The 106,940-nt window shown below is 75.9% G+C and carries 41 protein-coding genes and 2 pseudogenes; 27 read left to right on the top strand and 16 right to left on the bottom strand.

What is annotated here, in order from left to right:
• The 4 genes from ACLQ2W_RS32075 to ACLQ2W_RS32060 all read right to left on the bottom strand — a co-directional run.
• Window positions 1–575, bottom strand: a 575-nt coding sequence (locus tag ACLQ2W_RS32075) for a non-reducing end alpha-L-arabinofuranosidase family hydrolase (RefSeq protein WP_425791427.1), incomplete at its 3' end; no start/stop codon positions are given.
• A 139-nt stretch (window positions 576–714) separates the two neighbouring features.
• Window positions 715–1,779: an SRPBCC domain-containing protein gene (locus ACLQ2W_RS32070; protein WP_425791426.1), complete on the bottom strand. Its 1,065-nt coding sequence runs from the start codon at window positions 1,777–1,779 to the stop codon at window positions 715–717.
• 47 nt (window positions 1,780–1,826) lie between these two features.
• A complete protein-coding gene (locus tag ACLQ2W_RS32065; RefSeq protein ID WP_425791424.1) occupies window positions 1,827–3,143 on the bottom strand; it encodes a low temperature requirement protein A in 1,317 nt (438 codons plus the stop codon).
• A 12-nt stretch (window positions 3,144–3,155) separates the two neighbouring features.
• Complete coding sequence (locus ACLQ2W_RS32060) at window positions 3,156–3,785, bottom strand: TetR/AcrR family transcriptional regulator (RefSeq protein WP_425791422.1); 630 nt, start codon at window positions 3,783–3,785, stop codon at window positions 3,156–3,158.
• A 122-nt stretch (window positions 3,786–3,907) separates the two neighbouring features.
• On the opposite strand from ACLQ2W_RS32060, the gene ACLQ2W_RS32055 reads away from it, so the two are divergent.
• Complete coding sequence (locus ACLQ2W_RS32055; RefSeq protein WP_425791420.1) at window positions 3,908–5,545, top strand: MDR family MFS transporter; 1,638 nt, start codon at window positions 3,908–3,910, stop codon at window positions 5,543–5,545.
• A gap of 85 nt (window positions 5,546–5,630) precedes the next feature.
• Window positions 5,631–6,482 carry a phosphatase PAP2 family protein gene (locus ACLQ2W_RS32050; protein ID WP_425791418.1) on the top strand — a complete coding sequence of 284 codons (852 nt, stop codon included), beginning with the start codon at window positions 5,631–5,633 and terminating at the stop codon, window positions 6,480–6,482.
• A gap of 27 nt (window positions 6,483–6,509) precedes the next feature.
• On the opposite strand, the gene ACLQ2W_RS32045 is transcribed toward ACLQ2W_RS32050, so the two are convergent.
• A complete protein-coding gene (locus tag ACLQ2W_RS32045) occupies window positions 6,510–8,588 on the bottom strand; it encodes a cellulose binding domain-containing protein (RefSeq protein WP_425791416.1) in 2,079 nt (692 codons plus the stop codon).
• 227 nt (window positions 8,589–8,815) lie between these two features.
• Between ACLQ2W_RS32045 and ACLQ2W_RS32040 the strand changes: the two genes are divergently transcribed.
• The 7 genes from ACLQ2W_RS32040 to ACLQ2W_RS32010 all read left to right on the top strand — a co-directional run bounded on the left by ACLQ2W_RS32040 (window position 8,816) and on the right by ACLQ2W_RS32010 (window position 15,180).
• Entirely contained in the window at window positions 8,816–9,568 is a 753-nt protein-coding gene (locus tag ACLQ2W_RS32040; RefSeq protein WP_425791414.1) for a lytic polysaccharide monooxygenase, read from the top strand.
• 157 nt (window positions 9,569–9,725) lie between these two features.
• On the top strand, window positions 9,726–10,292 hold the full coding sequence (locus tag ACLQ2W_RS32035) for a DUF305 domain-containing protein (protein WP_425791412.1): 567 nt from the start codon (window positions 9,726–9,728) through the stop codon (window positions 10,290–10,292).
• Window positions 10,293–10,739: 447 nt separating this feature from the next.
• Window positions 10,740–12,329: a DHA2 family efflux MFS transporter permease subunit gene (locus ACLQ2W_RS32030; RefSeq protein ID WP_425791410.1), complete on the top strand. Its 1,590-nt coding sequence runs from the start codon at window positions 10,740–10,742 to the stop codon at window positions 12,327–12,329.
• Between the two features lie 282 nt (window positions 12,330–12,611).
• Entirely contained in the window at window positions 12,612–12,839 is a 228-nt protein-coding gene (locus tag ACLQ2W_RS32025; RefSeq protein WP_425791408.1) for a hypothetical protein, read from the top strand.
• Window positions 12,840–12,875: 36 nt separating this feature from the next.
• Window positions 12,876–13,958, top strand: coding sequence for an NYN domain-containing protein (locus tag ACLQ2W_RS32020; RefSeq protein WP_425791406.1), 1,083 nt, complete (start codon window positions 12,876–12,878; stop codon window positions 13,956–13,958).
• A gap of 14 nt (window positions 13,959–13,972) precedes the next feature.
• On the top strand, window positions 13,973–14,446 hold the full coding sequence (locus ACLQ2W_RS32015; RefSeq protein ID WP_425791404.1) for a molybdenum cofactor biosysynthesis protein: 474 nt from the start codon (window positions 13,973–13,975) through the stop codon (window positions 14,444–14,446).
• Between the two features lie 167 nt (window positions 14,447–14,613).
• Complete coding sequence (locus ACLQ2W_RS32010; protein WP_405089264.1) at window positions 14,614–15,180, top strand: sigma-70 family RNA polymerase sigma factor; 567 nt, start codon at window positions 14,614–14,616, stop codon at window positions 15,178–15,180.
• Between the two features lie 126 nt (window positions 15,181–15,306).
• Here the strand turns inward: ACLQ2W_RS32010 and ACLQ2W_RS32005 are convergent, their stop codons facing one another.
• From ACLQ2W_RS32005 to ACLQ2W_RS31995, 3 genes are all read right to left on the bottom strand, one after another.
• Window positions 15,307–16,044: a zf-HC2 domain-containing protein gene (locus tag ACLQ2W_RS32005; RefSeq protein WP_425791402.1), complete on the bottom strand. Its 738-nt coding sequence runs from the start codon at window positions 16,042–16,044 to the stop codon at window positions 15,307–15,309.
• 156 nt (window positions 16,045–16,200) lie between these two features.
• Window positions 16,201–16,482 (bottom strand): hypothetical protein, encoded by a 282-nt coding sequence (locus ACLQ2W_RS32000; protein WP_425791400.1) that lies wholly within the window; start codon window positions 16,480–16,482, stop codon window positions 16,201–16,203.
• A complete protein-coding gene (locus ACLQ2W_RS31995; protein ID WP_425791399.1) occupies window positions 16,479–16,862 on the bottom strand; it encodes a hypothetical protein in 384 nt (127 codons plus the stop codon). Before ACLQ2W_RS31995 ends, ACLQ2W_RS32000 begins: the two co-directional genes overlap by 4 nt.
• 179 nt (window positions 16,863–17,041) lie before the next feature.
• On the opposite strand from ACLQ2W_RS31995, the gene ACLQ2W_RS31990 reads away from it, so the two are divergent.
• The 5 genes from ACLQ2W_RS31990 to ACLQ2W_RS31970 all read left to right on the top strand — a co-directional run bounded on the left by ACLQ2W_RS31990 (window position 17,042) and on the right by ACLQ2W_RS31970 (window position 19,790).
• On the top strand, window positions 17,042–17,848 hold the full coding sequence (locus tag ACLQ2W_RS31990) for a helix-turn-helix domain-containing protein (protein ID WP_425791397.1): 807 nt from the start codon (window positions 17,042–17,044) through the stop codon (window positions 17,846–17,848).
• Window positions 17,835–18,026: a DUF397 domain-containing protein gene (locus ACLQ2W_RS31985; protein ID WP_425791395.1), complete on the top strand. Its 192-nt coding sequence runs from the start codon at window positions 17,835–17,837 to the stop codon at window positions 18,024–18,026. Before ACLQ2W_RS31990 ends, ACLQ2W_RS31985 begins: the two co-directional genes overlap by 14 nt.
• Window positions 18,027–18,192: 166 nt before the next feature.
• Window positions 18,193–18,825 carry a dihydrofolate reductase family protein gene (locus ACLQ2W_RS31980; RefSeq protein ID WP_425791393.1) on the top strand — a complete coding sequence of 211 codons (633 nt, stop codon included), beginning with the start codon at window positions 18,193–18,195 and terminating at the stop codon, window positions 18,823–18,825.
• Between the two features lie 185 nt (window positions 18,826–19,010).
• Complete coding sequence (locus tag ACLQ2W_RS31975; protein WP_425791391.1) at window positions 19,011–19,400, top strand: VOC family protein; 390 nt, start codon at window positions 19,011–19,013, stop codon at window positions 19,398–19,400.
• Between the two features lie 9 nt (window positions 19,401–19,409).
• Window positions 19,410–19,790, top strand: a complete 381-nt coding sequence (locus ACLQ2W_RS31970; protein ID WP_425791389.1) for a VOC family protein — start codon at window positions 19,410–19,412, stop codon at window positions 19,788–19,790.
• Between the two features lies 1 nt (window position 19,791).
• On the opposite strand, the gene ACLQ2W_RS31965 is transcribed toward ACLQ2W_RS31970, so the two are convergent.
• The 5 genes from ACLQ2W_RS31965 to ACLQ2W_RS31945 all read right to left on the bottom strand — a co-directional run bounded on the left by ACLQ2W_RS31965 (window position 19,792) and on the right by ACLQ2W_RS31945 (window position 22,946).
• Window positions 19,792–20,583, bottom strand: a complete 792-nt coding sequence (locus tag ACLQ2W_RS31965) for a shikimate dehydrogenase family protein (RefSeq protein WP_425791387.1) — start codon at window positions 20,581–20,583, stop codon at window positions 19,792–19,794.
• Window positions 20,580–21,152: an NADPH-dependent FMN reductase gene (locus ACLQ2W_RS31960; RefSeq protein WP_425791385.1), complete on the bottom strand. Its 573-nt coding sequence runs from the start codon at window positions 21,150–21,152 to the stop codon at window positions 20,580–20,582. Before ACLQ2W_RS31960 ends, ACLQ2W_RS31965 begins: the two co-directional genes overlap by 4 nt.
• Complete coding sequence (locus ACLQ2W_RS31955; protein ID WP_425791383.1) at window positions 21,149–22,090, bottom strand: ROK family protein; 942 nt, start codon at window positions 22,088–22,090, stop codon at window positions 21,149–21,151. The genes ACLQ2W_RS31960 and ACLQ2W_RS31955 overlap by 4 nt, the downstream gene beginning before the upstream one ends.
• A gap of 7 nt (window positions 22,091–22,097) precedes the next feature.
• The gene (locus tag ACLQ2W_RS31950) at window positions 22,098–22,451 is read right to left on the bottom strand and encodes a DoxX family protein (protein WP_387200007.1); all 354 of its coding nucleotides are present in this window, start codon (window positions 22,449–22,451) and stop codon (window positions 22,098–22,100) included.
• Between the two features lie 63 nt (window positions 22,452–22,514).
• On the bottom strand, window positions 22,515–22,946 hold the full coding sequence (locus ACLQ2W_RS31945) for a type II 3-dehydroquinate dehydratase (RefSeq protein WP_107161134.1): 432 nt from the start codon (window positions 22,944–22,946) through the stop codon (window positions 22,515–22,517).
• A 183-nt stretch (window positions 22,947–23,129) separates the two neighbouring features.
• On the opposite strand from ACLQ2W_RS31945, the gene ACLQ2W_RS31940 reads away from it, so the two are divergent.
• The 3 genes from ACLQ2W_RS31940 to ACLQ2W_RS31930 are packed head-to-tail and all read left to right on the top strand — an operon-like array spanning window position 23,130 to window position 26,129.
• A complete protein-coding gene (locus ACLQ2W_RS31940) occupies window positions 23,130–24,287 on the top strand; it encodes a DegT/DnrJ/EryC1/StrS family aminotransferase (protein WP_107161136.1) in 1,158 nt (385 codons plus the stop codon).
• Window positions 24,284–25,405 carry a Gfo/Idh/MocA family protein gene (locus ACLQ2W_RS31935; RefSeq protein ID WP_425791380.1) on the top strand — a complete coding sequence of 374 codons (1,122 nt, stop codon included), beginning with the start codon at window positions 24,284–24,286 and terminating at the stop codon, window positions 25,403–25,405. The genes ACLQ2W_RS31940 and ACLQ2W_RS31935 overlap by 4 nt, the downstream gene beginning before the upstream one ends.
• Before the next feature lie 34 nt (window positions 25,406–25,439).
• On the top strand, window positions 25,440–26,129 hold the full coding sequence (locus ACLQ2W_RS31930) for an HAD-IA family hydrolase (RefSeq protein ID WP_396769784.1): 690 nt from the start codon (window positions 25,440–25,442) through the stop codon (window positions 26,127–26,129).
• Window positions 26,130–26,351: 222 nt separating this feature from the next.
• Here the strand turns inward: ACLQ2W_RS31930 and ACLQ2W_RS31925 are convergent, their stop codons facing one another.
• Together ACLQ2W_RS31925 and ACLQ2W_RS31920 are read right to left on the bottom strand one after the other, a co-directional pair.
• Complete coding sequence (locus ACLQ2W_RS31925) at window positions 26,352–27,362, bottom strand: 3-dehydroquinate synthase family protein (RefSeq protein ID WP_425791378.1); 1,011 nt, start codon at window positions 27,360–27,362, stop codon at window positions 26,352–26,354.
• Window positions 27,359–28,135, bottom strand: a complete 777-nt coding sequence (locus ACLQ2W_RS31920) for a hypothetical protein (RefSeq protein WP_425791376.1) — start codon at window positions 28,133–28,135, stop codon at window positions 27,359–27,361. The genes ACLQ2W_RS31925 and ACLQ2W_RS31920 overlap by 4 nt, the downstream gene beginning before the upstream one ends.
• A gap of 184 nt (window positions 28,136–28,319) precedes the next feature.
• Between ACLQ2W_RS31920 and ACLQ2W_RS31915 the strand changes: the two genes are divergently transcribed.
• Genes ACLQ2W_RS31915 through ACLQ2W_RS31905 form a run of 3 tightly spaced genes read left to right on the top strand, consistent with a single transcriptional unit; the run spans window position 28,320 to window position 45,298 of the window.
• Window positions 28,320–42,788 carry an SDR family NAD(P)-dependent oxidoreductase gene (locus ACLQ2W_RS31915; RefSeq protein ID WP_425791374.1) on the top strand — a complete coding sequence of 4,823 codons (14,469 nt, stop codon included), beginning with the start codon at window positions 28,320–28,322 and terminating at the stop codon, window positions 42,786–42,788.
• A gap of 29 nt (window positions 42,789–42,817) precedes the next feature.
• Complete coding sequence (locus tag ACLQ2W_RS31910; protein WP_425791372.1) at window positions 42,818–44,380, top strand: bifunctional 3-(3-hydroxy-phenyl)propionate/3-hydroxycinnamic acid hydroxylase; 1,563 nt, start codon at window positions 42,818–42,820, stop codon at window positions 44,378–44,380.
• A gap of 30 nt (window positions 44,381–44,410) precedes the next feature.
• Window positions 44,411–45,298, top strand: coding sequence for a class I SAM-dependent methyltransferase (locus ACLQ2W_RS31905; protein WP_405089283.1), 888 nt, complete (start codon window positions 44,411–44,413; stop codon window positions 45,296–45,298).
• 52 nt (window positions 45,299–45,350) lie between these two features.
• Here the strand turns inward: ACLQ2W_RS31905 and ACLQ2W_RS31900 are convergent, their stop codons facing one another.
• On the bottom strand, window positions 45,351–46,106 hold the full coding sequence (locus ACLQ2W_RS31900) for a thioesterase II family protein (RefSeq protein ID WP_425791370.1): 756 nt from the start codon (window positions 46,104–46,106) through the stop codon (window positions 45,351–45,353).
• A 233-nt stretch (window positions 46,107–46,339) separates the two neighbouring features.
• On the opposite strand from ACLQ2W_RS31900, the gene ACLQ2W_RS31895 reads away from it, so the two are divergent.
• From ACLQ2W_RS31895 to ACLQ2W_RS31865, 7 genes and pseudogenes are all read left to right on the top strand, one after another.
• Window positions 46,340–51,772: an SDR family NAD(P)-dependent oxidoreductase gene (locus ACLQ2W_RS31895; RefSeq protein WP_425791368.1), complete on the top strand. Its 5,433-nt coding sequence runs from the start codon at window positions 46,340–46,342 to the stop codon at window positions 51,770–51,772.
• A gap of 21 nt (window positions 51,773–51,793) precedes the next feature.
• Window positions 51,794–65,635 carry a type I polyketide synthase gene (locus tag ACLQ2W_RS31890; protein ID WP_425791366.1) on the top strand — a complete coding sequence of 4,614 codons (13,842 nt, stop codon included), beginning with the start codon at window positions 51,794–51,796 and terminating at the stop codon, window positions 65,633–65,635.
• Window positions 65,632–66,513: a metallophosphoesterase family protein gene (locus ACLQ2W_RS31885; RefSeq protein ID WP_107161159.1), complete on the top strand. Its 882-nt coding sequence runs from the start codon at window positions 65,632–65,634 to the stop codon at window positions 66,511–66,513. Before ACLQ2W_RS31890 ends, ACLQ2W_RS31885 begins: the two co-directional genes overlap by 4 nt.
• Before the next feature lie 194 nt (window positions 66,514–66,707).
• Window positions 66,708–79,496, top strand: coding sequence for an SDR family NAD(P)-dependent oxidoreductase (locus tag ACLQ2W_RS31880; RefSeq protein WP_425791363.1), 12,789 nt, complete (start codon window positions 66,708–66,710; stop codon window positions 79,494–79,496).
• Window positions 79,412–82,777, top strand: a pseudogene (locus ACLQ2W_RS31875) (type I polyketide synthase); the annotation flags it as partial. The gene ACLQ2W_RS31880 and the pseudogene ACLQ2W_RS31875, both read left to right, overlap by 85 nt.
• Window positions 82,778–83,740: 963 nt before the next feature.
• Window positions 83,741–90,535 (top strand): annotated as a pseudogene (locus tag ACLQ2W_RS31870) (type I polyketide synthase); the annotation flags it as partial.
• Between the two features lie 21 nt (window positions 90,536–90,556).
• On the top strand, window positions 90,557–106,940 hold a 16,384-nt coding region (locus ACLQ2W_RS31865), incomplete at its 3' end, for a type I polyketide synthase (RefSeq protein WP_425791361.1).

Genomic DNA, 106,940 nt, shown 5'->3' with positions numbered 1-106,940 from the left:
CCGGACTTCGGCTGCGCCAGCGCGCCGGTCGAGGACCACCGGTAGCTCGACGGCAGCGAGCAGGTGCCGCCCGGCGGTGGTGTCGTGGTGGGCGGCGGGGTCGGCGAGTTGGTCGGTGACGTGGTGGGCGAGGACGTGGGCGGCGTGGTGGGGGCGGTGCCGCCGGTGCAGGTGACGCCGTTCAGCGCGAAGCTGGTGGGGGCGGGGTTGCTGCTGGTCCACGCGCCGTTGAAGCCGAACGAGGTGGTGCCGTTGGTGGGGATGGCGCCGTTGTAGTCGACGTTCTTGGCGGTGACGTTCGCGCCGCTCTGGGTGACGGTGGCGTTCCAGGCCTGGGTGACGGTCTGGCCGGCACCGTAGGACCAGGTCAGCGTCCAGTTGTTGAGGGGGTCGCCGAGGTTGGTGATGGCGACCTCGGCACCGAAGCCGCCGCCCCACTGCGACGACACGGTGTATTTCACCGAACAACCGGCGGCTGCCGCGCCGGCCGGCAGCGCCGCGACGACACCGGCCGAGGCCAGCAACGCGACGCCGGCCGACACCAGGCCGACATGGGCCGCTCTGGATCTGGACATGGGGCTTCCTCCTGTGGTGGTGGCGGCTCGCGCATTCGCGGGGGCGATTGTGTTGTGAGCGTTAACAGCCGCGTCAGGTATGTTACGGGAGCGCTCCCATGACCTCAACGATAGAAATATGTGAATGATCCCAGCAGGGTCAGGACGTGGTGCAGGGGGCGCCGTCGGCGGCGCAGGACTCCGGGGCGTCGTGCAGCGGGTCCGGGTCCCGGACGTCGAAGCGGATGGTGGTCGAGCCCTCGGGCGGCAGCTCGGGGCCGGTGAACGTGACCACCACGCCGTCCTGCGCCGCCTCCGCACCGTTGACCGAGCCCACGGTGGCCCCGTCGCCGAGCGTCACGGTCACCGTCCACTCGGAGCGGGGGGCCGGTCCGGGATTGCGCAGCACCACCTCGCCCCGGTAGCCGAAGACCCGGTCGGTGACGGTCTGGTACGTCGCGGTCAGCCCGACGGCGGCCACCGACGGCGTCGGACTCGGCGTACGGCTGGGGGAGCGCGACGGCGACGGCGAGGGGGAGGCGCTGCGGCGGCTGGCGCTCGGCGTGGGCCGGGCGGTGGTGGGCCGCGGCGACGCGGCGGGCGCGGTGGTGGGCAGGATCAGCGCCGGTGACGACGGCGGCGGGGCGGCCGGCGACGGCGGGGTGTCCCGGGTCGCCCACAGCGCCGCCCCGGCCGCGCCGGCGAGCAGCGTCACCGCGCCCGCGGCCAGCAGGACCCGCCGTCGGGGGCGACCGCGCTCGTCGCCGAGCAGGCGGATCACCGGCAGCTCCGCGGTCAGCCCGCCCTCGGCGCGGCGCAGGTCCACCTCCTGGAACGCGAGCCAGTCGAGGATCGCCGGCAGTCGCCCGGTCAGCGCCCGCTCGTGCTGCTCGGCGCGCGCGTCGGCGTCCCAGTCGCCCTCCTCCAGCACCTCGCGGACGGAGAGCCGGGTGCCGTGCCCGCTGGGGGTGAGGTCGCAGGCCAGCCGGGTGGCCCGGTCACCCTCCCGGCACCGCACCACCAGCCGTCGGGGCGCGCGCAGCTCGACCAGCTCCACCTCGGTGTCGGCGTCGTAGCCGGGCAGCGCCGCGGTCGCCAGTGTCCAGCGGTCGTCCCGCGGTGTGCTGTCGGCGAACCACTTGGCCAGCAGCGCCCGCTCGGTCAACGCCCGCCAGATCCGGGCGGGCTGGTGGAACAGGTCGACCTCGGTGGCGATCTCGATCACCCGGAGACTCTACGGCCCGCGTCGAGCGGCGGGCCGGCGCGGTCAGGTCACTCCGACTCGCCGTCGTGCCACCGGGCCCGCCAGGCGGCCTCGTTCTCCTCGGCGCTGGCCCGCTCCTGGTGCACCGCCCGGCGTAGCGCCACCCGGGCGTCCGCGAAGACCACCAGCTCGACCGCGACCAGCGCCAGGCAGATCGCGGTGAGCAGGCCGAGCGCGCCGAGCGCGGACAGGTGGCGGCCGACCGGCAGCGCGACCGCCAGCACGACAAGCGTGCCGAGCCGGGTCCACGACAGCGTCCGCAGCGTGCGCCACTGGAACGCCATGTTGGCGGCCAGGTAGACCATCACGCCGACGAAGAGCAGCGGCACCGCCGGCCCGTGGCCCCGCTCCGCCGCGCCGCCCACCGGGTCGGTGACGGTCCGGACCAGCTCCTCCGCGCCGATCGCGAACAGGATCACCCCGGCGATCATGGGCAGGTAGAGATAGGCGTACGCGTCGCGCGCCATCGCCACCCGCGGCTGGCCCCGGGCGGCGTGCAACGCGATCCGGGCGGCCGGCCCGATCATGTCGAAGTGGGCCCACCAGAGCGCGGCGGTGAACAGGATGCCGAAGATCGCCGCCGGGATGGCCGGCCAGGTCACCGGCTTGCCGAGCAGGTTGCCGCCGACGCCGACCGAGATGACCGACTCGCCCAGCGCGATGATCAGGATCAGGTCGTAGCGTTCGGTCCAGTGCTCCGCCGAGGTGATCTTCCAGCCGTCGGTGCCGGCCAGCAGCCCGCTGCTGTACTGGATCGCCACCACGGCGATCCACAGCGCGTCGCGCAGCCACGGCCCGGTCTCCGGGTCCACCTGCGGCGGCAGCAGCGCGGCCACCAGCAGCAGGCAGGTGGAGAGCAGCACCTCGGGCAGGAACAGCCACACCTTGCGCCGGGCCGCCGGGTCGTCGCGGGTGGCGTACCAGTAGAGCGACGTGTGCACGACCCGGATGACCACGTAGCTGACCGTGACCAGGATCGGCCCGGCGGTGCCCTGGCGCAGGTCGCCGAATGTCTGCGGCAGGGCCAGCGCGAACGTGAACAACGCGACCATGCCGATCACCATGAGGATCGGCACGAAGCCCTCGCCCAGCCGCAGTCGGGCGGCCACCGCGCTGTGCACCACCCAGCACCACCAGAGCACGGCGAGCGCCAGCAGCGCGTGCAGCAACTCCCGTACCGTCACGTTGGCGGCGGTGGCCCGCGTGATGATGAAGAACGACACCACGAAGACGAGGTCGAAGAAGATCTCGAACTTGTCCACCCGGGCGGCCGGGGCGACCCGCGCCGAGGGCCCGAGCCCTTTGCGCCACCGATCGCCGCCCACCGGCCGAGTGTGTCAGCCCAGCTCGGCCGCCACGGGTGATTCGGCGGGCAGTCCCTCGGCCACGGGAGTGGCGTGGGCGAGCACGTCGCGCAGCACGTCGCGCAGCGGCGCGTCCGGGTGCTCGATCCACTGCTGGGCGGCGACCCGGAGCGAGGCCAGGAACGTGGCGGCCAGCACCCGCGCCCGCAGCGGCCCGTCGGCGCCGGTGAGCCGGCGGGTGATCTCGGCGGACAGCTCCCGCTCGATGGCCGTGTACGCGCCGACCTGGTGGGCCGCCAGGCTCGGGTGGCCGTGCAGTCGACGGCGTCGGTTCAGCCACGGCTCGGCCGGGTCGTCGTACGCCTCGTCGGCCTGGGCCAGGGCGGCCCGGGTCAGCGCGGCCCAGGGCGGCAGCTCGGTGGGCTGCGCCGCGACCAGTTCCAGCATCCGACGCAGCCGCATCGTGTCGCCGTGGAACAGCGCTTCCTCCTTGCCGGCGAAGTAGTTGGAGAACGTGCGCCGGGAGACGTTGGCGGCGTCGGCGATGGCCTCGACGGTGACCCGGTCCGGGCCGTGTTCGACGGCCAGCCGCAGGGCCGCCTCGTGCAGTGCCAGGCGGGTGGCCGCCTTCTTCCGCTCCCGCAGGCCGGTGCACTCGTCCATGCCGGCCAGCGTACGTGATCCTTTTCTCAACGGGCAAAGTTGCCTGATGGGCAACATTTGTTGATGATTGCTTGAGGCAACCAAGCGGCCACCCCCCATCCGACACCCCAGGAGGACGCGCGATGAGCGCACCCACCATGACGGCCGAGGCCGCGCCGATGAGCCGGCGGCAGACGCTGGAGGCACTCAGCGGCCTGCTGCTGGTCCTCTTCGTGGCCATGTTGAGCAGCACCGTCGTCTCGACGGCCCTGCCGAAGATCATCGGCGCGCTCAACGGCTCGCAGACGCAGTACACCTGGGTGGTCACCGCCACCCTGCTCACCGCCACGGCCACCACCCCGATCTGGGGCAAGCTGGCCGACCTGTTCAGCAAGAAGCTGCTGATCCAGGTCGCCATCGTGGTCTTCCTGGTCGGCTCCGTCGCGGCCGGCTTCTCGCAGAGCGCCGGCCAGCTCATCGCCGCCCGGGCCTTCCAGGGCATCGGCGTCGGCGGCCTCCAGGCGCTGGTCCAGGTGGCCATCGCGGCGATGATCCCGCCGCGCGAACGCGGTCGCTACAACGGCTACCTGGGCGGCGTCATGGCGCTCGCCACGGTCGGCGGCCCGCTGCTCGGCGGTCTCATCGTCGACACCTCCTGGCTCGGCTGGCGCTGGTGCTTCTTCGTCGGCGTGCCGGTCGCGATCATCGCGCTGTTCCTGCTCCAGATCACGCTGAACCTGCCCACCGTGCGCCGGCAGAACGTCAAGATCGACTACCTGGGCGCCGCGCTGATCGCGGCCGGCGTCAGCGTGCTGCTGATCTGGATCTCCTTCGTCGACGACTCGTTCGCCTGGCTCTCCTGGCAGACCGCCGCCATGGTCGGCGGCGCGGTGCTGCTGCTGGCGCTCGCCGTCCGGGTCGAGGCGCGGGCCGCCGAGCCGGTGGTGCCGCTGCACATCGTCCGCGAGCGCACCACCGCGCTCGCCATCCTGGGCAGCCTCGCGGTCGGCATGGCCATGTTCGGTGGCGCGGTCTTCCTCGGTCAGTACTTCCAGATCGGCCGCGGCTACAGCCCGACCGAGGCCGGCCTGCTCACCATCCCGATGATGGCCGGCGTGCTGATCTCCTCGATCGTGGCCGGCCGGATGATCACCACCAGCGGGAAGATCAAGCCGTACATCGTGTTCGGGGCGATCCTGCTGGTGGCCGGGTTCGCCCTGCTCGGCACCATCGACCACGAGACCTCGCTGGTCATCGTCGGGGTGGCCATGTTCGTCGTCGGCGTCGGCGTCGGCATGACCATGCAGAACCTGGTGCTCGCGGTGCAGAACACGGTGGCGCTCAAGGACATCGGCGCGGCCAGCGCCAGCGTGGCCTTCTTCCGGTCGCTCGGCGGCACCATCGGCGTCTCGGTGCTCGGCGCGGTCCTGGCCCGGCGGGTCACCGACCGGATCACCCACGACCTCGCCGCGGCCGGCATCCCCACCACCGGCGGTGGCGGCAGCACGCTCAACCTGGACGCGCTCCCCGAGCCGGTACGCCAGATCGTCCGCGCCGCGTACGGGGACGCGACCGGGCACATCTTCCTCATCTCGGCCGCGATCGCGGTGGTCGGTGTCGTGGCGGCGCTCTTGCTGCGCCCGGTTACCCTGCGCTCCAGCCTCGACCTGCCGGACCCCGGCCGTGCGGTGGCGGTGGGTGCCGACGCGGTCGACGGAGCGCCCGCGTTCGACGGGGTGGACACCGACCCGGCCGGCCGGGAGGAACACGCCCGCCGCTGAGCCGGTAACCCCAGGGCCGTCGCCGACCCCGGCGGCGGCCCTGGTCCGTGCCGGCCGGCCGGGCGGACCCAGGCGAAGGAGGAGCATGGACACCAGGCGAGGCGCGTCCCGGCCCGGTGGCGCGCTGCGCCGGACGGCCCGGGAACTGACGCTTGTCGCGGTGCTCTTCCTCGCCTACAAGGCGGGCCGGCAACTGGTCGCCGGACGGGCCGGCACCGCGCTGGCCAACGGGGAGCGGATCTGGTGGCTGGAACGGCTGCTGCACCTGCCCGACGAGGCGCTCGTGCAGGCGCCGCTGCTGGCGCACGAGCTGCCGGTACGGCTGGCCAACAGCTACTACGCGTACGTGCACTTCCCGGCCACCGTGCTCTGCCTGGTCTGGCTCTACCTGCGCCGGCCGGCCCACTACCTGCGGCTGCGGCGGGCGCTCGCGGCGCTCACCGGCGCGGCGATGGTGCTGCACGTCTGTGTCCCGCTCGCGCCGCCGCGACTGACCGCGCTCACCGGCCTGATCGACACCGGCCGCCGGTACGGCCCCAGCGTCTACGGGCCGCCCGACGCCGACCAGCTCAGCAACCAGTACGCGGCCATGCCCTCGCTGCACGTGGGTTGGGCGCTGGCGGTGGCGCTGGCCCTGGTGGCGGTCACCGCCGGGCGGTGGCGCTGGCTCTGGCTGGCGCACCCGTTGGTCACCATGGTCGTGGTCGTCGGCACCGGCAACCACTACTGGCTCGACGGGGTCGTCGCGGTGGCGCTGCTCGGACTGATCCTGGCCGCGCTGCCCCGACCGGCCACGGTGGACCACCGGTGCGTCCCGCCGGTGGTGGGGCCATCCCGTCCGCACGTGGTGCCGCCGCCGCGCCGCGCCGGCCGCCGCCGGACCACGAAGGTACCGACGGCGGCCGACGTCCGACTCCGCCCACCCGGCCGGGGCTGACCCCGGCTCAGGGGGCGGGCCGCCGGCTCAGGGCCGGATGGTGCAGACCGTGCCGTTGAGCCGGAACACGCCGGGCGGCACATTCGGCCCGCTGTACGCCCCGACGAACCCGACGCTGGTGCTCCCACCGTCGGCGGCCAGCCGGCGGTTGTCGGCGGTCGGGGTCACCCGGACCTCCGTGCCGGTCTGCGTCCAGGTGCCGCTCCAGCCGCTGCTCACCTGCTGCCAGCCGGTGGGCCAGGTCCAGGTCAGCGTCCAGCCGTCGACCGGGTCGGGGCCGGTGTTGACCACCTCGACGGTCGCCACGTAGCCGTTGCCCCAGTCGGTGTCGTTGTGGAAGCGGACCGCGCAGCCGCTGTCGGCCGGGCTGCCGGTGGCGAACGTCAGCGGCGGGGACGACCAGGACACCCGGCCGGCGGTGTCCCGGGCCAGCACGTTGACCGTGTAGCGGGTGCCCGGTTCGAGGTTGCGCACCGTGAACGAGGTGCCGGCGGTCTCGCCGAGCTGCTCGCTGACGGCGCCGTACTGCCGGTACACCTCGTACTTCGCGATCGGCGCGGCGCCCACGGCGGCGGCCGGCCAGGAGAGGGTCGCGGCGCGGTCGGTCACCGCGCCCGCGGTCGGCCGGCCCGGCGCGCCCGGCCGCCCGGCGGAGCTGCCGGCCGGTCGGAGCACGAGCGTGGTCAGCGAGTACGGCGGCAGCGTCCGGGTGGTGGCGCTGCCGGAGCGGTCGGTGGTCACGCCGCTCGCGCCGTTGGTCAGCGTGTGCACGGTCGGCGCCTCGTCCGCCGGGGTGAAGCCGGCGTAGTCGACCGCCACCGGGTACGCGGTGTCCGGGTCCTTGTTGAGCAGCAGCACCGCGAGGCTGCCGTCCGGCCGACGCACCGCGTGCGCGCTGACCAGCGGCTGGTCGGTGCCGGCGCGGACGAACTGGTCACCGGGGCGGGCGAACGTGTTCATCATGGACAGCGCGTGGTACGGCGCGAACGGCGTGTTGAACGGCGGCTCGCACACCTCGCCGTCGCCTGTGCAGCCGCCACTGGAGAGCAGCCCGAAGTCGCCGTAGTCGGTCTGGCCGGCGACCTCGGAGACGGTGCCGATGCCGTTGTGCACGTTCCACCACTGCACGGTGAAGACACCCTGCTCCAGCAGGCCGCTGTAGGCGTCGGCGAGGAACAGCGCGCCGGGCTGGGTGGTGCGGCCGGCGTCGACGTTCAGCTCGGTGAGGCTGATCCCGATCCGGTCGGCGTTCGCGCCGGCGTACCTGTCGATCTGCTGGCGCAGCAGCCAGGTGGCGTCGGAGATCTGGTTGGTCCGGGTCAGCGACTCGGCGGCGGTGCCGCCCGGGTACCAGTGCACGTCCACGAAGTCGATCTTCGGGCCGGCGAGCGAGAGCACGGTCCGGTTCCACGGTCCCGGGTCGCCGCCGGCGGTGATGCCGTCCGGCCAGTTGCCGGGCATGGTGAGCACCGCGCCGACCTTGACGCTCGGGTCGACCGCCTTCATCGCGTCGGCGTACTCGATCACCAGCTTGGCGTACTGGGTGGCGCTCTTGTCGGCGTGGTCGTCGGCCTCCCAGGCCGAACCGTAGAGGCCGTTGCCGTAGTTCTCGTTGCCGACGGTCCACCACTTCGCGCCGTAGCCCTTGGTGATGTTGGCGTACCGCACCCAGTCGGCCGCCTCGGCCGGCGTGCCGGTGCCGTAGTTGGCGATGATCATCGGTTGGGCGCCGACCCGACGGGCCGCCGCCATGAACGTGTCGAAGTCGGTGTCCGGCGCGACGTAGCCGCCGGGCGCGGTGTGCGTCTTCCAGTGGTAGATGTCGGCGTACGAGCCGCCGGGGTAGCGCAGCATCCGCACGCCGGCGGCCTTGAGCAGGTCGGACGTCTCGGGGCTGCCGAGCTTCGCGTCCCAGATGGCGTGGTTGACGCCGAGCGCGGTGTCCGGCACGGTGGCCAGCCCGGCGCGGGCGTTCACGGTCACCGCGACCGGGTCGGCGGCGGCCTCGGCGGCGGGTGGTCCGACGGTGGCGAGCGCGGTGGTGACGAGCAGCAGGCTCGCCGCGTACGCGGTCCACCGGCGTGGGCGGGGCAGGGATCTCCTCATGCGGGTGTCCTTCGAGAGGCGGGTTCTCCCGGATCGGTGCCGCCGTCCTCCCGGATGCCTGCCGGCGTCCGGGTGCCCAGGGACGACGATCGGCTCCGCGCGCTGATCAGAATTTCACGCGTGGCGCGCTCGACTCAAGGCTTAATTTATAGATAGGAGTCTTTACTGTTAACAAGGTTTAATTTATGTTCATGGCACCTTCCGTTCCGCCCGAAGGAGTTGCCACCATGCGCCGAAGAATCACACTTCCGCTGCTCAGCGCCGGTGCCGTCACCGCGGCCCTGGCGCTCGCCGCGCCCGCCCAAGCCCACGGCTACGTCTCCTCGCCGCCCAGCCGGCAGGCGCTCTGCGCGCAGAACCGGGTGCCCGACTGCGGTCAGATCCGGTACGAGCCGCAGAGCGTCGAGGGGCCCAAGGGCCTGAAGAGCTGCCACGCCGGCATCGCCCAGTTCGCGGTGCTCAACGACGACAGCCGCAACTGGCCGGCCACCACGGTCGGCAGCACCGCCACGTTCACCTGGGTCAACACCGCCCGGCACGCCACCGCCAACTGGGAGTACTGGATCGGCAACACCCGGGTCGCGGTGGTCGACGGCGGTGGCCGGCAACCCGACGCCACCGTGTCGCACACCGTCAACCTGGGCGGCTTCTCCGGCCGGCAGAAGCTGCTCGCGGTCTGGAACATCGCCGACACCGCGAACGCGTTCTACGCCTGCGTGGACCTCCAGATCGGCGGCGGGGGCGGCAACCCGACTCCCACGCCGTCGCCGACCCCGTCGCCCACCCGGACCGCCACGCCGGCACCGACGCCCGCCCCGACCGGCTCGCCGGTGCCGGGCGGCACCTGGACCGCCGGCCGCGCGTACCAGGTCGGCGACACGGTCACCTACGACGGCCGCAGCTACCGCTGCCGCCAGGCGCACACCGCGATCGCCGGCTGGGAACCCCCCAACGTCCCCGCCCTCTGGCAGCAGCTCTGACCCCCGCACCCCCTCACCCTCACCCCCACCCCCACCCCCACCCCGGCTCGCACTTTCACGGAAAGAGTGGCCATGCCACGCGGAATGACCACTCTTTCCGTGAATCAGCGGGGTGGGGGGAGGGGATGGGGAGGGGTGGTTTCGATTGGAGGAATGGATGCGTCGGGGTGTTGTCGTGGTGGTGGTGTTGGTCGGGGTGCTCGGCCTCGGCGGGTGTGGTGGTGGGGCGGTGGCGCCCGTGGCGTCCCGGTCCGCGCCGGCCGTCGACGGTGCTGCCAGCGGCATCGACGCGCTCTTCCTGGCCATGATGGTGGCGCACACCGGGCAGACGCTGGAGATCGTCGGTGTCGGCCTCGACCGGGCCACCGACCCGCGGGTGCGGACGTTGATCGCCGCGATCCGGGCCACCGAGACCGACGAGTTGGCCACCATGCGCCGGTGGCTGCGCGAGGCCGGCCCGTCGGCTGCGGCCGCCGCCACGCGGCACGACCACTCCGGGCACAGCGACGCCGCCGCCGGGCTGACCCGGCTGCGGGCCGCCCGGGCCGCCGACGTCGACCGGGTGCTGCTCGACGTGCTCACCCGGCACCAGCGCACCGCCGCCGCGCTGGCCCACGCCCAGGTCACGGCCGGCACCAGCGAACGGGTACGCGACCTCGCCACCCGCATCGACCGCTCCCGTACGGCCGAGATCGCCCTGATGGCGGACCTGTCCCCGGCGTGACGCGGCCGTCGACAGTGGAGCGGCGGCACCGTGGGAGCGGCCCGGTGTCGGTGCCGCAGCCGGCAAGGTGGCACGCCGCTGCCCCGGCGTCGGAACTCCGACATCGGATCCGTATCGACGCCGCGCCGTAAACATGACGTTCGTCACGGTGACGGACGGGTCCCGGACCGGTCGAGAGGCGTCGACCCGAGCGGCGAATCCGGGCGTAGGGGTGCTTACGGTGCGGCTTCTCGGAGGCGAGTGGGGCGGAACCCGGGCGACGCCCGGGGCGACGGGCGGGTGTCCGGAAGCACGGCCGTTCGCCTCTTGGCAAAACCGGCCGCACGATGTCGCACTCCGTGACTAGGCTTCCGTGCCGGACGTCGCCCACCGCACGTCCGCCCGCGCGCCCCACGGCGCGCGGCGTCGCCACCGCATCGAGCCGAACCGGAACCCAGGAGACTGTCTGTGACCCAGCAATCCGTAGCGACATCGAACAAACTCGACGCCGCGGTGCTCAAGGTGGCCGGTGTCGTCGTGCTCGGCGCCGTCATGTCGATCCTCGACGTGACCGTCGTCAGCGTGGCCATCCCCACGTTCCAGCGCGAGTTCGACGCCTCCTACGCGCGCGTCGCCTGGACCATGACCGCCTACACTCTCGCGCTTGCCACGGTGATCCCGCTCAGCGGCTGGGCCGCGGACCGGTTCGGCACCAAACGGCTCTACATGGTGGCGCTGGCGCTGTTCACCATCGGCTCCGGGCTCTGCGCCACCGCCGACTCCATCGGCGAGCTGATCGCCTGGCGGGTGGTCCAGGGCCTCGGCGGCGGCATGCTCATGCCGCTCGGCATGACGATCATGACGCGGGCCGCCGGTCCGCACCGGATCGGCCGGTTGATGGCCGTGCTCGGCATCCCGATGCTGCTCGGCCCGATCGGTGGCCCGATCCTCGGTGGCTGGCTGATCGACACCGCGAGCTGGCACTGGATCTTCCTGATCAACGTGCCGATCGGCGTGGTCGCGCTCGTCTACGCCCAGCTCGCCCTGCCGAAGGACGCCCCCGAGCCCTCGGAGTCCTTCGACTTCCTCGGCATGCTGATGCTCTCGCCGGGCCTGGCCCTGTTCCTCTACGGCGTCTCCTCGCTGCCGGAGGCCGGCACGGTCACCGACCCCGAGGTCTGGCTGCCCATGGCGGCCGGCGCCGCGCTCGTGGTCGCGTTCGTCCGCTACTCGTTCCGGCCCCGGCACCCGCTGCTCGACCTGCGGCTGTTCCGCAACCGCAACCTGACCGTCGCCGCGCTGACCCTGGTCGTCTTCATCATCGCGTTCATGGGTGCGGGCCTGCTGTTCCCGAGCTACTTCCTCCAGATCCGGGGCGAGACCACGCTCAACGCCGGCCTGCTGATGGCGCCGCAGGGCATCGGCGCGATGCTCACCATGCCGATCGGCGGCATGCTCGCCGACCGGGTGCCGATCGGCCGGACGGCGCCCTTCTCGCTGGTGCTCATCGCGGCCGGGTTCTTCACCTTCACCCAGGTCGGCACCGACACGTCCTACGTTCTGCTCTGCGGTTCGCTGTTCGTGATGGGCCTCGGCATGGGCGGCACCATGATGCCGATCATGACCTCGGCGCTGAAGACGCTGAACGCGGCCGACGTGGCCCGCGGCTCGACGCTCGTCAACATCCTCCAGCAGATCGCCGGGTCGGTGGGCGCCGCGATGATGTCGGTGATCCTCACCAGCGAGCTGAACGGCTCCCGGCCGATCCCCGGCGTGACCGATCCGGGCACCGGCGCGCCGGTCACCGAGGCCCAGCTCGCCATCGCGGTGCAGCAGCAGCCCGAGTTGGCGCAGCAGTTCCCGGTGCCGCCGTCGCTGATCGAGCGCGGGCTCGACTTCGCGGCCAGCTCGTTCGCCACCACGTTCTGGGTCGCCTTCGGGCTGGCGGTGCTCACCTTCGTCCCGGCCGCCTTCCTGCCCCGCCGGCGGGAGCCGTCGCACCTGCTGGACGGCGAGTCGGGCGAGGAACAGCGCCCGACGCCGGTGCCGATGCACTGATCCGCCCTGTCCCGTGGGGGCCGACCGCCGACGGCGGCCGGCCCCCACGCCGCTTCCGGCGGGCGAATGCCGATCCCCGTCGTCGGCCGGGCAGCGCGGACGGCGCTTCCGGCGGGTGATCCTGATCCCCGTCGTCGGCCGGGCAGCGCGGACGGCGGCCGATCCCCGGATCCACCCGTCTGTGGGCCGGGGGCGCTTCCGGTGGCCGATGCCGGATCCGCCACCGGCGGGCCGGGCAGCACCTAGGCTCGAACCGGGAGAGCCGGGGGAGAGGCGGGCGGGGTGAGCGCAGGCGGCGGGGACCGGTCGGCGCGGCGGCGTACGCGGCTGCTGCTGGCGGGCCTGCTGGCCGTGGTCGGGCTGATCCTGCTGCTGCTCGGTCTCACCGTCGCCAACGGCCCGGTCGCCGGGGTCGAGGTGGTGCTCGCGCTGGCGCTCCTGGTGGCCAGCTACGCCGTCCAGCGAGTCGCCCGCCGAGAGATCGTCTACCGCGACGAGCGGCGGCGCTGACCGGCGCGCCGGCCCGACCCCGCTAGGCTGGCCGACGTGGATCAGGAAGACCGGATCGCGCTGTTCCTCGACTACGAGAACCTGGCGCTGGGCGTACGAGACCATCACGGCGGTCGGCCGTTCGACCTTCGTCCGATCGCCGACGCCCTGGCCGAACGCGGCCGGGTGGTGGTGCGCCGGGCGTACGCCGACTGGTCGTACTTCGACGAGGACCGGCGGATGCTGACCCGGTCGCACGTCGAGTTGATCGAGATCCCGCAGCGGATGGGCTTCTCCCGCAAGAACGCGGCCGACATCAAGATGGCCGTGGACGCGGTCGAGCTGGCCTTCGAACGGGGCTACATCTCGACGTTCGTGATCTGCACCGGGGACAGCGACTTCACCCCGCTCGTGCACAAGCTGCGGGAACTCAACAAGCGGGTGATCGGCGTCGGGGTGGAGAAGTCGACCTCCGCGTTGCTGCCGCCGGCCTGCGACGAGTTCCTCTACTACGACCGCCTCGAAGGGGTGGACGTGCCGCCGCCCGCCGCCCGCCGGACCCGTCCCACCCGGTCGACGGGGCCGACGGTGGCGGAGCCGCCGCCCGAACCCGTGGTGGAGACCGCGCCGGGTGAGGAGGAGTCGCCGCGCGACGTCGACACGCTCGCCGTCCTGCTGGTGCAGACCGTGGCCGGCATGCAGGGCAGCGGCGGTGGCGAGGTGACCGCGTCCGGCCTGAAACGCGCGCTGCTCCGCAAGGACCCCACGTTCAGCGAGTCCAACTACGGCTTCCGCACGTTCGGGGAGCTGCTGCGGCACCTGGCCGGGTCGAACGTGGTGGAGTTGGCCGCCGGCCCGGCCAAGGGCGACCCGGAGGTGTCACTGCCCGAGCGGGGCGACCGGGAGGTCACGTTCGGGCTGCTCCGCGCCGTGGTGGCGGACCTCGCCGGCGAGGGCGGCGCGGTGGCGCTCTCCGGCCTGAAGGACCAGCTCCGGCGCGCCCGGCCGGACTTCAGCGAGAAGAAGCTCGGCTACCGCAGCTTCCTCCAGTTCTGCAAGGCGGCTGCGACCGACGGCGTGGTGGAGCTGCGGTGGAGCCCGGACGACGGCGACTACCTGCTCACCCCGCAGCCCTCCTGAGCGCGGTCGTCGCCGTGCCGCACATCGTCCAGTTGCTGGCCTCGCCGGTGCACCGCTACCTGGGCCGGCCGGCGGACGGGCCGGCCCCGGCGCCGCCCGGTGAACTGGTCGACCAGGTGCGGCTCCGCGCCGGGCTGGGCATCGTCGGGGACCGCTACTACGGTCGGCCGGCGCACCGCGCCGCCAGCGTCACGCTGATCGCGCAGGAGTCGCTGCCGGCCGGCGCCGATCTCACCCAGCTCCGGCGCAACGTGCTGACCAGCGGCATCGCGGTGGACGAGCTGGTCGGGCGGGTACTCACCCTGGACTCCGGCGACGGGCCGGTCCGCCTGCGGGTGCACCGGGCCGCGCCGCCGTGCGCCTGGCTGGACGTGGTGGTCGCGCCCGGCACCTGGAAGGCGCTGCGCCGCCGGGGTGGTGTCCGCTGCGCCCCGCTCACCGATGGCGTCCTGCGGGTCGGCCCGGTCGCGGTCTCCGTCGACGACTGACCGCCGGTGCCCGGGAACTTTTCCCGCCCTCCGGCCGACCAATGTCGGGCCACCCCGATCGTCGCGGTCGGTGGCCAGGTGACGGAGAGGACGCCAGGGATGAACCGAGCGAGCGCCGCATCCGTACGGTCCGGCATGACCGGGCCGGACCGACGGGTGGGCCCGGGATGAGCCTGGACGCCGACGACGATCAGGTGACCCGGTGGGCGCACCGGGCCGGCCGGGGTGACCAGCAGGCCGCCGCCGCGTTCGTCCGCGCGCTCCAGGGACCGGTGTGGCGGTTCCTGGTCCACCTGGCCGGGCCGGCCGAGGCCGAGGACCTCGCCCAGGAGACGTTCCTGCGCGCGCTGCGCAGCCTGCCCGGGTTCGCCGGCCGCTCCTCGGCCCGGACCTGGATCTTCACCATCGCCCGCCGGGTGGCCGTGGACCACGTACGGGCCGCGACCGCCCGCCCCCGGGTGGCCGCGCTGCCCGACTGGCAGACCGCCGCCGAGGCGGCCGGGGCGGTGACCGCCGGCGGGGACGACGGGGTGGCGCTGCGCGGACTCATCGCCGGGCTCGCCCCGGACCGCCGGGAGGCGTTCGTCGCCACCCAGGTGCTCGGCCTCTCCTACGCCGAGGCGGCCGAGGTGTGCGGCTGCCCCGTCGGCACCATCCGGTCGCGGGTCGCCCGCGCCCGCGAGGACCTGGTCGCCGCCTGGGCCGGGGACGCCCGCGGTCGCCGCGCCCGCTGAGGCACCCGGGCGACGACAGGCCGAACGCGGTGGCACCGGCCGGCCCGGGGTGACCGGCCGGGCACTCGCGGGCCACCGGTCGAGGGCTCGCCGGCCCGCGCGGGGTACGGGCGGGCCGCTCGCGGGTCAGGCGGCGCGGCGGTCGCGGGCCTGCGCGGGGTACGGGCCGGGCGGCACCAGCCGCAGCGGCGTCGGCGCTGCCGGCTCCTCGGCACGCAGCGTCCAGCGCGAGCCGGTCGACCGACCCTGTCCGGGCGGTGTGTCCCCGGGACGCCACCAGGGCCGGGACAGCACCAGCATCACCGCCCAGCCGACCAGCAGGAAGCCGTGGCTGACCAGCCGGGTCATCGCCACCTGCCCGGTGATCAGGTCGTTCACCGACAGCAGCACCAGCGTGGCGACGAACGCGCTGAGCATCGGCAACAGGCCGGACGGGGTGGACCGGCGCACCGCCACATAGAGGAAACCGGCGCCCACCGCCACGTTCCACGCCGCCGACTCGTGCCACAGGTGCTGGCCGGAAGCGTGCGCGTGGGCGACCACCGCCTCCCGGCCGATCTGCGCCAGGCCCAGCACCAACTGCACCGCGCCGAGCAGACCGAGCGCCGCGCGGAGCCCGAGCGCCACCCGCCGGCGTCGGCTCGGCCGGGGCGGCGGCGCGGCGGCCAGCACGGACGCCACCAGATCGGGCACCTGTGGGGCGAGGTGGGTACGGGCCCGGCGGGTGACCGCCGCCGCGGAGTCGAACCAGCCCCGGCAGCCGGCGCAGCCGGCCAGGTGCGCCTCGGCCGCCTCGCTCTCCGACCGGGACGCCTCACCGTCCAGCTGGGCCGACAGGATCTCCCGCCACTGCTCACACGCCATGCAGGGATAGTCGTCCGGGCCGCCCACCTGGTTCCCGGCGGGGTCCCGATCCGGTACACGACTACCGACGGTGGGCGCGGGTATGCGGGCCGGAACGGCGCCGGGGGAGGATCGAGGTGACACGCCCGTTCGTGAACTGGTCCGGGAGTCTCTCGTTCACCCCGGCGGGCCGGACCGGCCGCGACGCGAGCGGTCGAGCCACGCCAGGAAGCGGTCCCAGAGGACGGCCGGCTCCGGCGCGTCGTCGGGATTCAGCGCGTACAGGTCGCGGACCGCGTCGTGCAGCGTCACCGCCAGGTAGACGGCCAACCCGACCAGGTCACCGTCGTAGTCGCGAAGCAGCGCGGCCCGTGCCGGTGGGCAGGGCCAGGGCTGCCCGTCGACGCGGCAGAGCCACACCGGGCGTACGGGGTGGTGCGGCTGGCCGCCGTCGCTCACCGCAGCCTCAGCGCCACGGCGCGGGCCTCCTGATCGGTCAGCGGCAGAAACCACAGGAAGCGACGCACGATCGCGACCGGGTCCGGCCCGTCGATCCGCCCTCGCAGGTCGCGGATGGCGCGGCGGGTGATCCGGGAGAACTCGGGGAGCAGCTCCGCCCGCCGCGCCGCACCGGTCGGCACGGACCGCAGCGTCGGGCAGGGCCAGTCCCGCCCGCATCCGTCGCACACCCAGGCGGGGCCGCAGGCGCGGTGGGCGGACAGCCACGCCGGCCGCGCGCTGTTCGTCGCGGGCCGGCCGGTGCAGCGGTACGGCGACCCGGGCGGCCCGAGCCGCCGGGCTCCCGGTCCACGGTGCCGTCTCGACCATTCCTCGGCCATGCGTACTCCTCAGGTCGCCGGGGGATCGGGCCGGGTGGTCCCCGCGCGATCCGGATGGTGACACTCTGCGGTGGAGGCGCTACGGTCGGAAGGGGGTTGCCCGGTCCGTGAGGGGCTGGGAGAACCGCTCGGTTCATGCGTGGTCCCGGGCAGTCGATCTCTGGTTTGGAGCGCGCTGAATGGCTGAGGTGCCGGGACCACTCGCCGGTTTCATCGTTACCGAGATCCGGCGGGCCCGGGGCGCGGCGGGCCTGACGCAGGAGGCGTTCGGCAAGCATGCCGGGTTCAGCGCGTCGCACGTCAGCGCCGTCGAGGGCCGAACCCGGGCGTTGACCGTCGACTTCATCCGGGGCACGGACCGGGCCCTGCGCAACGGCGGGCTCTTCGAGCGGCTGGTGGCCGAGTTGGGCATGCCGTCGTGGTTCCGGCCGTGGCTCGACGCCGAACGCGGCGCGACCCAACTCCGCTACTTCGAGCCCACCCTGATCCCCGGCCTCCTCCAGATCGAGCACTATGCGCGCGGCGTGCTCCGCACCGTCGACAGCCTCACCGACGCGGAGGTGGAGCAGCGGGTGTCGGCGCGGATGGACCGCCAGAACATCCTGACCGGAGAGCGTCCCCCGCAGTTCGTCGCGGTGATCGACGAGGGCGCGTTGCGGCGTGGCGGCGACGGTCTCGGAGGGATCATGCCGCAACAGATCGCCCACCTGATCGCGCTCGCCGAGCGACCGCACGTGCACATCCACGTCATCCCGTGGGACAGCGGACTGCACGTCGGACTGTCCGGGCCGTTCGCGCTGGCGCGGTCGGTCGACGGGCTGTGGGTGGGGCACCTGGAGAGCCAACTCGGCGGCGACGTGGTCGACAAGGACGACGAGGTGGCTACGCTTCAGGCGAGGTGGGAGAGCGTGCGGAACGAAGCTCTGCCGCGCCGGCAGTCCATCGGTCTACTGAAGGAAGTGGAGAACCAGCATGGACCTGAGTAACGCGCGGTGGCGGACGTCCACCCGTAGCGGGGCGAGCGGCGGCAACTGCGTCGAGGTGGCCGGCGACCTTCCCGGTGGGGTCGGCGTACGCGACTCGAAGGACCCGTCCGGTCCGGTGCTCGTGTTCGGCCCGACGACGTGGCGCGCGTTCGTCGCCCAGCTCCCCGAACGGCGGTAACCCGCCTGACACCCGCCGTGGGTGGAACACCACGGCTGTCTCCGGCCCGTTCTGACAGCCGTGGTGTTCCACCGGCCGCTTTTCCCGGTCGCCGGCGGCGATGAGTTCGGCGAGGGGCACCGGTCTACCTCCCGACCGAGATGACCAGACGACCGGAGCACGGGCCATGGGGCTGATCCACATCGAGCTGTTCGCCACCCTCGACCTCGTCGGGCAGTCGCCCGGCGGTCCCGAGGAGGACCCGGTGGGGTTCCCGTTCGGCGGCTGGCAGGCGCCGCTGCTGGACGAGACCACCGGCGCGCAGGTGATGGCCGCGTACCAGGGCACGGACGCGCTGTTGCTCGGCCGGCGGACGTACGACATCTTCGCCGCCTACTGGCCGCACCAGGAGGGCGGCGAGGACAACGAGATCGCCACGCTGTTCAACCGCGTCCCGAAGTACGTGGCCTCCCGTGGCCGGCCCGACCTGTCGTGGCAGGGGTCCACGGTGCTCGGCCCGGACCTGGCGACGGCGCTACGCGAGGTCCGGGACCGGCACGAGCACGTGAAGGTGGTCGGCAGCCTGAACCTGGTGCAGACGCTGCTGCGCGAGAAGCTGTTCGACCGGATCGACCTCTGGGTGCACCCGATCGTGCTGGGCATCGGCAAGAAGGTGTTCGACGGCGGCGCGGTGCCCACCAACGTCACGCTCCTCGAACCGCCGGTCGCCAACCGGAAGGGCACCGTCTACCTGCGCTACGGGCTCGCCGACGGCACGCCGGGCACCGGGGACATGAGCGCGCCCGGCCGCGACGACTGACCTCGGGTCAACGGCGGCGGACCAGGGTGGCGCCCACCACGCAGGCCACCCCCGAGCAGTTGCGACCCGGCCAGCAGTCCGCCGAGGAGCAGCGCGCCCATCAGCGCCGAGCCGCAGGGTGGTGCCGCCGCTTCGCGGGGAGAACGGGTTGGCGTCCGGTGCGGTCGTGCGGAAGGCTGGCGCGCATGGTTTCGGTTCTCCAGAACGTGGCGATCGACTGTACGGACGCCTACGCGCTGGCCCGGTTCTGGAGCGACCTGACCGGCCGTCCGCTGCATCCGGAGTCCCGGCCGGGCGACCCGGAGACCCAGGTGCTGCTGGCCGAGGGCCCGGTGCTGCACTTCAACCAGGTGCCCGAGCCCAAGCGGGGCAAGAACCGCCTTCATCTGTGCCTGCGTCCGGAGACGTCGCGCGACGAGGAGGTGGCCCGCCTGCTGGCGCTCGGTGCCACCTTCGTCGCCGACCACCGGAATCCGGACGGTTCCGGCTGGGCGGTTCTCGCCGACCCGGAGGGCAACGAGTTCTGCGTGCTGCGCAGCGTGTCCGACCGGGCCGCGACGGGGGCGGGGGAGTAGGTTCCGATCATGGCCTGTCGGATCAGCGAACTCGTGCTCGACTGCCGTGACCCCGAGGCGCTGGCGCGGTTCTGGTGCGAGGTCCTCGACTTCGTGGTGCTCGACCGCGAGAGCGACGGCAGCATCGAGATCGGGCCGCGTGACGGGTTCGGCGGCCCGCAGCCGACGATCATCCTCAGCCCCACGGCCGAGCCGGAGCGGGCGAAACCCCGCCTGCACATCGACGTCAACGCCACCGACCGCGATCAGGACGCGGAGCTTGAACGCCTGCTGAGGCTCGGCGCACGCCCGGCCGACGTCGGCCAGACCGGCGAGGAGTCCTGGCACGTTCTCGCCGACCCCGAGGGCAACGAGTTCTGCCTGCTCAAAAGGCGTCTCGCACCGCTGTGACTCAGAGGCCGAAGAAGTCGAGGTAGCCGTCGATCTGGTGGGTCAGCATCGGCTCACCGGGATGCGCGGGCAGGCCCCGGTCGCGGGCGGCGCGCAGCAGCGTCGTCTCCGCCGGGGTCATGATGATGTCCGCGACCACCGCCCGCGCCGGCAGCTCCGACACCGGGAACGGCGGCGGGTCGGTCGGGCGCAGCCCCACCGGCGTCGCGTTGACCGCGAGGTCGGCGTCGGCCAGTCGCGGCCGGGACGCCGCATCGACCCGGCCGGGGTACGCGGCCGACAGCCGCCCGCCGAGCGCGGCCAGCCGGGCCGGGTCGGTGTCGGCCAGGTGCAGCGCGGCCACCCCGGCGTCGAGCAGCGCCACCGCGATGGCGCTGCCCGCGCCGCCGGCGCCCACCACGCAGACCCGCCGGCCGCGCGGGTCGTGTCCGGCCGCGACCAGCCCGCGGACGAACCCGTCGCCGTCGAACGTGTCCGCCGACCAGGTGCCGTCCGCCTCGCGGCGCAACGCGTTGACGCTGCCGGCCCGGTGCGCCCGGTCGGTGGCCCGGTCGGCGAGGTCGAGCAGGGCCGCCTTGTGCGGCACGGTCACCAGCATGCCGTGCAGGTTGGCCACCTGCCGTAGCCCGGCCACCACCTCCGGCAGCGCGGCGGCGGGCACGTGCACCGGCACCAGCACCGCGTCCGTGCCCCGCCGGGCCAGCACCGGGTTGAGCAGGCCGGGCGCGCGTACCTGCGCGATCGGGTCGCCGAGCAGCGCGTAGAGGCGGGTGGCGCCGCCGATCGCGATCATCGCACCGGCTGTGGGCGGCGCAGCGTCCGCAGCGCGCCCGCCCAGGCCACCACCTCGTCGAGCATGGTGCCGACCGCCTCCCGCTGGTGCGGGCCGGGGCGGAAGTCGCGGAACGCCACGAAGTCGGTGTGCAGGGAGAGCGCCACCTGGGAGCGGACCACCGGCACCGACACCTGCCCGAGCACCAGCCGCAGGTGCTCGGCGGCCCGGGTGCCGCCGTGCACCCCGTAGCCGACCAGCCCGGCCGGCTTGTGGTGCCACTCCTGGTAGAGCACGTCGATCGCGTCCTTGAGCACGCCCGGGATCGAGTGGTTGTACTCCGGGGTGACGAAGACGAACGCGTCCAGCGCGCCGACGACCGCGCCCCACCGGCGGATCGCCGGTCGGCTCGACGGTGCCATCGACGGGGGTAGCGGCTCGGCGAAGTGGGGCAGCGGATGGTCCGCCAGGTCGACGAGTTCCGCGTCGACGTCCGGCCGCGCGCCGGCGATGTCGCACACCCAGCGCGCCACCGCGTCGGCCTTGCGGCCCGGGCGGGTGCTGCCGGCGACGACCCCGATCCTGATCATTGGGTGTTCTCCCTTGGTCGAGGCCCGGTCCCGGGCGGGACCGGGGCGCCCGCGAGGTCGCGGGCGAGGTGGAGCGCGCCGTGCAGCGAGGAGAGCCCGCCGAGCGCGGCGGCGACGACGCGGGGCGCGGGCCGCCCCGGACGGCCGACGGCGAGGTCTCCGACCAGCGGCACGAAACCGGGCAGGCCGGTGGCGAACCCGCCGCCGACGATCGCCAGGTCGGCGGCGAGCAGCTCGCCGAGGCTCACCACCGCGGCGGCCAGCGCGGCGCAGGCCGGCCGGATCGCCGCCACCGCCCACGGCCGGCCGTCGTCCAGCCCGGCGCGCAGCCGGTGGTGGTCGACCGGCCCGCCCCGCAGTCGGGCGGCGCGGCGCAGCGTGGCCGGCCCGGACGCGACCGCCTGGAGGCAGCCGGACCGTCCACAGTCGCACCGGTCCCCACCCAGGTCCACCACCATGTGCCCGACCTCGGCGGACGCGCCGGCCGGGGCGTTGCGCCCGCCGAGCACGAGCCCGCCGCCGACGCCGGTGCCGACCCCGAGATAGAGCACGTCGTCGCGGTCCGCGTGCCGGGCCTCGGCCAGGGCCGCCAGGTCGCCGTCGTCGGCGTACCCGGTCGGGGTGTCGGGGAACAGGCGACGCAGCGCGCCGGCCAGGTCCAGGCCGACCCAGCTCGGCCGGCCGGGCCAGGCCACGACCGCGCCGGCCCGGTCGACGGTCGCCGGCATGGCCACGCCGACCGCGTCGACCGGGCCGAAGCCGGCGCGCAGCGCGGCCACCTCGGCGGCCAGCACGGCCAGGTCGGCGGCCGGGTCCGCGCCGGCCGGCCAGGTGACGATCCGTTCGTACGCGGGCCGGCCGGCCGCCTCGGCGCGCAGCGCGACCTTGGTGCCCCCGACGTCGACGCCCAGCAGCGCGGCGCCCGGCCCGCCCGTCACGCCGGCCTCAGTGCGCCAGCAGGTGCAGGAACGCCAGCGCGGCCGAGGCGAACGCGAAGAACAACGGCACCATGATCACCTTGCCGTCGTCCTTGGCACGCAGGTGGTAGGCCACGGCGGCGATCAGCAGCACGGTGATCGCCACCGCGGCGGCCACGCCGAGCTGCCAGAACTTCAGGCCCAGCAGCAGCCCGGCGACGCCGGCCAACTCCAGCAGGCCGATGACGCGGGTCAGCCCAGCGGAGACGCCGAGGTGCGACATCCGCTGGCGCATCTGCGCGTTGCCGGTGAGCTTCTGCACGGCCAGCGGAATCAGGATGATGGCCAGCAGGATGGTGAGAACGATGATCGCGACGGTCACGGGGTTCCTCGGGGGTCGGGTCGCCGCGGCGGACGACCGGTACGGGTGCGACGGGGTGGACGGTCAGGGCACGGTCGCGACGAGCGCGCGGGCCGCCAGCCGGTAACCGAGCGCACCGAGGCCCACGATCACCCCCGAGGCCAGCGGGGCGAGCACCGAGTCGTGCCGGAAGCTCTCCCGGGCCCACACGTTGGACAGGTGGACCTCCAGCCACGGATGGGGATAGTTGGCCAGCGCGTCGCGCAGGCTCCAACCGGCGATCATCAACGCGCCCGGGTTCACGATCGCGCCCACCGTCTCATAACTGTCCTGGATGGTACGGATCATCTCGCCCTCGCAGTCGTGCTGCCTCGCGACGACCCGCCACCCCCGTCCGGCGACCTCCTCGCCGACCGCCCGCTCGATGTCCGCCACCGTGTCGGTGCCGTAGATCTCCGGTTCCCGTTTGCCGAGGATGCCCAGGTTCGGGCCGTTGAGCAGGAGCACCTCGGGCACGTTGCACCTCACCGGGGACGGACGACGACAGGTCATCGGAGTATCGACCCCGTTGCCCGTGCGGACCCCCGCCGGCAGGGGGCGGTTAGGGGCGGCTAGGGGCCGTTAGGGGAGGTCAGCGCCGTGCCGGCTCGGTTAGCGTCCTGCCGGGCCGTTCCAATCTGGATCAGGGAGTGGGACATCATGAGTGATCTGTCGGCACCGGAGTTCCCCGAGTGGCCGCAGTTCGGCGACGAGGAACGGACCGGCCTCATCCGGGCCCTGGAGCAGGGCCAGTGGTGGCGTGTCGGAGGCAACGAGGTCGACACGTTCGAGGCCGAGTTCGCCGCGTACCACGGGTCGTCGCACGCGCTGGCCGTCACCAACGGCACGCACGCGCTGGAGGTGGCGCTGGAGGTCCTGGGCGTCGGACCGGGCACCGAGGTGATCGTCCCGGCCTTCACGTTCATCTCCTCGTCGCTTGCCGCGCAGCGCCTCGGCGCGGTGGCCGTGCCGGTCGACGTGGACCTGGACACCTACTGCGTCGACCCGGACGCGGTGGCCGCCGCGATCACCGACCGGACCCGGGTGGTGATGCCGGTGCACATGGCCGGGCAGTTCGCCGACATGGACGCGCTCGACAAGATCACCTCCGACGCCGGCGTCGCGCTGCTCCAGGACGCCGCGCACGCGCACGGCGCGCAGTGGCAGGGCAAGCGGGTCGGTGAACTCGGCTCCGTCGCCGCGTTCAGCTTCCAGAACGGCAAGCTGATGACCGCCGGCGAGGGCGGCGCGGTGCTCTTCCCCGACGAGGAGAGCTACGAGAAGGCGTTCCTGGTGCACAGCTGCGGCCGGCCCCGCACCGACCGGGACTACCTGCACCGCACCACCGGCTCGAACTACCGGATGAACGAGTTCAGCGCCGCCGTGCTGCGCGCCCAACTGTCCCGCCTGGACGGTCAGATCGCGGTGCGCGAGCAGCGCTGGCCGCTGCTGGCGAGCCTGCTCGCCGAGATCCCCGGCGTGGTGCCGCAGGGACGCGACCCGCGCGGTGACCGCAACCCGCACTACATGGCCATGTTCCGGATCCCCGGCATCACGTCGGAACGCCGCCGGGTCGTGGTCGACGAGCTGATCGCCCGGGGCATCCCGGCGTTCGTCGCGTTCCGCGCCATCTACCGCTGCGACGGCTTCTGGCTGGCCGGCGCGCCGGACGAGACCGTCGAGCAGATCGCCGAGCGGTGCCCGAACGTCGAGCAGATCCACGCCGACTGCGTCTGGCTGCACCACCGCACGCTGCTCGGCACCGAGGAGCAGATGCACCAGATCGCCGCCGTGCTCGCCGACGTGCTGGCCGGATGACCGGGCCGCAGCCGGCCGCCGCGCCGGGGCGTACCGTCCGGGTCGCGGTGGCCGGTCTCGGCTGGGCCGGGCGGCAGATCTGGCTGCCCCGGCTCGCGGCGCACCAGCGGTTCACGGTGACCGCCGTGGTCGACCCGGACGCCGCCGCCCGGGACCGGGCCCGTGCCGCGCACGGCGTGCCCGACGCGTACGCCGACGTGGCCGACCTGCCCACCGACGCCGCCGACCTGGTGGTGGTGGCGGTCCCCAACCACCTGCACGCCACCGTGGCGGCCCGGCTGCTGCGCCGGGGCGTACCGGTGTTCCTGGAGAAGCCGGTCTGCCTCACCTCCGCCGAGGCCGACGAGCTGGCCGACGCCGAGCGCGCCGGTGGCGCGGTGCTGCTGGCCGGCAGCGCCGCCCGTTACCGCGCCGACGTGCGGGCCCTGCTGCGGGCCGTGGTCGACCTCGGGCCGGTCCGGCACGTCGACGTCGCCTGGGTACGCGCCCGGGGCGTGCCCGACGCCGGCGGCTGGTTCACCCGGCGGGACCTCTCCGGCGGCGGCGCGCTCGTCGACCTGGGCTGGCACCTGCTCGACACGGTGCTGCCGCTGCTCGGCCCGGCGCCGATCGCGCACGCGGTGGGCAGCGTCTCCGACGACTTCGTCAACGACGGCGCCGCGCAGGCCGCCTGGCGTGGCACCGCCGGGCCCGGTGGACGCGGCGACGTCGAGGACACCGCCCGCGCGTTCCTGCTCACCGCCGACGGCGCGTCCGCCGCGCTGCACGCCTGCTGGGCGTCGCACGAGGCGACGGACCGCACCACCATCTCCGTGCACGGCACCCACGGCTCGGCGACGCTGCGCTGCACGTTCGGGTTCAGCCCGAACCGGGTCGGCGCGCCGGAGCTGACCCGTACCCGCGACGGCGAGACCGTCGCGCTGCCGCTGGCCGCCGAGACCATCGGCGCCGAGTACGACCGGCAGCTCGACGCGCTGCCCGCCCTGCTCGCCGACGAGGCCAGCCGGGGCGTGGCCGCCGCCGACGCCCGCCGCACCATCGACGCCATCGAACGCGTCTACCGCTGCGCCCGGCCCACCCCGCCGGTGCCCGCGCTGGCGGGAGCGCGCGACCGGTGAGAACCACCGGGCGACCTCACCTTCGGGAGCAGCCATGAGTCAGCCGCCGTCGACCGCCGGCGCCACCGTCCTCGCCCGGCGTACGGGCCCGATCCGCGCGGTCGTGTTCGACCTCGACGGGGTCGTGGTCGACAGCTCGGCGGTGATGCGTGAGGCGTTCAGCGTCGCGTACGCCGAGGTGGTGGGCGGCGGACCGGCGCCGTTCGAGGAGTACAACAAGCACATGGGGCGGTACTTCCCGGACATCATGCGGCTGATGGGGCTGCCGCTGGAGATGGAGGCGCCGTTCGTCCGGGAGAGCTACCGGCTGGCGCACCGGGTGCCGCTGTTCCCCGGCGTCCGGGAGACGCTGGAGGCGCTGCACGAGCGTGGCGTCCGGATGGCGGTCGCCACCGGCAAGAGCGGTCCCCGCGCCCGGTCCCTGCTGGACCTGCTCGGCGTGCTCGCGCTCTTCGACCACGTGATCGGCTCGGACGAGGTGCCCCGCCCCAAGCCGGCGCCGGACATCGTGCTGCGCGCGTTGGAACTGCTCGACATGCCGCCCGGCGTGGCCATGATGGTCGGTGACGCGATCACGGACCTGACCAGCGGCCGGGACGCCGGCGTGACCACGGTGGCCACCACCTGGCACGGCGGTGACGTGACCGCGCTGCTGGCCGCCGGCCCCGACCTGGTCGCGCACAAGCCCGAGGAGCTGCTCACCCACTGCCCGGCGGTGCGCTGAGGCGCGACCCGGCGATGGTGAGGGTTGGCGCGGTCCACCCGGGTGTCACGGTGCGTGAGGGGCCACCAGGAGATGCCCGCCACGAAACGATATACCTCCAGGTCATAATTATGACCTGCGGTCATATTGCTCCTGAGTGATCTCCTTCCTCGTCGCCGACACGCCCGAGTGCCGGGCCTCGACCTCCCTACGTCGCGGATCGGCCTCTGAGTCCCGTACCGCCTACATCTCGGCCAGGGCGGCGCGGACCTCGTCCTCCGGCACGTCAGCGACCAGTTCCGGGCCGGTCGGGCCGTCCAGCACGAAGGTCAGGCCGGCGGTGGACTTCTTGTCGCGGCGCATGAACGCGATCAGCTCGTCGTGCGTCACCCCGGCCGGCAACGCCGTGTCCAGGCCGTAACCGGCCACCACCTCGTGGTGCTCGGCGACCCGCTCGGCGTCGATCCGACCGAGCCGGCCGGCCAGCCGCCCGGCGAACACCGTGCCCACGCCGACCGCCTCACCGTGCCGCAGCCGGAAGTCGGTGGCCCGCTCCAACGCGTGACCGAGCGTGTGACCGTAGTTGAGGATGTGCCGCAGCCCGGCGTCGCGCTCGTCGGCGGCGACCACCCGGGCCTTGAGCGCCACGCACGCGGTGATCTGCTCGGTCACCGTCCGGCCGCGCAGGTCGCCGGCGCCGATGAAGTGCGCGCGGGCGATCTCGCCGTAGCCGTTGCGCCGCTCCACCTCCGGCAGCGTGTCCAGGTGCTCGGTGTCGCAGAGCACCGCGCGCGGCTGCCAGTAGACGCCGACCAGGTTCTTGCCCTCCGGCAGGTTCACCGCGGTCTTGCCGCCCACGCTGGCGTCCACCTGGGCCAGCAGCGACGTCGGCAGGTGGAGCACCGCGACGCCCCGGTGGTAGAGGCCGGCGGCCAGGCCGACCACGTCGGTGGTGGTGCCGCCGCCGCAGGAGACCACCGCGTCGGCCCGGGTCAACCCGAACTCGGCGAACGCCCGGCACAACGCCTCCACGGTGGCCAGCGTCTTGTCGTGCTCGCCGTCGCGGGCCGGCACCACCCGGTGCGGCACGCCCGGGTCGGGCGTCCACTCCGGCGGCCGGGCCGAGACCACCACGACCCGGCGGGCCCCGATCCGTGCCACCTCCGCGGCCAGTCGGTGCCGCACGCCCGGGCCCACCAGCACCGGGTACGCGCGGTCGCCCAGTGCCACGTCGACCCGTTCCACGACGGTCATCCGACTCTCCCACCTGTTGCGGGGACGGTCTGCCCGGCCAGCCGCAACGCCAGCGCGGCCAGCGAGTCGACGGCCGGGTCGATGCCCCAGCGGCGGTGGCTGAGCTGGGCATGTTCGGCGATCAGGAAACCGCGCGGCGCGGCCGGGTGGTCCTCGGCGACCACCTCGGTCACCCGGTCCAGATAGCGCCGCCAGGCCGCCGACACCGGATCGTCGGCGAGCGGCAGGTCGGCGGCGGCCAGCACGATCTTGTCGGCGCCGGCATGCGCCTGCGCGGCGAGGTCCCGGCGCTGCGCCCCGGTCAGCGCGCGACTGCGGTCCTGCCAGTGCAGGAACAGGAAGGCCGCCCGGTCGCCGGCCGGCAGCAGCCCGCACAGGTGCCGCAGGTGCGCCACCGCGAGCGGCAGCTCCAGCCCGGCCAGCCAGGGTGGTTCACCGCCGAGCAGACCCAGCGCCACCTCACTGCCGGCGTGGGCGAGCGGTCCGCCCCGGGCCGGGTCGCGAACCGCGTACGCCGGGGGCGCCGGCCGGGCCGACGGGCCGAGCCGGTCCCGCGCCAGGTCCAGCGCGGCGGGCCCGGCGTGCAGGCCCAGCCGCAGCCGGGTCGGACCGGGGGAGTCGAGCCGGTCGAAGAACCAGCAGCCGCCCGGGTCGGCGGCGCGCAACTCGGCCACCAGCCCCGCCAGCACCGTGCCGACCATCTCGGCCGCCCGCACGTCGACGCATCCCCCACCGGGCACGGCGAGGTCGGCGAACAACCAGGAGCGTTCCATGGCACCTCGACTGTCGGCGGTGGTACGCGGCGTCCTCGGGGCGTGCCCATCATCACCGCGCCGGCCCGCCGGAGGGCCCGCACGCGGCCGGGAACCGGGGTCCGGTTAGGGGGCGACAGGGGTAGGTCACCGCCGGGCCGCTGGCCAGACTTGGGCCGTTACGGCGAAGGACGGATGTGCTGACATGCTTCGGAGTGACCTGGTCCAGCCGTTGCCCGAACTGCTCCGGGCCCACGCCGGCCGGCTGCCGGACCAGGTGGCGTTCCGCGACGCGGACCGGGCGGTGTCCTGGGCCGCGCTGGAGGCGGTCACCGCCCGGCTGGCCGGCCACCTGGTCGACGCGGGTGTCGGCCGGGGCGAGCGGGTCGCGTTCTGCCTGGGCAACCGGGTGGAGACGGTGGAGACCTGGCTGGCCGTGACCCGGGCCGCGGCGGTCGGCGTACCGCTGAACCCGCGCAGCACGGACGCCGAGCTGGCCCACCTGCTCGACGACTCCGGCGCGGTGCTGGTGGTCACCGACCCGCAGCACCTCGACCAGCTCCTGCGGCTGCGTGCGGACCGGCCCGACCTGCGGATCTGGGTGACCGGCGACGGGCCGTACCCGGACCCGGCGACGGCCTGGCCGGCGCTCGTCGACGCGCCGCCGACCGCCGACGCCCGCGACGACCTCGGCCTGGACGAGGTCGCCTGGATGCTCTACACCTCCGGCACCACCGGCCGGCCCAAGGGCGTGCTCTCCACCCAGCGCACCTGCCTCTGGTCGGTGGCCGCCTGCTACGTGCCGGTGCCCGACCTGACCGCCGCGGACCGGGTGGTCTGGCCGCTGCCGCTGTTCCACAGCCTCTCCCACATCGGCTGCGTGCTGAGCGTGACCGCGGTCGGCGCGAGCGCCCGCCTGGTCGACGGCTTCGCCGCCGCCGACGTGCTGCGCGCGGTCGCCGAGGACGAGGCGACCGTGCTGGCCGGCGTGCCCGCCATGTACCACCACCTGGTCGACGCGGCCCGCGCCGACGGGTTCCGCGCGCCCGCGCTGCGAGTGTGCCTGGTCGGTGGCGCGATCACCACCGGGGAGCTGCGCCGCGCGTTCGAGGAGGTCTTCGACGCGCCGCTGCTCGACGCGTACGGCAGCACCGAGACGTGCGGCTCGATCGCGGTGACCCGCCCGGACGAGCCCCGGGCCGAGGGCTCCTGCGGCCGGCCGGTGGACGGCGTGCAGGTGCGCCTGGTCAGCCCGGACACCGGTCGCGACGTGCCGACCGGTGACGAGGGCGAGGTGTGGGTCCGCGGGCCGGGCGTCATGCTCGGCTACCACGGCCTGCCCGAGGCCACCGCGGCGGCGCTGCGTGACGGCTGGTACCGCACCGGAGACCTGGCCCGCCGCGACGCCGACGGGAACCTCTTCGTCACCGGCCGGCACCGGGAACTGATCATCCGGGGCGGCGAGAAGGTGCACCCGGTCGAGGTGGAGGACGTGCTGCGCGCGGTGCCCGGCGTGGCCGACGTGGCGGTCACCGGCCGCCCGCACGAGGTGCTCGGCGAGGTGTCGGTCGCGTACGTGGTGCCCGCGCCGGAGGGCTTCGCACCGGCCGCCGCGTACGCCGCCTGCCGCGAGCGGCTCGCGTACCACAAGGTGCCGCAGGAGCTGTACGAGATCGACGCGGTGCCGAGGACCGCCTCCGGGAAGGTCACCCGGCGGCTGCTGGCGGAGACGCCGGCCCGGCTGCGCGCGGTCAACGGCACACACCACGAGGCGCTGACCCGGCTCACCTGGCGTCCGCTGGCACCTGTCGACCGCGCGCCCGGCCGACGCTGGGCGGTCGTCGGGCCGCACGCCGGGGCGGTCGCCGACGCGCTGACAGCCGAGGGCGAGGACGTCCACACCGGCGCCCACTCCACCGACACCGACGCGGACGTGCTGGTGCTGGCCGGCGTCGACCCGGCGGCGCTGCCCGGCTGGCTCGACGACGCGCGCTACGCGACCGCCCGGGTGGTGGTGCTGACCAGCGGCGCGGTGGACGCGTCCACCGCCGACACGCCCGACGACCCCGACCTGGTCCCGGCCGCCGCCGTCGCCTGGGCGCAGGCGCGCTGCCGGCAGGCGGCCCGGCCGGACCGGATCGTGCTCGTCGACGCCGATCCCGCCTCGGCGGCGTTGCTGCCGTCCGTGGTGGACGCCGGCGCCGCCCAGGTCGCGCTGCGCGCCGGCACCGCCCGGTACGCGGTGCCCGCGCCGGCCGCCGCGCCGGCCCCGGAACACGCTGCCACGGTGCTCGACCCGGCCGCGCCGGCGGTGCTGGCCGGCGCGGACACCGCCGAGCGGGCGGCGCTGGCCCGGCACCTGACCGGCGCGTACGGCGCCCGGTCGCTGCGGCTGCTGCCGGTCGACGGCCCCACCACCGACCTCGCGACCCGGGACGGGGAACCGGTCGGGGCGGCCGTGCTGCGGGTCTGCGACGCCGACCTGACCGACCACGACCGGAGCGCCCGGCTGCTCGACCTGGCCGGCCGGCTGGACCGGGACACCCGGCACGCCGCCGCCACCGCGTACACCGTGCTGGTCCCCGCCGACGTGCTGCTCGGCGCCGCCGGACGGGAACCGGCGGCGGGCGCGGTCGCCGCGCTGCACGCGCTCGTCGCCCGGCGGCACGCGGCCGGGCTGCCGGCCCGGCTGGTCGGCGTGACCGGACCGGCGTGGGCCGAGACCGCCGCGTTCGACGTCGCGCACGACGGCGACGACCTGGTGCTGGTGGCCGGCCCGGCCGAGCGGGTGGCCGCCCACCCGGCCTGGCGCGGCCCGAGCCGGCCCGACGACGACGCGGACACGCTGCGCCGCCGGTTCGCGGCGCTCACCACCGCCGACGGCGACCGCCTCCTGGCCGACCTGGTCCGGGCCGCCACCGCCGAGGTCGCCGGGCTGCCGGGCGCGGGCGCGGTCCGGCCCGGCCGGGCGTTCACCGAACTCGGGTTCACCTCGGTCCGCGCGGTCGCGCTGCGCGACCGGCTGAACCGGGCCACCGGCGCCCGGCTCTCCGCCACCGCCGCGTTCGACCACCCGACACCCGCCGCGCTCACCCGGCACCTGGCCACGCTGCTGCGCGGCGCCGGCCCGACCGACGCCGGCCCCGCCGCCGGGACCGGCCCGGTCGCCGCCGACGACCCGGTGGCGATCGTCGCGATGGCGTGCCGGCTGCCCGGCGGCGTCACCGGCCCCGACGAGTTGTGGGAACTGCTCGAATCCGGCGGCGAGGGGCTCACCGGGTTCCCCACCGACCGGGGCTGGGACCTGGCGCACCTGTTCGCCGACGACCCCGACCGGGCCGGCACCTCGTACGTGCGGGTGGGCGGGTTCCTGGCCGGCGCCGGGGACTTCGACGCCACCCTGTTCGCGATCAGCCCGCGCGAGGCGCTCGCCATGGACCCGCAGCAGCGACTGCTGCTGGAGACGTCCTGGGAACTGTTCGAGCGCGCCGGGATCGACCCGACCGGGCTGCGCGGCAGCGCCACCGGCGTGTTCACCGGCGTGATGCACCACGACTACGCGGCCAACGTCGGCCAGGCGCCGCCCGGCACCGAGGGCTACCTCGGCGTCGGCACCGCCGGCAGTGTGGTCTCCGGGCGGGTCGCGTACGCGCTGGGCCTGGAGGGACCGGCGGTGACCGTGGACACCGCCTGCTCGTCGTCGCTCGTCGCGCTGCACCTGGCCGCGCAGGCGCTGCGCGCCGGGGACTGCGCGCTCGCGGTGGCCGGCGGCGTCGCGGTGATGGGCACCCCGCAGGCGTTCGTCGAGTTCAGCCGCCAACGCGGACTCGCGCCCGACGGCCGGTGCAAGGCGTTCGCCGAGGCCGCCGACGGCACCGGCTGGTCCGAGGGCGTGGCCGTGCTGCTGCTGGAACGGCTCAGCGACGCCCGCCGCCACGGCCACCCGGTGCTGGCGCTGCTGCGCGCCAGCGCGGTCAACTCCGACGGCGCGTCCAACGGGCTCACCGCCCCCAACGGGCCGGCCCAGGAACGGGTCATCCGGCGGGCGCTGGCCACCGCCGGCCTCGGACCGGGCGACGTGGACGCCGTCGAGGCGCACGGCACCGGCACCCGGCTCGGCGACCCGATCGAGGCGCAGGCGCTGCTCGCCACGTACGGGCAGGGCCGGCCGGCGGACCGTCCGCTGCTGCTCGGCTCGCTCAAGTCGAACCTCGGGCACACCCAGGCGGCGGCCGGCGCGGCCGGGGTGATGAAGATGGTGCTCGCGCTGCGCCACGGCACGCTGCCGCGCACGCTGCACGTGGACGCGCCGACCGGCGAGGTCGACTGGTCGGCCGGCGCGGTCGAGCTGCTCACCGACGCCCGGCCGTGGCCCGACGTGGACCGGCCCCGCCGCGCCGGCATCTCCTCGTTCGGCATCAGCGGCACCAACGCCCACGTCGTCGTCGAGGCGGCCCCCGCCGCGCCCACCCCGCCGCCGGTCACCCGGCAGCACCCGGCCGGCGTCGTGCCGTGGCTGCTCTCCGCGGCCAGCCGGGAGGGCCTGCGGGACCAGGCGGCCCGGCTGCTGAGCCGGCTCGACCGGATCGACGCCGACCCGGCCGACGTGGCGTACGCGCTGGCCACCACGCGGGCGGCGCTGGACCACCGGGCGGCGCTGCTGGTCGGCGACCCGGCCGACGCCCGCGCCGCGCTGACGGCGCTGAGCCGCGGCGACACCGACCCGGCCGGCGTGCTCACCGGCCGCGTCTCCGACGGCCGGCTCGCCGTGCTCTTCGGCGGGCAGGGCGGGCAACGCGCCGGCATGGGCCGGGAGCTGCGGGCGGCGTACCCGGTCTACGCGGAGGCGTTCGACGCCGCCTGCGCCGAACTGGACCGGCACGTCACCGGGCAGTCGGTCGCCGACGTGGTGCTCGCCCCGGACGGCGACACGCGGGCCGCGCTGCTGCACGAGACCCGCTACACCCAGCCGGCGCTGTTCGCCGTCGAGGTGGCGCTGCACCGGCTGCTCGAATCCTGGGGCGTCCGCCCGGACCTGCTGCTCGGCCACTCGATCGGCGAGATCGCCGCCGCGCACGTGGCCGGCGTGCTCACCCTCGCCGACGCCGCCGCGCTGGTCGCCGCGCGGGGCCGGCTCATGCAGGCGTTGCCGGCCGGCGGCGCGATGGTCGCGGTGGAGGCCGACGAGACCGAGGTGCTGCCACACCTGACCGACCGGGTCGGGCTGGCCGCCGTGAACGGGCCGACCGCCGTGGTGCTCTCCGGCGATGCCGACGCGGTCGAGGCGGTCGCCGCCACGCTGCGCGCCGCCGGCCGCCGCACCAGCCGGCTCCGGGTGTCGCACGCGTTCCACTCGCCGCGCATGACGCCGATGCTGGACGCGTTCCGGGAGGTCGCCGCCGGGCTGACCTACCGCGCGCCGCAACTGCCGGTGGTGTCCACGTTGACCGGCGCGCCGGTCGACGCGGCCCGGCTCACCTCGCCCGAGCACTGGGTGGCCCACGTCCGCGACACCGTGCGCTTCGCCGACGGCGTCCGCGCCCTGCACGCCGAAGGCGCCACCACGTTCCTGGAGATCGGCCCCGGCGGCGTGCTCACCGCGCTGGCCGCCGAGTGTCTCGCCGACGCCGGCGACGACCTGGCGTTCGTGCCCACGCTGCGGGCCGACACGCCCGAACCGGCGGCGCTGCTCACCGCCGCCGCCCGGCTGCACGTGCGCGGCGTGCCGGTGGACCGGGCCGCGCTGGCCGGCCCCGGCCCGCACGCGCCCGTCGCGCTGCCCACCTACGCGTTCCGGCACCGGCACTACTGGCTGCCCGCCACCCCCGGCGCACCGACCGGCGACGCCGGGCACCCGCTGCTCGCCGCCGTGCTGCCGGTCGCCGGCACCGGCCAGGTGCTCGCCACCGGACGGTTCACCGCCACCCGGCCGGCCACCCCGGACGGCGCCGCGCCGCTGCTGCCCGCCACCGTGCTGCTCGACGCGCTCGGCCACCTCGGCGAACGACTCGACACCCCGGTCCTGGCCGACCTGCGGATGCCGGAACCGGCGCCGCTGCCCGCCGGCCTCGCGGTCGACCTCCAGTTCGACGTCGCCGGCCCGGACGCCGTCGGCCGACGCGCCGCCCGCTGCCACGTCCGCGCCGGCGAGCACGAGCCGTGGCGGGCGGTCGCCGACGCGGTGCTCGCCCCGGCCGACCCGCTCGCCGCGCCCGGCGTACCGGCCCCGGCCTGGCCGCCGGCCGGCGCCCGCCCGGTCGAGGCGGCGCATCCGCTGCTGCGGGCCGCCTGGACCGCCGGGGACCGGCTGCACCTCGACGTACGGCTGCCCGACGACGCCGCCGACCCGGACGCCGAGCGGTACGGCGTGCACCCGGACGTGCTCGACGCCGCGCTGGACCTGCTCCCGCTGGCCGGGTTCGCCCCGCCGGCCGGGCCGGGGGAGCGGATCGTGCCCACCGACTGGACCGGCGTACGCCGGCACGCCACCGGCGCGTACGCGCTGCGGGTCAGTCTCGCCCCGGCCGGCGCGGACGCGGTCACGCTCACCGCCGTCGACGACGCCGGCCGGCCGGTGCTCGACGTCGACCGGATCGCGCTGCGGGCCGTGACGCTGCCGTCCGCCGCCGCCCCGGCGCCGGAGACCGGCCCGGCCGGGCTCTACACGGTGGACTGGCTGCCCGCCCCGAGCGGCCCGGTGCCCACCTGGACGCTCGCCGACGCGGTCCCGCCGACCGGGCCGCTGCCGCCGGTGCTGGTGCTGCGCCTGCCCGACGGCGACCCGGACAGCACCGTCGCGCAGCGCGCCGACGCGATCGGCCTGGACCTGCTCGGCGTGCTGCACCGCTGGCTCGACGACCCGCGCGCCGTCGACACCCGGCTCGCGGTGGCGGTCCGCGACGGCGACCCGGCGCACGCCCCGGCCGTCGGCCTGCTCCGGGTGGCCAGCGCCGAGCACCCCGACCGGTTCCTGCTGCTGCACCTGGACACCGTCGACGACACCACGGTCCGCGCCGCGCTGGCCGCCGCCGCCGACGAACCCGAGGTCGCGGTCCGCGACGGCCGCGCGTTGCTGCCCCGGCTCCGCCCGGTCACCGAGCCCGACGCCGCCGCGCGGCCCGCGCTGGCCGGCGGCGCGGTGCTGCTCACCGGCGGCACCGGCGGCCTCGGCCGGCACGTCGCGGTCCACCTCGCGCAGACGTACGGCGTGCGGGAACTGGTGCTGCTCAGCCGCACCGGCCGGCCCGCCCCGTGGACCGACGAGCTGGCGGCGACCGGCGTCGACGTCCGGGTGGTCGCCGCCGACGTGGCCGACCGGGGCGCGCTCGCCGCCGTGCTGGCCCCGCTCGCCGACCGGCTGGTGGCCGTCGTGCACGCCGCCGGCGCCACCGACGACGCGCTGCTCACCGACCTCGACCCGGACCGCTGGGCCGGCGCGCTGCGGGCCAAGGTGCACGGCGCCTGGCACCTGCACGAGCTGACCGCCGGCCTCGACCTGGCCGCGTTCGTGCTGTTCTCCTCCGCCTCGGCCACGTTCGGCAGCCCCGGCCAGGGCAACTACGCCGCCGGCAACGCGTTCCTCGACGCGCTCGCCGCGCACCGCCGCGCCCGCGGGCTGCCCGGCACCGCGCTCGCCTGGGGCCTGTGGGCCGAGACCGACGGGATGGCCGGCCGACTCACCGCCGCCGACCTGGCCCGGCTCGCCCGCACCGGCACCCGTCCGCTGGACGCCGCCGCCGGGCTGGCGCTGTTCGACGCCGCGCTGCGCGCCGAGCCGGCGACGCTGGTGCCGATCGGACTGGACCTGGCCGCCGTGCGCGCCACCGGGGAGGTGCCGGCGCTGCTGCGGGCACTGCTGCCGCCGGCCCCGCGCCGGGCCGTCGTCGCCGAGCCCGGCACCGGCACCGGAACCGGCTTCGCCGACCGCCTGGCCGGCCTCGGCGAGCCGGACCGGGCCACGCTCCTGCTCGACCTGGTCCGCACCCGCTGCGCCACGGTCGTCGGGCACGCCGGGCCGGACCAGATCGAACCGCGCCGGCCGTTCAAGGAACTCGGCTTCGACTCGCTGATGGCGGTGGAGCTGAGCAACCGGCTCTCCGCCGCCACCGGCGTCCGGCTCGCCCCGCACGCCGTGTTCAACCACCCCACCCCGGAACTGCTCGCCGCGCACCTGCACGCCCGGCTGCTCGGCACCGCCGCCACCGAGGTCGCCGACGCCACCACCGTCGCGCTCGACGAGCCGGTCGCGGTCGTCGCGATGGCCTGCCGGTTCCCCGGCGGCATCGGCTCCCCGGAGGAGCTGTGGCGGCTGCTCGACGCCGGCGGCGAGGTGATCGGCGACCTGCCCACCGATCGGGGCTGGCCGCTCGCCGACCTGTACGACCCGGAGCCCGGCACGCCCGGCCGCACCTACACCCGGGCCGGTGGCTTCCTCACCGGCCTCGCCGACTTCGACGCCGCGTTCTTCGGCATCAGCCCCCGCGAGGCGCTCGCCATGGACCCGCAGCACCGGCTGCTGCTGGAGACCTCCTGGGAGGCCCTGGAACGGACCGGCATCGACCCGGACACGCTGCGCGGCAGCCGCACCGGCGTGTTCGCCGGCACCCATGGCCAGGACTACGCCGACCGGATCACCCCCGGCGCCACCGCCGACGACGGCGAGACCGTCGCCGACGAGGGACACCTGCTCACCGGCACCGCCGCCAGCGTGCTCTCCGGGCGGGTCGCCTACGCGCTGGGGCTGGAAGGGCCGGCGGTCACCGTGGACACCGCCTGCTCCGCCTCGCTGGTGGCGCTGCACCTGGCCGCGCAGGCGCTGCGTCAGGGCGACTGCGACCTGGCGCTCGCCGGTGGCGTGTCGGTGCTGTCCGGTCCGGCCGGGCTGACCGGGTTCAGCCGCCAGCGTGGCCTCGCCCCGGACGGCCGGTGCAAGGCGTTCGCCGAGGACGCCGACGGGTTCGGCATGTCCGAGGGCGTCGGCGTGCTGGTGGTGGAACGGCTCTCCGACGCCCGCCGACGCGGCCACCCGGTGCTGGCCGTGGTGCGCGGCTCGGCGGTCAACTCCGACGGCGCGTCCAACGGCCTCACCGCCCCCAACGGGCCGTCCCAGGAACGCGTGATCCGGGCCGCGCTGGCCGCCGCCGGGCTCGACCCGGCCGACGTGGACGCGGTCGAGGCGCACGGCACCGGCACGCCGCTCGGCGACCCGATCGAGGCCGAGGCGATCCTCGCCACCTACGGCCGCCGGCCCGACGGCGTCCCGCCGCTGCTGCTCGGCTCCGTGAAGTCCAACCTCGGCCACACCCAGGCCGCGGCCGGCGTCGCCGGGATGCTCAAGGTCGTCCTCGCCATGCGGCACGGCCGGCTGCCCCGCACGCTGCACGCCGAGCACCGCACCAGCCGGGTCGACTGGGCGGCCGGCGCGGTCGACCTGCTCACCGAGGCCCGGCCGTGGCCGCGTACCGACCGGCCGGCCCGCGCCGGCGTCTCCTCGTTCGGCATCAGCGGCACCAACGCCCACGTGGTGCTCGAGGCCGTGCCGGACGAGCCGGCCGTGGACGCCGAGCCGCCGGCCGGGCCGGTGGCGCTGCCGTGGCTGCTCTCCGCGCGTACCCCGGAGGCGCTGGCCGGGCAGGCCCGCCGGCTGCGGGACCACCTCGCCGACCGGCCCGACCAGCGACCGCTGGACGTGGCCTGGTCGTTGGCCACCACCCGGGCCGGCTTCGACCACCGGGCAGTGCTGGTCGGCGGCCCGGTGGAGATCACCGCCGGGCTGGACGCGCTCGCCGCCGGCGAGCCCGCCACCGACCTGGTACGCGGCGACGTCACCGCCACCGGCAAGCTGGTGTTCGTCTTCCCCGGCCAGGGCTCCCAGTGGGCCGGCATGGCGCTGGACCTGCTCGACGAGGCGCCCGTGTTCGCCGAGCGGATGGCCGCCTGCGACGCCGCGCTGCGGCCCTGGCTGGGCCATCCACTGCGGGACCTGCTGCGCCAGACGCCCGGCACCCCGGACTTCGAACGGGCGGACGTGGTGCAGCCGCTGCTGTTCGCGGTGATGGTGTCGCTGGCCGAGCTGTGGCGCTCGTACGGCGTGCAGCCCGCCGCCGTGGTCGGCCACTCGCAGGGCGAGATCGCCGCCGCCTGCGTGGCCGGCGTGCTGTCGCTGACCGACGCCGCCCGACTGGTGGCGCTGCGTGCCCGCGCGCTGCGCAAGCTGGCCGGCGCCGGAGTGATGGCCGCCGTGCCGCTCCCGGCCGAGGTGGTCCGCGAACGGATCGCCCGGTACGGCGACCGGCTGGCCGTGGCCGCGGTCAACGGCCCGGCGAACGTGGTGGTCTCCGGCGAACCGGACGCGGTCGACGCGTTCGCCGCCGAGCTGGACGCCGACCGCATCCGGCTGCGCCGGATCCCGATCGACTACGCGTCCCACTCCCCGCAGGTGACGCGGATCCGCGCCGAGCTGGCCGAGGCGGTCGCCGGCGTCACGCCCGGACCGGCGGCGGTGCCGATCTACTCCACCACCGACCTGTGCTGGCTCGGCGGCGAGGAGATGGACGCCGACTACTGGTACCGCAACCTGCGCCAGCCGGTCGAACTGGCCGACGCGGTACGCGCGCTGACCGCCGAGGGCCACCACACGTACGTCGAGTGCAGCCCGCATCCGGTGCTCACGCCGGGCATCGAGCAGACGGTCCAGGAGCACGACCACCCGGCGGTGGTGGTCGGTTCGGTGCAGCGCGGCCGGGGCGACCGGGCCCGGTTCCTGCTCTCCGTGGCCGCGCTGCACGTGCGCGGCGTACCCGTCGACTGGCAGCCGGTGCTGGCCGGCGGACGCCGGGTCGACCTGCCCACGTATGCGTTCGCGCACCGCCGCTACTGGCCCCGCCCGGTCACCGGCGCCGCCGACGTCGGCGCGGCCGGGCTGGCCGCCGCCGGGCATCCGCTGCTCGGCGCGTCGGTGCCGCTGGCTGACGGGCGGGGGCACCTGTTCACCGGCCGGCTCGCGGTCGCCGAGCAGCCCTGGCTGGCCGACCACCGGGTCGCCGGCCGGGTGCTGGTGCCCGGCACCGGGCTGGTCGAGCTGTGCCTGCGGGCCGGCGACGAGGTGGGCTGCCCCGCCCTCGACGAGCTGGTCATCGAGGCGCCGCTGACGTTGCCCGAGGACGCGGCCACCCAGGTGCAGGTCGCGGTCGGTCCGCCCGCCGACGACGGCCGTCGCCCGGTCACCGTGCACTCCCGGCCCGCCGCCGGCCCGGCCGACGCGCCGTGGACCCGGCACGGCAGCGGCACGCTCTCCGCCGCCGAAGCCACCCCGGCGACGCCGGCCGGGCCGCCGCCGGACGCCCACGCCGTCGACCTGACCGGCTTCTACGACCGCCTGGTCGACGAGGGGTACGGCTACGGTCCGGCGTTCCAGGGCCTGCGCGCGGTCCGGACCGGCGACGACGAGGTGTACGCCGAGGTGGAGCTGCCGGCCGGCCCGCGCGCCGACGCCGACCGGTACGCGCTGCACCCGGCGCTGCTCGACGCCGCGCTGCACGCCGCGCACTTCGGTGGTCTCGCCGACGCCGGCGGCGAGAAGATCCTGCTGCCGTTCGCCTGGAACGGGCTCACCGTGCACGCCACCGGCGCCACCACGCTGCGGGTCCGGCTGCGGCGGGTCGGCCCGCACGCGTTCGCGCTGTCCGCCACCGACCCGGCCGGCGCGCCGGTGGTCGAGGCGGCGTCGCTGGCCATGCGCCCGATCTCCCGCGCCGAGCTGGGCGCCCGCGACGACGCGGTCACCGACGCGCTGTTCCACCTGACGTGGCAACCGCTGCCGACGCCCACCGCGCCGACCCCGGCCCGGATCGCCGTGCTCGCCGCCGACGCGGATCTGTCCCACGTGGCCGATCCGTCCGCCGCCGATCTGCCGCGCCACGCCGACCTGTCCGCGCTGGCCGCCGCGATCGACGCCGGTGCCACGACGCCGGACGCGGTGCTCGCGCCGCTCACCGCCGGGGCCGGTGGGCACCGGACGACGACCCGCACCGACCCCGCCGCCCCGGACCGGGCGCGACGGCTCGCCGGGGACGCGCTCGCGCTGGTGCAGCGCTGGCTGGCCGAGCCGCGCTGGGCCGAGACCCGGCTGGTGCTGCTCACCCGCGGCGCGGTCGGCGTGCACGGGCCCGGTGAGGTCGACGACCCGGCCGCCGCCGCCGCGTGGGGCCTGGTCCGCTCCGCCCAGTCCGAACACCCGGACCGGTTCGTGCTGCTCGACGCCGACGCCATGCCCGACGCGGCGACCCTGACCGCCGTGCTCGCCGCCGACGAGCCGCAGCTGGCGCTGCGCGACGGCGGCGCGTACGCGCCCCGGCTGGCCCGCCGCGCCGACGCGCCGACGCTCACCCCGCCCGTCGACGCGACCGCCTGGCGGCTGGACGTGCCCCGCCGGGGCAGCCTCGACCACCTGGCGCTGGTGCCCACCGACGCGGCCGACGCGCCGCTCGGCGCGTACGACGTGCGGGTCCGGGTCCGCGCCGCCGGCCTGAACTTCCGCGACGTGCTCAACGCGCTCGGCCTCTACCCGGGCGATCCCGGCCCGCCCGGCGGGGAGGCCGCCGGTGTCGTCGCCGAGGTCGGCGCGGCGGTCACCGACCTGCGCCCCGGCGACCGGGTGCTCGGCGTGTTCACCGGCTGCTTCGGCCCGGTCGCGGTCACCGACCGGCGGCTGCTCGCGCCGGTGCCGGACGGCTGGACGTTCGCGCAGGCCGCGACCGTGCCGGTGGTGTTCCTCACCGCCTGGCGCGGGCTGGTCGGGCTGGGCCGGCTGCGGGCCGGGGAGTCCGTGCTGGTGCACGCCGGCGCCGGTGGCGTCGGCATGGCGGCGGTGCAGATCGCCCGCCACCTCGGCGCGGACGTCTTCGCCACCGCCAGCGAGAGCAAGTGGCCCGCGCTGCGGGAGCTGGGCGTGCCCGCCGACCACCTGGCGTCGTCCCGGACGCTCGACTTCGAGGCGCGTTTCCTCGACACCACCGGCGGCCGGGGCGTGGACGTGGTGCTCGACTCGCTGGCCCGCGAGTTCGTCGACGCGTCGCTGCGGCTGCTGCCGCGCGGCGGCCGGTTCCTGGAGATGGGCAAGACCGACCTGCGCGACCCGGCCCGGGTCGCCGCCGACCACCCCGGCGTCGACTACCAGGCGTACGACCTGACGCAGGTCGAGCCGGACGAGATCCAGCGGATGCTCACCGAACTGCTGGCGTTGTTCGCCGCCGGCGCGTTGCGCCCGCTGCCGGTGCGCGCCTGGGACGTCCGGCAGGCCCCGGACGCGTTCCGCTACGTCAGCCAGGCCCGGCACGTCGGCAAGGTGGTGCTCACCATGCCCGAGACGTGGGACCCGGACGGCACGGTGCTGCTCACCGGCGGCACCGGCCTGCTGGGCGGCCTGGTGGCCCGCCGGCTGGTCACCGGGCACGGCGTCCGGCACCTGCTGCTGGCCAGCCGGGGCGGCCCGGACGCGCCCGGCGCGGCCGAGTTGACCGCCGAGCTGACCGCGCTCGGCGCCACCGTCACCGTGGCCGCCGCCGACGTCGCCGACCGGGACGCGGTGGCGGGGCTGCTCACCGCCGTGCCGGCGGCGCATCCGCTCACCGCCGTGGTGCACCTGGCCGGCGTGCTCGACGACGGCGTGGTCACCGCGCTCACCCCGGAACGCCTCGACACCGTGTTCCGCCCCAAGGTGGACGCCGCCCGTCACCTCGACGAGCTGACCCGCCACCTCGACCTCGCCGGGTTCGTGCTGTTCTCCTCCGGGGCCGGCGTGTTCGGCGTGCCAGGCCAGGGCAACTACGCCGCCGCCAACGCCTGGCTGGACGCGCTGGCCCGGCGGCGACGCGGCGCCGGACTGCCCGCCCGCGCGTACGCCTGGGGGCTGTGGGCGCAGGCCAGCACGCTGACCGCCGGCGTGGACCGGGCCGGCACCACCCGCGACGGGCAGCTCGCGATCCCGTCCGACCTGGGCATGGCGCTGTTCGACGCCGGCCTCGCCGCGCCGGAGGAACACCTGGTGCCGACCCGCGTCGACCGGGCCGCGCTGGCCGGCCGGCCGCACGTGCCGGCGCTGATGCGCGGCCTGGTCCGCGTCGACCGGCCGAAGGCCCGCGCCGCCACCACCGGCGGCGCCGACCTGGCCGGGCGGCTGCGCGCGCTCACCGGCGCGGAACAGTCCGCGCTCCTGCTCGACCTGGTCCGGGCCACCGCCGCGGCGGTGCTCGGCCACGGCAGCCCGGACGCCATCCGCGAGGGCCAGGCGTTCCACGAGCTGGGCTTCGACTCGCTGACCGCGGTCGAGCTGCGCAACCGGCTCACCGAGGCGACCGGGGAACGGCTGCCGGCCACCGCCGTCTTCGACTACCCGGACCCGGCGGCGCTGGCCGGCTACCTACGCTCCCGGCTGGTGCCCGACGGCGCGCAGGCCGCCCCGGCGGTGCTCGCCGAGCTGGAACGCCTGGAACGGGCGCTCGCCGAGACCACCGTCGAGGCGGACCTGCACACCCAGGTGGCGGCGCGGCTGGAGGTGCTGGTCGCCAAGTGGCGGACCATGCGCGGCGCCTCCGCCACCGACGACGACCTGGACCTCGACCGGGCCAGCGACGACGAGATCTTCAGCCTGATCGACACGGAACTCGGGCTGTGACGGCCCAGGCGGACGAACGAGGGACGGCGATGACCGACGTACTGATCGTGGGCTACGGCCCGGTGGGCCAGGTGGCCGCGATCCTGCTGGCGCAGCGCGGCTTCACGGTGCGGGTGCTGGAGAAGTGGACCACCCCGTACAGCATGCCGCGCGCCGTCTCCTACGACGGCGAGGCCAGCCGGATCCTCGCCGCCTGCGGCGTGGCCGACCGGCTCGGCGACGTGACCGAACTGTCCGGCGAGTACACCTGGAAGAACGGCTTCGGCCGGACGCTGCTGCACGTGCGCGCCGCGCCGGACGGCCCGTCCGGGTGGCCCGACTCCACGTCGTTCTACCAGCCCGGCGTGGAGGAACGGCTGGCCGAACGCGGTGCGGAACTGCCCGGCGTGCAGGTGCAGCGCGGCATCGAGGTGACCGGCCTGACCGACCACGGCGACCGGGTCGAGGTGACCGCCGTGGACGGCGACGGCGGCCCGCACACCTACACCGCGTCCTGGGTGCTCGGCTGCGACGGCGCGAACAGCTTCGTCCGGGGCTGGCTCGGCGCCGGCGTCACCGACCTCGACTTCACCCACGACTGGCTGGTCTGCGACGTGGTGCTGCACACGCCGCGCGAGTTCACCCCGAACAACCTCCAGATCTGCGACCCGGCGCGCCCGCGTACCGCCGTCTCCGCCGGGCCGAACCACCGGCGGTGGGAGTTCATGCGGGTGCCGGGGGAGACCCTGGAGGAGTTCCGCACCGAGGCCAGCGCCTGGCGGCTGCTCGGCCTGTTCGACATCACCCCGGACAACGCCCGGCTGGACCGGTACGGCGTCTACACCACCCAGGCCTGCTCCGCCGACGTGTGGCGGCGCGGCCGGGTGTTCCTGGCCGGCGACGCCGCGCACGTCATGCCGCCGTTCCTCGGGCAGGGCATGAGTTCCGGCTTCCGCGACGTGGTCAACCTGGCGTGGAAACTCGACCTGGTGCGCCGCGGCCGGGCCGGGGAGGCGCTGCTCGACACGTACCAGGTGGAACGGCGCGCACACGTGCAGCACGCGATCCGGATGTCGATGGACTCCGGGGCGGTGATCTGCGAGACCGACCAGAAGAAGGCCGCCGGCCGGGACTCGGTGATGCTGGCCGCGCTGCGCCGGCGTACCCAGCAGCGGCACGTCCGCTCGCTGCGCGAGGCGATCGTGGACGGGGTGCTGCACCGCGCCGACGACGGCACGCCCACCCCGCACGCCGGTGAACCCGCGCCGCAGGGCCGGGTGACCGTCGACGGGCGCACCGGCGGCTTCGACGACGTGGTGGGCGTCGGCTTCACGCTGCTCACCCGGGAACCCGCCACGCTCGACGACGACGCGGTCGCGTTCCTCGACGACCTCGGCGCGTACCGGCTGGTCGTGCGGCCGGCCGACGACGACGCGGCGGCCGGCGACCTGGCCGACCTCGACGGCGTCTACTCGACCTGGCTGGGCGGCGCGGACGCCGCGCTGATCCGGCCGGACTTCTATCTCTTCGGCGTGGCCGCCGGCCCCGACGCCGCCGCCACCCTGGTGGCCGACCTGCGCCGGCAGGTCGCCGCGCCCGCCCTGCAGCCCTGACCAACCCCCGCACAGCCCTGAGGAGCTGACATGCTGGAGAACCTCCGCACCCTCGGCCGGGTCATCCGGACCCTGGCCACCAAGGACCCGGTGACCCGGGTCCGCCGGTTCTACGAGATCCAGTCGCCGGACGTCGAGTTCGCGGCCCGCACCTCCCGCTACATGAACGTCGGCTACTGGGAGGAGGGCGTCACCAGCATCGACGTGGCCGGCCAGGCGCTGGCCGACAAGCTCGCCGACGCCGCCGGGTTCAAGCCCGACGACACCGTGGTCGACGTCGGCTTCGGCTACGGCGACCAGGACTTCGCCTGGCTGCGGGACCGCCGGGTGGCGAAGGTGCACGGCATCAACGTGACCCCCCGGCACGTCGAGCACGCCCAGGAACGGGCCCGCCGCGAGGGCCTCGCCGACCGGGCCGACTTCCAGCTCGGCACCGCCACCGCGCTGCCGTTCCCGGACGCCAGCGTGGACCGCGTGGTGGCGCTGGAGTCGGCGTTCCACTTCCACCCGCGCAGCGCGTTCTTCGCCGAGGCGTTCCGGGTGCTGCGGCCGGGCGGCACCATCGCCACCGCCGACATCATCCCGCTGAGCAACGACACCCCGCGCATGTCGATCAGCTCGGGCCCGCTCAGCTTCGTCAAGTTCAGCCTGCCGGACGAGAACTGGCACGACCGCAAGACCTACGGCGAGCAGCTCGCCGCCGCCGGCTTCGGCGCCGTCGAGGTGCACTCCATCGCGGACCGCACCTGGGAGGGCTGGCGCCGGTTCCAGTCCGCCCGCCCGTCCGACCCGGCGTTCCGGGCCGCCGCCGACGGCAGCGCGGTCAAGGGGATGGCCAACCACTGGCGCGACACCGAGCTGATCAAGAAGGAGCTGGGCCTGCTCGACTACGTCATCGCGGTGGCGCAGAAGCCGTGAACCGCCACGGTCCCCGCCGCCCGGACCGGGCGGCGGGGACCGGCGTGCGGAATCAGCGGACCGCCGCGCCGGTCAACGCCGCCGAAAGGGTACGCAGGATCGCCGGCTGGTGGGACGCCAGGAAGAAGTGCCCGCCCGGGAAGACGTGCAGGTCGAACGCGCCGGTGGTGTGCTCCGACCACGCCCTCGCCTCGTCCACGGTGGTCTTCGGGTCGGCGTCCCCGGTGAACACCGTGACCGGGCAGCTCAGCTTCGGCCCCGGCGCGTACGTGTAGGTCTCCGCCGCCCGGTAGTCGCTGCGGATCGCCGGCAACGCGGCACGCAGCATGTCCGGGTCACCGAGCAGCGCCGAGTTGGGGCCGCTGAGCTTCTTCACGTCGGCCAGCAGCCCCTCGTCGTCGAGCAGGTGCACCGTCTCGTGCCGGTGACACGACGGCGCCCGACGGCCGGACGGGAACAGGTGCGCCACCGTCCCACCCTCGGCCTCGATCAGCCGCGCCACCTCGAAGCCCAGCGTCGCGCCCATGCTGTGCCCGAAGAACGCCAACGGCCGGTCCCGCCAGGGCCGCAGCACGTCGGCCACCTGCCGGGCCAGCTCACCGATGCTCGGCACGCACGGCTCGTGCCGGCGGTCCTGCCGGCCCGGGTACTGGACGCTGAGCACCTCCACGGCCGGTGACAGCGCCCGGGACACCGGGAAGAAGAAGCTCGCGGAGCCGCCGGCGTGCGGCAGGCACACCAGTCGCGGGGCGTCGTCCGGGGCCGGATGGAACCGGCGAACCCACAGGCCGTTGTCGTGGTCGGTCATCGTCACGCGGTCCTTCCGGCGGTGGCGCCCGCGACCCGGGCGCCAGGGCGGTCCACCGGACGGTAACCGGGCCGCCGCCGGCCCGGCCACCCCCTAGCCCGCCGGGCGTACGGGTTAGGGGTTGTCGCAGCTCAGCGCGACGCCATAGCTTCCCCGCAAAGGGGACCCGTGGCTCCCGGATGACGCGTGCGCGCCGGACGACGGCAGGTCCCCGCCGACCGAGGGTCAGGTTGATGGACACCGAAGAGAAGCTCCGGGAGTATCTGAAGAGGGTCACCACCGACCTGCGGCGGACCCGGCAACGGCTCCGCGACGTGGAGGACTCCGCCCGCCAGCCGATCGCCGTGGTCGGCATGGCGTGCCGCTTCCCCGGCGGGATCACCTCGCCGGACGCGCTGTGGGACCTGGTGGCCGCCGGCGGCGACGCGATCGGCCCGTTCCCCGACGACCGGGGCTGGGACCTCGCCACGCTCTACGACCCGGACCGGGAACGCCCCGGCACGTCCTGCGTGCGCGACGGTGGCTTCCTGACCGACGCCGCCGGCTTCGACCCGGCGTTCTTCGGCGTCTCGCCCCGCGAGGCGCTCGCCATGGACCCGCAGCAGCGGCTGCTGCTGGAGGTGTCCTGGGAGGCGTTCGAAACCGCCGGCGTCGACCCCACCGGGCTGCGCGGCGCACGCGTCGGCGTCTTCGCCGGCCTGACCCACGCCGACTACGCGGCCGGTGCCGCCGACGTGCCCGACGGGGTCGCCGACTACCTGGGACTGGGTAGCGCCGGCAGCGTCAGCTCCGGCCGGGTGTCGTACGCGTTCGGGTTCGAGGGGCCGGCCGTCACCGTCGACACCGCCTGCTCGTCGTCGCTTGTCGCGCTGCACCTGGCCGTGCAGTCGCTGCGCGCCGGCGAATCCGACCTGGCCCTGGCCGGCGGCGTGACCGTGCTGCCGACCCCGTCGATCTTCGTGGACTTCACCCGGCAGAACAACCTGTCCCGGGGCGCCCGCTGCCGGGCGTTCGCCGACGCCGCCGACGGCACCGCGCTCGGCGAGGGCATCGGCGTGCTCCTGGTCGAGCGTCTCGCCGACGCCCAGCGGCTCGGCCACCGGGTCCTCGCCGTGGTGCGCGGGTCGGCGGTGAACCAGGACGGCGCGTCGAACGGGTTGACCGCGCCGAACGGGCCGTCGCAGCAGCGGGTGATCCGGGCCGCGCTCGCCGACGCCCGGTTGTCCGCCGCCGAGGTGGACGTGGTGGAGGCGCACGGCACCGGCACCACGCTCGGTGACCCGATCGAGGCGCAGGCGTTGCTGGCCACGTACGGGCAGGAGCGGGAGACGCCGCTGCTGCTCGGCTCGATCAAGTCGAACATCGGCCACACCCAGACCGCCGCCGGCGTGGCCGGCGTGATCAAGATGGTGCAGGCGATGCGGCACGGCACGGTGCCGGCCACGCTGCACGTGGACGCGCCCTCGTCCAAGGTGGACTGGACGGCCGGTGCGGTCGAGCTGGCCACGTCGGCCCGGGACTGGCCGGCCGCCGACCGGCCCCGCCGCGCCGCGGTGTCGTCATTCAGCATCTCCGGCACCAACGCCCACGTGATCCTGGAAGCGCCCACCCCCGCCGAGGACGAGCCGCCGGCCACCCTCGACGCGGCGGCGTTGCCGGTGCTGCCGTGGCTGGTGTCGGGGCGGTCGCCGGACGCGCTGGCGGGTCAGGCGGCGCGGCTGCTCGACCACCTGCGCGCGAACGCCGACCTGTCGCCGGCCGACGTCGGCTTCTCGTCGGCGACCACGAGGGCCGCGCTGGCGCACCGGGCGGTGGCGGTCGGCGCGGACCGCGACGCGCTGCTGGCCGGCCTGGCCGCGCTGGCCGAGGGCGATGCGGCCCCCGGTCTGGTGACCGGCGAGGCGTCGTCGGGCCGTCGGGCGGTGTTGTTCACCGGTCAGGGTGCGCAGCGGGCCGGCATGGGTCGGGAGCTGTATGCGGCGTTTCCGGTGTTCGCGGATGCGTTCGACCGGGTGTGCGCGTCGTTCGCGGGTCGGCTGGAGCGGCCGGTGCGGGAGGTGGTGTTCGACGGCGGTGACCTGCTGGACCAGACCGTCTACGCGCAGGCGGGGTTGTTCGCGGTGGAGGTGGCCCTGTGGGAGTTGCTGTCGTCGTGGGGGGTGTCCGCCGACTATCTGGCGGGGCATTCGATCGGTGAGGTGACGGCCGCTCATGTGGCGGGTGTGCTGTCGCTTTCGGATGCGTGTGCTCTGGTGGCGGCGCGTGGGTCGTTGATGCAGGCGTTGCCGGCCGGCGGCGGGATGCTGGCGGTGGGCGCGTCGGAGTCCCAGGTCCGGGAGCTGGCGGCCGACGTCGACGTGGCGGCGGTGAACGGTCCGTCGTCGGTGGTGCTCTCCGGCGCGGTCGAGGGTCTGGACCGAGTGGCCGAGGAGTGCGCTGGCAAGGGTTGGCGGGTGAAGCGGCTCAGGGTCAGTCACGCGTTCCACTCGCGGTTGATGGAGCCGATGCTGGACGGGTTCCGGGCTGCCATTGCCGGCTTGGACTGGCAGGCTCCGCGTCTGCCGATCGTGTCGAATCTGACCGGGCGGCTCGCCGACCCGGCCGAGATCGCGGGTCCGGACTACTGGGTGCGGCACGTGCGGGAGGCGGTGCGGTTCGCCGACGGGGTGGCCACGCTGCACGAGTTGGGCGTGTCCACGTTCCTGGAGGTGGGTCCGGACGCGACGTTGACCGCGATGGCCGCCGACACCCCGGTCGACCGGCCGGTCCATCACATCCCCGCAATTCGGCGGGACCAGGACGAGGTCACCGCGCTGACCACGGCGGTGGCCCGGCTGCACGTGGCCGGCACACCTGTGGACTGGGCGGCCTGGTTCACCCGGGACGGGCGGCGGCCGGCCATCGTCGACCTGCCCACCTACGCGTTCCAGCACCAGCGGTACTGGATCGACGCCCGCACCGCCGGCCACGACGCCGCCGGCCTGGGCGCCCGCGCCGCCGGTCACCCGCTGCTCGACACCGCGCTCGCCACCGCCGCCGGCGACGTCCGCGTCCACGGCGGCCGGCTGTCCGCGCGTACCCAGCCGTGGCTCGCCGACCACGTCGTGCGCGGCCGGATCGTCGTCCCCGGCACCGCGCTGGTCGAGTTGGCGCTGCACGCCGGCGCGCAGGCCGGCTGCGACACCGTCGAGGAACTCACGCTCGCCGCGCCGCTCGTCCTGCCCGACGACGGCGCCCGCACGCTCCAACTCCAGCTCGCCGCGCCCGACGAGGACGGCCGACGCCGGATCACCGTCCACTCCCGGCCCGCCGACGACCCGCACGCCGACTGGACCGCCCACGCCGACGGCGTCCTCGCCCCCGGCGCGGGCGAACCCGCCGAGCCGCTGACCGCCTGGCCACCGCCCGGCGGCGTCGTCGTGCCGGTCGAACCGATCTACACCCGGCTCCGCGAACTCGGCGTCGCCCACGGGCCCACGTTCCGTGGACTGCGCGCCGCCTGGCGTACGCCCGACGGGGTCTTCGCGGAGGTGGAACTGCCCGACGGCACCGCCACCACCGGCTACGCGCTGCACCCGGCGCTGCTCGACGCCGCGCTGCACGTCGTCGGCCTCGCCGACGACCCCGCCGCCGACGACGCCGGCGCCCGGCTGCCCTGGGCCTGGAGCGGCGTCACGCTCACCGCCGAGGGCGCCACCCACCTGCGAGTACGGCTCACCCGCAGCGGCCCGGCCAGCACGCTGACGCTCGCCGACGCCGCCGGCGCGCCGGTGGCCCGCATCGACGCGCTGGTGTCCCGCCCGCTCGCCGCCGACCAACTCGACCCCGGCACCGCCGACCTGCCCCTCTACGACCTGCGCTGGAACCCGGTGCCGCTGCCGGCCCGACCGGCCACCGGAATCGTGCCGCTCGCCCCGGGCACCGGCCTCGCCGGGACCGCCGACGACGCCCGGCTGGTGCTCGTCCCCGTCCACGACACCGCGTCGGACGACCCGCTCGCCGACACCCGCGCCCGGCTCGCCGACACGCTCACGCTGATCCAGGACTGGCTGGCCGGCGACCGGCACGCCGACCGGCGGCTCGTGGTGCTCACCCGGGGCGCGGCACCCGCCGACGGTGACGTCACCGACCTGGCCGGCGCCGCCGTCTGGGGGCTCGTCCGCGCGGCGCAACTCGAACACCCCGGCCGGTTCGTCCTCGCCGACCTTTCCGGTGACGACGACGCCGACCTGCTCGCCCGCGCGCTCGCCGCCGACGAACCCCAGTTCGCGCTCCGCGACGGCCGGCTGCTCGTGCCGCGCCTCGCCCCGGCCGAACCCGACCCGACCGGCGCCGTCGACCTCGTCCCCGACGGCACCGTGCTGATCACCGGCGCGACCGGCGCGCTCGGCGGCGTCGTCGCCCGGCACCTCGTCAGCCACCACAAGATCCGGCACCTGCTGCTGGTCAGCCGGCACGGCGCCGACGCCCCCGGCGCGGCCGACCTGCTCGCCGACCTCACCCGCCTCGGCGCCCGGGCCAGCCTCGTCGCCGCCGACGTGGCCGACCGCGACCAGCTCGCCGGGCTGCTCGCCGCCGTGCCCGCCGAACATCCGCTCGCCGGCGTGGTGCACGCCGCCGGCACGCTCGACGACGCCGTGGTCACCGCGCTCACCCCGGCCCGCACCGAGACGGTGCTGCGCCCCAAGGCCGACGCCGCCTGGCACCTGCATGACCTCACCCGCCACCTCGACCTGCCCATGTTCGTGCTGTTCTCCTCGATCGCCGGGCCGCTCGGCGCACCCGGGCAGGGCAACTACGCGGCGGCCAACGCGTTCCTCGACGGCCTCGCCCACCACCGCCGCGCCGCCGGGCTCGCCGCCACGTCACTGGCCTGGGGCCCCTGGGCGGAAACCGGCGGCATGACCCGCGACCTGGGCGCCGCCGGCCGGGACCGCCTCGCCCGCCAGGGCATCGTCCCGCTCCCCACCGACCGGGCCCTGGCCCTGTTCGACGCCAGCCGGCGCGGCCGGCAGCCGCTGCTGCTCCCGGTCCACCTCGACCTGGCGGCGCTGCGGACCCGCACCGGCCGCGACGAGCTGCCGGCGCCGCTGCACGGCCTCGCCGGCGGGCCCGCGCGCCGCGCCGCCGCGACGACCACCGGCGGCCTCGCCGACCGGCTCGCCGGGGCGTCCGCCGAGGACCGGGCCCGACTGGTCGCCGAGCTGGTCGCCGGCCAGGTCGCCGACGTGCTCGGGTACGCGTCACCGGCCGCCGTCGGACCCGACCGCTCCTTCACCGAACTCGGCTTCGACTCGCTCACCGCCGTCGACCTGCGCAACCGGCTCACCGCCCGGACCGGGCTGACCCTGCCGGCGACGATGGTCTTCGACCATCCCACCCCGGCGGCGCTGACCGGGCACCTGCTGGGCCGGCTCGGACCGGCCGCGACCGCGCCCACCGTTCTCGACGAGCTGGACCGCCTCGAAGCCGCGTTCGCCGCCACTGGAGCCGACACGCTCGCCGAACTGACCGCCGACGACGAGACCCGTACCGCCGTCGCGGCCCGGCTCCGCGCCCTGCTCGCCCGCTGGGACGGCGACGGCGGCGAGGTGGCCGCCAGCCTCGACGACGCCAGTGACGACGAACTGTTCGACTTCATCGACAGCCGCTTCGGCCGGTCCTGACCCGCGACAGGTGAATACCCGATGGCGAACGAAGCCAAGCTCCGTGAGTACCTCAAGCGCGTCACCGCCGACCTGCACGAGACCAGCGAACGGCTGAGGGCGGCCGACGCCAAGGACCACGAACCGATCGCCATCATCGGGATGAGCTGCCGCTACCCGGGCGGCGTCCGCTCACCCGAGCAGTTGTGGGAACTGGTCGCCGCCGGCGGCGACGGCATCACCGGCTTCCCCACCGACCGGGGCTGGGACACCGAGCGGGCGTACGACCCGACCGGGGAACGGCGGGGCAGCACGTACGCCCGGGAAGGCGGCTTCCTGCACGACGCCGGGAACTTCGACCCGGAGCTGTTCACCATCTCCCCGTACGAGGCGCTGGCCATGGACCCGCAGCAGCGGCTCATGCTGGAGGCGTCCTGGACGGCGATCGAGGACGCCCGGATCGACCCGCTGTCGTTGCGCGGCAACCGGGTCGGCGTGTTCGCCGGCATGATGTACCACAACTACGCGGCCGGGCTCGACGAGGTGCCCGACACGGTCGACGGGTTCATCGGCGGCGGCACCGCCAGCAGTGTGCTCTCCGGCCGGGTCGCCTACACGCTCGGCCTGGAGGGGCCGGCGCTCACCGTCGACACCGCCTGCTCGTCGTCGCTCGTCGCGCTGCACCTGGCCGTGCAGTCGCTGCGCTCCGGCGAATCCACGCTGGCCCTCGCGGGCGGCGTCACCGTGATGACCACGCTGGAGACGTTCGTCGACTTCAGCCGGCAACGCGGCCTCGCCCCGGACGGCCGGTGCAAGTCGTTCGCCGACAGCGCCGACGGCACCGGCTGGTCCGAGGGCGTCGGCGTGCTGCTGCTGGAACGCCTCTCCGACGCCCGCCGCCACGGCCACCGCGTCCTCGCCGTGGTACGCGGATCGGCGGTGAACCAGGACGGCGCGTCGAACGGGTTGACCGCGCCGAACGGGCCGGCCCAGCAGCGGGTGATCCGGGCGGCCCTCGCCTCGGCGCGGCTGTCACCTGTCGAGGTGGACGTGGTGGAGGCGCACGGCACCGGCACCAGACTGGGTGACCCGATCGAGGCGCAGGCGCTGCTGGCCACGTACGGGCAGGAGCGGGCCGAGCCGCTGCTGCTCGGGTCGGTGAAGTCGAACCTGGGCCACACCCAGGCAGCCGCCGGGGTCGCCGGGATCATCAAGATGGTCCTCGCCATGCGGCACGGACTCGTGCCGCAGACCATCCACGTCGACGCCCCCTCCTCCCACGTCGACTGGTCGGCCGGCGCGGTGGACCTCGTCACGTCGGCGCGTCAGTGGCCGGCGGTGGACCGGCCGCGTCGGGCGGCGGTGTCGTCGTTCGGCATCTCCGGCACCAACGCCCACGTCATCATCGAGGCCCCGGAACCCGAGCCGTCGCCGGAGACGCCGCCGGCCGGGTTGCCACCGATCACCCCGTGGGTGCTGTCGGCGCGGTCGACGGCGGCCCTCGCCGGCCAGGCCGCACGGCTCGCCGACCACCTGCGGGCGCACGCCGAGCTGCCCCCGGCCGAGGTGGGCTGGTCGCTCGCCACGACGCGCGCCGCGCTGGAACACCGCGCGGTGGTCCTCGGCCCGGACCGGGAGTCGCTGCTCACCGGCTTGTCCGCGGTGGCCGACGGCGGGACGGCGTCCGGTGTGGTGACCGGCGAGGCGTCGTCGGGCCGGCGGGCCGTGCTGTTCACCGGTCAGGGCGCGCAGCGCGCCGGCATGGGCCGGGAGTTATACGGGGCGTTTCCGGTGTTCGCGGACGCGTTCGATCGGGTGTGTGCCGGGTTCGAGGGCCGCCTGGATCGTTCGCTGCGGGAGGTGGTGTTCGACGGCGGTGACCTGCTGGACCAGACGGCCTATACGCAGGCGGGCCTGTTCGCGGTGGAGGTGGCCCTGTGGGAGTTGCTGTCGTCGTGGGGCGTGACGGCCGACTTCCTCGGCGGGCATTCGATCGGTGAGGTGACCGCCGCTCATGTGGCGGGTGTGCTGTCCCTGGCGGACGCGTGTGCTCTGGTGGCGGCGCGGGGTGCGTTGATGCAGGCGTTGCCGGCCGGTGGCGGGATGTTGGCGGTGGGCGCGTCGGAGCCGCAGGTCCGGGTGTTGGCGGCCGGTGTGGATGTGGCGGCGGTGAACGGTCCGTCGTCGGTGGTGCTGTCCGGGCCGGTGGCGGATCTGGACCGGCTCGCGGGGGAGTGCGCGGAGCGGGGTTGGCGGGTCAAGCGGCTCACGGTCAGTCACGCCTTCCACTCGCGGTTGATGGAGCCGATGCTGGCCGGGTTCCGGGCCGCGATCAGTGGTCTGGAGTGGCAGGCCCCGCGTCTGCCGATCGTGTCGAATCTGACCGGGCGGCTCGCCGACCCCGCCGAGATCGCCGGTCCGGACTACTGGGTGCGGCACGTCCGCGAGGCGGTGCGATTCGCCGACGGGGTGGCCACGCTGCACGAGTTGGGTGTGGGCACGTTCCTGGAGGTCGGTCCGGACGCGACGTTGACGGCGATGGCCGCCGACACCCCGGTCGACCGGCCGGTGCACCACATCCCGGCGTTGCGGCGGGACCAGGACGAGGTCACCGCGCTGACCACGGCGGTGGCCCGACTGCACGTGAGCGGTACCCGCATCGACTGGGCGGCCTGGTTCACCCGGGACGGGCGGCGTCCGGCCACCGTCGACCTGCCCACCTACGCGTTCCAGCACCGGCGCTACTGGCTCGACGCCCGCACCCGCCACCACGGCGGCGAGCCCGACGACACGGCGTTCTGGCAGGTGATCGAGAACGAGGACGTGGACGGCCTCGCCGCCGCACTCGCCGTCGACCCCGACACGCCGCTCGCCGACGTGTTGCCCGCGCTCTCCGCGTGGCGACGCCGCCGGGAGAGCGAAGCCACGCTCGACTCCTGGCACTACCGGGTCACCTGGCAGCCACTGCCGGACCCCACCGGGCCCGACGTCGATGACCTGCTTCTCGTCGTACCGGCCGAGGTGGACGAGGCGGGCCGGCGGTGGGTCGACACGCTGACCGGGCCCGGCGTCCGGGTCCTGACCGTGCCGGCCGGTCACGGTCGCGCCGACCTGGCCCGGGAACTCACCGCCTCGCCGCCGGCCGGGACCGTGCTGTCGCTGCTCGGCCTGGCCGCCGGCGCCCACCCGGACAGCGTCTCCGTGCCCGCCGGGCTCGCCGGCACGGTCACGCTCGCGCAGGCGCTCGGCGACGCCGGCAGCACCGCCCGGCTCTGGATCGCCACCCGCGACGCCGTCGCCGTCGACCCCACCGACCCGGCCGTCGACCCCGACCAGGCGCTGCTCTGGGGACTCGGCGGCGCGCTGCGCGCCGAACACCCGTACCGCTGGGGCGGCCTCGTCGACCTGCCGCCGACGCCCGACCCGCGCGCCGTACCCCGGTTGCGCCGGCTGCTCGGCGGCGCGCCGGCCGAGGACCAGGTGGCGGTACGCGCGGCCGGCGCGTACATCCGACGGCTCGTCCGGGACACCCGACCCGCCGCCGCGCCGCGGAACTGGACCCCGCGCGGCACCGCGCTCGTCACCGGCGGCACCGGCGCGCTCGGCGCGCACGTCGCCCGGGCCCTCGCCGCCGCCGGCGTCGAGCACCTGCTGCTGATCAGCCGGCGCGGTCCCGACGCGCCCGGCGCGGCCGAGCTGCGCGACGAACTGACCGCCCAGGGCGCCCGCGTCACGATCGCGGCCTGCGACGCCGCCGACCGGGACGCGCTGCGCGACCTCCTCGCCGCCGTCCCCGCCGACGCGCCGCTGCGCACCGTCGTGCACACCGCCGCCGCCCTCGACGACACCGTCACCGACGCGCTCACCGTCGACCGGATGACCACCGCGCTGCGCGCCAAGGTCGACGCGGCCCGCCACCTCGACGAGCTGACCCGCGACCACGACGTCACCGCGTTCGTGCTCTTCTCCTCCCTCGCCGGCACCATGGCCGGCCCCGGCCAGGGCAACTACGCGCCCGGAAACGCCTGGCTCGACGCGCTCGCCCACCGCCGCCGCGCCGAAGGGCTGCCCGCCACCGCCGTCGCCTGGGGGCTCTGGGCCGACGGCGGCGTCAGCGCCGGCGAGTTCGAACGGCGGATGGCCCGTGGCGGCGTCCGCGCCATGGACCCCGACCGCGCGATCCGCGCGTTCCACCGGGCGCTCGACCGCGACGAGACCCACCTCGTCGTCGCCGACGTCGACTGGGACCGGATCGCCGCCGCCCCCGGCCAGCGACCCGACCCGCTGCTCCGCGACCTGCTCAGCACCACCCCCGTCGCCGCCGAGGAGGACCGTTCCGCCGCGCTGCGGCGTCGGCTCGCCGGCCGCACCCCGGCCGAGCAGCAGGACGCCCTCGGCGAACTGGTCCGGAGCGAGATCGCCGCCGTCCTCGGACACGGCGGCGCCGACCAGGTGCCGCACCGGCGCGCGTTCCGGGACCTCGGCTTCACCTCCCTCACCGCCGTCGAGCTGCGCAACCGGCTCGACGCCGCGACCGGACTCACGCTGCCCGCCACCCTGGCGTTCGACCATCCCAACCCCGAGGCCCTCGCCGCCCACCTGCGCGCCGAGCTGGCCGGCGGGCCCGCCGGGACCACCACCACGGCGGTACGCCCGGTCGACGACGACCCGATCGTCATCGTCGGCATGGGCTGCCGCTTCCCCGCCGGAGCCGCCTCCCCGGCGGAGTTCTGGCGGATGCTCGCCGACGGCGTCGACGCCATGACCGACCTGCCGCGCGACCGGCACTGGGACCTGACCGCACTGCCGCCCGACGTCACCCGGGGCGCGTTCCTGGACGACGCCGGCGCGTTCGACGCACAGTTCTTCGGCATCTCGCCCCGCGAGGCGGTCGCCATGGACCCGCAGCAGCGGCTGCTGCTGGAAACGTCCTGGGCGGCGATCGAGGACGCCCGGATCGACCCGTCCTCGTTGCGCGGCAGCCGGGTCGGCGTCTTCGCCGGCACCAACGGGCAGGACTTCGACCACCTCATCCGGTACGGTGGCGCACACCTCGCCGGCTACGGCGCGACCGGCGCCTCCGCCAGCGTGCTCTCCGGCCGCGTGTCGTACGCGCTCGGCCTCGAAGGGCCGGCGCTGACCGTGGACACCGCCTGCTCGTCGTCGCTGGTGGCGCTGCACCTCGCCGCCCAGTCGCTGCGCGCCGGCGAATGCGACCTGGCACTCGCCGGTGGGGTGACCGTGATGGCCACCCCCGGCGCGTTCGTCGAGTTCTCCCGGCAGGGCGGGCTCGCCGCTGACGGGCGGTGCCGGTCGTTCGCCGAGGGCGCCGACGGCACCGGCTGGGGTGAGGGCGTCGGCGTGCTGCTGGTGCAACGACTCTCCGACGCCCAGCGCGACGGTCGACGGGTCCTCGCGGTGCTGCGCGGTTCGGCGGTGAACCAGGACGGCGCGTCCAACGGGTTGACCGCTCCCAACGGGCCCGCCCAGCAGCGGGTCATCCGGGCCGCGCTCGCCGACGCCCGACTGTCCGCCGCTGAGGTGGACGTGGTGGAGGCGCACGGCACCGGCACCACGCTGGGTGACCCGATCGAGGCGCAGGCGCTGCTGGCCACGTACGGGCAGGAGCGGGCCGAGCCGTTGCTGCTCGGATCGGTGAAGTCGAACCTGGGACACACCCAGGCCGCGGCCGGCGTCGCCGGGATCATCAAGGCGGTCCTGGCCATGCGGCACGGCGTGGTGCCGGCCACGCTGCACGTGGACGCACCCTCGTCCAAGGTGGACTGGTCGGCCGGGGCGGTGGACCTCGTCACGTCGGCGCGTCCCTGGCCGGCGGTGGACCGGCCGCGCCGGGCGGCGGTGTCCTCGTTCGGCATCTCCGGCACCAACGCCCACGTGATCCTGGAAGCGCCCGCACCGGTCGACGACGCACCCACGCCGGACGCGGTCGTCCCGCTGCCGGTCACGCCGTGGCTGCTGTCGGCCCGCTCGGCCCCGGCGCTCGCCGGGCAGGCGGCCCGGCTGCTCGACCACCTGCGCGAGCACGCCGAGGTCACACCGGCCGAGGTCGGATGGTCGCTGGTCGCCACGCGCGCCGCGCTGGAGCACCGGGCGGCCGTCGTCGCTCCGGACCGGGAGTCGCTGCTCACCGGCCTGTCCGCGGTGGCCGACGGGCATGCCGCCCCGGGTGTGGTGACCGGGGCGGAGATGTCGGGCCGGCGGGCGGTGTTGTTCACCGGTCAGGGTGCGCAGCGGGCCGGCATGGGTCGGGAGTTGTACGGGGCGTTTCCGGTGTTCGCGGACGCGTTCGACCGGGTGTGTGCCGGGTTCGAGGGCCGCCTGGACCGTTCGCTGCGGGAGGTGGTGTTCGACGGCGGTGACCTGGTGAACCAGACCGTCTACGCGCAGGCGGGCCTGTTCGCGGTGGAGGTGGCGTTGTGGGAGTTGCTGTCGTCGTGGGGGGTGACGGCTGACTTCCTGGCGGGGCATTCGATCGGTGAGGTGACGGCCGCCCATGTGGCGGGGGTGTTGTCGTTGGCGGACGCGTGTGTCCTGGTGGCGGCGCGTGGGTCGTTGATGCAGGCGTTGCCGACCGGTGGCGGGATGCTGGCGGTGGGCGCGTCGGAGCCGCAGGTCCGGGAGCTGCTGTCGTCCGGCGGTGGTGGTGCGGAGTCGGGAGTCGGCCTGGGGGCGGTTCCTGGTTCCGGGGTGGATGTGGCGGCGGTGAACGGTCCGTCGTCGGTGGTGCTGTCCGGGCCGGTGGAGGATCTGGACCGGATCGCGGGGGAGTGCGCGGAGCGGGGTTGGCGGGTCAAGCGGCTCACGGTCAGTCACGCCTTCCACTCGCGGTTGATGGAGCCGATGCTGGCCGGGTTCCGGGCCGCGATCAGTGGTCTGGAGTGGCAGGCCCCGCGTCTGCCGATCGTGTCGAACCTGACCGGCCGGCTCGCCGACCCCGCCGAGATCGCCGGTCCGGACTACTGGGTGCGGCACGTCCGGGACGCGGTGCGGTTCGCCGACGGGGTGGCCACGCTGCACGAGTTGGGTGTGTCCACGTTCCTGGAGGTCGGTCCGGACGCGACGTTGACCGCGATGGCCGCCGACACCCCGGTCGACCGGCCGGTGCACCACATTCCCGCGTTGCGGCGGGACCAGGACGAGGTCACCGCGCTCACCACGGCGCTGGCTCGGCTGCACGTGACCGGCACGCCTGTGGACTGGGCGGCCTGGTTCACCCGCGACGGGCAGCGTCCGGCCATCGTCGACCTGCCCACCTACGCGTTCCAGCGCACCCGGTACTGGCCGGAGACGGCACCCATCACCCGGACCGGCGGTGGCGACCTCGACGACCGGTTCTGGGCGGCGGTGGAACGGGAGGACCTCACCGGCCTCGGCGACGAGCTACGGCTCACCGCCGACCAGCCGCTGCGGGACCTGCTGCCGGCGTTGGCCCGTTGGCGGCGGGCAGGACGGGACCGCGCCACCGTCGACTCCTGGCGCTACCGGGTGGAGTGGCGGCCACTGGCCTCCGTACCCCCGACCGGACTGACCGGGACGTGGCTGGTGTTGACCACGGCCGACCAGGTCGATCACCCGCTGGTCGCGGGCTTGGCCACGCACGGCGCCCACGTCGTGCCGGTGGTGCTCGACGCGCCCACCGACCGGCGGGAGACGGCCGACCGGCTCCGCGCCGCCGCCACCGGCGGCGACGTCGCCGGGGTGCTGACGCTGCTCGACCCGCAGCCCGGGGCGGCACTGGCCACCGTGCAGGCGTTCGCCGACAGCGACGTCACCGGCCGGCTGTGGTGGCTGACCCGGGGCGCGGTCGCGGTGAGCGCCACGGACACCGAAACCGATCCGATCGCGGCGGGGGCCTGGGGGCTCGGCCGTGTTGCGGGGTTGGAGGAGCCGGGCCGTTGGGGTGGTCTGGTGGATCTGCCGGCCGTGCTGGACGACCGGGCGGTGCGTCGGGTGTGTGGCGTGGTGGCCGGTCGTGGTGAGGATCAGGTGGCGGTGCGGTCGTCGGGGGTGTTCGCCCGGCGGTTGGTGCGGGCTTCGGATGATCCGGTTCGGCGGGAGTTCCGGTTCTCGGGGACGGTGTTGGTGACCGGTGGCACGGGGGCGCTGGGTGCGCGGGTCGCGCAGTGGGCGGCCGATACCGGTGCCGAGCACGTGGTGTTGACGAGCCGGCGCGGGCCGGACGCGCCGGGTGCGGCGGAGTTGGTCGAGCGTCTGGGTGCCGGTGGGGTGCGGGTGACGGTGGCGGCGTGTGACGTGGCCGACCGGGCCGCGTTGGCCGGGCTGCTCGACGGGCTGGCCGCCGAACCGGTCCGCGCTGTCGTGCACGCCGCCGGCGCGCCGCAGTTCACCCCGCTGACCGACGTCACCGCCGACGAGCTGCGCGACGTGCTGCGCGCCAAGGTCGACGGCGCGGCGAACCTGGACGCGTTGCTGCCCGAGGTGGACGCGTTCGTGGTGTTCTCCTCCATCGCCGGGGTGTGGGGCTCCGCCGGGCAGGCCGGCTACGCCGCCGCGAACGCGTACCTCGACGGGCTCGTCGCCCGGCGACGCGCTCGCGGCGCGGCCGGCACCGCCGTGGCCTGGGGACCGTGGGCCGGTGGCGGCATGGCGGAAGGCGGCGAGGCTCGGGAGCACCTGGCCCGACGCGGCCTGCCCGCCATGGACCCGGACCTGGCGGTGACCGCCCTTCAGGGCGCGCTCGACCGGGACGACAGCACCGTGGTCGTCGCCGACGTCGCCTGGGACCGGTTCGCCGCCGCGTTCACCGCGCTGCGCTCCAGCCCGCTGCTCGACGAACTCCCCGAGGCCCGGCCCGCCCAGGCCACGCCCGCCCAGGGCCCGTCCCCGCTCGCTCGCCGGCTCGCCACGCTCACCCCCGCCGAACGCGCCGGCCACCTGCTCGACCTGGTCCGGACCCAGGCCGCGGCGGTGCTCGGCCATCCGGCCGCCGACGCGGTGGCCGCGGACCGGGCGTTCCAGCAGCAGGGCTTCGACTCGCTCACCGCCGTCGAGCTGCGGAACCGGCTCACCGCCGAGACCGGCCTGACGCTGCCGAGCACGCTCGTCTTCGACCAGCCGACCCCGGCGGCCCTGGCCACGTACCTGGCCGCCACGCTGACCGGGGAGCCGGCGGGCACCGAGGCGCCCGGCGCCGCCGTCGCGGTCGACGGTGACCCGATCGTCGTCGTCGGCATGGCGTGCCGCCTCCCCGGCGGCGTGAACGGCCCGGACGAACTGTGGGAGCTGCTCGCCGCCGGACGGGACGGCATCGCCGACTTCCCGCTCGACCGGGGCTGGGACCGGTTCCTCGCCGGCCGTCTCTCCGACACCTCGTTCCCCCGGCAGGGCGGATTCGTCTACGACGCGGCGGCGTTCGACGCCGACTTCTTCGGCATCTCCCCCCGCGAGGCCCTCGCGATGGACCCCCAGCAGCGGCTGCTGCTGGAGACGTCGTGGGAGGCGGTCGAGTCGGCCGGCATCGACCCGGCCCGGCTGCGCGGGGAACGCGTCGGCGTCTTCGCCGGCGCCAGCTTCCAGGGGTACGCCTCGACCGCGATGGGCCGCGACCAGGACGTCGGCGGGCACCTGCTCACCGGTACCGCCACCAGCGTGCTGTCCGGCCGGGTGGCGTACGCGCTCGGCCTCGAAGGGCCGGCGGTGACCGTGGACTCGGCCTGCTCGTCGTCGCTTGTCGCGCTGCACCTGGCCGCCCAGTCGCTGCGCAGCGGGGAGTGCACGCTGGCGCTGGCCGGCGGCGTGACCGTGATGGCGTCACCGGCCACGTTCGTCGAGTTCTCCCGGCAGGGCGGGCTCGCCGCTGACGGGCGGTGCCGGTCGTTCGCCGAGGGCGCCGACGGCACCGGCTGGGGTGAGGGCGTCGGCGTGCTGCTGGTGCAACGACTCTCCGACGCCCAGCGCGACGGCCGGCGGATCCTCGCCGTGCTGCGTGGCTCGGCGGTCAACTCCGACGGCGCCTCGAACGGGCTCACCGCGCCGAACGGGCCCGCCCAGCAGCGCGTCATCCGGGCCGCGCTCGCCTCGGCGCACCTCACCACCGCCGACGTGGACATGGTGGAGGCGCACGGCACCGGCACCACGCTCGGCGACCCGATCGAGGCGCAGGCGTTGCTCGCCACGTACGGGCAGGACCGCACCGAACCGCTGCTGTTGGGCTCGATCAAGTCCAACATCGGGCACATCCAGGCGGCGGCCGGTGCGGCAAGCGTCATCAAGGCGGTCCTCGCCCTGCGGCACGGCATGGTGCCGGCGACGCTGCACGTCGACCGACCGTCGTCGAAGGTGGACTGGTCGGCGGGTGCGGTGGACCTCGTCACGTCGGCGCGTGAGTGGCCGGCGGTGGACCGGCCGCGTCGGGCGGCGGTGTCGTCGTTCGGCATCTCCGGCACCAACGCCCACGTGATCCTTGAGGAGCCACCGTCGGTCGAGGCCGAGCAGGCTCGTGCCACCGTCGCGGTGCCGGTCGTGCCGTGGCTGGTGTCGGGCCGGTCGGCGGAAGCCCTGTCGGGTCAGGCGGCCCGGTTGCGCGACCACCTGCGCCAGCACCCGGATGTGTCACCGGTCGAGGTCGGCTTCTCGCTGGCGACCGCACGGGCCGGGTTGACGCACCGGGCGGCGGTGGTCGGTACGGATCGGGACGCGCTGCTGGCCGGTCTGTCGGCCGTCGCGGAGGATGCGTCCGCGCCCGGCGTGGTGACCGGCGAGGCGTCGTCGGGCCGGCGGGCGGTGTTGTTCACCGGTCAAGGTGCGCAGCGGGCCGGCATGGGTCGGGAGTTGTATGCGGCGTTTCCGGTGTTCGCGGATGCGTTCGACCGGGTGTGTGCCGGGTTCGAGGGCCGCCTCGACCGTTCGCTGCGGGAGGTGGTGTTCGACGGCGGTGACCTGCTGGACCAGACGGCCTATACGCAGGCGGGCTTGTTCGCGGTGGAGGTGGCGTTGTGGGAGCTGCTGTCGTCGTGGGGAGTCGGCGCCGACTACGTGGCCGGGCATTCGATCGGTGAGGTGACGGCCGCCCATGTGGCGGGTGTGCTGTCGTTGGCGGATGCGTGTGCTCTGGTGGCGGCGCGTGGGTCGTTGATGCAGGCGTTGCCGGCCGGTGGCGGGATGTTGGCGGTGGGCGCGTCGGAGTCCCAGGTCCGGGAGTTGGCGGCCGACGTCGACGTGGCGGCGGTGAACGGTCCGTCGTCGGTGGTGCTGTCCGGGCCGGTGGCGGATCTGGACCGGATCGCGGGGGAGTGCACCGCCAAGGGTTGGCGGGTGAAGCGGTTGACCGTCAGTCACGCGTTCCACTCGCGGTTGATGGAGCCGATGCTGGAGGGGTTCCGGGCCGCGATCAGTGGTCTGGACTGGCAGGCCCCGCGTCTGCCGATCGTGTCGAACCTGACCGGCCGGCTCGCCGACCCCGCCGAGATCGCCGGTCCGGACTACTGGGTGCGGCACGTCCGGGAGGCGGTGCGGTTCGCCGACGGCATCGCCACGCTGCACGAACTGGGTGTGTCCACGTTCCTGGAGGTGGGTCCGGACGCGACGGTGACGGCGATGGCCGCCGACACCCCGGTCGATCGGCCGGTGCACCACATCCCCGCACTGCGGCGGGACCAGGACGAGGTCACCGCACTCACCACCGCGCTGACGAGGTTGCACGTGGCCGGCACGCCTGTGGACTGGGCGGCCTGGTTCACCCGGGACGGGCGGCGGCCCGCCATCGTCGACCTGCCCACCTACGCGTTCCAGCGCACCCGGTACTGGCTGTCCGAGGACGACACCCCGCAGCCGGCGCCGGGCGGAAGCGGCGAGGCGGACGCCGAGTTCTGGGCCGCCGTCGAACAGGCCGACCTCACCGCCCTCGACCCGGAGTTCCGCACCGAGCGGCCGGTCGCCGAACTGCTGCCGGCGCTCGCCCGGTGGCGGACCGCCGGCCGGCGACGCGCCACCGCCGACTCGTGGCGCTACCGGGTCGACTGGTCGGGCGTACCCGAGCCGACCGCGACGCTGACCGGGACATGGCTGCTGCTGATGCCGTACGCCGGCATCGACGACACGCTGGTCGCGGCCCTGACCGACGGGATGACCTCGGCCGGCGCGAGCGTGCGGCCGGTACGGCTGGACGGGCCGGACGACGACCGGGAACTGCTCGCCAAGGCGCTGCGCGACGCCGACCCGGCCGCCGGGATGGTGTCGCTGCTCGCGCTCGGCGGCGCCGGTGCCGGCGCGGCACTGGCCACCGTGCAGGCCGCCACGGAAGCCGGCCTCTCCGGTCCGGTGTGGTGGGTGACGCGGGGTGCGGTGGCGGTGGGCGCCACCGACGGGCCGGTGGATCCGATCGCGGCCGGGACCTGGGGGCTCGGCCGTGTCGCGGGGTTGGAGGAGCCGGGCCGTTGGGGTGGTCTGGTGGATCTGCCGGCCGTGTTGGACGACCGGGCGGTGCGTCGGGTGTGTGGCGTGGTGGCCGGTCGTGGTGAGGATCAGGTGGCGGTGCGGTCGTCGGGGGTGTTCGCCCGGCGGTTGGTGCGGGCCGGGAGCGACGCGGTCCGGCGGGAGTTCCGGTTCTCCGGGACGGTCCTGGTGACCGGTGGCACGGGTGCGCTGGGTGCGCGGGTCGCGCAGTGGGCGGCCGATAGCGGCGCCGAGCATGTGGTGTTGACGAGCCGGCGCGGGCCGGACGCACCGGGTGCGTCCGAGCTGGTCGAGCGTCTGGGCACCGGCGGTGTCCGGGTGACGGTGGCGGCGTGTGACGTGGCCGACCGGGCCGCGTTGGCCGGGCTGCTCGACGGGCTGGCCGCCGACCGGCAGCCGGTTCGCGCCGTCGTGCACGCCGCCGGCGCCGCCCAGGCCACCCCGCTCGCCGCGATGACCGGCGCGGAACTGGCCGACGTGCTGCGCGCCAAGGTCGACGGCGCGGCGAACCTGGACGCGTTGCTGCCCGAGGTGGACGCGTTCGTGGTGTTCTCCTCCATCGCCGGGGTGTGGGGCTCCGCCGGGCAGGCCGGCTACGCCGCCGCGAACGCGTACCTCGACGGGCTCGTCGCCCGGCGACGTGCTCGTGGCGCGGCCGGCACCGCCGTGGCGTGGGGACCGTGGGCCGGCGCCGGCATGGCCCAGGGCGAACAGCGGGACCAGCTCGCCCGACGCGGCCTGCCCGCGCTCGACCCGGACCTCGCGGTGACCGCCCTCCAGGGCGCGCTCGACCGGGACGACACCGCGGTGGTCGTCGCCGACGTCGACTGGGAGCGGTTCGCCGCCTCGTTCACCGCCCGCCGGCCCAGCCCGCTGCTCACCGGCATCCCGGAGGCCACCGCCGACCGCGCCGGCACCCCGGCGGCCGACGCGGACGCCCCGGCGGCGCTGCGCGACCGCCTCGCCGCCGCCGGCCCCACGGAACGGGACCGGATCCTGCTCGACCTGGTACGCGCCGAAGCCGCCACCGTGCTCGGGCACCGCACCCCGGCCACGGTCCGGGCCGGACGCGGTTTCCTGGACCTCGGCTTCGACTCGCTCACCGCGGTCGAGCTGCGCAACCGGCTCACCGCCGCAACCGGTCTGGCGCTGCCCACCACGCTGGTCTTCGACCACCCCACCCCGGCCGCGCTCGCCGAGCACCTGGGTCGGGAACTGCGGCCCGGGGCGGACGGCGTCACCGCCGAGATCGACCGCCTGGCGCGGCTGCTCGACGCGGTGCCGGACGAGCGGCGTGACGCCCAGGTCACCCACCGGCTGGAGGAGTTGCTGTCCCGCTGGCGGGGTGACGCCGCGCCGCCGGCCGCCGCTCCGGTCGCCGACGACCTGGCCGACGCCGGCGAGGACGACATCTTCGCCATCATCCAGCGAGAGTTCGGCAAGTCGTGACCGGTGCCGGAGCTAGGGGTGCGGACGGGGCTAGGGGTGGCCGGCTGCTCGCCATCAGCGACCTGCACGTCGGGTACGCCGAGAACCGTGAGCTGGTCGAACGGCTGCGCCCCGACGGCGACGACGACTGGCTGATCGTCGCCGGGGACGTCGGTGAGTACCTGCACGACGTCGAATGGGCGCTCGGCCTGCTCGCCCGGCGCTTCGCCCGGGTGGTGTGGGCGCCCGGCAACCACGAGCTGTGGACGCCCCGCGACGACCCGGTGCAGTTGCGCGGCGAGGCCCGCTACCGGCACCTGGTGGCGCTGTGCCGGCGGCTCGGCGTGCTCACGCCCGAGGATCCCTACCCGGTGTGGGACGCCGACGGCGATCCGGTGCTGGTGGTGCCGCTGTTCGTCGGGTACGACCACTCGTGGCGACCACCGGGCACCTACAACCGGGCCCAGGCGCTGGCGCTGGCGTACGAGACCGGGGTGGTGTGCACCGACGAGATCCTGCTGCACCCGGACCCGTACCCGAGCCGGGACGCGTGGTGCCGGGCCCGGGTCATCCGCACCGAACGGCGGCTGGACGCCGAACGCAACGGCCTGCCCACCGTGCTGGTCAACCACTACCCGCTGGTCCGCGAGCCGACCCGGATCCTGCGCCACCCCGAGTTCGCCCAGTGGTGCGGCACCGACCTCACCGCCGACTGGCACCTGCACTACGACGCCCGCGTCGCCGTCTACGGGCACCTGCACATCCCGCGCAGCACCCGCTACGACGGCGTCCGGTTCGAGGAGGTGTCCGTCGGCTATCCCCGCGAGTGGCGGCGCCGCGCCACCCCGGCGGGCCGGCCCCGGGCCATCCTCCCGGCGCTCGCCGGGCAGCTCCGCTGACCGTCCGCCGGCCCGGCTCGGACACCTGCCGGGGCCGGTGAATGAGGGGTCCGTAGGGGTTGGGTCCCAGGTCAGCGCTCAGTAGCGTCCACTCACGGTGACGGGCCGGGTGCCGGCGTACCCCCGTGTGCCGCACCGGCGGCTACCTCGGTGTTCGACGGAATCGATCGGCAGCAACTGCGGGCGGGTGGATCATGGCGGACGAAGAGAAGCTTCTCGAACACCTCAAGTGGGTGACCACCGAGCTCCGTCAGGCGCACCGGCGCCTGCGGGAGCTGGAGGAGCCCGAGCCGATCGCCGTGGTGGCCATGGCCTGCCGGTTCCCCGGCGGCGTGAGCTCCCCGGAACAGCTCTGGGACCTGGTCGCCGCCGGCACCGACGCGACCGGGCCGTTCCCCACCGACCGCGGCTGGGACCTGGCGGAGCTGTACGACCCGGACCCGGACCACCAGGGCACCTCGTACAGCGACCGGGGCGGCTTCCTCACCGACGCCGGGCACTTCGACCCCACCCCGTTCGGCATCAGCCCGCGCGAGGCGCTCGCCATGGACCCGCAGCAGCGACTGCTGCTGGAGACCACCTGGGAGGTGTTCGAACGGGCCGGCATCGACGCCGGCACGCTGCGCGGCAGCCGCACCGGCGTGTTCGTGGGCACCGCCGGGCAGGACTACGCGTCCGTGCTGCGCCGGCTGCCCGCCGGCGTCGAGGGGTACGTGCTGACCGGCACCGCCGCCAGCGTCATCTCCGGCCGCCTCGCCTACACGTTCGGCCTGGAAGGGCCGGCCGTCACCATCGACACCGCCTGCTCGTCGTCGCTCGTCGCGCTGCACCTGGCCGCGCAGGCGCTGCGCGACGGCGAGTGCACCCTGGCCGTCGCCGGTGGCGCCAGCGTGATGGCCACCCCGGGCGGCTTCGTCGAGTTCTCCCGCCAGCGCGGCCTGGCCGCCGACGGCCGGTGCAAGGCGTTCTCCGCCGCCGCCGACGGCACCGGCTGGGCCGAGGGCGCCGGCCTGGTGCTCGTCGAACGGCTCAGCGACGCCCGCCGGCTCGGTCACCCGGTGCTGGCCGTGATCCGCGGCAGCGCGGTCAACTCCGACGGCGCCAGCAGCGGGCTCACCGCCCCCAACGGCCCCGCCCAGCAGCGCGTCATCCGGGAGGCCCTGGACAACGCCGGGCTCACCCCGGCCGACGTCGACGTGGTCGAGGCGCACGGCACCGGCACCACGCTCGGCGATCCGATCGAGGCGCAGGCGCTGCTGGCCACGTACGGCCGGGACCGGCCCGCCGACCGGCCGCTGCGGCTCGGCTCGCTGAAGTCGAACCTCGGCCACACCCAGGCCGCCGCTGGCGTCGCCGGCGTGATGAAGATGGTGCTGGCGCTGCGCCACGGCCTGCTCCCCGCCACGCTGCACGCCGACGAGCCCACCCCGCACGTCGACTGGTCGGCCGGCGCGGTCGCGCTGCTCACCGAGCCCCGACCCTGGCCGGCCGACCCGGAGCGGGTCCGCCGGGCCGCCGTCTCCTCGTTCGGCATGAGCGGCACCAACGCCCACCTGGTCATCGAGGAGGCCCCGGCGGTCGAGCCGGCACCCGAGCCGGCGGCCACCGTGGACCGGCCGGTCGTGCCGGTGCTGCTCTCCGCCGCCGACCCCGCCGCGCTCGCCGCGCAGGCCGGCCGCTGGGCGTCCCGGCTGGACGCCGACCCCGCGCCCCGGCCGGTGGACGTCGCGTACGCGTCGGTCACCACCCGGACCACGCTGGACCGGCGGGCCGTGCTCGCCGCCGCCGACCCGGACGGCCTGCGGGCCGCGCTACGGGCCCTGGCCGCCGGAGAACCGGCCGGCGCGCTGGTCACCGGCGAGGCGACCGACCGCGGCCCCACCGCCATGCTCTTCTCCGGGCAGGGCGCGCAACGCGCCGGCATGGGCCGCGAGCTGTACGCGCAGTTCCCGGTGTTCGCCGCCGCGCTGGACGCGGTGTGCGCGCATCTGGACCGGGCGCTGCCCCGGCCGCTGAAAGAGGTGCTGTTCGCGGCCGAGGGCACGCCCGAGGCGACGCTGCTGGACGAGACCGCGTTCACCCAGGCCGGTCTGTTCGCGGTCGAGGTGGCGCTGTTCCGCCTCGTCGAGTCGTTCGGCGTCACCCCGGACCTGCTGGCCGGCCACTCGATCGGCGAGGTCACCGCCGCGTACCTGGCCGGGGTGCTGTCGCTGAAGGACGCCTGCCTGCTGGTGGCGGCCCGCGGCGCGCTGATGCAGGCGCTGCCCGCCGGCGGCGGCATGCTCGCCGTCGCCGCCACCGAGGAACAGGTCCGCGCCGACCTGGCCGGACACGCCGACCGGGTCGGGATCGCCGCGGTCAACGGCCCGTCGTCGGTGGTGGTCTCCGGCGCGGTCGACGCGCTTGACGAGTTGGCCGCGCGCTGGACCGGGCAGGGCGTCCGGGTGCGGCGGCTCACCGTGTCGCACGCGTTCCACAGCCCGCTGATGACGCCGATGCTGGACCGTTTCCGCGCGGTGCTGGCGCGGCTGGACTTCGCCGCCCCGACCGTGCCGGTGGTGTCCAACCTGACCGGTGCGCTCGCCGAGGGCGACGACCTGTGCACCCCCGACTACTGGGTGCGGCACGTCCGCGAGGCGGTCCGTTACGCCGACGGCGTGGCCGCGCTGCGCGCCGCCGGCGCGGACACCTTCCTGGAGATCGGCCCGCGCAGCGTGCTCACCGCGCTGACCGCCGAGGCGCTGCCCGACGCCGACGGCGTGCTCACCGTCGCCGCCCAGCGCCGCGACCGGCCGGAGACCGAGGCGCTGCTCGCGGCGCTTGCCGAACTGCACGTGCACGGCGTGCCCGTCGACTGGACGCCCTGGTTCGCCGACACCGGCGCCCGCCCGGCCGACCTGCCCACGTACGCGTTCCAGCGGGAGCGGTTCTGGCCGGACGCGCCGGCCTGGCAGGCCGGGGACGTGTCCGGGGCCGGGCTCGGCGTGGCCGGGCACCCGTTGCTCGGCGCCGCCGTCCGGCTCGCCGGCGACGACGAGGTGGTGCTCACCGGGCGGCTGTCCGTGTCCACCCACCCGTGGCTGGCCGACCACGTGGTCGCCGGCGCGGTGGTGGTGCCCGGCACCGCGCTGCTGGAACTGGTGGTGCGTGCCGGCGACGAGGCCGACGCCGGCCGGATCCGCGAGCTGACCGTGGCCACCCCGCTGACCCTGCCGGCCGCCGGCGCGGTCCGGGTGCAGGTGCGGGTCGGCGCCGCCGACGACACCGGCGGTCGACCGGTGACCGTGCACGCCCAGCCCGACGACGATCCGGACGCCGAGTGGGTGCGGCACGCCGAGGGCCTGCTGGAACCGGCCGCCGCCGGGGAACCCACGGTCGGCGTGTGGCCGCCCGCCGGGGCGTCCGAGGTGGACGTCACCGACTGGTACGACGCGTTCGCCGCGCACGGCCTGGCGTACGGGCCGGTGTTCCGGGGCGTCCGTCGGGTCTTCTCCGGCCCGGACGAGGCGTACGCCGAGGTGACGCTCCCCGACGGGGCCGACCCGACCGGCTTCGGCGTGCACCCGGCGCTGCTCGACGCGGCGCTGCACCCGATCGGCCTGCTCGACGCCGGCTCCGGCGACGGTCCCCGGGTCCCGTTCGCGTTCGAGGGCGTGCAGGTGCATGCCGCCGGCGCCCGGGTGCTGCGGGTGCGGCTGACCCGCGCCGGCTCGTCGGTGCGGCTGGTCGCGGTGGACGCCACCGGCGCACCGGTGGTCTCGGTGGACGCCGTGACGCTGCGCGAGCTGGGCGGGTCCGCGCCGGCCACCGCCGCCGACCGGTCGCTGTACGCGCTGACCTGGCCGGTCGAGCCGGTCACCGCGCCGGTCACCGCGCCGGTGTGGGCGGCGCTGCGGCAGCAGCCGGCCGACAACGGCATCATCCCGGCCCACGCCGACGCCGACGCCGGCACTGCCACGTCCGTCACCGGGCCCGGTGACGTGGCGGAGTATCCGGACGTGGCGACGCTCGTCGCCGCCGTGGCGGCCGGCGCGCCGGAGCCGGCGGCGGTGCTGCTGCGGCTGCCCGCCGGCCCGGCCGACAACCGGCCCACCGACGACGGGCCCGCAGGCGACGCGGCCGACGAGCGGCCCGCCGACGACGCGGGCACGACGGCAGCCGTGACCGGTGCCGGCACCGGCCTGCCGGACCGGGTCCGGTCCGCGACCACCGCCATGCTGGCGACACTTCAGGAGTGGCTGGCCGCCGACGCGCTCGCCGACTCGCGCCTGGTGGTGCTCACCAGGGGCGCGGTCGCGGCCACCGACGACGACCGGATCACCGACCTGGCCGGCGCGGCGGTGTGGGGGCTGCTGCGCTCGGCGCAGTCGGAGTACCCGGGCCGCATCGTGCTGGTCGACCTGGACCGGGAGCCGGACGTCGAGGCGCTGTCGGCGCTGGCCGGAGTGGTCGCCGACCCGACGGCGACCGCCGGTCAGGTGGCGCTGCGCGGCGACGCGGTGCGCGTACCCCGGTTGGCGCGCCCGGTCGACGACGAGCTGAACCCGCCGGACGGCCGCTGGCATCTCGCGGCGGTCGCGCCCGGCACGCTGGACGGCGTCGCGCCGGTGTCGGCGTCGGTCGCCGAGCCGGGACCCGGCCAGGTCCGCATCGCGGTGCGGGCCACCGGCGTGAACTTCCGCGACGTGCTCATCGCGCTCGGCATGTACCCGGATCCGGCCGCCCGGATGGGCAGCGAGGGCGCCGGCGTGGTCCTGGCCGTCGGCCCGGACGTCACCGACCTGGCCCCCGGCGACCGGGTGCTGGGCATGTTCGAGCCCGGCTTCGGGCCGGAGGTCCTCGCCGCCCGCGAGCGGGTGGCCCGGATGCCGGCCGGCTGGACGTTCACCGAGGCGGCGTCCGTGCCGCTGGTGTTCCTGACCGCCTGGTACGCGTTGCGGGACCTGGCCGACCTGCGTGCCGGTGAGTCGGTGCTGATCCACTCCGGTGCCGGCGGCGTGGGCATGGCGGCGATCCAGATCGCCCACCACCTCGGCGCGACGGTGTACGCGACGGCCAGCCCGGCCAAGTGGGACACGGTGCGGGGGCTGGGCGTCGCCCCGGAGCGGATCGCCTCGTCGCGGACCACCGACTTCGAGGGCGCGTTCGCCGCCGCGAGCGACGGCGCCGGTGTCGACGTGGTGCTGGACGCCCTCGCCGGTGAGTTCGTGGACGCGTCGTTGCGGTTGCTGCCGCGCGGCGGCCGGTTCGTCGAGATGGGCAAGACGGACCTGCGGGATCCGGCGGTGGTGGCGCGGGAGCATCCGGGCGTCGGCTACCGGTCGTTCGACCTGAACGACGCGGGCGGGGCGCGGATCGGGGAGATGCTGGCCGAGCTGCTGGCGCTGTTCGAGCGCGGTGTGCTGTCGCCGCTGCCGGTGCGGGCCTGGGACGTGCGGCAGGCGCGGACCGCGTTGCGGCACCTGAGCCAGGCCCGACACGTCGGCAAGGTGGTGCTCACCGTGCCGGCGTCGGCCGATCCGGACCGGGTCACGCTGGTGACCGGCGCGTCCGGCGCCCTCGCGGGCATCGTCGCCCGGCACCTCGTCGCTTCCGGCCAGTCGCGCAACCTGCTGCTGGCCGCCCGCCGGTCCCCGGCCGACGACCCGGCGTACGCGGCGCTCGTCGACGAGCTGACCGAGGCCGGGGCCACGGTCCGGGCCGTCCCGGTGGACCTCGGCGACCCGGCGCAGGTGACCACGCTGCTGGCCGGTGTGGACCTGACCGCCGTCTACCACTGCGCGGGTCTGGTCGCCGACGCGACGATCGCGTCGCTGGACGCCGACGCCGTCGACCGGGTGCTGCGGCCCAAGGTGGACGCCGCCTGGGCGCTGCACCGGGCCACCGCCGGTCACGACCTGGCGGAGTTCGTGCTGTTCTCCTCGTTCGCGGCGACGCTCGGCTCACCCGGGCAGGGCAACTACGCCGCCGCGAACGCGTTCCTCGACGCGCTCGCCACCCACCGCCACGCGACCGGACTGCCGGCCACCAGCATCGGCTGGGGCATGTGGGCCACCAGCAGCGCCATGACGGCCCACCTCGACCGGGACGACGCGCGTCGGCTGCGCCGCCTCGGCATGACCCCGCTCACCGCCACCGAGGGCGCCGCCCTGCTCGACGCCGCCACCCGCCGCGCCCGGCCCGCCGTCGCGGCGGCCCGGCTGCGGCTCACCGGCGACGCCGACCGCTACCCGGCGATCCTGCGCGGGCTGGCCCGCACCGGTGCCCGCCGCGCCGCCGCACAGGCCACCGGCGGCGGCCAGAGCGGCTGGGCCGAGCGGCTCGCCGGCCTGGCCCCGGACGAGGCGACCGCGGTGCTCGTCGAGCTGGTCCGGGCGCAGGCCGCGGCGGTGCTCGGGCACGCGTCGGCGCAGGCGGTGCCCGGTGCGCGGGCGTTCAAGGACCTCGGGTTCGACTCGCTGACCTCGGTGGAGCTGCGCAACCGGCTCGCGTCGGCCACCGGGCTGCGGCTGCCCGCCACGCTGGTCTTCGACCACCCCACCCCGGAACGCGTCGCCGGCCTGCTGCACGGGCAGCTCGCCGCCGCCGCGCCCGCCGCGCCGGCCACCCGTACCGCCGGGCCCGCCCGCGCCGACGAACCGCTCGCCATCATCGGCATGGCCTGCCGCTACCCGGGCGGCATCGCCACCCCCGAGCAGCTCTGGGACCTGGTCGCCGCCGGCGGGGACGCGATCGGTGGGTTCCCCGCCGACCGGGGCTGGGACCTCGACGCGCTCTACGACCCGGACGCCGACCGGGCCGGCACGTCCACCACCCGCCACGGCGGGTTCCTCGCCGACGCAGGCGACTTCGACCCGGCGTTCTTCGGCATCAGCCCGCGCGAGGCCCTCGCCATGGACCCGCAGCAGCGGCTGCTGCTGGAAACCGCGTGGGAGGCGTTCGAGTCCGCCGGCCTCGACCCGGCCACCCGCGCCGGCACCGCCACCGGCGTCTTCGTCGGCGCCGCCTCCTCCGGGTACGCGGCCGACGGCGCCGAAGGGCTCGAAGGCCACCTGCTCACCGGCACCGCCGGCAGCGTCGCCTCCGGCCGGCTCGCCTACACGTTCGGCCTGGAAGGACCGGCCGTCACCGTCGACACCGCCTGCTCGTCGTCGCTTGTCGCCCTGCACCTGGCCGCGCAGGCGCTGCGCTCCGGCGAGTGCGACCTGGCGCTCGCCGGCGGCGTGGCGTTGATGGCCACGCCCGGCATGTTCTCCGAATTCTCCCGGCAGGGCGGCCTGGCCCCGGACGGCCGGTGCAAGGCGTTCGCCGCCGGCGCGGACGGCACCGGCTGGGGCGAGGGCGTCGGCATCCTGCTGGTGCAGCGCCTCGCTGACGCGCGCCGCGACGGACGCCACGTCCTCGCCGTGGTACGCGGCACCGCCGTCAACTCCGACGGCGCGTCCAACGGCCTCACCGCGCCGAACGGCCCGTCGCAGCAACGCGTCATCCGGGCCGCGCTGGCCAACGCGCGGCTGTCCCCGGCCGACGTGGACGTGGTCGAGGCGCACGGCACCGGCACCATGCTCGGCGACCCGATCGAGGCGCAGGCGCTGCTCGCCACGTACGGGCAGGACCGGGAGACGCCGCTGCTGCTCGGGTCGATCAAGTCGAACATCGGCCACACCCAGGCCGCCGCCGGCGTCGCCGGCATCATCAAGATGGTCCTCGCGATGCGGCACGGGGTGGTGCCGCCGACGTTGCACGTGGACGCGCCCTCGTCGCACATCGACTGGACCGCCGGCGCGGTCACCCTGGTCACGGACGCCGCGCCCTGGCCGGCCGTCGACCGGCCCCGCCGCGCCGCCGTCTCCTCGTTCGGCATCTCCGGCACCAACGCGCACGCCGTCATCGAGGCGGCCCCCGCCGCGCCGCCGGCCGGCCCCGCGCCCGCCGCCGGCCCCGGCCTGGTCGCCGCCGACGCCGTGCCGCTGCTCCTGTCCGCCCGTAGCGCCCGCGCGCTGCCCGCCCAGGCCGCCCGGCTGCGCGACCACCTCGACGCCCACCCCGACCTGGACCTCGCCGACGTCGGCTGGTCGCTGGCCACCGGCCGCGCCCACCACCCGTACCGGCAGGTCACCGTCGCCGCCGGCCGGGACGACGCGCTCGCCGCCCTGACCGCCGCCGCACCGCCGACCGCCCCCGCCGACGGTACGCCGAAGGTCGTCTTCGTCTTTCCCGGCCAGGGCTCCCAGTGGCCCGGCATGGCGCTCGACCTGCTCGACAGCTCCCCGGCCTTCCGGGACCGGATGCGCGAGTGCGCCGCCGAGCTGGCCGGGCTCGTCGACTGGACGCCCGAGGACGTGCTGCGCGGCGCACCCGACGCCCCGCCGCTGGACCGGGTCGACGTGGTCCAGCCGCTGCTGTTCGCCGTGATGGTGTCGCTGGCCGAGGTGTGGCGCTCCTGCGGCGTACGCCCCGACGCGGTGATCGGCCACTCGCAGGGCGAGATCGCCGCCGCCTGCGTGGCCGGCGCGCTCACCCTGCCCGACGCGATGCGGCTCGTGGTGGCCCGCAGCCGGGCGCTGCTCGCCCTCTCCGGCCGCGGCGGCATGGTCTCCGTGCCGCTGTCCGCCGCCGACACCGCCGACCTCGTCGCGCCCTGGGGCGACCGGCTCGGCGTCGCCGCGCTCAACGGCGCCACCGTCACCGTCGTCTCCGGCGACGCCGACGCCGTCGACGAGCTGCTCGCCGTCGCCGCCGACCGCGACCTGCGGGCCCGGCGGATCGCCGTCGACTACGCCTCGCACTGCGCGCACGTCGACGCGGTCCGCGACGACCTGGCCGCCGCGCTCGGCACGCTCACGCCGCGCCCGAGCCGGGTGGTGTTCCACTCCACCGTCACCGGCGAGCCGATCGACACCACCGACCTGGACGCCGACTACTGGTTCCGCAACCTGCGCGAACCGGTCCGCCTCGCGCCGGTCGTGGACGCGCTGATCGACACCGGACACCGGGCGTTCGTCGAGATCAGCCCGCACCCGGTGCTCAAGGTCGTGGTGCAGGACGCGCTCGACCGGACGCCCGCCGGGACGCCCGGCGTCGTCGTCGGCTCGCTGCGCCGCGACGAGCACGGCCCCCGTCAGCTCCTCACCTCGCTCGGCGGCCTGCACACCGCCGGCGTACCGGTCGACTGGGCGGCCGTCTTCGCCGGCTCCGGGGCCGCCCGGGTCGACCTGCCCCCGTACGCGTTCCAGCGGGAACGGTTCTGGCCCGAACCGGGCGCGACGCACGGCGGCGACGTCACCGGCGCCGGCCTCGGCGCCGCCGGGCACCCGCTGCTCGGCGCCGCGGTCCGGCTGGCCGACGCGGACGAGGTGGTGCTGACCGGCCGGCTCTCGCTCGCGGCGCAGCCGTGGCTGGCCGACCACGCGGTCGCCGGCACCGTGCTGCTGCCCGGCACCGCGCTCGTCGAGCTGGCGGTCCGGGCCGGCGACGAGGTCGGCGCCGCCCGGGTCCGTGAACTGACGCTCGTCGCCCCGCTGGCCCTGCCGGACACCGGCGGCGTCCGGGTGCAGGTACGCGTCGGCGCGCCCGACGACGCCGGCACGCGCCCGGTGACCGTGCACGCCCAACCCGACGGGACCATCGACGACGGGTGGACCCGGCACGCCGAGGGTGTGCTGGAACCGGCCACCGCCGACGAGTCGACGCTCGACGCCTGGCCCCCCGCCGGCGCCGCCGAGGTGGACCTCACCGGCTGGTACGACACGCTCGCCGGGCACGGCCTGGCGTACGGGCCGGCGTTCCGGGGCCTGCGCCGGGCCTGGACCGTCGACGGCACGGTCTGCGCCGAGGTCGCCCTGCCGGACGGGCCGGCCGACCGCGCCGCCCGGTTCGAGGTGCACCCGGCGCTGCTCGACGCCGCGCTGCACGCCATCGGCCTGCTGCCCGGCGGCGACGCGACGCCCGGACCGCGGGTGCCGTTCACGTTCGGTGGCGTGCAGGTGCACGCGGCCGGCGCGGCGGTGCTGCGGGTGCGGCTGTCCCGCGCCGGTGACGCGGTGCGGCTGGTCGCCGCCGACGAGACCGGCGCGCCTGTGGTGTCGGTGGACGAGCTGGTGCTCAAGGAGCTGGGCGCGTCAGTCGTACCGGCCGCCGCCGACCGGTCCGTCCTCGAGGTGACCTGGACGGCCCGGGACGTCACGCCGGCGGACCGGCCGACGGCCTGGGCGACGTTGGCCGGCGTCGACGGCGCGGAGTACCCCGACATGGACGCGCTGGTGGCCGCCGTCGCGGCCGGCACGCCGGCCCCCGAGGCGGTGCTGCTGCCGGTCGGGGGCGGTCAAGAGACCGTCGACGGCGCGGCCGGCGACGGCCGGACCGGCACGGCCGGCGGGGACCTGCCGGACCGGGTGCGGTCGGTGACGCTCGCGGTGCTGGCGGCGGTGCGGAGCTGGCTGGCCGCCGACGAACTGGCCGACTCGCGACTGGTGGTGACCACCCGGGGCGCGGTGGCGGCCCGGGACGGCGACCGGATCGCCGACCTGGCCGGCGCGGCGGCGTGGGGACTGCTGCGGTCCGCGCAGTCCGAGCACCCGGGCCGGATCCTGCTGGCCGACCTGGACCGGACGCCCGACGCCGACGTGCTGGCGCTGCTCGCCGCCGCGCCGGCCGGCGGGCAGATCGCGCTGCGCGACGGCGACGTGCTCGTCCCGCGCGTGGTCCGCCCGGCCGGTGACCGGCTCGTCCCGTCGACCGAACGCTGGCACGTGGCGGCCGTCGAGCCCGGCACCATCGACGGCGTCGCCCTGCGGCCGACCGACACGCCGGCCCCGCTCGCGGCCGGTGAGGTGCGGGTGGCGGTGCGGGCGGCCGGGGTGAACTTCCGGGACGTGTTGATCGCGCTCGGGATGTATCCGGATGCGTCGGCGGTGATGGGCAGCGAGGGTGCCGGGGTGGTGCTGGAGGTTGGTCCGGGGGTGTCCGGGTTGGCCGTGGGGGATCGGGTGTTCGGGTTGTTCGAGCCGGGTTTCGGTCCGGTGGTGGTGGCGCGGCGGGATCGGATCGCGCGGGTGCCGGCGGGGTGGTCGTTCGTTGAGGCGGCGTCGGTGCCGGTGGTGTTCCTGACGGCGTGGTACGCGTTGCGTGACCTGGCGGACCTGCGTTCGGGTGAGTCGGTGTTGATCCACTCCGGTGCCGGTGGGGTGGGGATGGCGGCGATTCAGATCGCGCGGCATCTCGGTGCGACGGTGTACGCGACGGCGAGTTCCGGTAAGTGGGGCACGTTGCGGGGGCTGGGGGTGGCGGACGAGCGGATCGCGTCGTCGCGGACCACGGAGTTCGAGGCGGCGTTCCTGGCCGCCAGTGGTGGTGCCGGTGTGGACGTGGTGCTGGACGCCCTCGCCGGTGAGTTCGTGGACGCGTCGTTGCGGTTGCTGCCGCGCGGCGGCCGGTTCGTCGAGATGGGCAAGACCGACCTCCGCGACCCGGACCAGGTCGCCGCCCAGCACCCCGGCGTCACGTACCGGGCGTTCGAACTCAACGGGGCCGGCGGCGAACGCCTCGGCCAGATGCTCACCGAACTGCTCGACCTGTTCGAAACGGGCGCGCTGACGCCGCTGCCCACCCGGACCTGGGACGTCCGGCAGGCCCGCACCGCGCTGCGGCACCTCAGCCAGGCCCGGCACGTCGGCAAGGTCGTGCTCACCGTGCCCGCGCCCGCCGAACCGGACCGCGTCACGCTCGTCACCGGCGCGTCCGGCACCCTCGCCGGCCTGGTCGCCCACCACCTCGTCGCCACCGGCCAGACCCGCAACCTGCTCCTCGCAGCCCGCCGGTCCCCGGCCGACGACCCGGCGTACGCGGCGCTCGTCGACGCGCTGACCGACGCCGGGGCCACGGTCCGCGCCGTCCCGGTCGACCTGACCGAACCCGGCCGGGCCGCCGAGCTGGTGGCCGGTGTGGACCTGACCGCCGTGTACCACTGCGCCGGCGCCATCGCCGACGCCACCATCACCTCCCTGGACGTTGACGCCGTCGACCGGGTGCTGCGGCCCAAGGTGGACGCCGCCTGGGCGCTGCACGAGGCCACCGCCGGCCGGGACCTGACCGCGTTCGTGCTGTTCTCGTCGATCGCCGCCACGCTCGGCTCGCCCGGGCAGGGCAACTACGCCGCCGCCAACGCGTTCCTCGACGCGCTCGCCGCCCACCGCCGGGCGACCGGACTGCCGGCGGCCAGCCTCGCCTGGGGGCTCTGGGCCACCACCAGCACCATGACCGCCCACCTCGACGACGGCGAGCACCGCCGTACCATCCGCGCCGGCAGCGCCCCGCTCACCGACGCCGAGGGGCTCGCGCTGCTCGACGCCGCCCAGCGGCACGGCGGCGCGCACACCGTGCTCATGAACGTGCCGACCAGCCCCGACCCGGCCCGCGTGCCGGAGCTGCTGCGCGAGCTGATCCGGCCGGCCCGGCGGCGGGCCGCCGCGCGTACCGGAGGGGAGCTGTCGCTGGCCGACCGGCTCGCGGCGCTCAACCCCACCGCCCGGCACAACCAGCTCCTCGACCTGGTCGCCGGCAGCGTTGCCGCGGTGCTCGGCCACCGCTCCGCCGACGGCGTCGACCCGCAACGCCCGTTCAAGGAACTCGGCTTCGACTCGCTGACCTCGGTGGAGCTGCGCAACCGGCTCGCCGCCGCCACCGGGCTGCGACTGCCCGCCACCGTGGCGTTCGACCACCCCACCCCGGTCGTGCTCGCCGCGCACCTCGACCGGGAGATCGGCGGCCGGGGGGGGGGGGGGGGGGGGGGGGCGGGCGCCCCCCCCCCCCCCCCCCCCCCCCCACCACCGCCGTCGACGAGCCGATCGCCGTCGTCGGCATGGCCTGCCGCTTCCCCGGCGACGTCCGCAGCCCCGAGGACCTGTGGAACCTGGTCACCGCCGGCGCGGACGTCATCGCGCCGTTCCCCACCGACCGGGGCTGGGACCTGGCCGGGCTGCTGAACGACGGCGACGACCGGCCCGCGCCCCGGCACGGCGGCTTCCTCTACGACGCCGCCGACTTCGACGCCGCGTTCTTCGGCATCAACCCGCGCGAGGCGCTCGCCATGGACCCGCAGCAGCGGCTGCTGCTGGAGACGTCGTGGGAGGCGCTGGAACGTGCCGGCGTCGACCCGGCCACCGTGCGCGGCAGCAGCACCGGTGTCTACGTCGGCCTGATCTACCACGACTACGCCGGCACCGCCGTCGGCGCCGACGACGAACTCGACGGGTACGTGGGCAACGGCAGCGCCGGCAGCGTCGCCTCCGGCCGCATCTCCTACCTGCTCGGCCTGGAAGGCCCGGCGGTCACCGTCGACACCGCCTGCTCGTCGTCGCTCGTCGCGCTGCACCTGGCCGCCCAGGCGCTGCGCCAGCAGGAGTGCGGCCTGGCCCTGGCCGGCGGCGTCACGGTCATGTCCAGCCCCGGCATGCTCGCCGAGTTCTCCCGCCAGCGCGGCCTGTCCCCGGACGGGCGGTGCAAGGCGTTCGGCGCCGACGCCGACGGCACCGGCTTCGCCGAGGGCGTCGGCATGCTGCTGCTGGAACGCCTCTCCGACGCCCGCCGCAACAATCGCCGGATCCTCGCCGTGCTGCGCGGCAGCGCGGTCAACCAGGACGGCGCCAGCAGCGGCCTCACCGCCCCCAACGGCCCCTCCCAGCAGCGGGTCATCCGGGCCGCGCTCGCCAACGCGCGGCTGTCCCCGGCCGACGTGGACGTGGTCGAGGCGCACGGCACCGGCACCACGCTCGGCGACCCGATCGAGGCGCAGGCGCTGCTCGCCACGTACGGGCAGGACCGCGAGACGCCGCTGCTGCTCGGCTCCGTCAAGTCGAACATCGGCCACACCCAGGCCGCCGCCGGCGTCGCCGGCATCATCAAGATGGTCCTCGCCATGCGGCACGGGGTGGTGCCGCCGACGCTGCACGCCGACCAGCCGTCCCCGCACGTCGACTGGACCGCCGGCGCGGTCACGCTGGCCACGACGGCGGCGCCCTGGCCGGCCGTCGACCGGCCCCGCCGCGCCGCCGTCTCCTCGTTCGGCATCTCCGGCACCAACGTGCACGCCATCCTGGAACAGGCCCCCGAACCGGCAGCCGCCCCCACCACGCCACCGGCCGTCACCGGCGACCTCGGCACCCCGTGCGTGCTCTCCGCCCGCACCCCGGACGCGCTGCGCGCCCAGGCCGACCGGCTGGCCGCCTGGATCGAGGCGAACCCGGCGGTGCCGCTGACCGACCTCGCACACGCGCTCGCCACCGGACGGTCCGCGTTCGAACACCGGGCCGTGCTGCTGCCCCGCGACCGGTCCGGCCTGCTCGCCGGCCTGGCCGCCGTCGCCGCCGACGAACCGTCGTCCACAGTGGTACGCGGCACCGCCGGCACCGGCCGGCTCGCCGTGCTCTTCTCCGGTCAGGGCGCCCAACGCCCCGGCATGGGCCGCGAGGCGTACCGGGCGTTCCCGGTCTTCGCCGCCGCGCTGGACGAGGTCTGCCGGCACCTCGACCCGCTGCTGCCGCAGCCGCTGCGCCCGGTGCTCTTCGCCCCCGAGGGGGCTCCGGAAGCGGCGCTGCTGGACCGCACCGAGTTCACCCAGCCGGCGCTGTTCGCCGTCGAGGTGGCGCTGTTCCGCCTGATCGAGTCGTTCGGGATCACCCCCGACGTGGTCGGCGGGCACTCCGTCGGCGAGATCACCGCCGCGTACGTGGCCGGGGTGCTCTCCCTACCCGACGCGGCCACGCTGGTCGCCGCGCGCGGCCGGCTCATGCAGGCGCTGCCCGACGGCGGCGGCATGCTCGCGGTCGCCGCGCCCGAGGACGAGGTGACCGCCGCGCTCGCCGGGTACGCCGACCGGGTCGGCGTCGCCGCCGTCAACGGCCCGTCGGCCGTGGTCGTCTCCGGTGCCCTCGACGCCCTCGACGAACTGGAACGCGCCTGGCGGGAGCGCGGCCTGCGGACCCGCCGGCTGCGCGTCAGCCACGCGTTCCACAGTCCGCTGATGGCGCCGATGCTGGACGAGTTCCGGGCCGTCGTCGACGGGCTCACCCTCGACCCGCCGCGCCTGCCGGTGCTGTCGAACCTGACTGGCCGCGTCGCCGAGCCGGACGCGCTGCGCGATCCCGACTACTGGGTGCGGCACGTCCGCGACGCGGTCCGCTTCGCCGACGGCATCGCCGACCTGCGGCAGCGCCACGTCGGCACGTACCTGGAGGTCGGGCCGGACGGGGTGCTCGCCGGCATGATCCGCGACTGCCTCGGCGACGACGCGACGCCGGTGGTGGTGCCGACGCTGCGCGCCGGACGTACCGAGGGGGCCGCGCTGCTCACCGCGCTCGCCGAGGCGTACGCCGGCGGCGTGCCGGTGGACTGGACGCCGCTGACCGGCGGCGGGGCACCGCTCGACCTGCCCACGTACCCGTTCCAGCGGCGGCGCTTCTGGCCCGACGCCACCGGCTGGCGGGCCGGTGACCTGACCGGCGCCGGGCTGGCCGCGCCCGGTCACCCGCTGCTCGGCGCCGCGGTGCGGCTGGCCGGCGCGGACGAGACGGTGCTGACCGGCCGGCTCGCGGTGTCCGCGCAGCCCTGGCTGGCCGAGCACGTCGTGGCCGGCGCGGTGCTGCTGCCCGGCACCGCGCTGGTGGAGCTGGTGGTGCGCGCCGGCGACGAGGTCGGCGCGCCCCGGGTACGCGACCTCACCGTCACCGCCCCGCTGGTGCTGCCCGCCACCGGCGGTGTCCGGGTGCAGGTGCGCGTCGGCGCCGCCGACGACACCGGCGGCCGGGACGCCGCCGTGTACGCCCAGCCGGACGACGACCCGGACGCGGAGTGGATCCGGCACGCCGAGGCGGTGCTGGAGCCGGCCGCCGCCGACGAGCCCGGCCTCGCCGCCTGGCCGCCGTCGGGCGTCACCGAGACGGACCTGACCGGCTGGTACGAGACGCTCGTCGGCCACGGCCTGACCTACGGGCCGACGTTCCAGGGCCTGCGCCGGGCCTGGACCGGCCGCGACGAGGTGTACGCCGAGGTGGCGCTCCCGGACACCACGGTGGCCGGGTTCGCGGTGCACCCGGCGCTGCTGGACGCCGCGCTGCACCCGATCGGCCTGCTGCCGGGCGGGACCGGGACGACCGGGCCGCGCGTGCCGTTCGCGTTCGAGGGCGTCCAGGTGCACGCCGCCGGAGCCCGGCTGCTGCGCGTCCGGCTGAGCCGGGCCGGTGCCGGGGTACGCCTGGTGGCGGTCGACGAGACCGGCGCGCCGGTGGTGTCGGTCGACACGCTGGTGCTGCGCGAACTGGCCAACACCCCGGTCCCCGGCGCGGGTTCCCGCTCGCTGTACGCGGTGACCTGGCCGGTCGAGGAGATCCCGCCGGCCGAGGCGGACCTGACCTGGGCCGCGCTCGCCCCGGCCCGGCCGGACGACGCCGCCGCGGACCGCCCGGCCCGGGGCCGGAAGGCGACCCGACGCGGCGCGGCCCGGCCGAACACCGGATCCCCGCACGCCGGCTGGCTCGACCCGACCGAAGCGGTGCCGGCGTTCCCGGACGTCGCGGCGCTGGTGGCAGCCGTCGAGGCCGGCACGCCCGTCCCCGACGCGATCCTGCTGCCGATCGGTCTCCCGGCGCGCACCGCCGACGCCCTGACCGGCACGGCGGGCAGCGGCGTGGCCGATGCGGTGGCCGACGGCGTGGCGGGCGTGGACGGTGCGGTCGATCGGGCGGCCGAGGGGGCGGGCGTCCACGGGGACCTGCCCGCCCGGGTGCGGTCGCTGACGGCGGCGGTGCTGGCGGCCGTGCAGGCGTGGCTGGCCGCGGACGTGCTCGCCGACTCGCGGCTGGTGGTGGTGACCCGGAACGCGGTGACCACCGGCGACGACCGGGCCGTCGACCCGGCCGCCGCGGCGGTGTGGGGACTGCTGCGCTCGGCGCAGTCCGAACACCCGGACCGGATCGTGCTCGTGGACGCCGACGCCGCCCTCGACCGCCACGCGCTCGGCGTGCTGGCCGCCGTGGTGGCCGACCCCGCCACCGTGGGCGGTCAGCTCGCGCTGCGCGGCGACCTGGTGTGCGTACCCCGGTTGACGCGACCGGCGGGTGCGGAGTTGGCGCCGCCGGCGGCGGGTGCCTGGCACGTCGCCGCCGCCCGGCCCGGCACGCTCGACGGCGTCGAGATCGTGCCGGCCACGCCGGCCCCGCTCGCGGCCGGTGAGGTGCGGGTGGCGGTGCGGGCGGCCGGGGTGAACTTCCGGGACGTGTTGATCGCGCTCGGCATGTATCCGGACTCGTCGGCGGTGATGGGCAGTGAGGGCGCGGGCGTGGTCCTGGAGGTTGGTCCGGGGGTGTCCGGGTTGGCCGTGGGTGATCGGGTGTTCGGGTTGTTCGAGCCCGGGTTCGGTCCGGAGGTGGTGGCGCGGCGGGATCGGATCGCGCGGGTGCCGGCGGGGTGGTCGTTCGTTGAGGCGGCGTCGGTGCCGGTGGTGTTCCTGACGGCGTGGTACGCGTTGCGTGACCTGGCGGACCTGCGTTCGGGTGAGTCGGTGTTGATCCACTCCGGTGCCGGTGGGGTGGGGATGGCGGCGATTCAGATCGCGCGGCATCTCGGTGCGACGGTGTACGCGACGGCGAGTTCCGGTAAGTGGGGCACGTTGCGGGGGCTGGGGGTGGCGGACGAGCGGATCGCGTCGTCGCGGACCACCGAGTTCGAGGCCGCGTTCCTGGCGGCCAGTGGTGGTGCCGGGGTGGACGTGGTGCTGGACGCCCTCGCCGGTGAGTTCGTGGACGCGTCGTTGCGGTTGCTGCCGCGCGGCGGCCGGTTCGTCGAGATGGGCAAGACCGACCTGCGGGACCCGGCGGTGGTGGCGCGGGAACATCCGGGCGTCGCGTACCGGTCGTTCGACCTGAACGAGGCCGGCGGCGAGCGCATCGGCCAGATGCTGGGCGAGCTGCTCGCGCTGTTCACCAGCGGCGCGTTGCGGCCCCTGCCGGTCCGGACCTGGGACGTGCGGCAGGCGCGGACCGCGTTGCGGCACCTGAGCCAGGCCCGGCACGTCGGCAAGGTGGTGCTCACCGTGCCGGCGCCGGTCGACCCGGACCGGGTCACGCTGGTGACCGGCGCGTCCGGCGCCCTCGCGGGCATCGTCGCCCGGCACCTCGTCGCCACCGGCCGGTCCCGGAACCTGCTCCTCGCGGCCCGCCGCGCGCCGGCCGACGACCCGACCTACGCGGCCCTCGTCGACGAGCTGGAGACGGCCGGCGCGACCGTCCGCGTCGCCACCGTCGACGTGGCGGACGACACCCAGGTCGCCGCGCTGCTGGCCGGTGTGGACCTGACCGCCGTCCACCACTGCGCCGGCGTCATCGCCGACGCCACCGTCACCTCCCTGGACGCCGACGCCGTCGACCGGGTGCTGCGGCCCAAGGTGGACGCCGCCTGGGCGCTGCACCGGGCCACCGCCGGTCACGACCTGGCGGAGTTCGTGCTGTTCTCGTCCATCGCCGCCACGCTCGGCTCACCCGGGCAGGGCAACTACGCCGCCGCGAACGCGTTCCTCGACGCGCTCGCCACCCACCGCCACGCGACCGGGCTGCCCGCCACCAGCATCGGCTGGGGCGCGTGGGCCACCGGCGGCATGGCCGGGCGGCTCGACGCCGGCGACCGGCAGCGACTCGGCCGGATCGGCATGACCGGGCTCAGCGCCGCCGAGGGGGCGACCCTGCTCGCCGCCGCCGCCGCGCAACCGCTGCCCGCCGTGGTCGCCGCCCGGCTGCGCATCACCGGCGACCGGACGCAGCTCCCGCCGCTGCTGCGGCTGCTGGCCCCCACCGGCGTACGCCGGCAGGCCCGCACCGCGGACACGAACACCGCCGGCTGGGCCGAGCGGCTCGCCGGCCTGGCCCCGGACGAGGCGACCGCGGTGCTCGTCGAGCTGGTCCGGGCGCAGGCCGCGGCGGTGCTCGGGCACGCGTCCGCGCAGGCGGTGCCCGGCACCCGGGCGTTCAAGGACCTCGGGTTCGACTCGCTGACCTCGGTGGAGCTGCGCAACCGGCTCGCGTCGGCCACCGGGCTGCGGCTGCCCGCCACGCTGGTCTTCGACCACCCCACCCCGGAACGCCTCGCCGAACACCTGCACGAACGACTCGGCCACCGGCCGGCCGCCACCGTGGCCGCGACCCGGGCCACCGCCACCGAGGACGACGACCCCATCGCCATCATCGGCATGGCCTGCCGGCTCCCCGGCGGCGTCACCAACCCGGACCAACTGTGGGACCTGGTCTCCACCGGCGGCGACGGGATCGCCGAGTTCCCCGCCGACCGGGGCTGGGACCTCGACGCGCTCTACGACCCGGACGCCGACCGCGCCGGCACCTCCACCACCCGGTACGGCGGGTTCCTCGCCGACGCGGCCGACTTCGACCCGGCGTTCTTCGGCATCAGCCCCCGCGAGGCCCTCGCCATGGACCCGCAGCAGCGGCTGCTGCTGGAAACCTCGTGGGAGGCGTTCGAGTCCGCCGGCCTCGACCCGCACGACCGCACCACGACCACCGGCGTCTTCGCCGGACTGATCCACCACGACTACGCCGGCCGGCTCGACGCCTCCGCGGAACTGGAGGGCTACCTGGTCAACGGCACCGCCGGCAGCGTCGCCTCCGGCCGCGTCGCGTACGTCTTCGGGCTGGAAGGACCGGCCGTCACGGTGGACACCGCGTGTTCGTCGTCGCTTGTCGCGCTGCACCTGGCCGCCCAGGCGCTGCGGGCCGGGGAATGCGACCTGGCCCTCGCGGGCGGCGTGACCGTGATGGCCACGCCCAGCGCGTTCGTCGGCTTCTCCCGCCAGCGTGGACTGGCCCCCGACGGGCGGTGCAAGTCGTTCGCCGCCGGCGCCGACGGCACGAGTTGGGGCGAGGGCGTCGGCATGCTGCTCGTCGAACGGCTCAGCGACGCCCGCCGTCGCGGCCACCGGGTCCTCGCGGTGGTGCGGGGCACGGCGGTGAACCAGGACGGCGCGTCGAACGGCCTGACCGCGCCGAACGGTCCGTCGCAGCAGCGGGTGATCCGGCAGGCCCTGGCCAACGCGCGGCTGAGCACCGCCGACGTGGACGCGGTCGAGGCGCACGGCACCGGCACCACGCTCGGGGATCCGATCGAGGCGCAGGCGGTGCTCGCCACGTACGGGCAGGAGCGGTCGACGCCGCTGCTGCTCGGCTCGGTGAAGTCGAACATCGGGCACACCCAGGCCGCGGCCGGCGTCGCCGGGATCATCAAGATGGTCCTCGCCATGCGGCACGGGATCATGCCGCCGACGCTGCACGTGGACGAGCCGTCGCCGCACATCGACTGGACGGCCGGGGCGGTGACGCTGGCGACGGCGCCGACGCCGTGGCCCTCGGTGGACCGGCCCCGTCGGGCGGCGGTGTCGTCGTTCGGGATCTCCGGCACCAACGCCCACGTCATCCTGGAACAACCACCTGCCGGCGAACCGGCCGGTCCGACAGCCGACGGTGACGTGACCGGAGCCGGCGACGCCCGGCCCGGAGGCGCGGACCGGACCGGCGAGGCGGTTCCTGGCCGGACCGGCGACGTGACCGCGGGCGGGCCGGTGCCGGTGCTGCTGTCGGCGCGTACCGGCGCGGCGCTCGCCGCGCAGGCCGACCGCTGGACGCGCTGGCTCGCCGCCGACGAGACGCTCCGCCCGGTCGACGTCGGATGGTCCGCGCTCACCACCCGGCCGACGCTGGAGCAGCGGGCCGTACTCGGCGTCACCGACCGGAACGAACTGCTGACCGCGCTGCGCGCGCTGGCCGGTGGCACGTCCTCCGGCGCGGTCACCACCGGCCCGGCCGGCCCGCATGGGCGACTGGCGGTGCTGTTCTCCGGGCAGGGCGCGCAGCGTGCCGGCATGGGCCGGGAGTTGTCCGAGGCGTTCGGTGTGTTCGCGTCCGCGTTGGACGAGGTGTGCGCGCAGCTCGATCCGTTGCTGCCGCAGCCGTTGAAGCCGGTGCTGTTCGGTGACGGTGATCTGCTGGATCAGACGCAGTTCACGCAGGCGGGTCTGTTCGCGGTCGAGGTGGCGCTGTTCCGCCTGGTGGAGTCGTTCGGCGTCGTGCCGGACTTCGTGGGTGGGCACTCGATCGGTGAGGTGACCGCCGCGTACGTGGCGGGGGTGTTGTCGCTGGCGGACGCGTGTGCGCTGGTGGCGGCGCGGGGTCGGTTGATGCAGGCGTTGCCGGCCGGTGGTGGGATGTTGGCGGTCGCCGCGCCGGAGGCCGACGTGACGGAATCGGTTGCCGGACATCCGAGCCTGGGGATCGCGGCGGTGAACGGGCCGTCGTCGACGGTGGTGTCCGGTCCGGTCGACGCGCTGGACGAGGTCGAGCGGACCTGGCGGGACCGGGGTGTGCGGGTTCGTCGGTTGACGGTGTCGCACGCGTTCCACAGTCCGCTGATGGAGCCGATGCTCGCCGAGTTCCGCACCGTGCTGGACGGGTTGACGTTCGCCGCGCCGCTGCTGCCGATCGTGTCGAACGTGACCGGTGCGTTGGCCGGGGACGAGATCACCGGCCCGGACTACTGGGTGCGGCACGTGCGGGAGGCGGTGCGTTACGCCGACGGGGTCGCCGCGTTGCGGGCGGCCGGGGTGGACACGTTCCTGGAGGTCGGCCCGCAGAGCGTGCTCACCGCGCTGACCGCGGAGATCCTGCCGGACGACGACACGGTGGTCGCGACCGCCGTGCAGCGCCGGGACCGGGACGAGGCGGGCGCGTTGCTGGCCGGGCTGGCGGAGCTGCACGTGCACGGTGTGCGCGTCGACTGGACGCCGTGGTTCGCCGGCACCGGCGCGAACCGCGTCGACCTGCCCACCTACGCGTTCCAGCACGAGCGGTTCTGGCCGGACACGCCGACCCGGACCGACGCCTCCGACGCCGAGTTCTGGGCCGCCGTGGAGAGCGGCGACCTCACCGCGCTCGCCGGTCACCTCGCCGACGACGCCCTCGACACGCTCGCACCGGCGCTGCCCGCGCTCACCACGTGGCGGCGGGCCCGTACCCGGCGTACCCCGGCCGACCGGTGGGCGTACCAGGTCACCTGGAAGCGGCTCGACCGCGACGAGCGGCCCGTTACCGGCGGCGCCTGGCTGGTCGTCGCCCCGGCCGGGGAACCCGCCACCGCCGACGTCGCCGCCGCGCTGGCCGGCGCGGAACTGCGGCCGGTCACCGTCGACCCGGCCGGCGCCACCCGGGCCGACCTCGCCGCCGCGCTCGGCAAGGCGTTCGCGGACGGGCCGGTCGACGGCGTGGTCTCGCTGCTCGGCCTGCACGACGCGCCGCACCCGGACCATCCGGCGCTGCCCGCCGGCACCGCCGCCACGCTGCTGCTGATCCAGGCGCTGCACGACACCGGCGACACGCCGCCGCTGTGGTGCCTCACCCGGGACGCGGTCGCCACCGACGGCGGCGACCCGGTGCACGGCGTCGCCCAGGGCGGCCTGTGGGGCCTGGCCCGGGTCGCCGGGCTGGAACTGCCCCGGCTGCGCGTCAACCTGCTCGACCTGCCCGCCGGCGACACCGACCCGGCCCGGCTCGCCGCCGCGCTCACCGCCGACGGCGACGAGGACCAGTTCGCGCTGCGCGGCGGCGGCCTCTACGCGCGCCGCCTGGTCCGCGCCACCCCGGCCGCGCCGGCCGCCGCCGACCGGTGGCAGCCCACCGGCACGGTGCTGGTCACCGGCGGCACCGGCGCGCTCGGCGCGCACGTCGCCCGCTGGGCGGCCGGTGCCGGCGCGGAGCACCTGGTGCTCACCAGCCGGCGCGGCGACGCCGCCCCCGGCGCGGCCGAGCTGCGCGACGAGCTGACCGCAACCGGCGTACGCGTCACGATCGCCGCCTGCGACGTGGCCGACCGGGACGCGGTCGCCGCGCTGCTGACCCGCCTCGACGCCGACCCGGCGCCGCTGACCGCCGTCGTGCACGCCGCCGGGCTCAACGACGTGGCGCCGCTGCTCGACACCGACCCGGACCGGCTGGCCGGGGTGCTGACCGGCAAGACCGCCGGCGCGGTGCACCTCGACGAGCTGCTCGGCGACCGGCCGCTCGACGCGTTCGTGCTGTTCGCGTCCATCGCCGGGGTGTGGGGCAGCGGCGGGCAGGCCGGCTACGCGGCCGGCAACGCCCACCTCGACGCGCTGGCCGCCCGGCGGCACGCCCGCGGCCTCGCCGCCACCTCGGTGGCCTGGGGACCGTGGGCCGACGGCGGCATGGCCACCGACGACGCGCAGCGGGAACTGGCCCGCCGCGGACTGCGGGCGATGGCCCCGGCCGACGCGGTGCACGCCATGCGCGTCGCGGTCGGGCGCGGCGACGCCACCCTCACCGTGGTCGACGTGGACTGGGCGACGTTCGCCCCCGCGTACGCGTCGAGCCGTCCCCGGCCGTTCCTGGCCGACCTGCCCGAGGCCCGGCAGGCGATCCGCGCCGCCGCGGAGGTCCCCGCCGACGGTGGCGCGGCGCTGCGCGACCAGCTCCGCGACCTGTCCGCCGAGGACCGGGACCGGCGGCTCGTCGAACTGGTCCGCGCCGAGGCGGCGGCCGTGCTCGGCCACGGCGGCCCGGAGCGGGTCAAGCCCCGGCGGGCGTTCAAGGACCTCGGCTTCGACTCGCTGACCGCGGTCGAGCTGCGTAACCGGCTCAACCGGGCCACCGGCCTGTCGCTGCCCACCACGCTGGTCTTCGACCACCCCGACCCGGCCGCGCTCGCCGACCACCTGCGCGCCACGCTGCTGCCCGACGCGTCGACCACGCCGACGGCGGACCCGGCCGAGAGCGCGGTACGCGAGGCGCTGGCCACCGTCCCGCTCGCCCGCATCCGCGAGGCCGGGCTGCTGGAGCTGCTGCTCGGCCTCGCCGACGGCGACGGCCCCGCGCCCGAGCCGGACGGCGCGGAGGTCGACCTCGACGACCTCGACACCGACACCCTGATCCGGCTGGCCCTCGACGGCTCCGAGTCCTGACGCCCACGTACGGAGTAGATGATGTCCACGTCCGCAGACAAGGTCGTCGAGGCGCTTCGGGCCTCCCTCAAGGAGACCGGCCGGCTCAAGCAGCTCAACCAGCAGCTCACCGCCGCCGCCCGGGAACCGATCGCGATCGTCGCGATGTCCTGCCGCTACCCGGGCGGGGTGTCCACCCCGGAGCAGTTGTGGGAGCTGGTGGACGCCGGCGGCGACGCGATCGCCGGCTTCCCCACCGACCGGGGCTGGGACCTGGCCAACCTCTACGACCCGTCCGCCGACCGGGTCGGCCGCTCCACCACCCAGCAGGGCGGCTTCCTCTACGACGCGGCCGGCTTCGACGCCGAGTTCTTCGGCATCAGCCCGCGTGAGGCGCTCGCCATGGACCCGCAGCAGCGGCTGCTGCTGGAAACCTCGTGGGAGGCGTTCGAGACCGCCGGCATCGCCCCCTCGTCGGTACGCGGGCAGAAGGTCGGCGTGTTCGTCGGCACCGCCGCCAACGGCTACGGCGTCGCCGCCGACGGCGGCGCGACCGACGCCGACGAGGGCTACCTGCTCACCGGCACCGTCACCAGCGTCGTCTCCGGGCGGATCGCGTACGCGCTGGGCCTGGAAGGGCCGGCCGTCACCGTGGACACCGCCTGCTCGTCGTCGCTTGTCGCGCTGCACCTGGCCGCGCAGGCGCTACGGGCCGGCGAGTTCGACCTGGCGCTCGCCGGCGGCGTGACGGTGATGGCCAGCCCCAGCGCGTTCGTCGGTTTCTCCCGCCAGCGGGGCCTCGCCTCCGACGGGCGGTGCAAGTCGTTCGCCGCCGCCGCCGACGGCACCGGCTGGGCCGAGGGCGTCGGCCTGCTGCTCGTCGAACGGCTCGCCGACGCCCGCCGCAACGGCCACCCGGTCCTCGCGGTGCTGCGCGGCAGCGCCGTCAACCAGGACGGCGCGTCCAACGGGCTCACCGCCCCCAACGGCCCCTCCCAGCAGCGGGTCATCCGGCAGGCGCTCAGCAACGCCCGGCTGGACACCGCCGACGTGGACGCGGTCGAGGCGCACGGCACCGGCACCACGCTCGGCGACCCGATCGAGGCGCAGGCGCTGCTGGCCACGTACGGGCAGGACCGCGACGGCCGGGACCCGCTCTGGCTGGGCTCGATCAAGTCGAACCTGGGCCACAGCCAGTCCGCCGCCGGCGTCGCCGGCGTGATCAAGATGGTGCAGGCCATCCGGCACGGCCGGCTGCCCGCCACGCTGCACGTCGACACGCCGTCGCCGCACATCGACTGGTCCGCCGGCGCGGTGGAGCTGCTCACCGAGCCCCGGAGCTGGCCGGCGGTGGACCGGCCGCGCCGCGCCGCGATCTCCTCGTTCGGCATCAGCGGCACCAACGCCCACGTCATCCTGGAACAGGCCGACCCGACGCCCACCCCGGCGCCGGACACCGACCGGCCGCCCCTGGTCGCCGGCGCCGCCACCGTGTGGCCGCTCTCCGCCCGGTCCGCCGACGCGCTGCGCGAGCAGGCCGCCCGACTGGCCAGCCACGTCCGCGCGCACGCCGACCTCGACCCGGCGCGGCTGGCCTGGTCGCTGGCCACCACCCGGTCGGTGTTCGAGCACCGGGCCGCCGTGGTGGCCGCCGACCCCGAGCAGCTCCTCGCCGGCCTGGACGCGGTCGCCGCCGGCACCCCCGCCGCCACCGTCGTCGCCGGCCCGGCCGGCGAGCCGGGGGAGGGCCCGGTCTGGGTGTTCCCCGGCCAGGGCGCGCAGCACGTCGCCATGGCCGCCGAGCTGATCGGCGCCGCGCCGGTCTTCGACGAGGCGCTCGCCGAATGCCAGGCCGAACTGGACCGCTGGCTCGACGTCGACGTGGTCGCCGTGCTCACCGGCGGCGACGACTCGTGGCTGACCCGCTCCGAGATCGCCCAGCCGGCGCTGTTCGCGGTCGGCGTGGCGCTGGCCCGGCTGTGGCGGCACGCCGGGATGAGCCCGCGCGCCGTGATCGGCCACTCCCAGGGCGAGATCGTCGCCGCCCACGTGGCCGGCGCGCTCACCCTCGCCGACGCGGCCCGGGTGCTGGCGCTGCGCCTGCGGGCGCTGGCCGACGTCGCCGGCACCGGCGCCATGGCCGCCGTCGACCTGCCCGCCGCCGAACTGGCCGCCCGGCTGCCCGAGGGCGTCACCGTCTCGGTGGTCAACGGCCCCGCCACCACCGCCGTCGCCGGCCCGCCGCAGGCCATCGCCGACCTGATCGCCACGCTGGTCGCCGACGGCGTACGGGCCCGGCCGGTGGCCGTCGACTACGCCTCGCACTCGCCGGCCGTGGCACCGGTCGCCGACCGGCTCCGCACCGAACTGGCCGGCCTGACGCCGCGCCCCGGCGACGTGCCGATCATCTCCACGGTCACCGGCGACCGGCTCGACGGCACCCGCTTCGACGCCGACCACTGGGCCGACAACCTGCGCCTGCCGGTGCTGTTCGACACCGCCGTGCGGACCGCGATCGACGCCGGGCACACCGACTTCGTCGAGGTGTCCCCGCACCCGGTGCTCACCATGTCGGTCGCGGCCATCCTGGACGACACCGGCACCACCGGCCGCGCGCTGTCCACGCTGCGGCGCGGCGACGACGCCCGGCTGCGGCTGCTGACCAGCATCGCCCACGCCCACGCGCACGGCCTGCCGGTGGACCTGACCCGGGTCCTCGCTCCCGCGCCGGTGCTCACCGGCCTGCCCACGTACGCGTTCCAGCGGCGGCGCTACTGGCCGGAGCGGATGGCGGCGACCGCCGCCGGTCCGGTCGGCCCGGACGTCGTCGACGTGGAGTTCTGGTCGGCCGTGGAACGCGCCGACGTCGCCGCGCTCACCGCCGGCGACGCCGACCCGGAGGTGCTCGCCCCGGCGCTGCCGCTGCTGTCGTCCTGGCGTCGCGCCCGGCTCCAGCGGGCCGTGCTCGACGGCTGGTCGTACCGGGTGGTGTGGCAGCCGGCCACCGCCGTCGCCACCCCGGCCACCGCCGACCTGCTGGTGGTGTCGCCGGCCGGCGACGACCGGGCGGACACCTGGCTGGCCGCGCTCGCCGCCGCGCTGCCCGACGGGTCGACGCTGCGCACGCTGCCCGTCGACCCGGTCCACGCCACCCGCGCGGAGCTGGCCGCGTCGCTCACCGGCGAACCGACCGCGATCGTGTCGCTGCTCGGGCTCGCCGACGCCGACCACCCGGGCCACCCCGGCGTCTCCACCGGCCTGGTCGCCACCACCCGGCTGGTGCAGGCCGCCCAGGACGCCGGCCGCACCGCCCCGCTGTGGTGCGTCACCCAGGGCGGCGTGGGCACCGGCCCGGCCGAGCCGGTCACCAGCGCCGCCCAGGCCGCGCTCGGGGGCCTGGCCCGGGTGATCGGCCTGGAACACCCCCGGCAGTGGGGCGGCGTGCTCGACCTGCCCGCCGCGCCGGACGCCGCGACCTGGGCCGAGGTGGCCCGCGTCCTCACCGGCGGCGGTGACGAGGACCAGTACGCGGTCCGCCCGTACGGCACGTTCGTGCGCCGGCTGACCCGCACCACCGCCCGCACCGCCGGGCAACTCGCCGGCTGGCAGCCGCGCGGCACCGTGCTGATCACCGGCGGCACCGGCGCGATCGGCGCCCAGGCCGCCCGCTGGCTGGCCGCCAACGGCGCCGAGCACCTGGTGCTCACCAGCCGCCGGGGGCTCGCCGCCGCCGGGGCCCGCGAGCTGGCCGACGAGCTGACCGCCGACGGGGTACGGGTCAGCGTGGTCGCCTGCGACCTGGCCGACCGGGACCAGGTCGCCGCGCTGGTCGCCGGCCTGGACGACGTCGCGCCGCTGACCGCCGTGCTGCACGCCGCCGGCATCACCCGGCTCACCGCGCTCGTCGACACCGACCTGGACGTGTTCGACCACGTGATGGCCGGCAAGGTCGCCGGCGCCGCGTACCTCGACGAGCTGCTCGGTGACCGGCCGCTCGACGCGTTCGTGCTGTTCGCGTCCATCTCCGGCGTGTGGGGCAGCGGCGGCCAGGGCGCGTACGCGGCCGCGAACGCCTATCTGGACGCGCTCGCCGAGCAGCGCCGCGCCCGGGGACTGACCGCGACCTCGATCTCCTGGGGCGCCTGGGCCGAGGGCGGGATGGCCACCACCGAGGAGGCGCAGCGGCTGCTCAGCCGGCGTGGCCTCAACCCGATGCAGCCGGCCGCCGCGCTGCTGGCCCTGCGCCGGGCCGTCGAGCACGGCGAGACCACGCTGGTCGTGGCCGACGTCGACTGGGCCCAGTTCGCGCCCGCGTACGCCTCCGCCCGGCCCCGGCCGCTGCTCGCCGACATCCCGGAGGCCCGGGACGCGCTGACCGAGCGGCCCGCCACCGCCGACGTCGACGACCGGGCCGGCGGACTGCGCCGGGAACTGCTCGACCTGCCCCGCGCCGACCGGGAACGCCGCCTCACCGACATGGTCCGCGACCACGCCGCCGCGGTCCTCGGCCACGCCGGCAGCGACGCGGTACGCCCCCGGCGCGCGTTCCGCGACCTCGGCTTCGACTCGCTGACCGCGGTGGAGCTGCGTAACCAGCTCACCGCCGCCACCGGCCTGTCGCTGCCCACCACCGTCATCTTCGACTACCCGAGCCCGGCCGTGCTCGCCGGTCAGCTCGCCACGCTGCTGCGGCTGCCCGACGCCGGCGACGCCGCCGCCGACGTCCCCGCCGGCCCGGCGACCGCCGACGAGCCGATCGCGATCGTCGGCATGAGCTGCCGCTACCCGGGCGGCGTCGCCGACCCGGACGGGCTGTGGGAGCTGGTCGCCGAGGGCCGCGACGGCATCACCGAGTTCCGCACCGACCGGGACTGGGACCTCGACCGGCTCTTCGCCGACGACCCGGACGCCCCCGGCCGCTCGTTCACCCGCCACGGCGGGTTCATCGACCGGGCCACCGAGTTCGACCCGGACTTCTTCGGCATCAGCCCGCGTGAGGCGCTCGCCATGGACCCGCAGCAGCGGCTGCTGCTGGAGGCCACCTGGGCGGCGTTCGAGCAGGCGGCGCTCAACCCGGACACGCTGCACGGCACCGCCACCGGCGTGTTCGTCGGCGCGTCCCCGTCCGGCTACGGCGCCGGCGACGAGACCCGCGACCTGGACGGCTACCGGCTCACCGGCGGCGCGCACAGCGTCATCTCCGGCCGGGTCGCCTACACGTTCGGGCTGGAGGGCCCGGCGGTCACCGTGGACACCGCCTGCTCGTCGTCGCTCGTCGCGCTGCACCTGGCCGTGCAGTCGCTGCGCCAGGGCGAATGCGACCTGGCCCTGGCCGGCGGCGTGAACGTGCTGGTGACCCCCGGCGCGTTCGTCGAGTTCACCCGCCAGGGCGGGCTGGCCGCCGACGGCCGCTGCCGGTCGTTCGCCGCCGCCGCCGACGGCACCGGCTGGTCCGAGGGCGTGGGTGTGCTGGTGGTGGAGCGGCTCTCCGACGCCCGCCGCAACGGCCACCGGGTGCTCGCCGTGGTCCGTGGCTCCGCGGTCAACCAGGACGGCGCGTCCAACGGCCTCACCGCCCCGAACGGGCCGTCCCAGCAGCGCGTCATCCGGGCCGCGCTCACCGCCGCCGGGCTGACCACCGCCGACGTGGACGCCGTCGAGGCGCACGGCACCGCCACCACGCTCGGCGACCCGATCGAGGCGCAGGCGCTGCTCGCCACGTACGGGCAGGAGCGGGCCGGCGAGCCGCTGTGGCTGGGCTCGATCAAGTCGAACATCGGGCACAGCCAGGCCGCCGCCGGCGTCGCCGGGGTGATCAAGATGGTGCAGGCGTTGCGCCACGGTGTGCTGCCCCGCACGCTGCACGTGGACGCGCCGACCCCGCACGTCGACTGGTCGGCCGGCGCGGTGGAGCTGCTCACCGAGGCCCGGCCGTGGCCGGCGGTGGACCGGCCCCGCCGGGCGGCGGTCTCCTCGTTCGGCGTCAGCGGCACCAACGCCCACATCATCATCGAGCAGCCGCCCGCCGTCGAGCCCGAGGTGACCGACCGGCCCGCGCCGCCGTCGCTGGTGCCGGTGCTGGTGTCGGCCCGCGGCGACGGCGGGCTGGCCCGGCAGGCGGCCCGCTGGGCCGACGCGTTCGCCGCGCCGGACCGCCCCGACCTGGCCGACGTGGGCCGCACCTCGCTGACCGCGCGGACCGCGCTGGAGCACCGGGCGGTGCTGCTCGCCGCCGACCACGACGAGTTGACCGCCGGGCTGCGCGCGCTCGCCGCCGGTGGGTCGGCCGACAACCTGGTCACCGGTCGCGCCACCGACCGGGGCCCGGTCGCGGTGCTGTTCTCCGGGCAGGGCGCGCAGCGTGCCGGCATGGGTCGGGAGTTGTCCGAGGCGTTCCCGGTGTTCGCGTCCACGTTGGACGAGGTGTGCGTGGCACTCGATCCGTTGCTGCCGCAGCCGTTGAAGCCGGTGCTGTTCGGTGACGGTGATCTGCTGGATCAGACGCAGTTCACGCAGGCGGGTCTGTTCGCGGTCGAGGTGGCGCTGTTCCGCCTGGTCGAGTCGTTCGGGGTGACCCCGGACTTCGTGGGTGGGCACTCGATCGGTGAGGTGACCGCCGCGTATGTGGCGGGGGTGTTGTCGCTGGCGGACGCGTGTGCGCTGGTGGCGGCGCGGGGCCGGTTGATGCAGGCGTTGCCGGCCGGCGGTGGGATGTTGGCGGTCGCGGCGCCGGAGGCCGAGGTGGCGGCGTCGATCGGGGCGCACCCCGCGCTGGGGATCGCGGCGGTGAACGGGCCGTCGTCGACGGTGGTGTCCGGTCCGGTCGACGCGCTGGACGAGATCGAGCGGACCTGGCGGGACCGGGGTGTGCGGGTTCGTCGGTTGACGGTGTCGCACGCGTTCCACAGTCCGCTGATGGAGCCGATGCTCGCCGAGTTCCGGGCTGTGCTCGACGGGTTGACGTTCGCCGCGCCGCTGCTGCCGATCGTGTCGAACCTGACCGGCGCGCTGGCCGACCCGACCGAGATCACCACCGCCGACTACTGGGTGCGGCACGTGCGGGAGGCGGTCCGGTTCGCCGACGGCGTGACCGCGCTGCGCGCCGCCGGGGTGGACACGTTCCTGGAGATCGGCCCGCGCAGCGTCCTCACCGCGCTGGTCCGCGACACCGCCGACGACCCGGCCGGGCTGGCCGTCGCCACCCAGCGCGCCGACCGGCCCGAGCCCCGCGCGCTGCTCACCGCACTGGCGGAACTCTTCGCCGGCGGCGCGCACGTCGACTGGACCCCGCTGTTCGCCGGCGCCCCGGCCACCGCCGCCGACCTGCCCACCTACGCGTTCGGCGGCGACCGCTACTGGCTGCGCCCGGCCGGGCCCGCCGCCGACGTCACCGGCGCCGGTCTCGGCGCCGCCGGCCACCCGCTGCTCACCGCCGCCGTCCGGCTGGCCGGCGAGGACGCCGCCGTGCTCACCGGCCGGCTGTCCCTGTCGACCCAGCCGTGGCTCGCCGACCACGAGGTCGCCGGCGCGGTCCTCGTCCCCGGCACCGCGCTCGTCGAACTCGTGCTGCGCGCCGGCGAGGAGTTCGGCCCCTGCCGGGTCCGCGAGCTGACCGTCGCCGCGCCGCTGGTGCTCCCCGCCCGGGGCGGGGTGCGGGTACAGGTCCGGGTCGGCCCCCGCGACCACGCCGGCTGGCGCACCGTCGCGGTGCACTCGCAGCCCGACGACGACCCCGACGGCGACTGGATCCGGCACGCCGAGGGCCTGCTCACCGCCGCCGCCCCCACCGAAGGGGCCGGCCTCGGCGCGTGGCCCCCGCCGCACGCGGTCGAGACCGACCTCACCGGCTGGTACGACGCGCTCGCCGGCCACGGCATGACCTACGGGCCGGCGTTCCAGGGCCTGCGACGGGCCTGGACGACCGGCGACGACACCGTCTACGCCGAGGTGACGCTGCCGTCCGCCGGCACCGACCATGTCGGCGGGTTCGGCGTGCACCCCGCGCTGCTCGACGCCGCGCTGCACCCCACCGCGCTGCTGCCCGGCGACGGCACCACCGGCCCGAAGGCGCCGTTCGCGTTCACCGGCGTCCAGGTGCACGCCGTCGGCGCCCAGACGCTGCGGGTCCGGCTCACCCGGGCCGGCACGGCGGTGCGGCTGCTCGCCGTCGACCCCACCGACCGGCCCGTCGTCACCGTCGACGCGCTGGTGCTGCGCGAGCTGACCGGCGTCACGCCGCCGGCCGCCACCCGCGCCGCCCGCTCGCTGTTCCGGGTCGCCTGGGCGGCCGAGGCGCTCACCCCGGCCACCCCGCCCGCCACGGCGGTGCTCGGCGCGCCGCTGGTCGCCCTGCCCGACGCCGCCGCCCACCCGGACGTGGCCGCGCTGGTCGCCGCCGGCGGCGTACCCCCGCTGGTGCTGCTGCCGGTGCCGCCGGCCGGGCCGACGCCGGACGCGGTCCGCGCCGCCACCACCGGCGTGCTCGCCGCGCTGCGCGCCTGGCTGACCGCCGACGCGACCGCCGACGCGCGGCTCGTCGTGACCACCCGCGACGCGATGCCGGCCACGCCCGACGACCGCGTCGCCGACCTGGCCGGCGCCGCCGTCTGGGGCCTGGTCCGCTCCGCCCAGTCCGAGCACCCCGGCCGGATCGTCCTGGCCGACCTGGACCGCGACCTCGACGCCGGCGTGCTGGCGCTGCTCGCGGCCGCCGCCGCTGACCCGGCCGCGGCGCAGCTCGCGGTCCGCGGCGACACCACCCACACCCCCCGACTGGTACGCGCCGACGCCCCACCCGCGAACACCCCGGCCACCTACGACGGCACCGTCCTGGTCACCGGCGGCACCGGCGCGCTCGGCGCGCTGCTCGCCCGGCACCTGGTCACCGACCGGGGCGTCGACTCGCTGGCCCTGGTCAGCCGGCGCGGACCCGACGCCGACGGCGCGGCCGACCTGGTCGACGAGCTGACCGCGCTCGGCGCCCACGTCCGGGTGCTGGCCTGCGACGTCACCGACCGCGACGCGGTCGACCGGCTGGTCGCCGACCTCACCGGCGCCGGCCGGCTCGCCGGGGTGGTGCACACCGCCGGCGTGCTCGACGACGCCGTGATCACCGGCACCGACGCCGACCGGCTGGCCCGGGTGCTCGCCCCCAAGGTGGACGCCGCCTGGCACCTGCACGAGGCCACCGCCGGCCTCGACCTCGACCTGTTCGTCACCTACTCGTCGATCGCCGGCGTGCTCGGTTCCCCCGGCCAGGGCGCGTACGCCGCCGCGAACGCCTACCTCGACGCGCTCGCGGTCCACCGCCGCGCCCAGGGCCGACCCGCGCACGCGCTGGCCTGGGGCATGTGGGACACCGACGGGATGGCCGCCGGCCTCGACGGCGCCGACCGTTCCCGGGTGGCCCGCGCCGGGCTCGGCGTGATCACCGAGGCGGTCGGCGTCGCGCTCTTCGACACCGCCGTCGCCTCCGACACCGCCGCGCTCGTGCCGGCCGTGCTGGACCTGCCGGCGCTGCGCGCCGCCGCCGGCGTACCCCCGATGTTGCGTGCCCTGGCCGGCACGCCCGCCCGGCGGCAGGCCGGCGCGGCGGCCGACGGTTGGGCCGACCGGCTCGCCCGACTCACCGACGACGAGGCCCGCGCCGAGGTGGGCCTGCTGGTCCGGGGCCTGGTCGCACAGGTGCTCGGCCACGGCGGCGCGGACGCGGTGCCGGCCGACCGGGCGTTCCAGGAGCTGGGCTTCGACTCGCTGACCGCGGTGGACCTGCGCAACCGGGTCAACGCCGCCACCGGGCTGCGGCTGGCGTCCACGCTGGTCTTCGACTACCCGACCCCGGCCGCGCTCGCCGCGCACGTGCACGAGCAGCTCACCGGCGCCACCGCCGCGACCCGCGCCGACGCGGCAACGGTCACCGGCGTGGACGAGCCGATCGCGATCGTCGGCATGGCCTGCCGCTATCCGGGCGGCATCGACAGCCCCGAGGCGCTGTGGGAGCTGCTGGCCGCCGACGGCGACGGCATCGGCGCGTTCCCCACCGACCGGGGCTGGGACCTGGACACGCTGTTCCACGACGATCCCGACCACCCGGGCACCTCGTACGCCCGGGAGGGCGGCTTCCTCGCCGGCGCCGCCGACTTCGACCCGGGCTTCTTCGGCATCAGCCCGCGTGAGGCGCTCGCCATGGACCCGCAGCAGCGGCTGCTGCTGGAGGCGTCCTGGGAGACGTTCGAGTCCGCCGGGGTCGACCCGGCCCGGCTGCGCGGCTCGCGCACCGGCGTGTTCGCCGGCCTGATGTACCACGACTACGCCGCCGGGTTGGGGGAGCTGCCGGAGGGCGTGGAGGGCTACCTCGGCACCGGCAACTCCGGCAGCGTCGTCTCCGGGCGGGTGGCCTACACGTTCGGGCTGGAGGGCCCGGCGGTCACCGTGGACACCGCCTGCTCGTCGTCGCTCGTCGCGCTGCACCTGGCGGTGCAGGCGCTGCGGTCCGGGGAGTGCGACCTGGCGCTCGCCGGCGGCGTGACGGTGATGGCCAACCCGGGCACGTTCATCGAGTTCTCCCGGCAGCGCGGTCTCGCCGCCGACGGCCGCTGCAAGTCGTTCGCCGCGTCGGCGGACGGCACCGGCTGGTCCGAGGGTGTCGGCGTGCTGCTGGTGCAGCGCCTGGCCGACGCCCGCCGCGACGGGCGGCGCATCCTCGCCGTGGTGGCCGGCACCGCGGTCAACCAGGACGGCGCGTCCAACGGCCTCACCGCGCCGAACGGCCCGTCGCAGCAACGCGTCATCCGGCAGGCCCTGGCGAACGCGCGGCTGACCACCGCCGACGTGGACGCGGTCGAGGCGCACGGCACCGGCACCACGCTCGGTGACCCGATCGAGGCGCAGGCGCTGCTCGCCACGTACGGGCAGGAGCGGGCCGGCGAACCGCTCTGGCTGGGCTCGGTCAAGTCGAACCTGGGCCACACCCAGGCCGCGGCCGGCGCGGCGGGCATCATCAAGATGATCATGGCGATGCGGCACGGCATGCTGCCCCGCACGCTGCACGTGGACGCGCCCTCCCCGCACATCGACTGGGACGCCGGCAACGTCTCCCTGCTCACCGAGGCCCGGCCCTGGCCGCGGTCGCACCGGCCCCGCCGCGCCGCCGTCTCCTCGTTCGGGGTGAGCGGCACCAACGCGCACGTCATCATCGAGGCGCCGCCCGCCGAGCCGGCCCCCGTCGCCGCCGAGCCGGCCCCCGTCGCCGCCGAGCCGCCGCGCCGACCCGCGCCGGTGCTGCTCTCCGCCCGCGACCCGGAGGCGCTCGCCGCGCAGGCCGACCGCTGGGCCCGCCGGCTGGCCGCCGACACCGCCGTCCGGCCGGTCGACGTCGGCTGGTCGTCGGTCACCGGCCGGGCCGCCCTGAACCACCGCGCCGTCGTCGTCGCCACCGACCGCGACGACCTGCTCGCCGGGCTGCGCGCGCTCGCCACCGGCACGCCGGCCGGCACCGTGCACACCGGTACGGCTACCACCCGGGGCCGGCTCGCGATCCTCTTCTCCGGGCAGGGCGCCCAGCGTGCCGGCATGGGCCGCGAGCTGTCCGACGCGTTCGGTGTGTTCGCCGCCGCGCTGGACGAGGTGTGCGCGCAGCTCGACCCGCTGCTGCCGCAGCCGCTGAAGCCCGTACTGTTCGGCGACGGTGACCTGCTGGACCAGACCCAGTTCACCCAGGCCGGGCTGTTCGCGGTCGAGGTGGCGCTGTTCCGGCTCGTCGAGTCGTTCGGCGTCACCCCGGACTTCGTCGGCGGGCACTCGATCGGTGAGGTCACCGCCGCGTACGTGGCGGGTGTGTTGTCGCTGCCGGACGCGTGCGCGCTCGTCGCCGCGCGGGGCCGGCTCATGCAGGCGTTGCCGGCCGGCGGCGGGATGCTGGCCGTCGCCGCGCCGGAGCGGGACGTCCTGGCGTCCCTCGACGGCACCCCCGAGCTGGGCGTCGCCGCCGTCAACGGGCCGTCGTCGGTGGTGGTGTCCGGGCCGCTCGACGCGCTGGACGAGGTCGAGCGCGGCTGGCGGGAACGGGGTGTCCGCACCCGCCGGCTGACGGTGTCGCACGCGTTCCACAGCCCGCTGATGGAACCGATGCTCGCCGAGTTCCGGTCCGTGCTCGACCGGTTGAGCTTCTCCGCGCCGCTGCTGCCGGTGGTGTCCAACCTGACCGGCGCGCTCGCCGACCCGGCCGACCTGACCCGCGCCGACTACTGGGTGCGGCACGTCCGCGAGGCGGTCCGCTACGCCGACGGGATCACCGCGCTGCGCGACGCCGGCGCGGACACGTTCCTGGAGATCGGCCCGCAGAGCGTGCTCACGGCGCTGACCGGCGACATCCTGCCCGACGCGCTCGCGGTCGCCGGCCAACGACGGGACCGCGACGAGACCGCCGCGCTGCTGGCCGCGCTGGCCGACCTGCACGTGCACGGCGTGCCGGTCTCCTTCCCGCAGTGGTTCGCCGGCACCGGCGCGACCCGCGTCGACCTGCCCACGTACGCGTTCCGGCACCAGCGCTACTGGCTGCCCACCGGCCGCCCCCGCGGCGGCGACGTCAGCGGCGCCGGACTCGGCGACGCCGCCCACCCGCTGCTCGGCGCCGCCGTCACCGTGGCCGGCGCGGACCTGGTGGTGCTGACCGGCCGGCTGTCGCCGGCCACCCACCCGTGGCTCGCCGACCACGTGGTGGCCGGCGCCGTCCTGGTGCCCGGCACCGCGCTCACCGAACTGGCCGTCCGGGCCGGCGACGAGGCCGGCACCCCCCGGGTACGCGACCTCACGCTCACCGCGCCGCTGGTGCTGCCGGCGACCGGCGGCGTGCGGGTGCAGGTCAGCGTCGGCGCCCCCGACGCCACCGGCGGCCGACCGGTCGCCATCCACTCCCAGCCCGACGGCGACGTCGAGTGGACCGCGCACGCCGACGGCGTGCTGGAACCCGCGTCCGCCGTCGAACCCACCGTCGACGCCTGGCCGCCCGCCGGGCTGACCGAGGTGGACCTCACCGACTGGTACCCGGCGCTGGCCGGACACGGCCTCACCTACGGGCTGGTGTTCCAGGGCCTGCGCCGGCTCTGGACCGGCGACGGCGAGGCGTACGCCGAGGTCGTGCTCGGCGACGACGCGGCCGGTGAGGCGTCCCGGTTCGGCGTCCACCCGGCGCTGCTGGACGCCGCGCTGCACCCGGTCGGGCTGCTGCTCGCCGGCGACGGCCCGCGCGTGCCGTTCACCGTCGAGGGCCTCCAGGTGCACGCCACCGGAGCCCGAGCCCTGCGGGTGCGACTCACCCGCACCGGCACCACCGTCCGCCTGGTCGCCGTGGACACCGCCGGCGCGCCCGTGGTGTCGATCGACACGCTGGCGCTGCGGGAGCTGACCGGCACGGTCGTCCCGAACGTCGCGGCCCGGTCCCTGTACGCGCTCCACTGGCAGCCCGAGGACGTCACCCCGGCCGACGCGCCGTCCGGCTGGGCCGTGCTCGGCACCGGTGCCGACCCGGCCGGGTCCGACATCGGGTTGCCGGCGTACCCGGGCGTCGCCGCGGCGGTCGAGGCGGACTCGCCGCCCTCGGCCCTGGTCCTGCCGCTGCCCACCGCCGACCTGCCGACTCCCGACGCGGTGCGCACGGTCACCACCGACGTGCTCGGCACCGTGCGGTCCTGGCTGGCCGCCGACGCGCTCGCCGGCACCCCGCTCGTGGTCCTCACCCGGGGCGCGGTCTCCGTCGGCGACGACGACCCGGTGACCGATCTGGCCGGTGCCGCCGTGTGGGGTCTGCTGCGCTCCGCGCAGTCCGAACACCCCGGCCGGATCGTGCTGGCCGACCTCGACGCCGATCCGGACGACCGGACGCTCGCCGTGCTCGCGCACGCGGTCACCGACCCGACCGGCGGTCAACTCGCGGTACGGGACAGCCGGGTGTTCGTGCCCCGCCTGGTCCGCGCCGCCTCGACGCCTGGCGTTCCGGCCCCGACCGACCCGGCGTCGGACGGTGCCGAGCGGGTGGTGCGGGACGGCACCGTGCTGGTGACCGGTGGCACCGGCGCGTTGGGCGCGTTGGTGGCGGAGCGCCTGGTCACCGGGCACGGGGTGCGGTCGCTGGTGCTGGTGTCGCGGCAGGGTCCGGCCGCGCCGGGCGCAGACGCGCTTGTCGAGCGGTTGTCGGGCCTGGGTGCGTCGGTGTCGGTGGTGGCGTGTGACGTGACCGATCGGGATCAGGTGTTCCGGTTGGTGGCGGGTGTGCCGGGCCGGTTGGCCGGGGTGGTGCACACCGCCGGTGTGCTGGACGACGGGGTGGTGTCGTCGATCAGCCCCGAGCGGCTGGCGGCGGTGCTGGCGCCGAAGGCCACGGCGGCGTGGTGGCTGCACGAGGCGACCCGCGACCGTGAGCTGGACCTGTTCGTGTTGTTCTCGTCCGTCGCCGGGGTGCTCGGCTCGCCGGGCCAGGCGGCCTACGCGGCGGGGAACGCGTTCCTGGACGCGCTGGCGGCGCGACGCCGGCAGGACGGACTGCCCGGGATCAGCCTGGCGTGGGGAATGTGGGACACCGCCGGGATGGCGGCGTCGTTGTCGGAGGGGGAACGGCAGCGGTCGGCGCGGGCCGGGTTGACGCCGATGAGCGTGGAGACCGGTCTGGACCTGTTCGACGCCGCGCTCGCCGAGGGCCGTCCGGTGCTCGTGCCGGCCGTCGTCGACGTACCGGCGTTGCGGTCCGCGCTCGGCGCCGGCCCGGTGCCGGCGGTGCTGCGTACCCTGGTCGGTCCGACCGCGACCCGACGGCAGGCCGGCGCGGGCGGCGACTGGGCCGACCGGCTCGCCGGCCTCGACCCGCAGGACGCGCGCGTCGAGGTGGACCTGCTGGTCCGGGGCCTGGTCGCGCAGGTGCTCGGTCACGCCGGGGCCGGCGCGGTGCCGGCCGACCGGGCGTTCCGGGAACTCGGGTTCGACTCGCTGACCGCGGTGGACCTGCGCAACCGGGTCAACGCGGCCACCGGGCTGCGGCTGCCGTCCACGCTGGTCTTCGACCACCCCAGCCCGGCGGCGCTCGCCGAGCACCTCTACGAGCAGGTCTCCGGCCGGATCAACGCCCGCCGCGCGGCGGTGCGGGCGGTCGACACCGACGAGCCGATCGCCATCGTCGGCATGGCCTGCCGGTATCCCGGCGGCGTCGACAACCCGGAGCAGTTCTGGCAGCTCCTGTCGTCGGGGCGGGACGGCATCGTCGAGTTCCCCGCCGACCGGGGCTGGGACCTCGACACGCTCTACGACCCGGACCCGGACCACGCCGGCACCTCGTACGCCCGGCACGGCGGCTTCCTCGCCGGCGCCGCCGACTTCGACCCCGACTTCTTCGGCATCTCGCCCCGCGAGGCGGTCGCCATGGACCCGCAGCAGCGGCTGCTGCTGGAGGCGTCCTGGGAGAGCTTCGAGTCCGCCGGCGTGGACCCGGCGGCGTTGCGCGGCTCGCGTACCGGAGTGTTCGCCGGGGTCATGTACCACGACTACGCCTCCCGGCTGGCCGACCTGCCGCCGGACGCCGAGGGCTACGTCGGCACCGGCACCTCCGGCAGCGTGCTGTCCGGCCGGGTCGCGTACACGTTCGGCCTGGAAGGCCCGGCCGTCACCGTGGACACCGCCTGCTCGTCGTCGCTCGTCGCGCTGCACCTGGCCGGGCAGGCGTTGCGCTCGGGCGAGTGTGACCTGGCGCTCGCCGGTGGCGTGACGGTGATGGCGACGCCGGGCACGTTCATCGAGTTCTCCCGGCAGCGGGGACTGTCGCCGGACGGCCGCTGCCGCTCGTTCGCCGCGTCCGCCGACGGCACCGGCTGGTCCGAGGGCGTCGGCGTGCTGCTGGTGCAGCGGCTGTCCGACGCGCGTCGTGAGGGTCGGCGGATTCTGGCGGTGGTGCGGGGTACGGCGGTGAACCAGGACGGCGCGTCGAACGGGTTGACCGCGCCGAACGGGCCGTCGCAGCAGCGGGTGATCCGGCAGGCTCTGGCGAACGCGCGGTTGACCACGTCGGACGTGGACGCGGTGGAGGCGCACGGCACGGGCACCACGTTGGGTGATCCGATCGAGGCGCAGGCGCTGCTGGCCACGTACGGGCAGGAGCGGTCGACGCCGCTGCTGCTCGGGTCGGTCAAGTCGAACCTGGGGCACACGCAGGCGGCGGCCGGCGTCGCCGGGATCATCAAGATGGTCCTCGCCATGCGGCACGGGGTGGTACCGCCGACGCTGCACGTGGACGAGCCGTCGCCGCACGTCGACTGGTCGGCCGGGGCGGTGAGCCTGGCGACGGAGGCGACGCCGTGGCCGGCGGTGGACCGGCCCCGCCGCGCGGCGGTGTCGTCGTTCGGGATCTCCGGCACCAACGCCCACGTCATCCTGGAACAGCCGG

Source organism: Micromonospora sp. DT227, from assembly GCF_049841835.1.
Classification (GTDB): Bacteria; Actinomycetota; Actinomycetes; order Mycobacteriales; family Micromonosporaceae; genus Micromonospora.
Note: the sequence above shows the minus strand (reverse complement) of the source record. Positions and strands in the feature narration are given on the sequence as shown.

Excerpts from the sequence above, each read along its gene's own strand:
- ACLQ2W_RS32060 (WP_425791422.1), bottom strand. The coding sequence starts at position 3,785 with ATGGACGAGTGCACCGGCCTGCGGGAGCGGAAGAAGGCGGCCACCCGC.
- ACLQ2W_RS32055 (WP_425791420.1), top strand. The coding sequence starts at position 3,908 with ATGAGCGCACCCACCATGACGGCCGAGGCCGCGCCGATGAGCCGGCGG.
- ACLQ2W_RS32050 (WP_425791418.1), top strand. The coding sequence starts at position 5,631 with ATGGACACCAGGCGAGGCGCGTCCCGGCCCGGTGGCGCGCTGCGCCGG.
- ACLQ2W_RS32045 (WP_425791416.1), bottom strand. The coding sequence starts at position 8,588 with ATGAGGAGATCCCTGCCCCGCCCACGCCGGTGGACCGCGTACGCGGCG.
- ACLQ2W_RS32040 (WP_425791414.1), top strand. The coding sequence starts at position 8,816 with ATGCGCCGAAGAATCACACTTCCGCTGCTCAGCGCCGGTGCCGTCACC.
- ACLQ2W_RS32035 (WP_425791412.1), top strand. The coding sequence starts at position 9,726 with ATGCGTCGGGGTGTTGTCGTGGTGGTGGTGTTGGTCGGGGTGCTCGGC.
- ACLQ2W_RS32010 (WP_405089264.1), top strand. The coding sequence starts at position 14,614 with ATGAGCCTGGACGCCGACGACGATCAGGTGACCCGGTGGGCGCACCGG.
- ACLQ2W_RS32005 (WP_425791402.1), bottom strand. The coding sequence starts at position 16,044 with ATGGCGTGTGAGCAGTGGCGGGAGATCCTGTCGGCCCAGCTGGACGGT.
- ACLQ2W_RS31995 (WP_425791399.1), bottom strand. The coding sequence starts at position 16,862 with ATGGCCGAGGAATGGTCGAGACGGCACCGTGGACCGGGAGCCCGGCGG.
- ACLQ2W_RS31990 (WP_425791397.1), top strand. The coding sequence starts at position 17,042 with ATGGCTGAGGTGCCGGGACCACTCGCCGGTTTCATCGTTACCGAGATC.
- ACLQ2W_RS31985 (WP_425791395.1), top strand. The coding sequence starts at position 17,835 with ATGGACCTGAGTAACGCGCGGTGGCGGACGTCCACCCGTAGCGGGGCG.
- ACLQ2W_RS31980 (WP_425791393.1), top strand. The coding sequence starts at position 18,193 with ATGGGGCTGATCCACATCGAGCTGTTCGCCACCCTCGACCTCGTCGGG.
- ACLQ2W_RS31975 (WP_425791391.1), top strand. The coding sequence starts at position 19,011 with ATGGTTTCGGTTCTCCAGAACGTGGCGATCGACTGTACGGACGCCTAC.
- ACLQ2W_RS31970 (WP_425791389.1), top strand. The coding sequence starts at position 19,410 with ATGGCCTGTCGGATCAGCGAACTCGTGCTCGACTGCCGTGACCCCGAG.
- ACLQ2W_RS31965 (WP_425791387.1), bottom strand. The coding sequence starts at position 20,583 with ATGATCGCGATCGGCGGCGCCACCCGCCTCTACGCGCTGCTCGGCGAC.
- ACLQ2W_RS31960 (WP_425791385.1), bottom strand. The coding sequence starts at position 21,152 with ATGATCAGGATCGGGGTCGTCGCCGGCAGCACCCGCCCGGGCCGCAAG.
- ACLQ2W_RS31940 (WP_107161136.1), top strand. The coding sequence starts at position 23,130 with ATGAGTGATCTGTCGGCACCGGAGTTCCCCGAGTGGCCGCAGTTCGGC.
- ACLQ2W_RS31935 (WP_425791380.1), top strand. The coding sequence starts at position 24,284 with ATGACCGGGCCGCAGCCGGCCGCCGCGCCGGGGCGTACCGTCCGGGTC.
- ACLQ2W_RS31930 (WP_396769784.1), top strand. The coding sequence starts at position 25,440 with ATGAGTCAGCCGCCGTCGACCGCCGGCGCCACCGTCCTCGCCCGGCGT.
- ACLQ2W_RS31925 (WP_425791378.1), bottom strand. The coding sequence starts at position 27,362 with ATGACCGTCGTGGAACGGGTCGACGTGGCACTGGGCGACCGCGCGTAC.
- ACLQ2W_RS31920 (WP_425791376.1), bottom strand. The coding sequence starts at position 28,135 with ATGGAACGCTCCTGGTTGTTCGCCGACCTCGCCGTGCCCGGTGGGGGA.
- ACLQ2W_RS31915 (WP_425791374.1), top strand. The coding sequence starts at position 28,320 with ATGCTTCGGAGTGACCTGGTCCAGCCGTTGCCCGAACTGCTCCGGGCC.
- ACLQ2W_RS31910 (WP_425791372.1), top strand. The coding sequence starts at position 42,818 with ATGACCGACGTACTGATCGTGGGCTACGGCCCGGTGGGCCAGGTGGCC.
- ACLQ2W_RS31905 (WP_405089283.1), top strand. The coding sequence starts at position 44,411 with ATGCTGGAGAACCTCCGCACCCTCGGCCGGGTCATCCGGACCCTGGCC.
- ACLQ2W_RS31900 (WP_425791370.1), bottom strand. The coding sequence starts at position 46,106 with ATGACCGACCACGACAACGGCCTGTGGGTTCGCCGGTTCCATCCGGCC.
- ACLQ2W_RS31895 (WP_425791368.1), top strand. The coding sequence starts at position 46,340 with ATGGACACCGAAGAGAAGCTCCGGGAGTATCTGAAGAGGGTCACCACC.
- ACLQ2W_RS31890 (WP_425791366.1), top strand. The coding sequence starts at position 51,794 with ATGGCGAACGAAGCCAAGCTCCGTGAGTACCTCAAGCGCGTCACCGCC.
- ACLQ2W_RS31880 (WP_425791363.1), top strand. The coding sequence starts at position 66,708 with ATGGCGGACGAAGAGAAGCTTCTCGAACACCTCAAGTGGGTGACCACC.